At 60.9% G+C, this 98,958-nt stretch carries 102 protein-coding genes, 1 other RNA gene and 1 pseudogene; 65 read left to right on the plus strand and 39 right to left on the minus strand.

Annotation, left to right across the window (positions count from 1 at the left end):
* The 10 genes from ASE94_RS03225 to ASE94_RS03270 all read left to right on the plus strand — a co-directional run.
* Window positions 1-998: LacI family DNA-binding transcriptional regulator (locus ASE94_RS03225; RefSeq protein ID WP_062629180.1), on the plus strand; the 998-nt coding region annotated here is incomplete at its 5' end.
* Window positions 999-1,000: 2 nt separating this feature from the next.
* Complete coding sequence (locus ASE94_RS03230; protein WP_082460845.1) at window positions 1,001-2,014, plus strand: ABC transporter permease subunit; 1,014 nt, start codon at window positions 1,001-1,003, stop codon at window positions 2,012-2,014.
* Window positions 2,014-2,913, plus strand: coding sequence for a carbohydrate ABC transporter permease (locus tag ASE94_RS03235; RefSeq protein WP_062629181.1), 900 nt, complete (start codon window positions 2,014-2,016; stop codon window positions 2,911-2,913). The genes ASE94_RS03230 and ASE94_RS03235 overlap by 1 nt, the downstream gene beginning before the upstream one ends.
* 220 nt (window positions 2,914-3,133) lie before the next feature.
* Window positions 3,134-4,567 carry an extracellular solute-binding protein gene (locus tag ASE94_RS03240; protein WP_082460847.1) on the plus strand — a complete coding sequence of 478 codons (1,434 nt, stop codon included), beginning with the start codon at window positions 3,134-3,136 and terminating at the stop codon, window positions 4,565-4,567.
* Window positions 4,568-4,779: 212 nt separating this feature from the next.
* Window positions 4,780-5,952, plus strand: coding sequence for an ADP-ribosylglycohydrolase family protein (locus ASE94_RS03245; protein ID WP_062629182.1), 1,173 nt, complete (start codon window positions 4,780-4,782; stop codon window positions 5,950-5,952).
* 38 nt (window positions 5,953-5,990) lie between these two features.
* Window positions 5,991-8,090, plus strand: a complete 2,100-nt coding sequence (locus ASE94_RS03250; RefSeq protein WP_062629183.1) for an ADP-ribosylglycohydrolase family protein — start codon at window positions 5,991-5,993, stop codon at window positions 8,088-8,090.
* 18 nt (window positions 8,091-8,108) lie between these two features.
* Window positions 8,109-9,164: a sn-glycerol-3-phosphate ABC transporter ATP-binding protein UgpC gene (gene ugpC, locus ASE94_RS03255; RefSeq protein ID WP_062629184.1), complete on the plus strand. Its 1,056-nt coding sequence runs from the start codon at window positions 8,109-8,111 to the stop codon at window positions 9,162-9,164.
* Complete coding sequence (locus tag ASE94_RS03260) at window positions 9,161-10,363, plus strand: CoA transferase (RefSeq protein ID WP_062629185.1); 1,203 nt, start codon at window positions 9,161-9,163, stop codon at window positions 10,361-10,363. The genes ugpC (ASE94_RS03255) and ASE94_RS03260 overlap by 4 nt, the downstream gene beginning before the upstream one ends.
* Entirely contained in the window at window positions 10,360-11,181 is an 822-nt protein-coding gene (locus ASE94_RS03265; RefSeq protein WP_062629186.1) for a CoA ester lyase, read from the plus strand. Before ASE94_RS03260 ends, ASE94_RS03265 begins: the two co-directional genes overlap by 4 nt.
* Before the next feature lie 151 nt (window positions 11,182-11,332).
* Window positions 11,333-11,539 (plus strand): hypothetical protein, encoded by a 207-nt coding sequence (locus tag ASE94_RS03270; RefSeq protein ID WP_156351803.1) that lies wholly within the window; start codon window positions 11,333-11,335, stop codon window positions 11,537-11,539.
* A 91-nt stretch (window positions 11,540-11,630) separates the two neighbouring features.
* On the opposite strand, the gene ASE94_RS03275 is transcribed toward ASE94_RS03270, so the two are convergent.
* The 7 genes from ASE94_RS03275 to ASE94_RS03305 all read right to left on the minus strand — a co-directional run bounded on the left by ASE94_RS03275 (window position 11,631) and on the right by ASE94_RS03305 (window position 19,992).
* On the minus strand, window positions 11,631-12,932 hold the full coding sequence (locus ASE94_RS03275) for a hemolysin family protein (RefSeq protein WP_062629188.1): 1,302 nt from the start codon (window positions 12,930-12,932) through the stop codon (window positions 11,631-11,633).
* Between the two features lie 114 nt (window positions 12,933-13,046).
* A complete protein-coding gene (locus tag ASE94_RS03280) occupies window positions 13,047-14,693 on the minus strand; it encodes a hypothetical protein (protein ID WP_062629189.1) in 1,647 nt (548 codons plus the stop codon).
* Window positions 14,690-15,748 (minus strand): sn-glycerol-3-phosphate ABC transporter ATP-binding protein UgpC, encoded by a 1,059-nt coding sequence (gene ugpC, locus ASE94_RS03285; RefSeq protein WP_062629190.1) that lies wholly within the window; start codon window positions 15,746-15,748, stop codon window positions 14,690-14,692. Before ugpC (ASE94_RS03285) ends, ASE94_RS03280 begins: the two co-directional genes overlap by 4 nt.
* A gap of 10 nt (window positions 15,749-15,758) precedes the next feature.
* On the minus strand, window positions 15,759-16,529 hold the full coding sequence (locus ASE94_RS03290; protein WP_162236037.1) for a carbohydrate ABC transporter permease: 771 nt from the start codon (window positions 16,527-16,529) through the stop codon (window positions 15,759-15,761).
* Window positions 16,530-16,661: 132 nt separating this feature from the next.
* Window positions 16,662-17,555, minus strand: a complete 894-nt coding sequence (locus ASE94_RS03295; protein WP_062629191.1) for a sugar ABC transporter permease — start codon at window positions 17,553-17,555, stop codon at window positions 16,662-16,664.
* A 65-nt stretch (window positions 17,556-17,620) separates the two neighbouring features.
* The gene (locus tag ASE94_RS03300; RefSeq protein WP_082460849.1) at window positions 17,621-18,910 is read right to left on the minus strand and encodes an ABC transporter substrate-binding protein; all 1,290 of its coding nucleotides are present in this window, start codon (window positions 18,908-18,910) and stop codon (window positions 17,621-17,623) included.
* Between the two features lie 575 nt (window positions 18,911-19,485).
* Window positions 19,486-19,992 carry a hypothetical protein gene (locus tag ASE94_RS03305; RefSeq protein WP_156351805.1) on the minus strand — a complete coding sequence of 169 codons (507 nt, stop codon included), beginning with the start codon at window positions 19,990-19,992 and terminating at the stop codon, window positions 19,486-19,488.
* Between the two features lie 232 nt (window positions 19,993-20,224).
* On the opposite strand from ASE94_RS03305, the gene ASE94_RS03310 reads away from it, so the two are divergent.
* The 3 genes from ASE94_RS03310 (at window position 20,225) to ASE94_RS03320 (ending at window position 22,735) form a co-directional block, all read left to right on the plus strand.
* Window positions 20,225-21,139, plus strand: coding sequence for a lytic transglycosylase domain-containing protein (locus ASE94_RS03310; protein WP_156351806.1), 915 nt, complete (start codon window positions 20,225-20,227; stop codon window positions 21,137-21,139).
* Between the two features lie 105 nt (window positions 21,140-21,244).
* Window positions 21,245-22,138 carry an SDR family oxidoreductase gene (locus ASE94_RS03315; protein WP_062629195.1) on the plus strand — a complete coding sequence of 298 codons (894 nt, stop codon included), beginning with the start codon at window positions 21,245-21,247 and terminating at the stop codon, window positions 22,136-22,138.
* A gap of 108 nt (window positions 22,139-22,246) precedes the next feature.
* Entirely contained in the window at window positions 22,247-22,735 is a 489-nt protein-coding gene (locus ASE94_RS03320; RefSeq protein ID WP_062629196.1) for an MgtC/SapB family protein, read from the plus strand.
* Window positions 22,736-22,753: 18 nt separating this feature from the next.
* Here ASE94_RS03320 and ASE94_RS03325 read toward each other — a convergent pair whose 3' ends face one another.
* Entirely contained in the window at window positions 22,754-23,968 is a 1,215-nt protein-coding gene (locus ASE94_RS03325; protein WP_062629197.1) for a multidrug effflux MFS transporter, read from the minus strand.
* Between the two features lie 455 nt (window positions 23,969-24,423).
* Here ASE94_RS03325 and argG point away from each other — a divergent pair, with 455 nt between their 5' ends.
* Window positions 24,424-25,761 carry an argininosuccinate synthase gene (gene argG / locus ASE94_RS03330; RefSeq protein ID WP_062629198.1) on the plus strand — a complete coding sequence of 446 codons (1,338 nt, stop codon included), beginning with the start codon at window positions 24,424-24,426 and terminating at the stop codon, window positions 25,759-25,761.
* A 77-nt stretch (window positions 25,762-25,838) separates the two neighbouring features.
* On the opposite strand, the pseudogene ASE94_RS21420 reads toward argG, so the two are convergent.
* Window positions 25,839-25,931, minus strand: a pseudogene (locus ASE94_RS21420) (short-chain dehydrogenase/reductase); the annotation flags it as partial.
* Window positions 25,932-26,320: 389 nt separating this feature from the next.
* On the opposite strand from ASE94_RS21420, the gene ASE94_RS03335 reads away from it, so the two are divergent.
* Entirely contained in the window at window positions 26,321-27,379 is a 1,059-nt protein-coding gene (locus tag ASE94_RS03335; protein WP_062629199.1) for a sensor histidine kinase, read from the plus strand.
* A gap of 3 nt (window positions 27,380-27,382) precedes the next feature.
* Here the strand turns inward: ASE94_RS03335 and ASE94_RS03340 are convergent, their stop codons facing one another.
* Entirely contained in the window at window positions 27,383-27,991 is a 609-nt protein-coding gene (locus ASE94_RS03340; RefSeq protein WP_156351824.1) for a pyridoxamine 5'-phosphate oxidase family protein, read from the minus strand.
* 167 nt (window positions 27,992-28,158) lie between these two features.
* Between ASE94_RS03340 and msrB the strand changes: the two genes are divergently transcribed.
* Complete coding sequence (msrB, locus tag ASE94_RS03345) at window positions 28,159-28,560, plus strand: peptide-methionine (R)-S-oxide reductase MsrB (protein ID WP_061909514.1); 402 nt, start codon at window positions 28,159-28,161, stop codon at window positions 28,558-28,560.
* Between the two features lie 59 nt (window positions 28,561-28,619).
* Here msrB and hrpB read toward each other — a convergent pair whose 3' ends face one another.
* Window positions 28,620-31,064 (minus strand): ATP-dependent helicase HrpB, encoded by a 2,445-nt coding sequence (gene hrpB / locus ASE94_RS03350; protein ID WP_062629201.1) that lies wholly within the window; start codon window positions 31,062-31,064, stop codon window positions 28,620-28,622.
* Between the two features lie 126 nt (window positions 31,065-31,190).
* Between hrpB and ASE94_RS03355 the strand changes: the two genes are divergently transcribed.
* Entirely contained in the window at window positions 31,191-32,057 is an 867-nt protein-coding gene (locus ASE94_RS03355; RefSeq protein ID WP_061909510.1) for an aldose 1-epimerase family protein, read from the plus strand.
* A 142-nt stretch (window positions 32,058-32,199) separates the two neighbouring features.
* On the opposite strand, the gene ASE94_RS03360 is transcribed toward ASE94_RS03355, so the two are convergent.
* Both ASE94_RS03360 and ASE94_RS03365 read right to left on the minus strand, forming a co-directional pair.
* Complete coding sequence (locus ASE94_RS03360) at window positions 32,200-33,711, minus strand: ATP-binding protein (RefSeq protein ID WP_062629202.1); 1,512 nt, start codon at window positions 33,709-33,711, stop codon at window positions 32,200-32,202.
* Between the two features lie 82 nt (window positions 33,712-33,793).
* Complete coding sequence (locus ASE94_RS03365) at window positions 33,794-34,432, minus strand: class I SAM-dependent methyltransferase (protein ID WP_062629203.1); 639 nt, start codon at window positions 34,430-34,432, stop codon at window positions 33,794-33,796.
* Between the two features lie 86 nt (window positions 34,433-34,518).
* Here ASE94_RS03365 and ASE94_RS03370 point away from each other — a divergent pair, with 86 nt between their 5' ends.
* From ASE94_RS03370 to ASE94_RS03380, 3 genes are all read left to right on the plus strand, one after another.
* Complete coding sequence (locus tag ASE94_RS03370) at window positions 34,519-35,427, plus strand: LysR family transcriptional regulator (protein WP_062629204.1); 909 nt, start codon at window positions 34,519-34,521, stop codon at window positions 35,425-35,427.
* A 127-nt stretch (window positions 35,428-35,554) separates the two neighbouring features.
* A complete protein-coding gene (locus tag ASE94_RS03375; protein WP_062629205.1) occupies window positions 35,555-36,229 on the plus strand; it encodes a GntR family transcriptional regulator in 675 nt (224 codons plus the stop codon).
* A gap of 133 nt (window positions 36,230-36,362) precedes the next feature.
* Window positions 36,363-37,337, plus strand: a complete 975-nt coding sequence (locus tag ASE94_RS03380; protein WP_061909500.1) for an aldo/keto reductase — start codon at window positions 36,363-36,365, stop codon at window positions 37,335-37,337.
* Between the two features lie 21 nt (window positions 37,338-37,358).
* Here the strand turns inward: ASE94_RS03380 and ASE94_RS03385 are convergent, their stop codons facing one another.
* On the minus strand, window positions 37,359-37,865 hold the full coding sequence (locus ASE94_RS03385) for a hypothetical protein (protein ID WP_244483941.1): 507 nt from the start codon (window positions 37,863-37,865) through the stop codon (window positions 37,359-37,361).
* A 103-nt stretch (window positions 37,866-37,968) separates the two neighbouring features.
* Here ASE94_RS03385 and ASE94_RS03390 point away from each other — a divergent pair, with 103 nt between their 5' ends.
* Window positions 37,969-40,881 carry an insulinase family protein gene (locus ASE94_RS03390; RefSeq protein ID WP_062629207.1) on the plus strand — a complete coding sequence of 971 codons (2,913 nt, stop codon included), beginning with the start codon at window positions 37,969-37,971 and terminating at the stop codon, window positions 40,879-40,881.
* 64 nt (window positions 40,882-40,945) lie between these two features.
* Window positions 40,946-41,527, plus strand: a complete 582-nt coding sequence (locus tag ASE94_RS03395; protein WP_062629208.1) for an exopolysaccharide biosynthesis protein — start codon at window positions 40,946-40,948, stop codon at window positions 41,525-41,527.
* A 125-nt stretch (window positions 41,528-41,652) separates the two neighbouring features.
* Here ASE94_RS03395 and ASE94_RS03400 read toward each other — a convergent pair whose 3' ends face one another.
* The 6 genes from ASE94_RS03400 to ASE94_RS03420 form a co-directional block, all read right to left on the minus strand.
* Complete coding sequence (locus ASE94_RS03400) at window positions 41,653-43,080, minus strand: NAD(P)(+) transhydrogenase (Re/Si-specific) subunit beta (protein ID WP_156351826.1); 1,428 nt, start codon at window positions 43,078-43,080, stop codon at window positions 41,653-41,655.
* Window positions 43,081-43,088: 8 nt separating this feature from the next.
* A complete protein-coding gene (locus ASE94_RS03405; protein ID WP_062629210.1) occupies window positions 43,089-43,451 on the minus strand; it encodes a proton-translocating transhydrogenase family protein in 363 nt (120 codons plus the stop codon).
* On the minus strand, window positions 43,452-44,948 hold the full coding sequence (locus ASE94_RS03410; RefSeq protein ID WP_062629211.1) for a Re/Si-specific NAD(P)(+) transhydrogenase subunit alpha: 1,497 nt from the start codon (window positions 44,946-44,948) through the stop codon (window positions 43,452-43,454). It lies immediately after the preceding gene.
* Between the two features lie 62 nt (window positions 44,949-45,010).
* Window positions 45,011-45,181 (minus strand): aa3-type cytochrome c oxidase subunit IV, encoded by a 171-nt coding sequence (locus ASE94_RS20535; protein WP_082460853.1) that lies wholly within the window; start codon window positions 45,179-45,181, stop codon window positions 45,011-45,013.
* Between the two features lie 37 nt (window positions 45,182-45,218).
* Complete coding sequence (locus tag ASE94_RS03415) at window positions 45,219-47,021, minus strand: M3 family oligoendopeptidase (protein WP_062629212.1); 1,803 nt, start codon at window positions 47,019-47,021, stop codon at window positions 45,219-45,221.
* A gap of 66 nt (window positions 47,022-47,087) precedes the next feature.
* Window positions 47,088-47,846, minus strand: a complete 759-nt coding sequence (locus ASE94_RS03420; RefSeq protein ID WP_062629213.1) for a sulfite exporter TauE/SafE family protein — start codon at window positions 47,844-47,846, stop codon at window positions 47,088-47,090.
* Window positions 47,847-47,947: 101 nt separating this feature from the next.
* Between ASE94_RS03420 and ASE94_RS03425 the strand changes: the two genes are divergently transcribed.
* Entirely contained in the window at window positions 47,948-48,127 is a 180-nt protein-coding gene (locus tag ASE94_RS03425) for a hypothetical protein (RefSeq protein WP_062629214.1), read from the plus strand.
* A gap of 155 nt (window positions 48,128-48,282) precedes the next feature.
* On the opposite strand, the gene ASE94_RS03430 is transcribed toward ASE94_RS03425, so the two are convergent.
* Together ASE94_RS03430 and ASE94_RS03435 are read right to left on the minus strand one after the other, a co-directional pair.
* Window positions 48,283-49,005, minus strand: a complete 723-nt coding sequence (locus ASE94_RS03430) for a cell cycle transcriptional regulator TrcR (protein ID WP_062629215.1) — start codon at window positions 49,003-49,005, stop codon at window positions 48,283-48,285.
* Between the two features lie 160 nt (window positions 49,006-49,165).
* Window positions 49,166-50,179 (minus strand): NAD(P)H-quinone oxidoreductase, encoded by a 1,014-nt coding sequence (locus tag ASE94_RS03435; RefSeq protein ID WP_156351808.1) that lies wholly within the window; start codon window positions 50,177-50,179, stop codon window positions 49,166-49,168.
* An 80-nt stretch (window positions 50,180-50,259) separates the two neighbouring features.
* Between ASE94_RS03435 and ASE94_RS03440 the strand changes: the two genes are divergently transcribed.
* The 4 genes from ASE94_RS03440 to ASE94_RS03450 all read left to right on the plus strand — a co-directional run bounded on the left by ASE94_RS03440 (window position 50,260) and on the right by ASE94_RS03450 (window position 51,866).
* The gene (locus ASE94_RS03440; protein WP_061909472.1) at window positions 50,260-50,448 is read left to right on the plus strand and encodes a DUF1192 domain-containing protein; all 189 of its coding nucleotides are present in this window, start codon (window positions 50,260-50,262) and stop codon (window positions 50,446-50,448) included.
* 97 nt (window positions 50,449-50,545) lie between these two features.
* Window positions 50,546-50,767, plus strand: a complete 222-nt coding sequence (locus tag ASE94_RS03445) for a hypothetical protein (protein ID WP_061909470.1) — start codon at window positions 50,546-50,548, stop codon at window positions 50,765-50,767.
* A gap of 24 nt (window positions 50,768-50,791) precedes the next feature.
* Entirely contained in the window at window positions 50,792-50,998 is a 207-nt protein-coding gene (locus ASE94_RS20835) for a hypothetical protein (RefSeq protein ID WP_061909468.1), read from the plus strand.
* A gap of 343 nt (window positions 50,999-51,341) precedes the next feature.
* Complete coding sequence (locus ASE94_RS03450; protein ID WP_061909466.1) at window positions 51,342-51,866, plus strand: DUF1465 family protein; 525 nt, start codon at window positions 51,342-51,344, stop codon at window positions 51,864-51,866.
* A gap of 206 nt (window positions 51,867-52,072) precedes the next feature.
* On the opposite strand, the gene rpmE is transcribed toward ASE94_RS03450, so the two are convergent.
* Window positions 52,073-52,294 (minus strand): 50S ribosomal protein L31, encoded by a 222-nt coding sequence (rpmE, locus tag ASE94_RS03455; RefSeq protein WP_061909464.1) that lies wholly within the window; start codon window positions 52,292-52,294, stop codon window positions 52,073-52,075.
* Window positions 52,295-52,505: 211 nt separating this feature from the next.
* Here rpmE and ASE94_RS03460 point away from each other — a divergent pair, with 211 nt between their 5' ends.
* On the plus strand, window positions 52,506-54,323 hold the full coding sequence (locus ASE94_RS03460) for an ABC transporter transmembrane domain-containing protein (RefSeq protein WP_062629216.1): 1,818 nt from the start codon (window positions 52,506-52,508) through the stop codon (window positions 54,321-54,323).
* A gap of 145 nt (window positions 54,324-54,468) precedes the next feature.
* Here the strand turns inward: ASE94_RS03460 and ASE94_RS03465 are convergent, their stop codons facing one another.
* The 6 genes from ASE94_RS03465 to ASE94_RS03490 all read right to left on the minus strand — a co-directional run bounded on the left by ASE94_RS03465 (window position 54,469) and on the right by ASE94_RS03490 (window position 60,721).
* The gene (locus tag ASE94_RS03465; RefSeq protein WP_062629217.1) at window positions 54,469-55,494 is read right to left on the minus strand and encodes a peptidoglycan -binding protein; all 1,026 of its coding nucleotides are present in this window, start codon (window positions 55,492-55,494) and stop codon (window positions 54,469-54,471) included.
* A 3-nt stretch (window positions 55,495-55,497) separates the two neighbouring features.
* The gene (locus tag ASE94_RS03470) at window positions 55,498-56,487 is read right to left on the minus strand and encodes a hypothetical protein (RefSeq protein ID WP_062629218.1); all 990 of its coding nucleotides are present in this window, start codon (window positions 56,485-56,487) and stop codon (window positions 55,498-55,500) included.
* Window positions 56,488-56,612: 125 nt separating this feature from the next.
* Window positions 56,613-57,407: an inositol monophosphatase family protein gene (locus ASE94_RS03475; protein ID WP_061909459.1), complete on the minus strand. Its 795-nt coding sequence runs from the start codon at window positions 57,405-57,407 to the stop codon at window positions 56,613-56,615.
* A gap of 133 nt (window positions 57,408-57,540) precedes the next feature.
* Window positions 57,541-58,761: a tetratricopeptide repeat protein gene (locus ASE94_RS03480; protein WP_061909458.1), complete on the minus strand. Its 1,221-nt coding sequence runs from the start codon at window positions 58,759-58,761 to the stop codon at window positions 57,541-57,543.
* Window positions 58,758-59,357 carry a thiamine phosphate synthase gene (locus ASE94_RS03485; RefSeq protein ID WP_061909456.1) on the minus strand — a complete coding sequence of 200 codons (600 nt, stop codon included), beginning with the start codon at window positions 59,355-59,357 and terminating at the stop codon, window positions 58,758-58,760. Before ASE94_RS03485 ends, ASE94_RS03480 begins: the two co-directional genes overlap by 4 nt.
* Before the next feature lie 335 nt (window positions 59,358-59,692).
* Window positions 59,693-60,721, minus strand: a complete 1,029-nt coding sequence (locus ASE94_RS03490) for a class I fructose-bisphosphate aldolase (protein ID WP_061909454.1) — start codon at window positions 60,719-60,721, stop codon at window positions 59,693-59,695.
* A 200-nt stretch (window positions 60,722-60,921) separates the two neighbouring features.
* Between ASE94_RS03490 and ASE94_RS03495 the strand changes: the two genes are divergently transcribed.
* Entirely contained in the window at window positions 60,922-61,752 is an 831-nt protein-coding gene (locus ASE94_RS03495) for an aldo/keto reductase (protein WP_062629219.1), read from the plus strand.
* Between the two features lie 168 nt (window positions 61,753-61,920).
* Here ASE94_RS03495 and zapA read toward each other — a convergent pair whose 3' ends face one another.
* Complete coding sequence (gene zapA, locus ASE94_RS21565) at window positions 61,921-62,295, minus strand: cell division protein ZapA (protein WP_061909450.1); 375 nt, start codon at window positions 62,293-62,295, stop codon at window positions 61,921-61,923.
* A gap of 3 nt (window positions 62,296-62,298) precedes the next feature.
* Entirely contained in the window at window positions 62,299-62,586 is a 288-nt protein-coding gene (locus ASE94_RS03505; protein ID WP_061909448.1) for a DUF4164 family protein, read from the minus strand.
* A gap of 248 nt (window positions 62,587-62,834) precedes the next feature.
* Between ASE94_RS03505 and tkt the strand changes: the two genes are divergently transcribed.
* The 6 genes from tkt to ASE94_RS03535 all read left to right on the plus strand — a co-directional run bounded on the left by tkt (window position 62,835) and on the right by ASE94_RS03535 (window position 68,254).
* Window positions 62,835-64,811, plus strand: coding sequence for a transketolase (gene tkt, locus ASE94_RS03510; protein WP_062629220.1), 1,977 nt, complete (start codon window positions 62,835-62,837; stop codon window positions 64,809-64,811).
* A 49-nt stretch (window positions 64,812-64,860) separates the two neighbouring features.
* Window positions 64,861-65,868, plus strand: coding sequence for a type I glyceraldehyde-3-phosphate dehydrogenase (gap, locus tag ASE94_RS03515; RefSeq protein WP_061909444.1), 1,008 nt, complete (start codon window positions 64,861-64,863; stop codon window positions 65,866-65,868).
* 104 nt (window positions 65,869-65,972) lie between these two features.
* Window positions 65,973-66,521, plus strand: a complete 549-nt coding sequence (locus tag ASE94_RS03520) for a hypothetical protein (protein WP_062629221.1) — start codon at window positions 65,973-65,975, stop codon at window positions 66,519-66,521.
* Window positions 66,522-66,535: 14 nt separating this feature from the next.
* Window positions 66,536-67,084 (plus strand): hypothetical protein, encoded by a 549-nt coding sequence (locus tag ASE94_RS03525; RefSeq protein WP_062629222.1) that lies wholly within the window; start codon window positions 66,536-66,538, stop codon window positions 67,082-67,084.
* Between the two features lie 21 nt (window positions 67,085-67,105).
* Complete coding sequence (locus ASE94_RS03530) at window positions 67,106-67,645, plus strand: hypothetical protein (RefSeq protein ID WP_062629223.1); 540 nt, start codon at window positions 67,106-67,108, stop codon at window positions 67,643-67,645.
* Between the two features lie 78 nt (window positions 67,646-67,723).
* Window positions 67,724-68,254, plus strand: coding sequence for a putative glycolipid-binding domain-containing protein (locus ASE94_RS03535; RefSeq protein ID WP_162236036.1), 531 nt, complete (start codon window positions 67,724-67,726; stop codon window positions 68,252-68,254).
* 140 nt (window positions 68,255-68,394) lie between these two features.
* Here ASE94_RS03535 and ASE94_RS03540 read toward each other — a convergent pair whose 3' ends face one another.
* The 5 genes from ASE94_RS03540 to ASE94_RS03555 are packed head-to-tail and all read right to left on the minus strand — an operon-like array spanning window position 68,395 to window position 70,822.
* The gene (locus ASE94_RS03540) at window positions 68,395-69,063 is read right to left on the minus strand and encodes a hypothetical protein (protein WP_200913580.1); all 669 of its coding nucleotides are present in this window, start codon (window positions 69,061-69,063) and stop codon (window positions 68,395-68,397) included.
* A 39-nt stretch (window positions 69,064-69,102) separates the two neighbouring features.
* Window positions 69,103-69,345, minus strand: coding sequence for a MerR family transcriptional regulator (locus ASE94_RS21230; protein WP_200913582.1), 243 nt, complete (start codon window positions 69,343-69,345; stop codon window positions 69,103-69,105).
* A gap of 55 nt (window positions 69,346-69,400) precedes the next feature.
* Entirely contained in the window at window positions 69,401-69,766 is a 366-nt protein-coding gene (locus ASE94_RS03545; RefSeq protein WP_062629225.1) for a DUF2200 domain-containing protein, read from the minus strand.
* Between the two features lie 49 nt (window positions 69,767-69,815).
* Window positions 69,816-70,115 (minus strand): AzlD family protein, encoded by a 300-nt coding sequence (locus ASE94_RS03550; RefSeq protein ID WP_061909430.1) that lies wholly within the window; start codon window positions 70,113-70,115, stop codon window positions 69,816-69,818.
* Window positions 70,112-70,822, minus strand: coding sequence for an AzlC family ABC transporter permease (locus ASE94_RS03555; protein ID WP_062629226.1), 711 nt, complete (start codon window positions 70,820-70,822; stop codon window positions 70,112-70,114). Before ASE94_RS03555 ends, ASE94_RS03550 begins: the two co-directional genes overlap by 4 nt.
* Window positions 70,823-70,962: 140 nt before the next feature.
* On the opposite strand from ASE94_RS03555, the gene ASE94_RS03560 reads away from it, so the two are divergent.
* Window positions 70,963-71,244, plus strand: a complete 282-nt coding sequence (locus tag ASE94_RS03560) for a hypothetical protein (RefSeq protein ID WP_061909426.1) — start codon at window positions 70,963-70,965, stop codon at window positions 71,242-71,244.
* Between the two features lie 79 nt (window positions 71,245-71,323).
* Window positions 71,324-72,526, plus strand: coding sequence for a phosphoglycerate kinase (locus ASE94_RS03565; protein ID WP_061909424.1), 1,203 nt, complete (start codon window positions 71,324-71,326; stop codon window positions 72,524-72,526).
* On the opposite strand, the gene ASE94_RS03570 is transcribed toward ASE94_RS03565, so the two are convergent.
* The gene (locus ASE94_RS03570) at window positions 72,516-72,842 is read right to left on the minus strand and encodes a hypothetical protein (RefSeq protein ID WP_210166229.1); all 327 of its coding nucleotides are present in this window, start codon (window positions 72,840-72,842) and stop codon (window positions 72,516-72,518) included. The two genes, ASE94_RS03565 and ASE94_RS03570, sit on opposite strands and share 11 nt — an antisense overlap.
* Window positions 72,843-72,987: 145 nt before the next feature.
* On the opposite strand from ASE94_RS03570, the gene ssrS reads away from it, so the two are divergent.
* From ssrS to ASE94_RS03600, 6 genes are all read left to right on the plus strand, one after another.
* A non-coding RNA gene (ssrS, locus tag ASE94_RS03575) (6S RNA) lies at window positions 72,988-73,145 on the plus strand.
* Between the two features lie 6 nt (window positions 73,146-73,151).
* Window positions 73,152-73,805: a 5-formyltetrahydrofolate cyclo-ligase gene (locus ASE94_RS03580; protein WP_062629228.1), complete on the plus strand. Its 654-nt coding sequence runs from the start codon at window positions 73,152-73,154 to the stop codon at window positions 73,803-73,805.
* Window positions 73,802-74,617: a TIGR00282 family metallophosphoesterase gene (locus ASE94_RS03585; protein ID WP_062629229.1), complete on the plus strand. Its 816-nt coding sequence runs from the start codon at window positions 73,802-73,804 to the stop codon at window positions 74,615-74,617. The genes ASE94_RS03580 and ASE94_RS03585 overlap by 4 nt, the downstream gene beginning before the upstream one ends.
* Window positions 74,618-74,624: 7 nt before the next feature.
* A complete protein-coding gene (locus ASE94_RS03590) occupies window positions 74,625-74,996 on the plus strand; it encodes a hypothetical protein (RefSeq protein WP_062629230.1) in 372 nt (123 codons plus the stop codon).
* Window positions 74,997-75,081: 85 nt separating this feature from the next.
* Entirely contained in the window at window positions 75,082-75,828 is a 747-nt protein-coding gene (locus tag ASE94_RS03595) for a YebC/PmpR family DNA-binding transcriptional regulator (protein WP_061909418.1), read from the plus strand.
* A gap of 105 nt (window positions 75,829-75,933) precedes the next feature.
* Window positions 75,934-76,482 carry an AAA family ATPase gene (locus tag ASE94_RS03600; protein WP_062629262.1) on the plus strand — a complete coding sequence of 183 codons (549 nt, stop codon included), beginning with the start codon at window positions 75,934-75,936 and terminating at the stop codon, window positions 76,480-76,482.
* Here ASE94_RS03600 and ASE94_RS03605 read toward each other — a convergent pair.
* Entirely contained in the window at window positions 76,466-77,248 is a 783-nt protein-coding gene (locus ASE94_RS03605; RefSeq protein ID WP_061909413.1) for a GGDEF domain-containing protein, read from the minus strand. The genes ASE94_RS03600 and ASE94_RS03605 overlap by 17 nt on opposite strands.
* Window positions 77,249-77,290: 42 nt before the next feature.
* Window positions 77,291-78,037, minus strand: a complete 747-nt coding sequence (locus ASE94_RS03610) for a GGDEF domain-containing protein (protein WP_062629231.1) — start codon at window positions 78,035-78,037, stop codon at window positions 77,291-77,293.
* A 166-nt stretch (window positions 78,038-78,203) separates the two neighbouring features.
* Between ASE94_RS03610 and ruvC the strand changes: the two genes are divergently transcribed.
* The 22 genes from ruvC to ASE94_RS03720 all read left to right on the plus strand — a co-directional run bounded on the left by ruvC (window position 78,204) and on the right by ASE94_RS03720 (window position 98,734).
* Entirely contained in the window at window positions 78,204-78,710 is a 507-nt protein-coding gene (gene ruvC, locus ASE94_RS03615; protein WP_062629232.1) for a crossover junction endodeoxyribonuclease RuvC, read from the plus strand.
* A complete protein-coding gene (ruvA, locus tag ASE94_RS03620) occupies window positions 78,707-79,324 on the plus strand; it encodes a Holliday junction branch migration protein RuvA (protein ID WP_062629233.1) in 618 nt (205 codons plus the stop codon). The genes ruvC and ruvA overlap by 4 nt, the downstream gene beginning before the upstream one ends.
* Window positions 79,325-79,379: 55 nt before the next feature.
* Window positions 79,380-79,643, plus strand: a complete 264-nt coding sequence (locus ASE94_RS03625; RefSeq protein ID WP_062629234.1) for an AbrB/MazE/SpoVT family DNA-binding domain-containing protein — start codon at window positions 79,380-79,382, stop codon at window positions 79,641-79,643.
* Entirely contained in the window at window positions 79,630-80,034 is a 405-nt protein-coding gene (locus tag ASE94_RS03630) for a type II toxin-antitoxin system VapC family toxin (RefSeq protein ID WP_062629235.1), read from the plus strand. The genes ASE94_RS03625 and ASE94_RS03630 overlap by 14 nt, the downstream gene beginning before the upstream one ends.
* The gene (gene ruvB, locus ASE94_RS03635) at window positions 80,031-81,074 is read left to right on the plus strand and encodes a Holliday junction branch migration DNA helicase RuvB (protein ID WP_062629236.1); all 1,044 of its coding nucleotides are present in this window, start codon (window positions 80,031-80,033) and stop codon (window positions 81,072-81,074) included. Before ASE94_RS03630 ends, ruvB begins: the two co-directional genes overlap by 4 nt.
* Window positions 81,074-81,928 carry a metallophosphoesterase gene (locus ASE94_RS03640; RefSeq protein WP_062629237.1) on the plus strand — a complete coding sequence of 285 codons (855 nt, stop codon included), beginning with the start codon at window positions 81,074-81,076 and terminating at the stop codon, window positions 81,926-81,928. Before ruvB ends, ASE94_RS03640 begins: the two co-directional genes overlap by 1 nt.
* Window positions 81,925-82,422, plus strand: a complete 498-nt coding sequence (locus tag ASE94_RS03645; protein WP_156351814.1) for an NUDIX domain-containing protein — start codon at window positions 81,925-81,927, stop codon at window positions 82,420-82,422. Before ASE94_RS03640 ends, ASE94_RS03645 begins: the two co-directional genes overlap by 4 nt.
* A complete protein-coding gene (gene ybgC / locus ASE94_RS03650; RefSeq protein WP_062629239.1) occupies window positions 82,419-82,817 on the plus strand; it encodes a tol-pal system-associated acyl-CoA thioesterase in 399 nt (132 codons plus the stop codon). Before ASE94_RS03645 ends, ybgC begins: the two co-directional genes overlap by 4 nt.
* 197 nt (window positions 82,818-83,014) lie before the next feature.
* Window positions 83,015-83,716, plus strand: a complete 702-nt coding sequence (gene tolQ, locus ASE94_RS03655) for a protein TolQ (RefSeq protein ID WP_061909789.1) — start codon at window positions 83,015-83,017, stop codon at window positions 83,714-83,716.
* A gap of 1 nt (window position 83,717) precedes the next feature.
* Window positions 83,718-84,158, plus strand: a complete 441-nt coding sequence (locus ASE94_RS03660) for a biopolymer transporter ExbD (RefSeq protein ID WP_061909394.1) — start codon at window positions 83,718-83,720, stop codon at window positions 84,156-84,158.
* Window positions 84,159-84,166: 8 nt separating this feature from the next.
* Window positions 84,167-85,372 carry a hypothetical protein gene (locus ASE94_RS21235; protein WP_062629240.1) on the plus strand — a complete coding sequence of 402 codons (1,206 nt, stop codon included), beginning with the start codon at window positions 84,167-84,169 and terminating at the stop codon, window positions 85,370-85,372.
* A gap of 64 nt (window positions 85,373-85,436) precedes the next feature.
* The gene (gene tolB, locus ASE94_RS03670; RefSeq protein WP_062629263.1) at window positions 85,437-86,747 is read left to right on the plus strand and encodes a Tol-Pal system beta propeller repeat protein TolB; all 1,311 of its coding nucleotides are present in this window, start codon (window positions 85,437-85,439) and stop codon (window positions 86,745-86,747) included.
* Window positions 86,748-87,067: 320 nt separating this feature from the next.
* Complete coding sequence (gene pal / locus ASE94_RS03675) at window positions 87,068-87,523, plus strand: peptidoglycan-associated lipoprotein Pal (RefSeq protein ID WP_244483946.1); 456 nt, start codon at window positions 87,068-87,070, stop codon at window positions 87,521-87,523.
* 265 nt (window positions 87,524-87,788) lie between these two features.
* Window positions 87,789-88,835, plus strand: a complete 1,047-nt coding sequence (gene ybgF / locus ASE94_RS03680; RefSeq protein WP_156351816.1) for a tol-pal system protein YbgF — start codon at window positions 87,789-87,791, stop codon at window positions 88,833-88,835.
* The gene (gene tilS / locus ASE94_RS03685; RefSeq protein ID WP_062629242.1) at window positions 88,820-90,094 is read left to right on the plus strand and encodes a tRNA lysidine(34) synthetase TilS; all 1,275 of its coding nucleotides are present in this window, start codon (window positions 88,820-88,822) and stop codon (window positions 90,092-90,094) included. The genes ybgF and tilS overlap by 16 nt, the downstream gene beginning before the upstream one ends.
* Before the next feature lie 222 nt (window positions 90,095-90,316).
* Complete coding sequence (gene ftsH / locus ASE94_RS03690; RefSeq protein ID WP_061909384.1) at window positions 90,317-92,248, plus strand: ATP-dependent zinc metalloprotease FtsH; 1,932 nt, start codon at window positions 90,317-90,319, stop codon at window positions 92,246-92,248.
* A gap of 110 nt (window positions 92,249-92,358) precedes the next feature.
* On the plus strand, window positions 92,359-93,705 hold the full coding sequence (gene glmM / locus ASE94_RS03695; protein WP_061909382.1) for a phosphoglucosamine mutase: 1,347 nt from the start codon (window positions 92,359-92,361) through the stop codon (window positions 93,703-93,705).
* A 118-nt stretch (window positions 93,706-93,823) separates the two neighbouring features.
* Window positions 93,824-94,513, plus strand: coding sequence for a hypothetical protein (locus ASE94_RS03700; RefSeq protein ID WP_061909381.1), 690 nt, complete (start codon window positions 93,824-93,826; stop codon window positions 94,511-94,513).
* A gap of 102 nt (window positions 94,514-94,615) precedes the next feature.
* Window positions 94,616-95,599: a D-erythronate dehydrogenase gene (gene denD, locus ASE94_RS03705; protein WP_062629243.1), complete on the plus strand. Its 984-nt coding sequence runs from the start codon at window positions 94,616-94,618 to the stop codon at window positions 95,597-95,599.
* A gap of 37 nt (window positions 95,600-95,636) precedes the next feature.
* On the plus strand, window positions 95,637-96,650 hold the full coding sequence (gene murB / locus ASE94_RS03710; RefSeq protein WP_062629244.1) for a UDP-N-acetylmuramate dehydrogenase: 1,014 nt from the start codon (window positions 95,637-95,639) through the stop codon (window positions 96,648-96,650).
* A 19-nt stretch (window positions 96,651-96,669) separates the two neighbouring features.
* On the plus strand, window positions 96,670-97,440 hold the full coding sequence (locus ASE94_RS03715) for an NAD(P)-dependent oxidoreductase (protein WP_062629245.1): 771 nt from the start codon (window positions 96,670-96,672) through the stop codon (window positions 97,438-97,440).
* A 154-nt stretch (window positions 97,441-97,594) separates the two neighbouring features.
* Window positions 97,595-98,734, plus strand: a complete 1,140-nt coding sequence (locus ASE94_RS03720) for a GGDEF domain-containing protein (RefSeq protein WP_062629246.1) — start codon at window positions 97,595-97,597, stop codon at window positions 98,732-98,734.
* Window positions 98,735-98,958: the final 224 nt, after the last annotated feature.

Below are 98,958 nucleotides of genomic sequence, written 5' to 3' on the forward strand. Positions count from 1 at the left end.
TGTCTAAGAGCACTGCGGCGCGGGCGCTGGCGGGTTCGTCCAATATCACCGAGGAAACGCGGGAGCGGGTGGTCAAGGCGGCGGCGGCTGTGGGCTATGAGCGCAATCATCTGGCGGTTGGTATGCGGTCGGGGCGGAGCGGGATGTTGGGCCTGGTTATCCCCGATATCGCCAACCCATTCTGGGCCGATGTGGCGCGCGGCGCGCAGGACCGTGCGGCGCGGGCAGGGGCTTCGCTCCTGGTTTTTTCATCCGATTGGGACCCCAAGGCCGAGGCGACGCATTTGCAAACGCTGCGCCGGGCGCGGGTCGATGGAGCCATCGTCAATCCGGTCTCGGACAGCTTCGATGATCTCGATCGGTTTGGCATGCCGTGCGTTTTCATCGGCTCGAGCGCCGAGCGCTATCCCGATGTTTCGAGTGTTGGTTCGGACATTGCCCAGGCCGTGCGGCTCGGTCTTGATCACCTGGTTTCCAAGGGACACAAGGCGCCGGCGCTGATCCTTGGGCCGAAGTCGCGTCTTGCACGGGCGCGGTTTTTGCGGGCTGTGCATGAGCATTTCGTCGAGCGCGATCTTGATCCGGGCGTGCTCGCAATCGAGGACGGTGAATATACGGTCGAAGGCGGGCGCGAGGCAATGAAACGCCTTTTGGCCCAGCCTCGTGTTGGGCATCTGGCGGTTTTTGCGGCCAATGACATGATGGCGCTTGGCGCCATGATGGCGGTGCGCGACGCCGGACTCGATTGTCCGCGCGACGTTTCCATCCTTGGCTTTGACGGCATTCCCTCGGGCGAGTTTGCCTGGCCGGGACTGACCACGGTCGCCAAGCCCGGGCGCGATATCGGCGAGCGGGCGGTGGAAGGCCTTTTCGACGAAATAGAACACAAGCCGGAACATCGGCGCATCTATATGCCGTGCCGATTGATAGAGCGAGGCTCACTCGCCGATCTGTCGGTCACGGCGCCCCGGCGCGTAGCAGGGGCAGGGAGGAACTGATCATGGTTGCCAAGGATGGGCAGAAGATCTCGGCTGTGCTTTCGGATGGGAACGTTCCCGCTTCACTTGCGGCGGGCCGTGGAATTGGCGGTGGATCGGGTAGCATTCCGGTAACATCGAGCGGCAATTTGCGCGCTGGCGTGCGTCAGTGGTGGCCCTATTACGTCATGATGGCGCCGGGGCTGCTGTTCTTCTTCATCTGGCACTATGTGCCGATCTGGGAGGCCAAGATGGCCTTCGAACAGGTCCGCATCATTCCGCCCAATATCTGGGTTGGCCTCAAGAACTTTCAGCAGCTTTTTTCTTCGCCGATTTTCTATTCGGTTCTCGCCAACACGCTGATCATTTCGGGCATGAAGATCCTCTTGGTCTTCCCGGTGCCGATCATCGTGGCGCTGCTGCTCAATGAAATCCGCAATGGCAAATTGCGGGGCGTGATCCAGTCGGCGATCTATCTGCCGCACTTTTTGAGCTGGGTGGTGATCGCCGGCGTTTTCATTGCGCTCCTGTCGCCGACCGATGGCGCCGTCAATCAGATCCAGCAATCGATGGGGTTCGGCACGACGAACTACCTGACCAATACCGGCACGATCCGCTGGGTGCTGGTGATTTCGGAAATCTGGCGCTCGGCTGGCTGGGACAGCCTTCTCTATCTCGCTGCAATCTTTGCGATCGATCCGCAGCTTTATGAGGCGGCGGAAATGGATGGGGCCAATCGCTGGCAGAAAATCTGGCACGTCACCATTCCGGGCATCGTGCCGACCATTGCGACGCTGTTCATTCTCAACATGGGCATGTTCCTCAGCGCCGATCTCAACCAGATCATCAACTTCCAGAACGACGTGAACGCTTCGACCATCGATATTCTCGACACCTATGTCTACCGTCTGGGGCTTTCGACCGGCGAATATGCGCTGGCGACGGCAGCGGGTCTTTTCAAGGCGGTGATCGGCATGGTCCTCGTCGTCACCTCCCATCTCGTCAGCAAGCGGCTGACCGGCAAGGGGGTGTGGTGATGTTCGGTCAATCGCGCCGTACCCCGCTCGAGCGGGTCGAATATGTGCTCATCGTTTCGACGCTACTGCTGCTCGTCGTTTTTACGCTGCAGCCGCTGCTGAACCTTCTGGCCCTGTCCTTTACCGATCCGAGCAAGGTCGCGGGTTTTTCTGGCCTCTCGATCGTTCCAGACGGGTTTTCGACCGATGTCTGGACCCTCCTGTTGCAGCATCCCAATGTGCAGCGGGGCCTCTTCAACTCGATCTGGATGACGGCGACGAGCGTCTGCATCGGCGTAATGGGAACAGCGCTGATGGCTTGGGGCATGTCGCGGCCTAGGCTGCCGGGGCGGAGGCTGATCTTTATCCTTGTCCTCGTCACCATCGTGTTTGAGCCGGGCATCATTCCCGACTATTTCCTGATGAAGCGGCTGGGGCTGCTTAACACGCCCTGGTCGGTGATCATGTATAAGGCGATCAGCGCCTGGTACCTGATCATCCTCATCCGCTTCTTCGAGGAGATCCCCAAGGAACTGCTCGAAGCGGCCGAGCTCGATGGCGCCAATCCGTTCCAGACCTTCTTCATGGTCGTGCTGCCGCTGGCCAAGCCTGCGCTTGCCACCATCGCGCTCTTTTATCTCGTCCTCCATTGGAACGAGTTCTTCCGCTCGATGATCTATCTCAACGACCAGACCAAATGGCCGCTGCAGGTGGTGCTGCGGCAGTTCGTAATCGAGGGCGACAAGATCGCCATCGTCGGGGCGAACAATGCCAACAACAATATCGGTATCGCCCAGATCAACATCAGGGCGCTCAAGGCCGGGATGATCTTCATCACCATCCTGCCGATCCTCGCGATCTATCCGCTGATCCTCAAGTTTTTCACCAAGGGGACGATGTCAGGAGCGCTGAAGGGATGAGGGGACTCGGCGTTGGTGGCTCCACCCCTCCCGGCCTCCCCCATCAAGGGGGAGGTGCAGGGACGGTGGATGGGAAGTGCGAGGAGCAAGGCCCCCTCACCCGCCGCTTCGCGTCGACCTCTCCCCCAGAGGGAGAGGTGAAGGGCGTGCCTAGTAACAAGCCAAAACCAAAGAATTCCGCGCAAGCGGTGACGACTAAGAACAATGGAGGAGTAGTGCAATGACACTGAAGAAACTGCTTTTAGCGACGACGGCGATTGCCGTTCTGGGTTCGGCCGTTGTGCCGGCCATGGCACAGACGACGATTAGGCTGGTCAGCAAGGACCTGTTGACCACCAATCCCGATGACGTCAAGGAAATCGAGGAAATCGAGGCCGCGCTCAAGGCGCAGGGGCACGATATCGATATTCAGACGGTGGACTTGCCGGGCGGGACTTCGGCCTATGTCGATGCGCTGGGCGTGATGCTGCTTTCGGGCGATATCCCGGATATCATCTATTTCCAGGGCGGCGACCAGAAGATGGCCGAGCAGGGGATCCTCGAGGATCTCAATCCCTGGATCGAAAAATCCGAGCATATCAAGGCGGCGCTCTGGCCCCACAATGTCGAGCGCCTCGCCAACTATCCCTACCTTCTCTACATCTATCCGCCGCGTGCGCCGCAGCCGGTGATGCGCAAGGATTGGCTCGACCAACTTGGGCTGCAGCCGCCCAAGACCGTCGAGGAATATGAAGCGCTCTTCCAGGCGATTCATGATGCCGATCTCGATGGTGACGGCACGAAGGGCAATACGCTTGGCCTGACCGGGTTCGGCAATACCAACGAGCTCGATTCCATCTTCAACCAGGCATTCGGCGTGACCGGCACCTGGATGAAGACTGCGGATGGCGCTTGGGTCAATTCGCGCGTTACCGATGCCGAAAAGGCAAAGATCGAATTCTATGCGCGGCTCGCCGAAAAAGGCCTGTTCGATAAGGAATATGTGACCAACACGTTCGACGTGAAGGAAGACAAATTCTACACCGGCAAGGCCGGCGTGATGTTCGGCTCGTCACCGGAAGTGATCGACATCTATTCGGGCAAGATGCGCCAGGCCCATCCGGGCGAAAATATCGAACTAACGCTGCTGCCTATTCCGTCGGGTCCCGGCGGACAGGGGTTGGCGGCGCTCGATGTTTCCAAGGAATCGCGCGGCTGGGCGATCTCGTCCATTTCCGAGCATAAGGACGAGGCCTTTGCGGTGCTCGATTTCATGGCGTCCAAGGAAGGCCAGGACATCGACCGCATGGGTTTTGAGGGTGTGCATCACACGACCGATGCCAGCGGCGCGGTGACGTTTACCGACCAGATTTCGACCTGGTATGCCCGCTTCTTCAACGCTGCCAATTGGGAGCCACCGGTGCCGCTGCTGTCGGCAACTGGCCAGGCTGCGCTCGACACGATCAAGGCCAATTTCGTCGCCGACAATGCCTTTGTCTGGCCAGCCGAATATGCCGCCGAAGTCGACGCTGCCGAGCAGGTCTATCGCTCGTGGGTCGCCAAGTTCATCACCGGGGAAGCCTCGCTCGATCAGTGGGACCAGTTCGTCAGCGAATATAACGCTGCCGGTGGCCAACGCATGGCCGAGTATGCGGCGACGGTGCTCGGCAAGTGATCAAGGCCGGCTGGCAAGATACGGCCAGGGCCACGGAAAGACACCTCTCCCTTTGACGGGGGAGGTTGGGAGGGGGTGCGGGAGCCGCGAAGTCGTGGCTCTCATCCCCCTCCCTGACCCTCCCCGCCAGGGGGAGGGTGTCGACTGAAATTTCACGGCAAAGCCGGGTGAGAGCCTGGCGCCAATTAGAATGACAAAAGTCGGAACCTGACATGACACCAACCCTCTCATCCCGCATTCGCGGCATGCTTCATGGGATCGCTCTGGGCGATGCCCTGGGGGCGCCGGTCGAAAAACTGTCGGCGGCAGAGATCCGGGCGCGCTATGGGCGGGTGACCTCGGTGATGACGCGCTGGCACAAGATGGATCTGCCGCCCGAGCAGCGGAACCATCGGGTGCGCGGGGATGGCATCGTCACTGACGATACGCTGATGACCCTTGCGATGATGGACATCTATGCCGAGGTGGGGCGCCATCTCGACGCGTGGGACATGGCGGATGGGATGGTGCGCCAGATCGCCTGGACCAAGCGCTGGGTGCCCGAACTGGGGCGCGAAGCGATGTTGATCGATCGCCTGTTTTATCCCGAAAAATGGATTTTCCAGCGTCATCAATTGTCCAATTGCGACCCGCGCCAGGGCGGCATCGGCAATATGGTGAACTGTGGGGCCGCCATGTATATCGCGCCGATCGGAGCGACGAATGCGGCTGATCCCAAGGATGCTTACGACGAGGCGATCGCTTTCGCCTCGGGGCATCAGGAAAGCTATGGGCTTGAGGCGGCCGGCGTTATGGCCGCGGCGGTGGCGGCGGCTTTTGTGCCGGGCACCACGATCGACCAAATCGTCGATACGGTCATCGGGCTCGCCAAGGACGGCACGCGAGCAGCGATCGTTGCTATCGCCGACGAGGCGCGGCGGTTGCGGGGCACAGGTGCCGATCATGCCGAGGTTTGCGAGGCGTTTCATGCTGCTATCGCGCGCTTTTCAGTGATGGGCGATGACGTCAATCACAGTGCCGACAAAGCGGGGCGGGTGAGCGACGCCTATCGGCCGAGCCGGCTCCTTTCCATCGAGGAATTGCCGCTGGCGCTGGGTTTTTGCCTTTTCAATCGGGGGGACTTCCGCCTTTCGATCGAAGACGGGATCAATTCGGGGCGCGATACGGATTCGATCGGCGTCATGGCCGGGGCGATCCTTGGGGCCATGCATGGTGAGGCCGTGATCGATGAAGGCGAGCGCGACCAGATCGATGCTGCCAATCGCCTGACGCAGACGGCCTCGGCCGATGCTTTCTCAAAAACCGTGGCCGCGATCATTGCGGCTGACCGCGCAGCCCAGGCCCAACGCGATGCGGCACGCGCCGCCCTTTTCGAGCCAGCGTAATCGCTGGCCTTCCCATCTTTTGCCAAGAAAGACGCCGAATGCTCTCTGAAATCCAAATCCTTGAAAAGATCTATGCCGGCTTTATCGGCAAGGCCATTGGCGTGCGCCTCGGTGCGCCCGTCGAGCCGACCATCTGGAGCTATGAGCGCATCCAGAAGACCTATGGCGAGGTGACGCAATATCTGCGCGATTTCAAGAATTTCGCGGCTGACGACGACACCAATGGCCCCGTCTATTTCATCCGCGCGCTGCGCGACTATGGGCTCGGGGCCACTGCCGAGGATGTGGGCAAGACCTGGCTCAACTATGCCGCCGAAGAGCATGGCATGTATTGGTGGGGCGGGTTCGGGGTGTCGACCGAGCACACGGCCTATCGCAACCTCCGCGCCGGTATTCCCGCGCCGCAATCGGGCTCGATCGCGCAGAACGGCACGACGGTGGCCGAGCAGATCGGCGGGCAGATCTTTATCGACTCTTGGGGCTGGGTGAATCCGGGCAATCCGCAGCGGGCGGCGGATATGTCGGCCATGGCGGCGAGCGTTGCCCATGACGGCGACGGGCTCAATGGCGCACGGTTCTGCGCGGCGGCGATTGCGGCGGCGTTCGAGGCTAAAAGTATCGACGAGATCATCGAGACGGCGATGAAGACGATCGATGCGGGGTCGACCTATGCGCGGGTGTGCCGGGCGGTGATCGATTTTCACAAGGCCAATCCGGACGATTGGCGCGCGTGCCGCGACATGCTGACGGCCGATTGGGGCTATGACCGCTATCCTGGCGTTTGCCACATCATCCCCAATGCCGGCGTGACGATCATGTCGATCCTCTATGGCAAGGGTGACTTGCCGCGCACGGCCGAGATCGCGACCATGGCGGGCTGGGACACGGACTGCAATGCGGGCAATGCGGCGGCGATTGTCGCGACATTCCAGGGTTTGCATGAGGGTTGGGACAAGTATCGCAAGCCGATCAACGATTTCCTCGTCGCTTCGGGGATCGTGGGGACGATCAACATCGTCGATATTCCAAGCTTTGCGCGGGAGCTGACGGTTTTGGCGCTGCAATTGGCGGGGCGCGACGTGCCGGCGCTGTGGCAGGAGGATTTCACGCGCCGCGGGTTGCGGTTAGATTTCGACCTGCCGGGTTCGACGCATGGGTTCCGGACCGAAGGGTTCAACCAGATTTCGCTGAAACACTCGGACGAGCGGCATGTCGAGGGGTCGCGCGGATCGCTCGAAATCCAGCTCGATCGGCTCGAGCGCGGGCAGGGCGGGCGGGTGTTTTGGAAGCCGTTCTATCGGCGGAGCGATTTTGACGACGAGCGCTATCGCCCGATGTTTACCCCGGTGGTGGATGCGGGGCAGACCGTGTCGTTCAAGCTCTGGCTCGATCCCTGGAATGGTGACGGCAATCTGCGGGTCGCGCCCTATGTGCGGCGCACGATGAGCGGGGCGATCGAAGAGACGGGCGCCTGGCATGTGCCTTCGGCGGATGGCTGGCAGGACTATAGCTTCGTCGTGCCCGAGGGTGTCGAGGCGATCGACGAGATCGGGATTTCGATCGAATATTTTGGCCGGGTCAAATTCCTTGGCCGGCTGTTCCTCGCCGATTTCAAGGTCGAAGGCGCGGGGCATACCGTGATCGAGCCCGAGACCGAAGTGCAGGAATGGGGCGCTATTTCCCGCTTCACCTTCAATCGTGGACACTGGACCAAGAGCTTTGGCCGCATTCAGGGGCATACGGCGGGGGATGCCGATATGTGGACCGGGCACTATTACGCCAAGGATGTCACCGTGAAGGCCGATATCCAGCGGCTGTCCGGCGCATCGCAACTGGTGACGGCGCGCGTGCAGGGGACCGGTCGGTTCTATGCTGCAGGGTTCGAGGGCGACGAGGTCGTCATCCTCAAGGAAAATTTCGGGTCGACCGTTTTGGCGCGGGCGCCGTTCAAGGCGGACGTGGGCAAGAGCTACGAATTCGCCTTTGCCGTGGCGGGCGATCGGCTGAGCTTTTCTGTCGATGGCCGCGAGCTGATCAGCGCGACGGACACTTCCTACGAATACGGCATGGCGGGCGTGCGGCTGGCTTCAGCCGGGCGGCTCAGCATGGGCCGGTTCGAGATCATCGAAGCGGCGTAAGCCGGTAAGGAGACCAGCATGTCGGAAATCGAACTCAAGCATGTCGGCAAACGCTATGGCGCGGTGAGCGTGCTCGAAGACATTTCGCTCGAAATGGGTGATGGCGAATTCGTCGTGCTGGTCGGGCCTTCGGGCTGTGGGAAATCGACGCTGCTGCGGATGATCGCGGGGCTCGAGGACATTACGGCGGGCGAGATCACCATCGGGGGTAAGGTCGTCAACAATATGCCGGCGAAGGAACGGGACATCGCCATGGTGTTCCAATCCTATGCGCTTTATCCGCATATGAAGGTCGCCGACAATATGAGCTTTTCGCTCCGGCTGGCCGGCACGTCCAAGGCCGAGATCAAGGCACGGGTGGCGGAAGCGGCATCGATCCTCGGGCTCGAAAACCTGCTTGATCGTTTGCCGCGCGAGCTGTCGGGCGGGCAGCGGCAGCGTGTCGCCATGGGCCGCGCCATCGTGCGCAATCCGCGGGCGTTTCTCTTCGACGAACCGCTCTCCAATCTCGATGCGAAGCTGCGCGTTAAAATGCGGGGCGAGATCAAGCGCCTGCATCAGCGCTTGGGTAAAACCATGATCTATGTGACGCATGACCAGACCGAGGCCATGACCATGGCCGACAAGATCGTCGTGATCAATGGCGGCCGGATCGAACAGGCGGGTGCGCCGCTCGAGCTCTATAACAACCCGGCCAATCTTTTCGTCGCCGGGTTCATCGGCTCGCCGGAGATCAATCTGTTCGAGGCGCGCTATGAAGGCGGCAGCGAGGTGCAGGTTGGCGGCGAGGCCCTGCCGATCGGCGCGCCGCTCGATGTCGCGCCGGGGACGGACGTGGTCTATGGCGTGCGGCCGCAGCAGATCGCGGTCGGGGCTTTGGGTGTGCCGGTCACGGTGCAGATCGTCGAGCCGACAGGCGATGCGCAGGAAGTGCTGGCGCGATTGGGCGAGAAAGATATTTCGGTCGTGGTGCGCGACCATGCGCTCTTAAGTCCAGGCGAGCAGATTAATCTCGTCATCGACCCCACGCGCATCTTCATCTTTGACAAGGCGACGGGGCTGAGGCTGCGGTGACTTTTGCGCTCAAGCAGTTCAACCCAAGTGCGACCGGACCACTCGATGGCATAAGGGTGCTCGACCTCAGCCGGTTGATGGCGGGCAATATGCTCAGCCTGCAACTGGCTGATTTTGGCGCCGATGTCATAAAGATCGAGCCGCCTGAGGGTGATCCTTTGCGCGACTGGAAGGATGATGGGCATTCGCTATTCTGGAAGACCTATGGCCGCAACAAGCGCTCGGTCATGCTGAACCTGCGCGAAGCGGCAGCAATGGATGCGCTGTGGCGGCTGGTTGAAACAGCAGATGTGTTCATCGAGAATTTTCGGCCCGGCACGCTCGAAAAGATGGGACTGGCGCCGGACAAGCTGCTGGCGCGCAATCCCGATTTGATCGTCGTGCGGATTTCGGGTTTTGGACAGACCGGGCCCTATGCGCATCTGCCGGGGTTTGGCACGATCGTCGAGGCGATGAGCGGCTTTGCCGATCGCACCGGATTTCCCGATCGCGAACCAGTCCTCCCGCCTTTGGCGCTGGCCGACATGATTGCCGGGGTCTATGGCGCCTCGGCAACGATGATGGCGCTTTATGCGCGGCAGGCGGGAACGGCGCGGGGGCAGGTGATCGACCTGTCGCTACTTGAGCCGATGTTCTCGGTGCTCGGGCCGGAAGCGGCGATCCACGCGGTGACCGGCAAGATCAAGCAGCGGGTGGGCAGCGCTTCGAATACGGCTTCGCCGCGCAATGTCTACAAATGTGCCGACGGCAAATATCTGGCCCTGTCGGGATCGACGCCGGCAGTGGCCAAGCGGATTTTTGAAATCATCGGGCGGCCCGAGATGATGAGCGATCCGCGCTTTGCCACCAATTCCGACCGGGTGAAAAACCGCGCTTTGGTCGACGCAGCGATTGGCGACTGGTTCGCCACACGCGCGAGTGCGGAAGCGCTCGAAACCATGCGGCAGGCTGGGGCGACCGTCGGGCCGGTCTATAATATTGCCGACGCGATGAGCGATGCGCACTTTGCCGAGCGCGAAATTGTCGTCGATGTCGAAGACGAGGGTTTTGGGACGCTGCCCATGCACAATATCGTGCCGCGAATGTCGGCAACGCCGGGCGTCTGGCGGCGGCCGGCGCCGGCTTTGGGCGAGCATAATAACGACCTCCTCAGCGAGATCGGGCTTGATCCCGCGACTTTGGAGAGTGGCAAAGAATGATGCGCTCGCTGCTTTACGTGCCGGCCCATGCCGAACGGTTTATCGCCAAGGCTCATGAGCGCGGTGCCGATGCCGTCATTCTCGATCTGGAAGATGCCGTGCCAGAGGACGCCAAAGATCGGGCGCGCGATGGGCTTTCAGAGACGGTTGCTCACGTGCGGCGCGGTGGCGCCGAGGTGCTGGTGCGGATCAATAGCGGCGAGCGGCTGGAAGAAGACGCATTGGCTGCGATTACGGCAGGCGCCGATGGGCTTTATGTGCCGAAAGTCAGAAGCCGGGACGACCTCGTGGCCCTTGATGGCTTACTTACCCCCGCTGAAGACCGTCTTGGCAGACCGAGTACCAGGATCGTGGCGCTGCTGGAAGATATCGGCGCGGTGCTCGACGCGCGCTTGATCGCCAAAGGTCCGCGGCTTTTGGGTCTGTCGGTCGGTGGCGAGGATCTGGCGCTTTCGCTTGGCGCTGAGCCGACGCCCGAGGTTTTGAAACTGCCCAAATTGCTCGTCCACTATGCCGCCAAGGAACATAACCTGATGTCCTTCGGTATGCTGCGCTCGACGGCAGACTATTCCGATCTCGATGGCATTGCAGCTGCAGCCCGGGAAGCGCGGGACCAAGGATTTGATGGTGCAACCTGTGTCCATCCCGCCGTCGTCCCTGTCCTCAATGCCGAGTTTTCACCAAGCCCGGCGCAGCGGGCTTGGGCAGAGCGGGTGGTTGCCGAGGCCGAGGCCGGCGAAGGCGCCTTCCAGATCGATGGACGGATGGTCGACGCCCCCGTCATCGCGCGGGCGCGTTCGCTGCTTGCTCGAGGTTAGGCGGGAGGAGCTAATCAGCTCTTGGGCCAAACGTGATCGACGTATTTGCAACTTAATTCAAAGTGGTTGCTTTCCCTGCCAATTGGCGGGGTAAATTATGATTGAGTATGAACGGTTAAGGCCAGACGAGCGAACCCCTTGGGACGCCGTCGTGGTCGAGGTGACGCAGATTTTCGGTCGCAGCGTTGCCGATGTTGCAGCGGTAGAACAGATCGCGTGCGTGCCGGTGCCGGTCCGTCAGGCGTTGCTAGATGCAGAGAAATTGCGCGACCAGTTGAATCTGAAGCGGATCGTCGTCCGTATTGCGGATGAGGGGCTTTGGAACCCGGAATGGGGTCACCTGGCGCTTAAGCCCTAGTGATTTGGATTCTGGCTGTCTCGTCGGCAGCTCGACACAGCAGACTTCGGCGGTGAGCCGACGGAGGCCTACTTCTCCGCAGCGCTGGCGTCTAGCTTTTTGCCTTCCCGACCTTGGTGACCAGGAGCTGGTTGAGCCGCATTTTGTCGGCATCGACGACCTCGAAAAGATAACCGGCAGCCTCGACCTTATCGCCCTTGCGGGCGGCACGGCGGAGGCGATGAACGATGAAGCCGCCGATGGTTTCGTAGCTCGCTTCAGGCTCGAGATGCTTGACCCCTAGTGCGCGGGTGACGTCGACGAATGGAGCGACACCATCGATGAGCCAGCTTTGTTCATCGCGCCTGAGGATGGCCTGTTCTTCAAATGGATTGGCGAGGCCCTGCATAAGCGCGCCCATCAGGTCCTTAAAAGTGACAACACCAACCACGTGGGCGTATTCGCTGACCACCAGCGCAAAGCCGGTGTTCTGCGCTTGAAACTCAGCCAGCACTTCCCAGACATTGAGCGTATCGGGAACGGACAACACATCCCGCTTTGCCGAGGCAAAATCGACTTCGCCATGTTTGTCGATAACAGTGGCGAGGACGTCTTCCGCCCGGACGCAGCCAATCACGACATCGATGCTGCCGTCGCAGATCGGATAGTGGGAGAAGGGGCGTCGTCTCACCTTGTCCTGCTGGACCTCGTGGGGATCGCGGATATCGAGGAAGACGATATCGTCGCGGATCGTCATCACCGAGGTGACGCTGCGCAGCTCGAGCGACAGCACATTTTCGATCAGGCGCTGCTCGTTCTTCATCAACATGCCGGAGGCGGCGCCACCCGCCAGGATCATGCGAAAATCCTCGGCGGTTACCTCGTCGGCCGTCACCTTGGCGTCGATATTGAACCAGCCGATGATGACATCGGAAAGCTTGCCGAAGAACCAGACCAGTGGCCTCAATACCTTGACCGCTCCTTCCGGAAACCAGACCAGCGACAGCGCAATCTGTTCGGGCACCAACATGGCGATGCGCTTGGGGGTGAGATCAGCCAGCAGGACAAAAAGCAGGGTGACGGCCAAGAAGGCGAGAACCGAACCGATCGCCAGGGCTAGTTCCGGTGGAGCGCCGAGAAGTTCGAGGCCTCCGGCAAAGAGTGGGCCGAAGGCGTCGTGTCCTAAAATACCGGCCAGAATGGAGACGGCATTGGTGACGATCTGGAGAGCGGTCAGAACATTGCCGGCATCGGCGCGTAGCGCGACAAAGCGGAGCGCTTTGCTGTTACCAGCTTCCGCGAGAGAGCGTATCCGAAGATCGCGTGCGGCAGCAAACGCGATCTCGGATAGTGAAATGAGAACGCTGACACCGATAAGGACTATGATCAGCAGGACGCCGAGGACTGGGGACATGGTGATCTCCGGTTGCTCGCTTCACCTACAGCCTAAAAGCGAAAATGCCCATAGCGCCGTGCAGGGTGTGCTTGCGGAGCGACCATCTCAGAGGTGAGAACGCTCTGATGCATCTTATTGATATTGAGGCAGCACCAAGCCGGGGCCGCTGGGTTCTGCGGCGTTTCCGTTCGTCAATGTCAGTTTTGAGTTTGGAGACAAAGAGAGTGGGATGTCTTCGCCGTCAAAAGTGATCGTGCCTTGGATGGAACGGGCCGACAAACCAGTGACTGCACGGATTTGACCGGTTCGATCAAGGGTCACGCGCGTACCGCTGGGGAAGCGGCAAAGGAGTTCGCCGTCGCGATAGATGGTGCCGTCGGCTTCCGTATTGACCAGTTCGAAGCGGATGCCGTCCACCGTTCGGGCATAGGCGGTTTCCCAGAACTCATGCTTGTGGAGGACTGGTTTGGGCAGAAGGCTCGTGAACCAGACGGTGCCATCGGGCCGCGGGAGTATGCCCGACAGGCGCTCGATGAAATCGAGGAGGGTGAGGATTGCGGGCGAGTATTTTTCGGTAAAGCCAGCCGCGCCGGTGAACGGATTGAGCGTTTGCGGGAAGCGATCGGCATCGACAAGGGCGGCGAGGGTCGGCTGCATGATCCAGGTCAGTTCGGTGTGATGGCCGTGGTGCTCGAAGGCGTGGGGCGTCCGGATGAGCGTCAGGAAGTTGCTCGGACCGGCCCAGCTGTTTTGCGCGAAATTGGGATCGAAACGCGGATCGTTGAGCGCGATGGATGTCAGCGGGAATTTGGCGAAGAATTTGCGGGTGTTGAGCAGATAGCGTTCAAGCGCGGTGCGGAACTGGTCAGCTGTGCCGATCTCGCAGGCGAGGACGCGGAGCAGCACGTCGGACTGGATGCGGACCAGACGACCGTGGCGGTCGCGGTCATAGAAGAAGTGGTCATCGGCGTCGAAGCATTGCGCGAAGAGGGCGGCGCGGCTGGCTTCGGACTTTTCTGTCCAATCGGTACCGGTTTGGCCGATTGTCTGCGCCATGAGGCTGAGATAGTGGCGCTGGCAGGCGACATTGGCGGTCAGGTCCGGCGCGATGAAGGGCAGGATCGGGTTGTCGGGATCGAAGCGCGTCGGGTCATTGCCGAAGGGGCTGTCGGGCACGTGCCAGAAGCGCGAGGAGAGGTCGTGGCCGGTATCGTAGGTCGAAAAGGCTTCGACGGCGCCGGTGCCGAGCGTGTCGCGATGGGTGGCGAGCCAGGCGTCGTAGCGGGCCATTGACGCGGCCATGTGGGTTAGCCAGGCGTCGTCGAGGCCATTAAGGCGGTAGTGGTTCCAGACGGCGCGGGCGAGGGGGCTGACGAGCTGGATCTGGCTGAAGCCCGCACCCTGTGGCGTCAGCTTATAGGGAAAGAGGCCGTCCTCGCGTTGGTGCTTGGCGAAGGCGGAGAAGGTTGCCGTTGCGATCGAGGGCAGGAAGCGGCTGAGGATTTCGGCATTGATGGTGCCGGTGCTTTCGAGCCAGCAGCCGTTATAGATGCCGCCCTCGTGGAGGATCGGGGTGTCGTCGGCGGCAGGGGCGATGCAGTCGAAAAGCTCGCGGACCGCCTGATAATAGCGGTTGGTAAGGCGCTGACTGCTCGAGGCAAATGCAACGCCTGATGCCAGCCACTCGTCGAGCAATGCATCATCGGCAGGTTTTGCCAGCGGGCCGATAAGGGATGCGGTGTGTTGATTGCGCAGTGTCTCGAGGAGGCTGGAGGTCACGCAGGGACCTCAATGCGCGCGCCATCGGCGTCGAAAAAGTGAGCATCGCGGCCGTTGAGGCCCAGGGTGACTTTGTCGCCGCGGGTGTGCTTGGCGTGGCCCGGGGCTTGGGCGAGCACGGTTTGTCCATCGGCCAATGCCACATAGACGAAAAGTTCGCTGCCGAGATACTCGACGAGGGTGATGGTGCCCTCGATGGTGACGTCTCCCGGCTCGCCGATGCGCAGGTGCTCGGGGCGGATGCCGACGGTGACGTCGCCGGGAACGACTGAAATGGGCAGGGTGCCAAAGCCTGTGAGGTTGACGCCCCCGGCGGAGGCTGTCCCCTTGATCAGGTTCATCTTGGGTGAGCCGATGAAGCTCGCGACGAAGAGGTTTTTGGGGCTGTTGTAGAGCTCGTAGGGCGTGCCGACCTGTTCGAGATTTCCCTTGTTGAGCACGGCGATCCGCGTTGCCATGGTCATGGCTTCGGTCTGGTCGTGGGTGACATAGATCATCGTCGTGCCAAGGCGATTGTAGAGATTGGCGAGTTCGACGCGCATCTGGACGCGCAGTTCGGCATCGAGATTGGAGAGTGGTTCGTCGAAGAGGAAAAGCTGGGGTTCACGGACGATGGCGCGGCCGATGGCGACGCGTTGTTTCTGGCCGCCGGAAAGCTGGCGCGGCTTGCGGTCCATCAACTCGTTGATCTGGAGGATGCGCGCCGCCTCGGTGACGCGGCGGTCGATCTCGGCTTTTGGCATGCGCAGATTTGAAAGGCCGAAGGCGAGGTTTTTCCGGACGCTCATATGCGGGTAGAGCGCATAGGACTGAAAGACCATCGAGAGATTGCGCTGGCTGGCAGGCAGGTCGTTGACGATGCGATCGCCGATGCCGATCGTGCCGTCGGTGATGTCTTCAAGCCCGGCGATCATACGCAAAAGGGTGGATTTGCCGCAGCCCGAGGGGCCAACGAGGACGAGAAATTCGCCCGACTGCACCGCAAGATCGATGCCGTGGACGACTTCGAAACCGGAATAGGATTTGCGAACCTGGCTGAGGGTGACAGATGCCATGGAAGCCTCTCTACTTTAGTCCGCTCATGGCAATGCCGCGGATGATCAGACGCTGAAAGATGATGAAGAACAGGATGATCGGCAGGATCGAGAGGATCGACATGGCGAACATCGGGCCATATTGGCTGACGCCGTCGGAGCTGATGAAGCTGCGCAGGGCGAGGGGGACGGTGTAGTCCTCGATATCGTTGAGATAGACCAACGGCCCGAGGAAATCTTCCCAGGTCCAGATGAACGAGAAGATCGCGGCGGTCGCCATGGCTGGCAGCGAGAGCGGCATGATGATGGCCCAATAGATCTTGAAGGGCGAGCAGCCATCGATCATCGCCGCTTCATCCAATTCGCGCGGCAATTGGCGAAAGAACTGGATCATCAGGAAGATGAAGAAGGCGTCGCCCGCGAGAAATCGCGGCACGATGAGGGGCAGGTAGGTGTCGACCCAACCGAGGTTGAGGAAGAGCAGATATTGGGGGATGAGGACGACGTGATAGGGGATCATCAAGGTCATCATCATCAGCGCGAACCAGAGCGTCTTGCCTGAGAATTCGAGCCGCGCAAACGCGTAGGCCGCAAAAGAACAGGAGATGACGTTGCCGATCACCGATAGGACGGTGACGACGGTCGAATTCCAGAAGAAGCGCGTGAAGCTGACGGGAAGGGCATTCCAGCCGGCCCAGTAATTCTGCCACTGGAATTCGCTGGGCCAGAGGCTGAGATCGCCAAAGATCTCATTGTCTGGCTTGAGTGAGCTCGCGAGCATCCAGATCAGCGGATAGACCATGATCAGCGAGGTGATGATCAGGAAGATATGCTTGAGAAAGGCCGAGCGCTTGGCGCGGGCTTCCTTGGCGGCGCGATAGGCGCGGGCGATGTCGGCAGTCGATTGCGTGGGCATTGTCGTTTCGGTCACGGCTCAGCCTCGCTCGTTTTCATAGTGGACCCAGTATTTCGAGGTCCAGAAAGCAATGGCGGTGAAGGCGGCGATGATCAGCAGCAGCACCCAGGCGAGCGCCGAAGCATAGCCCATGCGGAGGAAACTGAACGCCTCGTTGTAGAGATAGACGGTGAAGAAGAGGAGGCTATCGAGTGGTGCGCCTGTGCCGCCCGAAATGATGAAGGCGCCCGAAAAACTCTTGAAGGCCTCGATCATCTGGAGAACCAGATTGAAGAAGATCACGGGCGCGAGGAGCGGCACGGTGATCGAGAAAAATTTTCGCACCGGGCCCGCCGCGTCGATCTCGGCAGCCTCATAGAGATCCTGTGGAATGGCGCGGAGGCCGGCAAGGAAGATCAGCATGGGCGAGCCGAATTGCCAGATGGCAAGGACGATCAGCGTCCAGAGCGAATATTTGGGATCTGACAGCCAATAGGGCCCATCGCCGCCGAAAAGGCGCAGGATGGAATTGATCACGCCATCGTAGTTGAACAATTGCCGCCAAAGGATCGCAACGGCGATGGAGCCTCCAAGAATGGACGGCAAATAGAACAGCGCCCGATACCAGCCGATGGCACGGATACCCTTGTCGAGCGCCATGGCCACGCCGAGCGCGAACATGAGCTTGAGCGGCACCGAGACGACAACGAAGGTGAACGTCACCTGCAGCGCCTTCCAGAAGCGCTGGTCCATCTGGAACATATAGGTATAGTTATCGAGGCCGATCCACTGCGGCGGCCGGACGACATTGTACTTGGTGAAGCTGAGATAGAGCGAAGCCAGGATCGGTCCGATGGCGAGGAGGAAAAAACCGATCAGCCACGGCGAGAGAAAAGCGTAGCCGGCAAAATTGCGTTTAAGAAACTTGTGCATCCCAGCCTCATGAAGAAGAGAGAACCCGCCGCCCCCAGGGAGAGACGCGGCGGGTCTGGTCAGGCTCAGGCGCGTGCCAGAATCGCCTTGGCCTGATTGAGGAAGTCGGTTGCCACTTCCGGAATGCTGCGCTCGCCGAGAAGCACCGACACAGCCAGGCGCTCAAAGGTCTGCTCCACTTCGGCCGAACCGCTCGGTGGCGGTGCGGTCAATGGCGCGGTCTTGCCCTGGATCTTGTCGAAGAACTCGACCGAGACCTTTTCGGCCGGCGAAAGATCGGGTTCGAGTGCGGCGCGCACCTCGGCATTGGAGGGGATGCCTCGCTCGAGGCCGAGGACCTTGGTCATGTCGAGATCGTTGACGAAGGCGCTCATATAAGCGGTGGCCGCCTCGGGATTGGCGCTGTTGCGGGTGAGACAGACGAACTGGCTCGGCTGGATGACCGACCCCGGGATCATGTCTGGCGTGTTGGGATAGACCGCAGCCCCGAGTGCATCCTGCATCAGGCCCTGCACGCCGACGAGCTGATTACTCCAGAGATAGGACATGGCCGACTTGCCCGTGACGACGCCGAGCTGGCTCAGTTCGGAGACGCCGGCGAGCGCTGCAGATTCCGGTCCCGGCGGGGTGCCGCCAGCATCGCGGATCGCCGCCCAAGTGCTCCAATATTCCTCGATGATTTCCTGGGTCGGGCCATAGGAGCCATCCTCATTGTAGAGGTTAGCACCCTTTTGGACGGTGAAATCGGAGAAGTTCTGATAGTCGGCGGTGTTGTCGTCGGTGCCTGCAACACCCGTTGCGTCCTTGATCGCCTTGGCGACGTCTTTCAACTGATCATAGGTATAGGCGTAGGGGTCGAAGGTTTCGCCGATCTTGATACCGGCCTCTTCGAAGAGGCGCGTATTGTACATGGCCATATGCGAGTTCGCGCCGATCGACAGCGCATAGAACTGACCGTCGACGGTACCGGCGTCGATAGCGCTCTGGTCCATTTTGGAGATATCGAGGCTCTTGCCGACATAGTCGTCGAGCGGCACGACGGCGCCATTGGCTATGTACTCGAATAGCACGCCATAGCCCTGCTGGATCACGTCCGGCATATTGCCGCCAGCGATCTGTGTGGTGAGTTTGGTGAAGTAATCGGCAAAGCCAAGGGTTTCACCGCTGACTTTCACACCAGGATTTTTGGAATTGTAGATATCGATCACCGCGAAGGTGCGCTTGTCGCGCTCAGGATTGCCCCACCAGAAATGGCGGACGGCGGTATCCTGCGCGAAAGCGAAACGCGGCATGGCCGAAAACGCCACGGCCGAGCCGGCCACGCCTAAAAACGTTCGTCTCGTGAATTTGCTCATCGTGTTCCTCCCTTGAGTATTCTTGGTTTCGGCCCTCGCGTGCGGTGTAGAGGGCAATCGATTTTTGAGTGACGTACCTCTTGCCTGCGCATTGGCTGCGCTGGTCGGGGTGTGATCAATGTCGATGGTGATGCGAGAGTGGGGCTGTTACAGACGCCATGCGTCGCAAGAACTTCTCGGCTGGGCCGCCTGCACGTGAGACCATTCCATCCTCCCGCTGCCCCATTTGGGGTCCTGATGCGGCGCTGCTGGGAATGGGACGTCCCGCCAACCGCGACCGCACGGTTGAGTTCATTTTGCGGGCAACTCAGAAGGTCGATACGAACATCTGTCCGTGGTTTAGACGGTCAGACAGAAGACGTACCGCGTAGCTCACGCTTTACCACATACCCTGGCTGGGCCCTTGGGCCCATGACGTGTCTCCGGCCGTTCCTGAGAGGTTAACCCCGCTCAGACAGCGGCAAGATTGCTTTAACTTCCATACAAGTCAAGGGCTAGCTGACTCGTTCAGGTCGCCGCGGCGCTGTTGGCCAGCCTATCAAGTGGCTGGTGTATGCTGTGGTGGCGGTGCCAGACTATTGCGCGCAGGCGGCGCCATTGGCAGCGGTGCTGCTTTCAAGGCAGGCGCATTGGGCTTCGAACACAGCCTCTTCGTCCTTGGTCAGTTTGCCACCGCGAATGAGGAGTTCGAGCTGGGAGCGGCAAAGTTGGGCTTCGACCGAGGCTGGTTCAGCTTGACTGACCCTAACAATGAGCGCCGAGGTCTCGCAGCGATAGGGCAGGAATGTGCTGGCTGCGCCAAAGCTCATCATCTCGAAGGTGATGGCATTGGCGATCTCCAGTTCCTGGTCCGATTGCGGGCAAATGCCGGCTTCGGCCGTACAACCATTGGCGATGAAATTCTCGTTCTGGGCGAGGAAGTTGTAATTGATGTTGTCCGAGCCATAGGTCTCGAGCGCCCTTGCCCAGGCTTCGCCAAAGCCCCGGCACTTCTCGGCGGGCCAGGAGTTGTCCTCGGCGGCAGAGGCGCCAGTGCATGCAAAGAGAAGGGCGAGCGCCAAAAGGGTTTTCTGCAGTTTCAAATTCCACGACCGGTGTTTGCGGAGACCATAAGGGCTGGTCTGGGCGAGAAAAAGTCGCGCACCGGTTTGACCCCAAGATTGTATTGGGGCTGGGTGTGCAGGCGAGGGGGCAGCCAGGCCAGACGATGAGCAGCGGTGGACGTCGCACGGAACAAGGGATGAGTTGATTGCGCTTATCATCGTCGGCACAGCAGCAACGCGCTTTTCTAGACGTCAACATCAGGGCATTACGGTGAAGTTTAGTCGCCACTTTTCAGCGGTTCTGCTGGCACTGGCTATGAGCCATGTGCATCTGCCGCCAAGCCTGGGTGAGGAGCCAGCCGGGCAGTCCTGCATCGTGGTGGGCGAGCAAGAGGTGTGCATTTCAGCCGCGCAATACCGTGAGGATGTCTGCGCGGCTATCGCGGTTTTTGCGACGCATTGGGGTCTGCCGCCAGATTATTTTGCGCGTCTCATTTGGCAGGAAAGCCGCTTCGATCCCGCAGCGATTAGTCCGGCGGGCGCAGAGGGTATCGCTCAGTTCATGCCCGCTACCGGGCGCCTCCGGGGCTTGGTCGATCCTTTCGATCCCGCCGAAGCGATGGCACGGTCCGCCGAATATCTCCGCTTCCTCGAACTCAAATTTGGAAATCTTGGATTGGCAGCCGCGGCCTATAATGGTGGCGAGGGAAGGATCACCGGCTACATCGCCAATGGCGGTGGTTCGCTTCCGGCGGAAACGCGGGCCTATGTGATGATTGTCACGGGCCGTGCGGTCGACGCTTGGCTCGGAGGCAATGTCGGCGAGGTGGATTATACGCTCGATCAGGACACCGATTTCCAATCGGCCTGCATCAACATGGCTCAATCCGTTCAAAGTCCCGATCTCACTGTGCGACCCGCAGAATGGCAGCCCTGGGGCGTGCTCATTGCGCAAAGCGCATCGGCCGATCAGGCGCAAACCCGATTTGCGGCGGCGCAGGCTGAGTTTGCTGCCGAACTATCCGATGAGAAGTTGATGTTGATCACGGTGCGAAATCCCCGGTTTGGGAACCGCACGCGCTTTTCGGCCATGGTCGGCCGCCAGACCCGCCAAGATGCGCAGGATCTCTGCAATCGCCTGACCGCCGCGGGCGGAAATTGCATCGTGCAGAAGAACGAAGTCTGATCACGAGGGTGAAGAGCGTTTTGGTCTCGTCGATTGTGTTCAGGATCACACGGGCGGAACTCACACACTCTCAATTCATTCGTCATGGCAAAACAGGAGAGAGCCATGACCGACCGTCTCGAGATGCAGGACCCGCGCAGCCAATATCCACAGCCACCTTTTCCGCAGCAGCCGCAGGCCGCCCCAGGCGTTGCGCAGAAGATGGATCCGAAGCCCGATCATGGGGAAACGAGCTACGAGGGTTCGGGCAAGCTCAAGGGCCGAAAAGCGCTGATCACCGGCGGGGATTCCGGCATTGGGCGCGCGGCCGCCATTGCCTATGCGCGGGAAGGCGCTGACGTTGCCATCGGCTATCTGCCCAGCGAAGAAGCCGATGCCAAGGAAGTCATTGCCTTGATCGAAGCGGACGGCCGCAAAGCCCTCGCGCTGCCAGGTGACATCAAGGACGAGAGCTGGTGTCAGTCTATGGTGCAGCAGGCGGTCGAGGGCCTGGGAGGCCTCGATATTCTCGTCATCAATGCAGCGCGCCAGCAATATCGTGAGAGTATCGCGGAGCTGAGCTCAGATGATTTCGACCAGACGATGAAAACCAATCTCTATGCGCTGCACTGGACGGCCAAGGCAGCGACGCCACACCTGCCGCCGGGTGCTGCCGTGATCACCACGGCGTCGATCCAGGCCTATGACCCTTCGGCAATTCTCCTCGATTATGCCACGACGAAGGCTGGCATCGTCGCCTATACCAAGGCCCTGTCGCAGCAGCTCATCAAGAACGGTGTTCGCGCCAATGTCGTGGCGCCGGGACCGTTCTGGACAGTGCTGCAGCCGAGCGGCGGCCAGCCCTCCGAAAAGGTCGAAAAATTTGGTGAGCAAACCGATTTCGGTCGGCCCGGTCAGCCGGTCGAACTCGCGCCAATCTATGTTCTTCTTGCGAGCCAGGAAGGCAGCTACCTCAATGGCGAGGTTTTTGGCGCTGTCGGCGGTGGCGGCGTCGCCTGATTTCAGATCCATCCGTTTGGGGCCGCTGCTCGATGAGCAGTGGCCTTTTGGCGCTGCATGAGCTTTGCTCTGCCTGATGCTTCCTAACCAAAACCATAGGACATAACTTTGATAGACCAAATCTGGTCAACAGTTGTCAGCGAATTCTCGGATGTTCCGGACGTCTCCACTCTCACTCGCATCACGATGCGTCTGTTGATCGCCGCAATTCTGGGCGGTATTTTGGGGTATGAGCGGGAGCGGAAGGGCAGGAGTGCCGGCGTCAGAACGCATATGCTGGTCGCCGTTGGCGCGGCACTTTTCGTCATCGGGCCGACGCAAAGCGGCATGCCGATCGAGGATATGTCACGCGTCCTTCAGGGGATCATACAGGGTATCGGCTTTCTCGGCGCGGGCGCGATTATCGTGCGGGCAACGAAAAATCAGATCGAAGGTCTAACGACCGCCGCCAATATCTGGGCAACTGCGGGCATCGGCGTCATCGCCGGGCTAGGGCTCGAAGCCACGGCGGTGCTCTCGGCATTGATCATGCTGATCATTCTCGCCGTAGTGCCCAAGATCCTGCCGAGTAACTCGGCCCGCACCGACGACAAGTGAAGGCCATTCGCGAATGATCTACGGACCGTTGCGGTGTGCATCAGGTCGTTTGGGCGTGTTCATTTCGAAATGGCGAGCAAACAGGGCTGCGCCCAGGGCGATAACCGCCGAGGCCAGCATCATCAAAAGCAGGCCGGCCCGAGCATTGTCTTCAGTCAGAACGGCACCTGCGATCGCTGCCATAGCGGAGGCACCGGCCACGGTGATTGCGCCGGCGAGACCGGCTGCACTTCCTGTTTGGGTTGCGCGAACCGAAATTGCCGCAGCATTTGCACTGGGCTGCGTAAGTCCGTTCGATACGCCGACGAAAAGGCATGGCCCGAACAGTGTCATCACATTATCGATGCCAGAAAAATAAAGCGCGATGCCAGACGTGAGCCCGACACACGCCACACTTCTCCCTGCAATCAGCAATTTGGCCTGCGGAAATTTGCCCGCCAACCGTCCGGCCAGAAAACTGCCGAGCATGAAGCCGCCAGTAATTGAGCCTATGTAGAGACCTAAAACGACAGGTGACAAATTGAAGGCGGAAGCGGCGATTGGGGCGCCAGCGAGGAACACATAAAAAGCCCCAACAGAGAAAGCCATGCATAGGCAATACGCAATAAAGCGCCTGGACCCCAGCAGTGCGGGGTAGGACTTATATTGTGCCAGCATCGTTTGAGAACGTGACCGGTTTGTTTCGAATAGGTCGACCCAGCACAAAGCTAGGACCGCGCACCCAAGGAGCGCTAGGGCGTAGAAAGTAGCCCTCCAGCCAAACACCTGATCGATGATCCCGCCTACCGTGGGTCCGAGCATGGGTGCTATCGCCCAAGCCATGGCGATATACCCAAACTTACTTGCGGCCTGTTCCCGGCTGGTCGTGTCACGAACTGCCGCAAGTGACACCCCATAGGTTGGGGCGATCACTGCCTGCGCCATGCGGCAAGCGAGGAAAGTCCAGATATCCTGCGCTAAGGCGCTCCCGATTGTCGCGGCGATAAATACCCCTAGAGCACCGAGGATCACTGGCCGACGACCAAACCTGTCCGATAGCGGGCCGAGAACCAACTGAAGGGACGCTGATACAATTGCATAGGCCGCCAGCGAAAACCCGATCAGTCCATAATGGACGCCAAAGTCGGCCGCCATTTGGGGAAGAGATGGAAGAAAGACACTGAGCGGCAAGATGGCAAGTGCCGACAGGACGATCAATGTCGAGAGGCGAGGAGAAGCTGATGAATCCGGCATAAGCGGAGCCCGTTGCTGATGTGAAAAGCGAGGCAATAAAAAAGCCCCTCTGAGGGGCTGATTTTTCCGCGCATGGGGTGCTGTCGCCTGGCAGCTATACTGCCGTGCCCATGCGCGCGATTACTACGACCAGGCCGTTTCTCATCAACATGGAGCAATTGTTACGGCGTGTAGCAATGCGCGTCAATTCAACGTTTATGCGCAAGCCCTGAGAGTATCGCCGCGACAACCAGCGAACGACTCCAAGGAGCAGGTTGTGGACCCGCGGCTTTTTGCACCAGGTAGGCCTATCTGCGATCGGGTTTGGCTTACGGATCGCCAAAAAATTGAGATGGGATGGTGGAAGCTAAACACCATTGTCAGCCGATCGGACGCTAGCTGGAGCAGGCGAAATTTGCTACTCGCGCAGGTATCGAAGCGCTGCGTCGCCATCTAGATTTCACCGGAGAAGACAAATGAGCACAATTCTGAAGAGCCTGCCCAAGGGCGATAAGGTCGGCATCGCCTTTTCGGGTGGTCTCGACACGAGTGCAGCTCTGCTCTGGATGAAGCTCAAGGGCGCCAAGGTTTATGCCTATACCGCCAATCTCGGCCAGCCCGACGAGGCGGACTATGACGAGATCCCGCGCAAGGCCATGGATTTCGGTGCCGAGAATGCGCGTCTCGTCGATTGCCGCACGCAATTGGTTCATGAAGGCATTGCAGCGATCCAGGCAGGCGCCTTCCATGTCTCGACCGGCGGGCTGACCTATTTCAACACCACCCCGCTTGGTCGCGCTGTCACCGGCACAATGCTGGTCTCGGCGATGAAGGAAGACGGGGTCAATATCTGGGGTGATGGTTCGACCTTCAAAGGCAACGACATCGAGCGGTTCTACCGCTATGGCCTCCTCACGAACCCAAACCTGCGCATCTACAAGCCCTGGCTTGACCAGGAATTCATCGACGAGCTGGGCGGCCGGTCGGAAATGTCGGCGTTCCTGACGTCGAACGGTTTTGCCTACAAGATGAGCGCCGAAAAGGCCTATTCGACCGACAGCAATATTCTCGGCGCGACGCATGAAGCGAAGGACCTCGAGAGCCTCGATAGTGGGATCAAGATTGTCAGCCCGATCATGGGCGTGCCGTTCTGGCGCGACGATTGCGCGGTGAAGGCCGAGAAGGTCGTCGTCCGTTTCGTTGAAGGTCAGCCGGTGGCGCTCAATGGCCAGACGTTTACCGACCCTGTGGCTCTGCTGCTCGAGGCCAATGCTATTGGCGGCCGCCATGGCCTTGGTATGAGCGACCAGATCGAGAACCGCATCATCGAAGCCAAGAGCCGCGGCATCTACGAGGCGCCGGGCATGGCGCTGCTGCACATCGCCTATGAGCGTCTCGTGACCGGTATCCACAACGAGGACACCATCGAACAGTACCGGATCAACGGGTTGCGCCTCGGGCGTCTGCTCTACCAGGGCCGCTGGTTCGACTCGCAGGCCCTGATGCTGCGCGAGACCGCCCAGCGCTGGGTGGCCAATGCCATTACCGGCGAGGTGACGCTCGAACTGCGCCGCGGCAATGACTATTCGCTGCTCAACACCGAAAGCCCGAACCTGACCTATGCTCCAGAGCGGTTGAGCATGGAGAAGGTTGAGGATGCACCATTCTCCCCTGCCGATCGTATCGGCCAGCTCACCATGCGCAATCTCGACATTGCCGACACGCGGGCAAAACTGGACCTCTACTCCAAGACCGGCCTGATCTCGATTGGCGAAGGCGACGATATGTTCCGCCTGGAGAGCAGCAAGGACTGAAGCAGCGGAAGCCAATTCCCTCTTGGATCAAGTTTGCTCCCTGGCGCAGCGATAGCCTGCGCCAGGGACTTTTTTTGCTAGTAACCCAAAGCGACGGCGTCTGCGCCCGCGGGCATGCACATGGGTGCAGACGGATCGGTCGCGGCGCGCCAAACCGCCTCGACGACATTCGAAGACAGCGGCGCGATATGCTTTCCTGGCCGCGCGCGCGGCCGCGATCAGGAGTTTTAAGGGCATACAGCCAACATTCGCGCACACCACAGCGCCACAGATTTCGACGTTGAGGTGGCTGCCTTCCTGGGTGGCGAGGCGCACATAGATCAACCCAGTTTGACGGGCGGCCTCAGTCGGCCGAAACAGTCTAAGTGCTGAACTTTCCGGTCTTTTCGGATGGCTGGCCGCCGCCATCGTGCTCTCCTTGCAGCCATGACCAGTGAACACCCAGGTCAATCTCGAGGAGGACGGATCCGCTTCGAGCTCAAACACGCCAAAGGCGGGATTGTGGAACCAAGTGTCAGAGTTCAGACTTCATGTGTGTTGGCCTAACAGGACGAATCTCTTGAACGACATCAACGCGCAGGGCGCAGTCGACAAATTGCTCGACGCGCCTGACCTTGCGGATGCGCTCGGCAGCGACCGATTCCGCCATTTTCTCGATCACCTGCCGCTTGGCGTCGCCATCTCCGCATTGCAGCCCAACGAGCTAATTACCTATTTCAATGAAACGTTCGGCGCGCTGGTCGGGGTTGACGAGTCAATTCTTGGTAAGGAATGGGAAAGCCTGCCTGATTGCGCTCAGGCCGACGGCAGCAACGTCATGCTGTCAAAGATGGCAGTTTCGGGCGAAGACCATATTGGTGGGTTTCATTGCCGCAACGGCCACCATATCGAAGCCTGGACAAGCGTGATCGAAGACGATGATGGGACGAAGCGCTTTCGTCTTCTTGCCGTCGCGCCATTGCCTGGACGTACGGACGATCTCCTCAGCCAATTGCAGGAAAAGGACACGCTGCTGCGCGAGCTGCAGCACCGGGTCAAGAACAACCTGCAGATGATCACGGCACTTATCCGCCTCGAAGCGCGGCAGCTGCCAGATGACCATGGCGAGGCATTTCAGCGTTTGGCCGGACGGATAAATTCGCTCTCGCTGCTCTACACCGCGCTTTACGAGGAAAATACCGACGAGGGCATCGATCTCGGTGCCTATCTCAGCCAGGTGGCATCCGCCGTCATGGCGGCGCAGGCCTCGGAGGGCATTCGCCTCAATCTGCAGGTCGATAGCTGGCCTTGCTCGATCAATGTGGCAATGCCGACCGGGCTTGTCGTCAACGAGCTTATGACCAACGCACTCAAGCGCGCCTTTCCCGAAGGCCGCGGCGGGACGATCAAGGTGCATGCGCTGGTCGATGAGACCGGCTGCAAGGTGATCGTGGCCGATGATGGCGTGGGTTTGCCAGATGGGGCAACTTGGCCCAAGGATGGTAAGCTCAGTGCGCTGATCGTCCATACGCTCAAGGAAAATGCCGGGGCACGCCTCGATGTACGCTCGCGGCCCGATGAAGGTGTCACCGTGACGATTTTCTTCGCGAGGCGCCGGGCGGAGCCGGAAGCTGGGTGACGCTTACCACATGGTGGCTTTGGCGCGCTCGGGCCAGGCTTTGTCGTAGCTCTCCCCGCCCACTTCGTTTTTCGTCATGCCGGCGAGGATTTCGCCGGGAGTGGGGAGCGTAGTGGGGTCGATGTGGCGCGCCGGGTTCCAGAGTTCGGAGCGGATGATGGCGCGGGCGCACTGGAAGTAGAGTTCTTCGATATCGAGGACGATGACGGTGCGCGGGGCTTTTTCGTCGACGGCAAAGCTTTGAAGGAGGTCTGGATCGACCGAGAGATGCGCTTGGCCATTGACGCGCATTGTGGTGCCAGAGCCGGGGAGAAGAAACAGAAAGGCGCAGCGCGGATCGCGGACGATGTTGCGGAGGGAATCGATGCGGTTGTTGCCGCGCCGGTCGGGCATCATCAGGGTCTTGTCATCGGCTATACGGACGAAGCCGGCTTTGTCGCCGCGGGGGGAGCAATCGATCCCCTCGGGGCCGACGGTGGCGAGCGCGGCAAAGGGGCTCGCTTCAATCAGGCGCCTGTAATCAGGGGTCATCGTGTGGGCGACCTTGACGGTCGAGGCGGCGGCAGGGGCGGGCTGATAGAGCGCTTCGAGGGCGGCAATGTCCCTCACGATATGGTCGGACACGAAAACCTCAGGACGAAGACCCGCCGCCGGAACGGCAGATGAGCGGGCGGCAATGTGGGGTTGGTCAGCGCGATGTGATGGATCGCAATGCTGGCGAATGGACGTAACTAATCCTATATCTGCAGCAAATGACAGTGCGACAAAGGAGTGATGCCATGGATGCCCATGCCTTCCCGGTGACCCGGACCGATGCGGAATGGAAAGAGCGCCTGACGCCCGAGCAGTACTATATCATGCGCCAACACGGCACTGAACGGCCCGGCAGTTGCGCGCTGCTGCACGAAGAGCGCGAGGGGACCTTTTCCTGCGCGGGATGCGATACGCCGCTTTTTGGTTCGACGCTGAAATTTGAAAGCGGCACGGGCTGGCCGAGCTTCAATGACCCGCTGCCGGGATCGGTTGAAAGCACGATCGACCGCAGCCACGGCATGGTGCGCGAGGAAGTGCACTGCGCGACCTGCGGCAGCCATCTGGGGCATGTGTTCCCCGATGGTCCGCCCCCGACCGGGCGACGCTATTGCATCAATGGCGTGGCGCTGAATTTTACGCCGGCTTGAACGAACAGAACCCGCGGTGCGAGCCGCGGGTTTTTTGTTTTGGGGCTTTGGTTGTGGGCTCAAGTCCCGCGTGGTTTCGCGCGGCTCGTTGCAAGCGCTGCGATCGGGTCTTCTGGCCAGGGGTGGCGGGGATAGCGGCCTTTGAGCTCCTTGACCACGTCTTTCCAGCTGCCGCGCCAGAAGCCGGGGAGGTCGCGAGTTGTCTGGATCGGGCGGTGGGCGGGGGAGAGCAGCACCAGCAAGAGCGGAATGCGGCCATTGGCGATGCTGGGGTGGCGGTCGAGGCCGAACAGTTCCTGAACGCGGATTTCGAGAGCGGGGCCGTTTTCGGCCGCGTAATCGATGGGGAGGTGACTGCCCGAGGGCGCGGTAAAGTGGCTGGGGAGGAGTTTTTCGATCTCTTGCTTTCTGGCCCAGGGTAGGAGGCCATCGAGCGCTTGGCCGAAATGGTCGGCGGAGATGGCGCTGAGTTTTGTTTCGCCAAGGATATGAGGGGTGAGCCAGGCTGGGTCGCTGGCGAGAGCCGCGTCGGATAGGTCGGGCCACTCTTCGCCGAGGGTTTGGCGCAAAAAGCTGGCGCGGGCGCGGAGGGCTTTTTGGTCCTTGGTCCAGGGCAAGGTGTCAGGCCGTTTGACGGCGGCCTCGGCGAGGAGGGTGGCGGCTTTTTCGAGATCGGTGACGGGGGCGGGTTCGTCCGCGAGGCGCAGGGCATCGAGGCGGCGCTGGCGGCGGGCGCGGACCGCGCCGGAGGCGGGGTCGAAGGTGAGCGTCGTTTCACTCGTGATGTGATGACCGAAGAGCGCGTCGAGATCGGCGGGGTCGAGCGCAGCGGCGGAGCGGATGCGGCCTTGGGTGGCGCTGCCGGTGACGTCGGCGACGACGAGGAAGGGCGCGCCGGCGAGGGCGTGGGTTTCATCGAGCTGCGCCTGGCGGCCATTGGCGAGGCGGAAGCGGCCGCGGGGACCGGCGGGCTGGGCGACGCGATCGGGGAAAGCGCGGGCGAGGTGATGGCCGGGGTCGCGCGGCTCGTCATTCCGTCCACCCGCGAGCTTGGCCCAGCGCGATGCAAGGGTGCGGGCATCGTCGGCGCGGCGGGAGCGATCGGTGCGGAAGCGATCGAGGCGGCGGGCGAGGTCGATGTCGTCGCCGCCAAGTCCTCGCTCGCCGATCAGCACGGCGAGTCCTGCCGCGGTTTTCGCATCCCCGTCTTCCGCGCCAGCAACGACCATATGGGCGAGGCGCGGATGGAGCGGCAGTTTAGCGAGGGCTTTGCCAGCGGGGGTCAGACGGCCATCTGTATCGATGGCTTCGAGCCGGGTGAGAAGGGCCTTGGCTTCCTTCCAGGCGGGCGGGGGCGGTGCATCGAGAAAGGCGAGCGTGGCGGGATCGGCGACGCCCCAGGCCGCGAGATCGAGCACGAGGCTTGAGAGGTCGGCGGCGAGGATTTCGGGCGTGTCGAAGGCTTCTAGGGCCGAAGTTTGGCCTTCGTTCCAGAGGCGGATGGCAATGCCCGGCGCGGTACGGCCGGCACGACCGCGCCGCTGATCGGCGGCGGCACGGGAGACGCGCTGGGTGGCAAGGGTCGTGAGGCCTGTCGCCGGTTCATAGACAGGCACGCGGCGGAAGCCGGCATCGATAACGATGCGCACGCCTTCGATAGTGAGGGAGGTTTCGGCGATCGAGGTGGCGAGGACGACCTTGCGGCGGCCTGCCGGAGCAGGCTGGATGGCGGCGTCCTGCTCGGCCGGCGTCAACTGGCCGTAAAGCGGTGCGAGGTCGGTGTCTTGCGGCAGGCGGCCGGCGAGGCGCTCGGCGGTGCGGGTGATTTCGCCTTGGCCCGGCAGGAAAACGAGTACCGAGCCCTCATGCTCGCGAAGGGCGCGGAGCACGGATTTAGTGACTTGGTCTTCGAGCCGCTCCAATGGATCGGGCTCGGCATAGATGGTTTCGACGGGAAAGGTCCGGCCGGGGCTATCGATGACCGGGGCGCCATCAAGGAGTGCGGCGACGCGGGCGCCATCGATGGTGGCGGACATGACGAGGAGCCTTAGATCGGGGCGGAGGGCACGGGCGTCGAGCGCCAAAGCAAGGCCAAGATCGGCATCGAGGCTGCGCTCGTGGAATTCGTCGAAGATGACGGCGGCCGTGCCGCTCAGTTCCGGATCGTCCTGCAGCATGCGGGTAAAGACGCCCTCGGTGACGACCTCGATGCGGGTTTTGGCCGAGATTTTGGATTCCATGCGAACGCGATAGCCGACCGTGTCCCCGACAGTTTCGCCGAGAAGTTTTGCCATCTGGCGGGCGGCGGCGCGGGCGGCGAGGCGGCGGGGTTCGAGGACGATGATGCGGCCATCGCCGCGCCAGGGTGCATCGAGGAGCGCCAATGGCACGCGTGTCGTCTTGCCGGCGCCGGGCTGGGCGACGAGCACGGCGCTGGTTCCGTTGGCGAGGGCATCGGCCAAGGCGGGCAGGGCAGCATCGATGGGCAGCGGCGGCAAGATCATGAGCGGTCCTTTACCCGCTGCTTACTCGGCCCCTGCTAATCACTCAAGATATCGCTCTACAGTGGTTTCCTCGATCCTCTTCGCAGGCTAGGGTCCGCTGCCCAATCCAAAGCTTCCGGAGGACGCATGCAACTCACTCGAATCAGCAATAGTGAGCTGACCGTTGACGTGGCCGCGCTCGGCGCGGAGATGCAGTCGCTCTCGACCCATGATGGGCGAAATTGGCTCTGGAGCGGGGACGCGACCTATTGGACCGGCCGTTCGCCGATCCTCTTTCCGATGGTCGGGCGCGCACCGATGGATGTGATCAGCGTTGGCGACAAGCGCTATCAGATGGGCCAGCATGGCTTTGCACGACGCAGCGCCTTTACGCTCATCGAAGAATGGCGCGAGCACTGCACCTATCGGCTGGAAGCCTCCGAAGCGACCAAGGCCATGTTCCCATTTGATTTCCGGCTCGATGTCGAGCACCGGCTCGAGGGGCGCGCTGTGATCGTCACCGCGACCGTGACCAATCTTGACAAGACGGTCATGCCCTATGGCGTCGGGTTTCACCCCGCCTTTGCCTGGCCGCTGCCGGGTGCCGAAGGCAAGGGGCATACGGTGACGCTTGATAATGGCGGCGAACCCTCGCTGTTTCAGCTTTCCGGCGGCCTCGTTAATCGCGAGCCACAGACCTCGCCGTTCAAGGCCGGGACGCTGGCGCTCGATGATGCTGATTTTTCAAAGGATGCGCTGCTGTTTCCAGATGGGGCCGGCGCTGGTTTGACCTATGGCGCCCCCGGCGGCCCGGCGGTGCGGATGTCCTGGGAAAACCTCCCGAACTTTGCGCTCTGGACCAAGCCGGGGGCTGGGTTCATTTGCCTTGAGCCGTGGCATGGAACTGCGGCTGAGGTTGGCGGCAGTGACGAATTGGAAAAACGGCCGTTTACCGCGCTGCTCGGGCCAGGGGCAGAGGCGAAGTACTCGTTCCGGGCGGAGTTGGTGGGGTAGGCTGGTCGAGGGAAGTCAGCCCAACCTGGATGTCATCCCGGACCTGAGCCGGGATCCATCTTAAGATGTCAGGATGGGCCCCGGCTTTCGCCGGGGTGACGGCAGGTGGACTGGGCGGCCGAGGTGACGGAGGCTTAAGAGCCTATTCCGCCGCGCCGCGTTCGTCTTCCAACATATCCGGACCTGCCGGATCGCCGGGGGCTGTTTCGGCGCCGAGGTCGGGGAAGGCGGCGATGCGCTGGTTGCGGAAGTCGGTGCGGATGACGATGAGGCCGCGCTCTTCGAACCAGGTGAGAAGGCGCCGGGCGCGGCTGGTCGAATGCGTGCCGTAGAGCCGGGCGATGGTCGCGTCGGACGGGCAGGGCGCGCCGGTGAGCGCCGCTTGGGCGACGACTAGGAAAACACCTTGCACGTCATCGGTGAGCGTTTCGGACAGTGACAGAGCCTGCTGCCAGCCGTCGGACGACGCGGTCGCTTCATCGGGCGAAACGCGCGCGACGGCGAGAAGGCGCTTGAAGGCGGGCAGGGCTGGCGGCTCGCCCGGCACGCGGCGAATGCGACAGCGGACCAGAAAATCCTGATAGAGCTGGGCCGTGTTGCGGAAACCGGCATCGGGATCGCTCATCAGTTCGGTCATCACCGTCTTGATGGTTTCCTCGCGTTCGGCCTCATCGATCTCGGGGAAAAGCGTCGTCGGCTCCGGCTCGCGTTCGGCGCGGGCGCGCGCCACCTGGGCGAGGAGATCGTTGGTCGAGGGCGGTGGCGGCGGAGGCGGGCGACGCACGACGGGGCGGGCGAGCTCGTCCGGATCCATGGTGAAGATCAGGTCTGCAGCATCGACCGGCGCCTCGGGGAGCGGGGTCAGTTTTGGGCTCGTCGAGCGCGCGGAGGTTTCGACGGGTCCGATGATCACCGGCAGGGGGCGACGTGAAATTGCGGGGCCGAGAGCGACGAAATGGCCGCGCGCGAGATCGCGAAATTGCTCGGCCTGGCGGCGGTCCATGCCGAGGAGATCGGCGGCGCGGGCCATGTCGATATCGAGGAAGGTGCGCCCCATCAGGAAATTCGAGGCCTCGGCGGCGACGTTCTTGGCCAGCTTGGCGAGGCGCTGGGTGGCGATGACGCCGGCAAGGCCGCGCTTGCGGCCGCGGCACATGAGATTGGTCATGGCGCCGAGCGAGACTTTGCGCGCTTCGTCGGAGACTTCGCCGGCAGCGGCGGGGGCAAAGAGCTGGGCTTCGTCGACGACGACGAGTACCGGGTACCAGAAATCGCGATCGGCATCGAACATGCCACCGAGGAAAGCGGCTGCGGCGCGCATCTGCTGCTCGGCGTCGAGGCCTTCGAGATTGACGACGACCGAAACACGATGCTGGCGCACGCGATTGGCGATGCGCGTCAATTCGGCTTCGCTGCGGGTCGCATCGACAACGAGATGGCCGAACTTGTCGGCCAGGGTGACGAAATCACCCTCGGGATCGATGATGCATTGCTGCACCCAGGGCGCGGATTGCTCGAGGAGGCGGCGCAAAAGGTGGGATTTGCCGGACCCGGAATTGCCTTGGACCAGAAGACGGGTGGCCAGCAATTCCTCGAGATCCATCTGGGCAGTGCCGGCACCCCGGGCCTCGCCCATATCGATAGCAACCTGCATCACAACTCCCGCACACGCGAAAACAGAGTTTAGCACGTTCGGTCGCCGATTCGGCAAAGTGGCCGTTCAATTCACAGGTGGTTTATGCCAAGTGTGCCGGCTTGCGGGCGATGACGAAGAGCGCGGCCTTCCTGGTTGGCTGCCACTGATGCTCCGCGATGAAGCCAGGTTGAGTGATGGCATCAAGCAACTGGCGTGAACTCATCGCATCGAGATAGGGCAGAAAACTCAGATTGAGCCGGTTTGCCAGAGGGGCGACAAGGCCAAGAGCGGGCACCATCTCGCGAATGCAGGCCGTGCTCGAAACGAAATAACCGCCGGGCTTGAGCGCGGCGAAAACCTTGGCGATCGCCGCACTCTTATTGGGCAGGAGATGTAGTACGGAGAGGGCGAGCACCATGTCGAGGCTCTGGGGCTTCAGGTCCACGGTTTCAATGGCGCCCTGTTCGAAGCTGACATTGGTAATGCCGGCAGTACGCGCCTTGTTCTCGGCGATCTCGATCATGCGGGCAGAAAAATCCACGGCACGGATATGGCGGACATGGGGCGCGTGGAGCAGTGCCGTTGAGCCGGTCCCGCAGCCGAATTCGAACAGCTCCATGTCTGGTCGCAGCAGCTGCTGCGTGGCGGCGACCTTGGTCTGATAGGCAGCTTCGTCGGCAATGGGTGAGGCCGCATACCGTTCGGCGGTTCGATCCCAGAAAACAGCTGATGCGGGCATGGTCCTGCTCCTTGATGCAAGAACACTAGCCTCCAAAAGTGAGGAACAAAATTGCAGAAACGGGCAGTACTGTTATACATAAATTCATGGATTATCGCGCCGATATCGACTGGAATCAGATGCGTGCCCTGCTGGCGACGGTCGAGGCCGGGTCGCTTTCGGCAGCCGCGCGTAAACTTGGCCTAACCCAGCCCACGCTTGGACGGCAGGTCGCCGCGCTTGAAAAGTCGCTCGGTGTCACGCTGTTTGAGCGGGCAGGGCGCAACCTGATCTTGACGCAAGCTGGGCGCGAACTGATCGGACCACTGCAGCGCATGGGCGAAGCGTCGGCCGCAGTGGCGCTTGTCGCGTCCCGGCAGTCGCAGGTGGTGGAAGGGCTGGTGCGGATCACGACGAGCGACGTCTATGCGCAGTTCGTCCTGCCGCCCGTGCTTGAGAAGATCAGGCGCGTGGCGCCGGGGCTCGTCATCGATGTTCTGGCGTCCAATGAGGTGGAAGATCTCATCCGCCGGCGGGCCGATATTGCTATTCGCCATGTCCCGCCTAGCGAACCGGAGGTGATCGCGCGGCGCCTTCCCGATGCGATGGCGCGAATTTATGGAACCGAAAAGTCTGTGACGGGACTTGCCCAGCCAGTCGGTTCAGAAACCTTGAGCACAGCCGAGTTTATTGGCTTTAGCGAAAGCATCCCGGTGCTGATAGGCGAGTTGCGGCGACACGGTATCAATGTTTCCGAGGCGAATTTTCCGCTGATGACCAATAGCGGCATCGTCGCCTGGGATTGGGTGCGTCGCGGACTGGGGCTCGGGGTCATGATGGAAACAGTCGCCCGCATCACCCCAGGCGTCGTCGATGCCTGGCCCGACTTTGCCGGCGTGCCGGTGCCGACTTGGCTCGCGACGCACCGGGAATTGCGCACGGCGCGTCGTATCCGCGTCGTGTTCGACGCTTTGGCCGAGGGCCTTGGCCATTGGCATCATCCACCACTGAATTGACAAGCGCCGAGAATTGCCCGCCTTGTATGGAAGCTGTCGGGCTCCAAAAAACTGTGGACGGCGACGCGGACATGGAGCCAATGGCTGCTTTACGGCCCATGGTCGAAAAAGAAGGAAACGTTGAGCCATGGCAGCTTTGTTGGAGCATACCCAGGAAACCATCGCCATGCGCGTCGTCGATGCCTTGCGCGACGACATCATCACCATGTCGCTCAAGCCTGGCGATGTGATTTCCGAGAGTGATATCGCGGCGCGCTATGGCGTCTCAAGACAGCCCGTGCGTGAGGCATTCATTCGATTGGCGCAGCAGGGCTTGCTGCTAATCCGGCCCAAGCGGGCGACGGTGGTAAAGAAGATATCGCCCGATGGCGTGCGGCAATCGCGCTTTATCCGTGAGAGCATCGAGGTCGAGATCATTCGCCGGGTGGCTGGTCAGCCGACGGACGATGCGGCCGATGTGCTGACGACGCTGATCGCCGATCAGGAAGCGGCCTCGGCAGCCAATGATTCGAGGCGTTTTCATACTCTCGACGAGCTTTTTCATCGCACGCTGGCGCGTCTGGCGGGTGTCGAATATGCGTGGCAGTTGATCGACGATCACAAGATGCAACTCGACCGCGTGCGCTACCTGACGCTCGGCGTCTCCTCGACGCAACGGGCTATTGCAGAGCACAAAGACATCGCCCAGGCCGTGGCCAAGGCCGATCCGGCAGCGGCGGAGAAAGCCATGCGGGCGCATCTGGCGCGCGCCGAACTGCTGCTCAATCAGACGATCAGCGATTTTCCGGACTTTTTCGAATAGGGCTGGATCAACGGGTGTTTCGCGCCCGTTGCTATTCATTGCCTTGTTTTCGAGCCCTTTTGGCGCCGAAAGGTGCTAAGCGGGCGCAAGACATCATGCGCCTGGGCGTGACAGACTTTTGGGGAGCTGCGGTATGAAAACGCGGATTTTGGGCAAGACGGGTTACGAAGTCAGCGAAATCGGTCTCGGCTGCTGGCAGTTGGGCGGCGATTTCGGGCCAGTGGGCGACGAAGCGGCTGGTGAAATTCTCGACGCCGCCAATGCGGCCGGGATCAATTTTTGGGATACGGCCGACGTTTATGGTGGCGGTCTCTCCGAAAGCCGCATCGGCGCCCATGCCAAGGCACCTGGCGTGCATGTTGCGACCAAACTCGGGCGCTCTGGATCGCTTTTCCCGAACAAATATTCCAAGGACAAGGTGCGCGAGAGCCTTATTGGCTCCGCCGAGCGCCTCGGCGTTTCGAGCCTTGATCTCGCGCAGCTCCATTGCGTGCCGACCAGCGTCTTGCAGGATGGCGAAATCTTTGCCTGGATGGACGAATTTAAGGCCGAAGGTCTCGTGCGCCATTGGGGTGCAAGCGTCGAGACGATCGAAGAAGGCCTGATCTGCCTTGAACAGCCGGGATGCGCCACCCTGCAGATCATCTTCAATCTCTTCCGTCAGGACGCCGCGGAAAAGCTTCTGCCGCGGGCAGCCGAAAATAATGTCGGCATCATAGTCCGCCTGCCGCTGGCCAGCGGACTGCTGAGCGGCAAGTTCGACAAGAACACTACGTTCGATTCCACTGATCACCGTAGCTACAATCGCGATGGCGAGGCCTTCTCGGTCGGCGAGACTTTTTCGGGCATCAAATTCGAGCGCGGCATCGAACTGGTGCAGGAATTGAAGGGCCTCGCGCCCGAGGGCGTGCCGATGAGCCAATTTGCCCTGCGGTGGATTCTTGATCACCCGCAGGTGTCGACGATCATCGCCGGCGTCTCGAAGCCCGCGCAGATTGCCGACAATGTCGCGGCTTCCGAGCGCAAGAGCCTCTTCCCGGCGCTGATGAACCAGCTCGGCGACTGGTACGAAAAGACCGTGAAGCCGGAAATCCGCGGCGGGGTTTGAGCCCCGCCGTTTCCAAACTCGTCACTCGCAGGTCTTGGGCAGGATCGCTTCCAATTCGCCGCTTGCCGGTTTTAGCTCGCCGCTTTCGATGTGGAGGGGCTGATAGGGCGGGGCGTCCTGCACGGTGGGTTGGGCGAGGCGCAAGGTATAGCAGCCGGTGAATTGGGTGTGCTTGCCGGCGCCGTCGACGGCATCGATGGCGACGGGAAGCTTGTAATAGGTGCTGCCTGCCGCGCCTTCTTCGGTTTCCTCGCCGGTCAGCAGAGTGACGAATTCGGTGTTGGCGTAGCCTTTCTTGAAGGTCTCGTAATCGGCCTTGGCCGTTTCGTCCTCGGCCGAGGCGACGGTGTTCGAGGCATAGTATGACCAAGCGCGGAGATATTCCTTGCGGTCGATGGCGTTGTAGAGCGACTGGATCAAGGCGGTCGCGCTGGAGCGGTCGTCCTGGTAGGTGGGACTTTCCTGCGCAACGGCGGCTGTCATGGATATTCCGGCGAGGGCCAAGGCCAGAGTTGCAAAAACTTTCATCGCGCATCCTCCAAAGATGTCTCACGGCCTTGCGACCGGGGTAGCGAAACAGCCAACGGCTAACTAGGTTATGCGGCAACAACAAGAAATTGAGAGTGCTCTCATGGCTTCCTCCCATCCCGCTTTCGAACTGGTGCGCGACGAAAAAGTTGCCGAGATCAATTCGCAGGCGCAGCTGTTTCGGCACAAGAAGACCGGGGCGGAGGTTTTGAGCCTCGTCAACGAAGACGAGAACAAGGTCTTTGGCATTACCTTCAAGACGCCGCCGGAGGATTCGACCGGGATCGCGCATATTCTCGAGCATTCGGTGCTCTGCGGGTCGCGAAAGTATCCGGTGAAGAAGCCCTTCGTGGAATTGTTGAAGGGGTCGATGCACACCTTCCTCAATGCCATGACTTTTCCGGACAAGACGGCCTATCCGGTGGCAAGCGCCAACCTCAAGGACTTTTACAACCTTGTAGACGTTTATCTCGACGCGGTGTTTTTCCCGCTCCTGACGGAAGACACGTTCGAGCAGGAAGGCTGGCATTATGAACTCGAAAGCGCGGATGCGCCGCTCGTTTATAAGGGCGTCGTCTTCAACGAGATGAAGGGCGTCTTTTCCTCGCCTGACTCGGTGATGCACGACCAGACGCAGCGCGCGCTTTATCCCGATACGACCTATGGCAAATCCTCGGGCGGCGACCCCAAGGATATTCCGGCGCTCACCTATGAGCAGTTCAAGCGCTTCCATCAGAAATTCTATCACCCCTCCAATGCCCGCGTGGTGTTTGCCGGCGACGACGCGCCGGAAAAGCGGCTCGCCATTCTCGATGAGGTGTTCAGCCAGTTCGACGCCGCGCCAGTCGATGCAGAGGTAAAACTGCAGCCGCGCTGGAATGCGCCGCGGCAGGTGAGCGGCACCTATGCCGGCCCGATCGACCCGGAAAAGCGCCGCGATGGCATGGTCAGCGTCAATTGGATGATCGATCCGCCGGAGGGCCGCGAGGAAACGCTGAGCCACGGTATTCTAAGCTATTTGCTGGCCGGGAACTCTGCCGCGCCGCTGCGCAAGAAGCTCACCGAAAGCGCGATCGGCGAGAGCATGCTGGGCGGCGGGATATCCACCTGGCTGAGGCAGCCCATGGCAGGCTTCGGGCTCAAGGGGATCGACCCTGCCGACGCGGAAAAGGTCGAAAAACTCATTCTCGATACGCTGGCCGAATTGGCGGAAACTGGCTTTTCCGAGGAGCAGCGAGAAGCGGCGCTCAATACGTTCGAGTTTCATCTACGCGAGCAGAACACCGGCGGCCAGCCGCGGGGCATGAGCTATATGTTCACAGCGCTCGGGGCGTGGCTGCATGGCGGCGATCCGCTGGCGCCGCTGACTTTCGAGACCGCGCTTGAAGATCTGAAGCAGAAGGCTGGTCAGGGGCATTTCGAGCGTGAAATCCGCCGGCTGTTCCTCGACAATCCGCATCGCGTCACCTCGAAAATCGAAGCCGATCCGGAAAAGGGCGCCCGCGAGGCGAAGGCCGAGGACGACAAGCTTGCCGCTGTGCGTGCTGCCATGGACGATGCGGCGATCAAGGCGACGCAGGATCGTACCGAGCGGCTCAAAGCCCTGCAGGAAGAGGTCGATCGGCCGGAAGATCTTGCGAAGATTCCGACGCTGACGCTGGGCGATCTCGACCGCGAAATTCGCACCATACCGACCGACGAGAGCGATCTGGTGGGGGCGCGGTTCCTGCACCACGATTTGCCGACCCTTGGGATTTTGTATCTCGATCTTGGCTTTGATCTGAAGGTTCTAGGCGCGGATCTGCTGCCCTATCTGCCGCTCTTTGGCAGGGCATTGCTGCAGACCGGGACGAGCAAGGAAGATTTTGTCAGCCTGACCCAGCGCATTGGCCGAACGACGGGCGGCATTGCCCAGCATCGGAGCCTGGCGACCAAACTCGACGATGGCGGCACAGCGGCCTGGTTCTTCCTCTCGGGCAAATCGGTGCCCGGCAAGTTCGGCGATATGCTCGAGATCATGAGCGATGTGTTGCTCGATGCGCGGCTTGATAATCGCGATCGCATTCGCCAGATGGCGCTCGAGGAAAAGGCGGGCTTTGAGGCTCGCATGATCCCAGCCGGCAATTCCATTGTGGACACGCGCCTCAAGGCGGGGCTGACGGAAGCAAGCTGGGTCGCCGAACAATTGGGCGGTATCAGCTATCTCCAGTTCCTGCGTAACCTCGTCAAGCGCATCGATAGCGATTGGGAGAGCGTTGAAGCGCGCTTCCGCCAGATCCGCGACACGCTGTTCAACCGCGGCCGCATGGTCGTCAATCTGACCGCCGATAGCAGCCTGCTTGGTGACGCGAAGTCTTCACTCCAAAGCTTTGTGTCGGGCCTGCCCCAGCGGGACACGGCTGAACAGGGTTGGGGCTTTGTTGCCGCGCCCAAATCCGAGGGGCTCGTCATCCAGGCACAGGTGAATTATGTCGGCAAGGGCGCCAATCTCAAGGCGCTGGGCTATGAGACGTCCGCTGCTTCGGCGGTGGTGCTGCGCTTCCTGAACACCACCTATCTCTGGGACAAGGTGCGCGTGCAGGGTGGGGCCTATGGCGGATCGAGCCGCTTCGATCTCTCCTCGGGCAATTTTGCCTTCCTCTCCTATCGCGACCCGAACCTCTTGAAGACCCTCGATGTCTACGATGGCGCCGCGAAAGCGCTGCGCGCCGGGATTGGCGAGACCGATCTGACGCGTTCGATCATCGGCGTTATCGGCGACAGCGATCGGCCCGAATTTGTTGATGCCAAGGGCTATTCGGCCATGTGGCGGCTTCTTACAGGCACGACCGACGCGATCCGCCAGCAGCGGCGCGATGAAATCCTCGGCACCAGCAATGCCGATTTTCTGGCGCTGGCAGAGGCGGTCGAAGCAATCCGCGACAAGGGCCATGTGGTGGTCCTCGGCGGGGAAGCGGCGATCAGTGCTGCCAATGACAAGCGGCCTGGCCTGCTTGAAGTGACCAAGGTTCTCTAAAGCGCTGCCCGGAGCGCCGCATTCCTGTGCGGCGTTGCCCTTTCCAAAGGGAAAGGGTGGGACGATGAGCGACGAGGGCACACTCGGCCGCCTTGTGCGCAAGGTCGACGAGAGAGCAAAGGCAGGTGAGGCCGTTTCGATCGGCCTCATCCAGGAGATCGCCGGTCAACGCGCGGCCGGGCCGATGCTGCTCATTCCGGCGCTGATCGTCATTTCTCCGCTCAGCATCATTCCGGGTCTGCCGACGATGATCGGGCTCAACACCATCCTCGTCGCCGGGCAGATCGTTCTCGGGCGCGATCGGATCTGGCTGCCAAAGTGGCTGCGCGTGCGGTGCATTTCGGCCAAGCATGCTGAAAAGCTCTTGAAGTTTCTGCGGCCGGTGAGCCGCAAGGTCGATGGTGTCGTCAAGCGTCGGGCCAAGGTGCTGACCTCCATGCCGATGCGGCGGATCGGGGCGGCGGTCTGCGTGCTCGTCGGCATGATCATGCCGCTCCTGGAATTTATCCCGTTTACCTCGACCTGGGCGGCGACGATCATCGCGGTCTATGCGTTGGCGATTACCGCGCGCGATGGGTTTTTGGCGCTGGCCTGGATGGGGCTGGTGGGCGGTGCGGTGACAATCGCACTGGCCTTATTGACCTGAGAAGCAATCAATCCGGCCAGATGTCATCTCGGCCTTGAGCCGGGATCCATCTTGAGATCTGGAGATGGCCCGGCCTTCGCCGCAGTGACAATCGAGCGCTGGGAAAGTGCAGGTGACCTACCGGGTTAGTGCCCCAGGCCCTTGACGATATCTTCCGTAACCTTCTTGGCGTCGCCAAAAAGCATCATCGTGTTGTCGCGGAAGAACAGTTCGTTCTGGACGCCGGCATAGCCGGCTGCCATGCCGCGCTTGATGAAGAGCACGGTGCCGGCATCTTCGACATTGAGCACGGGCATGCCGTAGATCGGTGACGTCTTGTCGGTCTTTGCGGCGGGATTGGTCACGTCATTAGCGCCGATGACGAAGGCGACGTCGCTCTGGGCGAATTCGGAGTTGATGTCTTCCAGCTCGAAAACTTCGTCATAGGGGACGTTGGCTTCGGCGAGGAGCACGTTCATGTGGCCGGGCATGCGACCGGCGACCGGGTGGATGGCGTATTTGACTTCGACGCCTGCGGCTTTGAGAAGGTCCGCCATTTCGCGCAAGGCGTGCTGGGCCTGGGCGACGGCCATGCCATAGCCGGGGACGATGATGACTTTGCCCGCATTTTTCATCAGGAAGGCCGCGTCTTCGGCAGCACCCTGTTTGACCGGGCGATCTTCTTCGGCCCCACTGGCAGCAGCGGCGCTATCGCCCCCAAAACCGCCGAGGATGACCGAGATGAAGCTGCGGTTCATCGCCTTGCACATGATGTAGGAGAGGATGGCGCCGGATGAGCCGACCAATGCGCCGGTGATGATGAGCGCGGTATTGCCAAGGGTAAAACCGATGCCCGCGGCGGCCCAGCCGGAATAGGAATTGAGCATGGAGACGACGACGGGCATGTCGGCGCCGCCGATCGGGATGATCATCAACCCGCCGAGAACGAGGGCGAGCAGGGTAATCAGCCAGAAGAGCGCGGGATTAGCCGTGACGGTAAAGGCCCAGACAAGCGCCAGCAGCACTATGGCGAGGACGATGTGGATGAGATGACGCGCGGGCAGAATGATCGGCTTGCCGCTCATATTGCCATTTAGCTTGGCGAAGGCGATGACCGAGCCGGTGAAGGTAAAGGCGCCGATGGCGACGCCGATCGACATTTCGATGAGGGCTTGGGCGTGGATGGCGCCGATGGCGAGGCCGGTCAGCGGATCGATCTCGATGATACCAAAGGCTTCGGGGGCATAGAGGGCAGCAGCGGCGACGAAGACGGCGGCGAGGCCGACGAGCGAGTGGAAGGCGGCGACAAGCTGGGGCATGTCGGTCATCTTCACTTCGCGCGCGATATAGGCGCCGATGCCGCCACCGAGGCCAAGGCCACCGATGATGAGGAGCCAGCTGACCCAATCGTTGGGCGCGGCGACGAGAAGCGTCGTGACCACGGCGATGGCCATGCCAACCATGCCATAGAGATTGCCCTGGCGGGCGGACGAAGGGCTCGACAGGCCGCGCAGCGCGAGGATGAAGAGCACGCCGGAGACGAGATAGAAGATGGCGGCGATATTGGCATCGATCATGACCGTCAGCCCTTCTTCTTGTACATCGCCAGCATGCGCTGGGTGACGAGGAAACCGCCAAAGATGTTCACGCTGGCAAAGACCAGCGCGATGAAGCCGAAGAGTTTGCTGACCCAGCTTGCGTCCGTCGCGAGATGCACGCCGACGGCGAGCAAAGCGCCGACGACGATTACGGAGGAAATGGCATTGGTGACGCTCATCAGCGGGGTGTGCAGCGCCGGGGTGACGCTCCAGACGACGAAATAGCCCACAAAGATGGCGAGGACGAAAATGGCGAGGCGGAAGGTGAAGGGGTCGATGGCGCCGCCGAGCGCCCCATGGGCGATGGCGGTGGTGGTGTCGGCGATCGCGCCTGCAGTCGTTTCCATTTAGAGTTCCCCCTCCGGCTTGACGATGGGCCGCCTTGTGGCGGGCTTTTTCTTGGGCGCAGGATTTGCCGCGTCGGGTGTCAAAGCAACTGCGGCGGCCTTGCGGGCGACGGCTTTCTTGGCGGCGGGTTGCGAGCCGGCAGGGGCAATGGCTTCGGGGGCGATCGTTGCCGCCGCCTTTTTGCGCGGGACAGGCTTTGCCATGGGCTCGTCAGCTAGGACCGCGACGGGCCTGGCTTTTGCTACCGCCGGCTTGCGCGGCGCGCCGGCTTTGATCGGCGCATCCTTGGCCACCAGTTTCCGGCTTGGCGTTTTTGGTTCTGGCGCGGCTACGGCGACCGGTTCAGCGGAGGCGGCAGGTGTCGCCGTGACTGTGGTTGCGAAATTGGGATGCACCACGGCGCCATCGCGGGTCAGGACCGTCGCCTTGACCAATTCGTCGTCCCAGTTGATCGCGAGTTTCTTCTCTGTCTTGTCGATCAGGGTTTCGATGAAGGAGAGAAGATTTTTGGCATAGAGCTGGCTGGCGGTTGTCGGAATGCGGCTCGCGAGATTGGTGAAACCGAGGATTTTGACGCCCTTATGCTCGACGATCTCGTCGGCGCGGGTGAGTTCGACATTGCCGCCACGCTCGGCGGCGAGATCGACGATGACAGAACCGGGCGCCATGCTTTCAACCATGGCGGCGGTGACGAGCTTGGGCGCCGGGCGGCCGGGAATGAGGGCCGTGGTAATGACGATGTCTTCCTTGGCGATGTGGCCGGCGACGAGTTCTGCCTGGGCTTGGCTTTCGGCCAAGGTCAGCTCGCGCGCATAGCCGCCGGTGCCGGAGGCATCTTTGAGCGCGTCGGTCATGATGAATTTTGCGCCGAGCGAACCAACCTGTTCGGCGGCGGCAGCGCGGACGTCGGTCGCTGACACTACGGCGCCAAGACGCCGCGCGGTGGCAATGGCCTGGAGGCCGGCAACGCCGGCACCCATGACAAAAGCCTTGGCAGGGCGAACGGTGCCAGCGGCAGTCATCATCATCGGCAAGGCGCGCTCGAAATACGCGGCAGCTTCGATAACGGCCTGATAGCCGGCGAGATTGGCCTGGGAGGAGAGGATGTCCATGACCTGCGCGCGGGTGATGCGCGGCATGAATTCCATCGCAATGGCAGTGACGCCAGCCCCGGCGAGGGCGGCGATCTCGGCCTCATGGCCGTAGGGGTCGAGGCTCGCGATCAGAAGCGCGCCGGGATTGGCTCCAGCGAGAGCTGCGGCCGCTGGGCGGCGCACTGCAAGGATCAAGTCGGCCTGCCAGACGGCTTCTTTCGCCGATGCGGCTATCGCGGCGCTGGCTTGAGCATATTGATCGTCGCTGATGCGGGACTTGCTTCCCGCACCGGTCTCGATGCTCACATTGGCACCGAGCCCGATCAGTTTGGCGACGGTCTCTGGCGTCGCGGCGACGCGGCTTTCGCCTGTCGCCGTTTCCCGCAGAATCGCAAGTTTCATGAAAATCTCCTCCCGCCTGCCAGGCGGGCAGGCAATTCCATGGCCTGCTGACTGAAACCCCTTTAGGGGCGGATCACGAAGAAGAGGATTATCAGAAGGGCCGCTAGCAGATAAATGGACCACTTCACCGAGACGATGAAGCCATTATAGGTCTTCTCGTGTTCGACATAATCCATCGCCGATTCCAGGACGGGCTGCGAGTGATGTTCGGGGTGGTGGTGATTGGTGGCCATGTATTCCTCGAAATAGCGTCGTTTATAGGTGCAGAGCTTAGGGCGAATTCGCCTCAAGCTCGTCAATCAGCCCTTCGATCATGGAAAGGCCGAGCGTCCAGAAATTGGGGTCTTTGGCATCGAGCCCGAAAGGCGCCAAAAGTTCGGAATGATGCTTGCTTCCCCCAGCCTTGAGGAGCTCGAAATAGCGCTCCGCAAAGCCCTCACTCGATTTCTCATACTGTGCGTAGAGCGAGTTCACAAGGCAATCGCCGAATGCGTAGGCGTAGACATAAAAGGGCGAGTGAATGAAGTGCGGAATATAGGTCCAGAAGATGTCGTAGCCTTCATTCTGGATGATCGCATCGCCCAAGGATTCTGACTGGACGTCGAGCCAGATCTGGTTGATTTCCTCGGTGCGCAGCTCGCCCTGGCGGCGGGCGGTGTGGACACGGCGCTCAAAGGTATAGAAGGCGATCTGGCGCACGACGGTGTTGAGCATGTCCTCCACCTTGGACGACAAAAGCGCAAAACGCTGCTGCTTGTCCGTGGTCTTGTCGAGGAGAGCGCGGAAGGTCAGCATTTCCCCAAAAACCGAGGCGGTTTCGGCGAGTGTAAGAGGGGTGTTGGCGAGTATCGGGCCCTGCGCGGCGGCGAGGCGTTGGTGGACGCCGTGGCCGAGTTCATGCGCAAGCGTCATGATATCGCGCGTGCGACCGAGATAGTTGAGCATCAAATAGGGGTGGGCGCTCGGAACGGTAGGGTGCGCAAAGGCGCCCGAGAGCTTGCCATTGCCGGTTGGCGCGTCGATCCAGCCCCAATTGAAGAATGGCTTTGCGACTTCGGCGAGATCGGGCGAGAAGCGGCCATAGGCGTCGAGGACGGTCGAGACAGCCGTGTCCCAGTCCCAGATGCGCTCGTCGCTCGTCGGTAGCGGAGCATTGCGGTCCCAGGCATTGAGCTTGTCCTTGCCGAACCATTTTGCCTTCATCTTGTAATAGCGATGCGACAGACGCGGATAGGCGGCCTCGACAGCGGCCTGGAGCGCGTCGACGACTTCGCGCTCGACCGAATTGGCCATGTGGCGGCTGTCAGCAATGTCTTCATAGCCGCGCCAGCGGTCGGAGATTTCCTTGTCCTTGGCGAGGACATTGGTGATGTGGGTGAAAAGGCGGCCGTTGGCCTTAAAGGTTTTGGCGAGGGCTTTGAAGCCGGCTTCGCGCTTGGTCTCGTCGCGGTCGGAGAGCAGGTTGAGCGTTGATTCAAGATTGAGCGTTTCGCCATCGATCTCGAATTCAAGGCTCGACATGGTTTCGTCAAAGAGGCGGTTCCAGGCGGAAAAGCCGGTGACGGATTTGTCGTGGAACAGCTCTTCGAGCTTGTCGTCGAGCTGGTAGGGCTTGGCTTTGCGCAGTTCGGCAAACCAGGTGTTGTAGCGGCCAAGTTCGGGATCGGCGGCCAGGGCGGCGTCGAGCGTTGCATCGTCGATGCGGTTGAGTTCGAGTTCGAAGAAGAGGACGCGGGTCGACAGGTTCGTCAGCGCCTCGTTGGTATCACCCATGAACTTGGCGCGATCAGGATCGGTCGAGCGCTGCGCATATTGGAGGAACGAGAAAGATCCAATGCGGCCGGTGAGGTCACCCAGAACTTCGCTATCCTTGATCGCCTTGATCAACCCGCCAGAAGCGGTGAGGTCGGCGAGCTTGCCCTTGTAGTCGGCCTCGAATTTGGCGGCGAGCGTCTTTGCTTCTTCGAGCGCTGCCTTGAATTCGGCGCTGTCCTTGCCTGGATAGAGATCGTTGAGGTCCCAAACCGGGAGATTGCCAAACTGGTTGTGGCCTTTTTGGGCAGCAGCGCTCATGCGAACTCGACTCCGAAGCTTTTTATTTGGGGCGGACCTTAGCGAGCTTGGTCCGGACTGTGAAGGTCAGCCTGCCAGAAGCCGATTGGTGCCGTCCCAGATCAGTTGCAGGGCAAGGAGGAACACCAGCCAATAGGCGATGCGATAAAAGAGCTTCATCGAAATGCGGCGGACGAGATAGATGCCGAGGAAAACCCCGATAACCCCCACGGGTGCGAGAGCGGCCGAGAGCGTCAGGTTGTGGACGTTGAGCTGGCCAAGGAAAAAGTAGGGGATGAGCTTGGCGGTATTGACGATGGCAAAGAACACCGCCGTCGTGCCGGAATACACCAAGGGCGGGAGTTTGCGCGGCAGGACGTAAATCTGAAACGGCGGGCCACCGGTGTGGGAAATGAAGCTCGTAAAGCCGGCGACGCCGCCCCAGAAGATCCCCCAAGGCTTTGAGGGTGGCAGGCCTTCGAGCTTTTTGCGGATCGGGAACACTGCGTCGATGACAAAGAGCAGTGTAACAACGCCCACCATCAGCAGCACGACCGCATCGCTGACAAAGGCCCAGAGCGCCCAGCCAAGCAGGGTGCCGATTGCGGCGCCGGGCAACATGATCTTCAAGATATTGCGGTCGAATTCCTTGCGATACATCCAGACCGCAACGGCGTCCATGCAGAGCAGCACCGGCAGCATCATGCCCGCAGCGTCGCGCGCCGGCATGACCAGCGCCAGGAGCGGCACGCCGACGACGCCGAGGCCACCGAGGAGCCCGGCTTTGGACAGGCCAACAATCAGCACCGCGATGACGGCGACAGTGACGAAAACGGGGTCGATCATGGAAAGGCGAATCCGGCGGGAAGAGGTTCTATCCCCACTCCCAAGCGACAGCTTTGTCAATTGCTCCACACACATTCGCGCGAGGGGGCGGCGCAGTAATCATGGTGCAACTTTTGGGCTCGATACTGGTGCTCATGACATACCGTGCCAAAGGCTGGTTTTTCGCCGCCGCCATCAGCTTTTCCTTCTGGGTTCTCATCGCTCTCGTGAGCGTCGAGATCATGATGCAGTGGGAACAACCCAACCCGATCGAAGAGATCGCGGACGAAGCCGCGGTCTAGACCGCTTCATTCCCGGCTTGTCCGGGCAATCCAGCTCGCCTGCATATCGGCCACCCGCACAAGCCGGGCGACGGTCTTTGAGACATTTGGACCTTCAAACGAAAATCCCCGCCACTAGGGCGGGGATCGAAAAGCTGGGCTGAAGGCCGGGCCGATTATTCGTCGGCGTTGGACTTGAGCGATTTGAGCTTGGAAAAGACCGAGTCGGCGTCGAGGTCTTCGTGGCCCTGGTTGCGACGGCCTTCGCCATCGTCTTCCTGGCTGCCATATTCTTCCTGCCGGGCATTGGCGCGCGCGAGCGCTTCTTCGGCGGTAAGAAGGGTCGTGCCTTCGGCGACTTCGTTCGGTACACCGGCATCCTTGGATGCGCGCTTGACCTCGAGGTCGAGCTCGATCTGGCTGCAGAGACCAAGGGTCACCGGGTCCATGGCGGTCAGATTGGCCGAATTCCAGTGGCTGTTTTCACGCACGGATTCGATGGTCGACTTGGTGGTGCCCACGAGACGCATGATCTGTGCGTCCTTGAGTTCGGGATGGTTGCGCGTCAGCCACTTGATGGCATTGGGGCGTTCGTTGCGGCGCGAGATGGGGGTGTAACGCGGACCCTTGCGCTTGACGGCAGCAACGCGGACTTTTGGATCGGAAAGCTTCAGGCGATAGTTTGGGTTGCCTTCGGCCTTCTCGATCTCTTCTTTGGTCAACTGACCATTCTGGATCGGGTTGACGCCCATGATGCCCGAGGCGACGTCGCCATCGGCAATGCCCTGCACTTCGAGCGGATGCAGCGTGCAGAAGGCAGCGATCTGGTCAAAGGACAATGCGGTGTTGTCCACGAGCCAAACAGCGGTCGCCTTGGGCATGAGTAGGGGCTGGGACATGATAAAACTCTCCTGATGGCGCGGCCGGTTTTCCTCCGGACCGCTCCGCCTCAAAAGCCAAATGCTGAGGGGGAACTGCACACAATATAGAGTTTTGGCGCCATTTCCGCAACGCTGAAACCAGCCCATAACATTTAATTAGCGCAAATTTTATTTGAGCTCAGTCGGCGCTGGTCAGAAGAACGAGTTTCCCGAGATGGCTTCTTTTTTCCATGTGCTCATGTGCCTTGCTCGCTTCGGCTATGGGGAAGGTCGTGACATTGGGTTTGACCCAATCGGGCAGCGATAGATGGGGCAGGAGACGCAGGGCAATATGCTCGGCAATCGCGGCCTTAATCTCTTTTGATTGCGGACGAAGAGTCGAGCCGGAAAGGGTCAGTCCCTTGGCCATCATCAAGCGTAGAGGAACCGGCGCCGTGCCGCCATCGAGCGTCGAAATCTGGACGATATGCCCGCCGCGGGCCGAGGCCTCTATATTGACCGCGGCCATATCGCCGCCGACGACATCGAGAACCCGATCGGCGCCCTTGCCGTCCGTCAATTCCATCACCCGGGCGGTGATGTCTTCGCTCCGGTCGATCGTCGCCGTGGCGCCAAGCCGTTTGGCATAGGCCGCTTTCTCGGGGCTCGAGGTGACGCCAATGGCTTTGGCGCCGATGATTTTTGCAATCTGGATGGCTGCCCCACCAATGCCGCCTGAGGCGCCGTGCACGAGCACAGTCATTCCCGAGAAAAGACCTGCGCGCATGACGAGCGTCTGGGTGACGGTGAACCAGGTTTCGGGCAGGGCCGCGGCTTCGGCAAAGCTCCAACCGCGCGGAATGGGAAGCACCTGGCCTTCGGGCACGGCGACATAGCCGGCATAGCCGCCACCATTGGTCAGGGCCATCACTTTGTCGCCGACGCGATACCGGCCTGTCGTTTCACCCAGCGCTGCGATTTCGCCAGACACTTCGAGACCGATAATGGGCGAGGCGTCGGCCGGCGGATCATATTGGCCTCGCCGCTGCGCCAGGTCCGGGCCGTTGACACCGGCGGCGGCCACGCGGATCAAAACCTCGCCGGGACGCACGGCGGGCAGGGGCTGCGTGCCGAGCACGAGGTTTTCGGGGCCGCCGGGCGATTTGAGCGCGATGGCGGACATGGTGGCTGGAAGCGAAGCAGCGTTGGTCATCTGTCTATGCTGACGCAAACCGGGCTTGCCCGGCAAGGGCGGCGCGTCCATCTTGGGGTCAAATGTTTCCGGGGGCTCCAATGGAAGATCAAGACCAGCGCGCGAAAATCCCTGTGAGCCACGAGGTTGGCATGGTGCTCGACGCGCTCTCCGTTTCAGAGCTCGAACAGCGCATCGCGCTCCTCAAAACCGAGATCGTTCGGCTCGAAGCCGCGATCGATGCGCGAGGGCACACCCGCAAGGCAGCCGACGCCATCTTCAAGTTCTGAGTCGGCGAGTGCGGCGAATTAAGGTTAAACAAGACTAAAGGTTCGGTTGCGCCGCGCCCTGGGTTAAGCTTTTCTTAACACGGGAGGCGGCTCCGTTATGACTTGGAACCTTTTGTTCATCTTTGCACTTTTTGTGACATCCGGCACCTGCGCTCTGGTCTATGCGCTGCGTCTGGCCGGGGTCGAAGATGGCACGCCTCTTAACGCCCCAGCCCCTGACAATCTCACAGACCATGGATGGCAAGAGGCGCCGGTTCAGACTTTGATGTGGCAGGTGCAGGTGGCCCGCTATTGGCAGCCCCCGTTCCGCCGTCGCTAACAAGACGTTCAAGGAGAGCAGAGCATGACACCACAGGTTGACCGAATTCTCGAAGGCGTCCGTCCGATGGAAGTTACGCATCTCCAGGCTTTGGCAAGCGGCCAGATCCCGGTCGGCACCGCGCACCTGCGCCAGCTAGAAGACAAGGGCTGGATCGAAACGGTTGCGGGTACGCCCTTGATCACCCTGACCGGTCGTACGCTGCTCGATGGGGCATCCGCCCGCATCTGATCTTCAGTTTGCGTCAGGGTTAAGAAATCGAGTCTTGTTAACACGCAATTAACGAGTTCGGGTTAAGGTGTTCTTATTCAGATCTTCTGGATTTTTCAGAGCGGTTCTCCCTCTGTTTGACGCCTCCCTGTAAACTTCGAGAGCCGTGTTTCACGGCTCTTTTTCTTTTTCTGGGGTCTCAAAACTCTCGCACAACGCGTGGCGCCTATACCACTTGTTGAGCTTAGTTGGCGCTCAGAGGTGACGGGAGCCACATTTGTGCCTAGCATGATGGGCACATGATGGACGCAATCCGTCTGCCCTGACAATTTCAGCGCAAAAGACGCCAAAGCGGGGATGAACCGTGGCCGATAGCAGCGAAACCAGCCGACACGCCATTTCCCTCGGGCCGCGCATCGCAGCCTCTGGCGGGTTCGAACAGCTTTATCGCGAAGGCATGGGCCTGATCGAAGCCGTCGCCACCTATCTCGATCAGGAAGGGCGCGAAGACAGCCGTCTCCTGCCGCGCGAAGCCGCTTTCCTCTACGCCACAGAATCCATGCGCCTGACGACGCGCCTCATGCAGATCGCCTCATGGCTGCTCCTGCAGCGGGCAGTCAACGAGGGCGAAATTTCCCGCGAGAACGCGCGCACCGAGAAGGAAAAGGTGCAGTTTTCTGCAACGCCTTCCGAGCGTGGCGGCCCGGGCTATGATCATCTGCCGGTCAAACTTCGCGACTTCATCGACCTCGGCGATCGTCTATTCGAGCGGGTCACCCAGCTCGATCAGCTCGAACGCGGCAAATTGCCAGAGGTGCCGACCGGCCAGGTCAACGGCATTGCCGACCAGTTTTCGCGCCTCCACGCGGCTTTCAAGCGCACCGAATAGAGCTGCACGACCCCTCACCCTAACCCTCTACCCAAAGGGTCGAGGGGGGCGCATACCGTTTTGGGTGGGTTCTTGTGCCAACCACCAGCATTGTCCCCTCGCTCCTCAGGGGAGAGGGCTAGCGTGAGTGGCGGGCCATGTAAGCCGCAAAAACAAAAAACCCGGCGCGAGGCCGGGATTTTCGAATTCTTGTTGCCAAGAAAAGCTTAGAGGCCGAGGCCCTTGAAGCGTTCCTTGAAGCGGCTGACGCGACCGCCGCGGTCCATCAGCTGGCCCGTGCCGCCGGTCCAGGCGGGATGAGTCTTGGGATCGATATCGAGCTGCAGCGTATCGCCTTCCTTGCCGTAGGTCGAACGGGTCTGGTAGGCGGTGCCATCGGTCATCACGACGTTGATGGTGTGGTATTCGGGATGGATATCGGACTTCATCGCTTGCGCCTCAAATCGAACGGGCGAAGTGGCGCCCGGAGAGCTGGAAACTGGTGTTGGGCGGCTTCTTACCTAATGGAGCCTCAATAGGCAAGGGCAGGGGAGCGGCAATTTTACCCTCGTCCACGAGGTTGCTCCCCGGCAAGGCGGGGCCTATATCCAACCGGCCGCTGCAGGGCGGTTTTCCAGCCAACGAGAACGGCACGCACCTATGACCGATCAAGCCGTTCCGGCAGAGAGCAATAGCGAAAAGGTAATCGAGGCAGCGCGGATCCAGCCCAAGCGGCTGCAGCCGCTGCGCCGTCTCATGCCGTTTATGCTCGCCTATCCGGTGCGCCTCTCGCTCACCGTGCTCTTTCTTTTGGTTTCTGCGACGACGTCGCTCGCGATTCCCGCCATGCTCGGTGGCGTCATCGATCGCGGCTTTATCGAGAAGAACCTCGATATGGTCGGCCAATATGGTTTCATCATCATAACCATTGCCGCCGTGATGGCGCTTGCGAGCGGCGCGCGCTTTTATTTCATCTCCGTCATCGGCGAGCGCGTCATCGCCGATCTCCGCCAGGCGGTGTTTTCCCATCTCCTTCGTCTCGATGCGCGTTACTTCGATACCAATCGCGTCGGTGAACTGACGAGCCGGCTTAATGGCGATGTCGCCATTATTCGTGGTGCGGTGGGATCGAGTTTCTCGCTGGTTCTGCGCTCCATGGTCACTATCGTCGGCGCGCTGATCATGATGGTGCTGACGAGCCCAGTGCTGACGGCCGCTGTCGTTATCGCCGTGCCGACTATTCTCGTTCCCGTCGTCCTCTATTCGCGCCGCCTCCGCGGCATGTCGCGAAAAACCCAGGATGCGCTTGCCGATCTCTCGGCCATGGCGACGGAAATGCTGGGCGCGCCGCGCACCGTCAAATCCTTCACCCAGGAATCAAGCCAGTCCGAAATCTATCGCGAGCGCAGCGAAGAGAGTTTCGAGGCCGAAGTGCGGCGGCTCAGCGCCCGCGCATTGCTCGTCGCGCTCGTTATTTTCCTCGGCACCTGTGCGCTTGTGGGGCTTGTCTGGTGGGGCGCCCGCGCCGTGTTCGAGGGATCGGTCACGGCGGGCCAATTGGCGCAGTTCATGGTCTATGCCTTGATGGCGTCGGGTGCTTTGACCAACGTTTCGGAAGTTCTGGGTTCGCTCCAGACCATTGCCGGCTCGACCGAGCGGCTGACGGAAATTCTTGATACGGACGCTGCTATCGAAGATCCGAAAAATCCGGTGCCGCTGCCGCAGCCGTCGCTGGGCACCGTGGCCTTCGATCGGGTGAGCTTCACCTATGATCCGATGGCGACTGGCAAAGTGCTCGACGATCTCTCCTTTACTGTCGCCAAGGGCGAGACGGTTGCGCTGGTCGGTCCCTCAGGCTCGGGAAAGTCGACGACCCTCTCGCTGCTGCAGCGCTTTTATGATGTCGCTGGCGGATCCATTACGGTCGATGGCGTCGATATCCGCGATGCAAAGCTCTTCGACCTCCGTCAGCGCTTTGCCTATGTCGAGCAGGAACCGACCATTTTTGCCGGCACGATCGCGGACAATATCCGCTTCGGCAAACCTGACGCCACCGAAGCGGAAATCGAGGCGGCGGCGCGATCGGCGCTGGTGCATGATTTCGTTGTCGACTTGCCGGCCGGTTATCACACGGTCGTCGGCGAGCGCGGCGTGATGCTATCGGGTGGCCAGAAGCAGCGCCTCGCGATTGCCCGTGCGATCCTGAAAAATGCGCCAATCCTGCTCCTTGATGAGGCGACCTCGGCGCTCGACGCGCAGAGCGAGCGGCTCGTGCAGATGGCGCTGGAGCATTTGATGGCCGGCCGCACGACGCTCGTTATCGCACACCGTCTCGCGACCATTCGTGACGCCAACAAGATTCTCGTGCTCGAAGCGGGTCGGATTATCGACCAGGGGACGCATGAGGAATTGGTCGCCAAGGGCGGGCGCTATGCGGAACTGGCGAAGCTTCAGTTCAGGTCGGACCTGAACCACTGAACAACTAAGGCCAAAAGGCCCCTCACCCGGCCCTACGGGCCGACCTCTCCCCCGAAGGGAGAGGTGTCGCTCCGCGACTTTGGCAACCCCCACCTCTCCCTTCGGGGGAGAGGTCGCCGCAGTGCGGCGGGTGAGGGGCCTTGCCTTATCCTTCGGTCAGCTTGAACTCGATGCGACGGTTGCGCCTGAACGCTTCGTTGGTATTGCCGGGGTCGAGCGGCGCATATTCGCCGAAGCCGGCTGCGACAAGGCGGGCGGGGGCGACGCCCTTGCTGACGAGATACTGTGCGACGGAGATGGCGCGCGCTGCTGACAGCTCCCAGTTGGATGGGAAGCGGGCATTGGAAATCGGCCGGCTATCGGTATGGCCATCGATGCGCAGCACCCAATTGATATCCGACGGGATTTCCTGTTCGAGCTGCAGGATTGCATCGGCCAGCGCATCGAGTTCGGGGCGTCCGCCTGCCTGGATTTCGGCCTGGCCGGGATCGAACAGCACTTCGGACTGGAAGACGAAACGGTCGCCCACAACGCGGACGTCCGCGCGACCTTCGAGAATCTGCCGCAAGCGCCCGAAGAAGTCGGAGCGATAGCGCGACAGATCCTGAACGCGCTGGGCCAGCGCCAGATTGAGACGGCGGCCGAGATCGGCGATCTGCGTCCGCGATTCCGTATCGCGGGTTTCCGAGGCTTCGAGCGCAGCTTCAAGCGCCCCGATCTGCGTGCGCAGGGCCGCTAGTTGCTGGTTGAGCAGGGCAACCTGCGCATTGGCTTCATCGGAGAGCTTTTGCGAGTCGATCAGATCATCCTGCAGACCTGCAATGGTCGCGTCGCGATCGCCAAGCCCGGCGCCGATGCCGCTTAGCTGGGAGGTCAGATCCTGATTGCGGGCCTCGGAGCTTGATAGAGTTGCCTGCAGCGTCGCTAATTGATTCGTGAGATCGCCTGAATTGGCGCGCTCGAGTTGTAGCAATTCGGTCAGTTCCGCGATCTGGCTATTGAGCCGCGATAGCGCAGTGTCCCGTCCCTGGATCTCCTGTCCCAGAAAGAACTGGGTGAGCATGAAGAGGCTCAAGAGGAAGATGATGACGAGCAGGAGGCTCGACAGCGCGTCGACGAAGCCCGGCCAGTAATTGGCCTCTACTCTGCGGCGCGAGCGGCTCGATGGCATGGCTTAGTCCCGACGCTCGGTGGTGTCGGTTTCGTTGAGCATGGCCTCGATCAGGCTGCGGAGCTTTTTGTTGGTCTCGCTCTGTTCGGTGATATAGGCGCGCAGGTCTTCTTGCTCGGTGCGGATGTGCTTGACGAGGCCATCGATGCCGCGCGCCAGTTCGGCCATGGCGCGAATGGCGTTCTGCGAGGAATTCTGGCTCTGCATATTGGCGCCGAGCTTATCGAACATTGCCTGGATTTCGGGCCCACCGGCATTGGCCTGCATGGCGCTGACCGGGTGATCGAGCTCGGTCATGGAGGTCATCCAGTCTTCAAGATCTGTATAAAAGGCGTTCTGTGCCTGGCTCGTCTGAAGATCGAGAAAGCCGAGGATCAGCGAGCCGGCAAGACCAAACAAGGAGGACGAAAAGGCGGTGCCCATGCCGCCCAGTGGCGCGGCGAGACCTTCCTTGAGATTGGCAAAGAGTGAGGTGCTGTCGGCGGAGGTGACGTCGAGTGCGTTGATGACGCCGGCGACGGAGCTCACGGTTTCGAGGAGACCATAGAATGTCCCCATGAGGCCGAGGAAGACGAGAAGACCAGTGAGATAACGCGACGTATCCTTGGCTTCATCGAGGCGGTTGCCGACGGAATCAAGGATCGACCGCATGGAAGATGGCGTGATGATCGCCTCGCCGATCCGCTCGCGGAGCAGCCCAGCAACGGGGGCCAGCAGAATCGGAGGGCGCACCTGGCTCGAGCCGCCGTCCTGAAGGGAATTGACCCACTTTACCTCAGGGAAAAGCCGGAAAACTTGCCGGAAGCTGAGGAAAATGCCGATGAAGAGGGCGAAGAAGATCATCGAATTGATGAACGGGTTCGCCCAGAAGAAAGTGAGGATCTGTTGAGAGAGGATAGCGGCGACCAGTGCCGCCAGAATCAGGAAAATGACGATTTTGACGAGGTAAACGGCCGGGCTGGCGAGGTGATAGGGATCGTAACCTTGCGTCATCGTGCCTTTAACCTCTGCCTCGCGCAGCAAATCAACTGCGTGCGAGACTAGAGGCGGCGGAATGGCGTGACAATGGAAAAGGTTAACGGTTCCGCAGAGGTGATAGGAACATCACCCCTCGGAGGTCACTGAACACCCTTGAGCGACTTAAGGAGCGCGCCCTGCAGCGTTTCGTTGCCGGCAACGATCTGGCCGTTCCACACCGAACCGGGCTGGCCGGCATAATCGGTGACGAGGCCGCCGGCTTCCTTGACCATCAGCAAGCCCGGAGCGACGTCCCAAGGCTTGAGGCCGGCTTCCCAAAGAGCGTCGAAGCGGCCGGAAGCAAGCCATGCCATGTCCACGGAGATCGAGCCCGAGCGACGGATACCGGCCACGGCCGGATTGACATGAGCGAGCTGGCGCAACTGCAGACCATCATTGGACGTGCCCTGTGTCTTGATGCCGGTAACGACGACCGCGTCCGACAGGTGCCGGCGTTCGGCGACACGCAAGCGCTTGCGATCGGCCAGCCAGGCGCCGCCGCCCTTTTCAGCGGTGTAGAGCTCGTCCATCACCGGATTATAGATCACCGAAGCCACGATATCATCGCCACGCTGCAGCGCGATAGCGACGGCAAAAAGCGGGATGGAATGGAGGAAATTGGTGGTGCCATCGAGCGGATCGATGATCCAGGTGTGCTGGCCATCGGTGCCGGCAACCTCGCCGCCTTCTTCCATGAGGAAAGCATAGGTCGGGCGCGCCTTGCGCAGCTCATCGTAGACGATCTGTTCGGCGCGGAGGTCGGCCTTCGACACGAAATCGGCCGGACCCTTGCGCGAGACCTGGAGGTTTTCGACCTCGTTGAAATCGCGCGACAGCGACTTGCCAGCCTTGATGGCGGCATTGACCATGACGGTGAGAAGGGCGGAACGCGCCATTGTTTTCAAGCTCGCTGGTTCAAGCGGTGTGTCGGACCCGCCGGGACGAGACATCCCGGCGCGGCCTCACTTGGGCCAAGCCCTGCCGCTGATTGAAAGTTTGGCGGCTTATTGCCTCAGAACCCTGCTCGGTTCAAGGGTTTTGCGCCGGTGGGGTTTCCGTGGGGACGACAGGCGTATCGCTCGGCACAGGTGTTTCAGCCGGTGCATCGGCGCCATCGACGCTCGGCACGACGACCTTGCTCGGTGCATTTTCCATATCGGTGGGGGTCGGCAATTGCGGCCCTGCCGTCTGTGGCGTGGTGGGAATGACCGCGATGGTTTCGACGCTCGGCGGCACCGATGGCCAGAAACGCGCCCTTTCTTCGGCGCGCGCCAAAGCCTCGGGCTGGATCGAGACGAGAAGGCGATCAAGCGTCGGATCGGACAAGCCCTGCCGCCGCGCGAGAGCGCGCCACATGGCAGCGGTTTCGAGATCGAGCGCCGTGCCTTCGCCGACGGCGACGAGCTTTGCCAGCCGGTTCTGTGCGACAGGATTGCCGCCTTCGGCAGCGCGCTCATACCAGAGCACGGCAGCCGCTACATCCTTGGCAATGCCGCGGCCGAGATAGAGGAGGGTGGCGTAATCGACCTGGGCAGCGGTGAGGTTCTGCTCGGCGGCGAGCCCGATATAGCGGGCCCCCTCCGCCTCGTTGGGCGCAACGCCGGCGCCTTCGATCAGCATCGAACCATAGTCATACTGCGCTTCGGGCAGTTCCGTTTCCGCCGCTTCGCGCATGAGGGTCGCTGCGGTCGTCAGGCTCGGATCGGCATAGATGCCTTCGACATGAAGCAGCGCAAGATTGTATTTTGCAGGCGGATAGCCCTTGTCGGCGGCCTGCTTAAAGAGTTCGGCGGCCTTTTTGCGATCCTGCGCGACGCCGACGCCGTCCTGATAGAGAAGGCCAAGTTCGAAGGTCGCGAGCGTATCGCCATTTTTCGAGGCAAGCTGATACCAGCCCGCGGCGCGTTCGTCGTTTTGTGCGACGCCGAGGCCCTTTGAATAGATCTCTGCAATCAGCGTCTGGGCTGGCGCATCACCCTTTTCGGCGCGCGGCAAAGCCAATTCAAGCGCTGTAAGAAAATAGCCGCGCTGGAAGGCGCCGAAGGCAAAGTCCGGCTCCGCTCCGCCGCCGAAAATAGCATTGGAAATATCCTCGGCCGCGCCCGGCGCCGCTTCAAAATTTGGCGCTGGCGTTTCTTCGGCCGGTGTCGTGGCTTCAGGCGTTTCTGTCGGCGCCGCGGCATCCTGTGCAAAGGCGGTCAACGGGGTCGAAGCGAGTAGCAGCGCCAGGAGCGGCGCGCGCCAGATCATGCTTTTTCCTTTGCCGCAAAGGCGGCGAGCGAGGCTGTTGGGTCTTTCGTCGACCACACGCAATCGGAGAGCGCAAGAAACTCGGCGCCGGTCAGGTCTGGATTTTGGGCGTCTGCCGCGGGATTGGAATGGACAGCCGGGACTTCAAACGTCTCGGCCCACCACTGCGCAAGTTCGGCAGCCTCGGGATCGGGCGTGCCGCCGAGCGGACCGAAGAAAACATAATCGATATCGAGTTCGCCAAAGCTCATGGCATCATGGCGCGAGCGCACATTGCCGGCCCCGACAATGCCATCGGGCTTGAGCGCGGCGACGGCGGCGCGAATAGCCTTGATCCCGCCTTCAGTCACATGGACGCCATCGGCGCCAATCGACTGGGCCAGCGCCACATCGTCTTCGACGAGCACGGCTGCGCCCGCTGCCTGCCCAACCTGCACCAGACGTTCGGCGAGTTCAGCGTAAGCCGCATCGGCAAGGCTGCCGCGGCGAATGAGAAGCGCTGCGATTTCGGGCCCGGTAAGCACAGCCATCAGCCGCCGCGGAAAGTCGGCGGCATCGGGGTCAGGCGGCGTGATGAGATAAAGCTGGGGAGCCATGGAAATCCCGGAATAAGCGCAAGAGGTCCCTAGGCTGGCATTTTGGCAAGAAAGGGACGGGGTTTCCATAGGGCATGGTGGTGGGGGAGGCAATGCGGGGGTGACTGCAGTCGGCTTACCTAGTCACCCCCTCCCGGCCTTCCCCATCGAGGGGGAGGTGCAGATTTGTGATCTGGGCGACATCTCACCAAGCCCTCAATACGACACCTCCCCCTTGATGGGGAGGAAGGGAGGGGGTTTTGGACAGGCGCTAACCTCCTCTCCAATCCCGAAAACAAAAATGGCGTGCCCCCTTTCGGAGACACGCCAGTCGTGACGTTGGGACGTCGAACGGATCAGGCCGCGCGGTCGACCGTGTTGTTCCATTCGCCAAGGGCGGCGAGCGAATTCATGTGGGCGCGGTGGGTGAAGGCGGCTTGCGCGGCTGGAAAATTTTCGCGGCGGCCGGCCCAGGTGCGGAGCGCGACATTCTGCAAAGCGCGACCATAGGAGAAGGTCATCGGCCAGGGCTTGAACGGGATATTGTTCATCGCCGAAAGGTGCGCCGTTGCTTCTTCGTCGGTCTGGCCGCCCGAGAGGAAAGCGATGCCTGGTACGGCGGCAGGCACGTGTTCCTTGAGCACTTCAACGGTGCGCTTGGCGACTTCCTCGACCGATGGCCGATCGCGCGAATTCACGCCGGGCAGCACCATATTGGGCTTGAGGAGCATGCCCGAGAGATCGACGCCGGCAAGGCGCAGTTCCTTGAAGACATTCTCTAGGACTTCGCCAGTCACCTGAGCACTGCGCTCAAGCGAGTGATTGCCCGGATCGCCATCGCCGACGACCTCCGGCTCGACGATCGGCACGATGCCGGCTTCCTGGCAAAGGATGGCATAGCGCGCAAGGGCATGAGCGTTGGCGCGGATATTGTTGCGGGTGGGCGCCACGTCATTGATGGTGATGACGGCGCGCCACTTGGCAAAGCCGGCGCCAAGGGTCGCATAGCGCTCTAGGCGCTGGCGCAGGCCATCAAGACCTTCGGTGATTTTCTCGCCGCTATCGCCCGGCATGGGGAAGGCGCCGCGGTCGACCTTGATACCGGGAATAGTATCGGCATCGGCAAGAATGGCGCGGAAGGGCGTGCCGTCGGCTGCAGATTGTTCGAGGGTTTCTTCGGTCAGGATCACGCCCGAAATATACTTGGTCATCGCTTCGGTCGAGCGGAACAGCATTTCGCGATAGTCGCGGCGCAGGTCGAGCGAATTGGGCAGGTTGATCTTGGCGAAGCGTTTGGCAATTGTGCCCTCAGACTCGTCGGCGGCTAGAATGCCCTGGCCGTGCGTCATCAGCTTTTGGGCAATGGCATTGAGCGACTTGGTCATCGGGTCTTCGGCCTTAATCTGAGGGGAATGAACGTTGCCCTAAAGATTAGACTTTCGGCCCGTCTAGTCGATTAGACCTTGGGTTATCATACGAAAGGATGATCTTGTATGGTAGTGACCGAGGGAACTTTTCGGCTCTTCGCGTTTATCGTAAGGTGACGATCAATTCCACCTTCTTTCCCAAAATAACGGATAGCAGAATGAGCACGCAACCTCACGTGACTTTTCATGATGGCCGCAGCATTCCCCAAGTCGGGCTCGGTGTCTGGCAGACGCCCAACGATGTCGCCGTCGAAGCAGTATCGACAGCGCTCAAGACAGGCTATCGCCACATCGATACGGCCGCCGTCTATCAAAACGAAGAGGGTGTCGGCGAAGGCATCCGCCAGTCCGGCGTCGCGCGTGGCGATATTTTCCTCACCACCAAAGTTTGGAACGACGATCAGGGCTTTGACCAGACCCTGCGCGCCATGGATGCGTCGCTAAAGCGTCTCGGCACCGACTATGTCGATCTCTATCTCATCCACTGGCCCTCGGCCTATCGCGGCAAATATGTCGAGACCTGGCAGGCGCTGGTAAAGCTCAAGGAAGAGGGCAAGGCGCGCTCGATCGGTGTTTCCAATTTCGAGGGCACCTATATTGACGAGCTCGAGGCCGCGACCGGGCAGTTGCCGGTCATCAATCAGGTGCAACTCCATCCGCGCTTTCAGCAGCGCAAGCTCCGCGCCCGCTATGAGCCGAAGGGGATCATCACCGAAAGCTGGAGCCCGCTTGGCCAAGGGAAGATGCTCGAAGACCAGACCATCGCCGATATCGCCCAGCGCCATGGCAAGAGCCCGGCTCAGGTGATCATTCGCTGGCATATCGAAGAGGGGCTGGTGGTTATCCCGAAATCGGTGACGCCGAGCCGTATCGTCGAGAATTTTGACGTTTTCGACTTTGAACTGAGCGCCGAGGACAAGGCGGCGATCAATGGGCTGGATAATGAAGCCGGGCGTTTGGGTTCTGATCCGCTGATGGCGAAGTTTTAAGGCGTTTACTCCGGCACTGAAACAACCAAGACCGAGATGGTCACCCCGGCGAAAGCCGGGGCCCATTCTGAGATCTCAAGATGAATCCCGGCTCAAGGCCGGGATGACAGCTGGTGGTTTTGAAACAACTGAAGACTGTGCCTCAACCAAGCTAAGGGACGCGACGCCTCAGCTCTGCAAAGGCGCCGTTTCGTCGAGCACGCCGGCGATCGAGTTCAGCACCTTCGCCGCCTGATCGAGCTTTCCCGCAAAAGCCTGTTCCGTCGCTTCAAGCTCATCGGCGATCTGGTGGCCCGCTGCGGTCAGCGTCTCCACCTCGGCCTCGAGCGCCGCAATCCTGCGCTCGGCTTCAGCCAATTCGTCGAGCACGGCGATGCCCGCCATCACGGTTAGCCTCGTGTCGCCGATTTCGCCGACGGCGCCTTTCAGCCCTTCGACACTGGCGTTGAAGCGTTCGGCAAGGGCGATCAGGTGGCCCTGCTGCCCCTCTTCGCAGGCCATGCGGTAGCGGCGGCCGTTGATTTCGACATTGACCTCGGGCATGGCCTACTCCGTCTTGGCGAGCACGGCCCGCACGGTTTCCATCGCCTCGACCAGCCGGCGTGAGACATCATGAGCGCTGTCGTCGAGCCGCTTGGCGCGGGCGGAGGTTTTGTCGAGTTCGGTCGCGAGTCGAGCGCGTTCCTGGACGAGGCGCTGGGTATCGACCTCGATGCGCTTCAGGCGCTGCATGCGGCCGGTCAGATCGGCAAGGCTCTGGTCGAGCCGTCCAAGGGCCTTGTCGAAGCGGTTTGATGCTGCGACGAGCCCGTCTTCATCGTGTCCGTCACTCATTGGCCGCAACTATCCTAAACGCAACGCCGATTCAATCTTCTGAGCGTGCCCGAACCCCACAGTCTTTGCAACTGGAAGCCCGCCTGATCCAAGGCAAAACACGCGCCAAAGTGGACGGGTGCGGCCCCTCGTGACATTGACACAAGGGCCGAACCTGTTATGCCTCAAACCCGCCTTTGGGAGGAGGCTTTCGCGCCTCTCATCCCCTTATTCCCTGCCTTCCTCAGCATCAGAGAGCGGCCCAGACGATGACAAACACAGCCCAGCAGAACGAATTGGCCAATGCGATCCGGTCCCTTGCCATGGACGCGGTCGAAAAGGCGAATTCCGGTCACCCCGGCCTGCCCATGGGCTGCGCCGATATCGCCACGGTGCTCTTTACCAAGGTGATGAAGTTCGATCCCGCGAACCCCCAATGGGCCGATCGCGACCGCTTCATTCTCTCGGCCGGCCACGGCTCGATGCTGCTCTACTCTTCGCTCTACCTGCTTGGCTACGAAGACATGACCATCGATCAGGTCAAGAACTTCCGCCAGCTTGGCTCGAAGACCGCCGGCCACCCCGAATTCGGCCACGCGACCGGCATCGAAACCACGACTGGCCCGCTCGGTCAGGGGCTTGCCAATTCGGTCGGGTTTGCCGTAGCCGAAGCCAAGCTCGCCGCCGAATTCGGCTCCGATATCGTTGATCACCACACCTGGGTGCTCTGCGGCGACGGTTGCCTGATGGAAGGCATTTCCCAGGAAGCGATCTCGCTTGCCGGCCACCTCAAGCTCAACAAGCTCGTGCTGATCTGGGACAACAACAACATCACCATCGACGGCAAGGTCTCCAACGCCGACTCGACCGACCAGATCGCCCGCTTCAAGGCTGTCGGCTGGAACACGATCGAGATCGACGGCCATGACCAGAACGCCATCGAAAAGGCACTGATCGAAGCCAAGGCATCGACCGACAAGCCGACCCTGATCGCTGCCAAGACCACGATCGGTTTCGGTGCGCCGAAGAAAGCCGGTACGGAAAAGGTGCATGGCTCGCCGCTCGGTGCCGAAGAACTAGCCGGCGCCAAGCAGGCGCTCGGCATCGACTATCCGGCGTTTGAAGTTCCGACCCATATTCTCGACGCCTGGCGCGCTGCGGGCACCCGCTCGCAGAACGTGCGCGGCGAATGGGAAGCGCGTCTCGGCAAGTCCGAAAAGAAGGCCGAGTTCGAGCGCCGCATGGCTGGCAAGCTGCCAGCCGATTTTGACGCCACCTTTGCCGCCTATAAGGAAAAGCTCGTCACCGACAAGCCAAAGGTCGCGACCCGCAAGTCGAGCCAGATGGCGCTCGAAGTGATCAACAAGGCGCTGCCCGAAACGCTCGCTGGTTCTGCCGACCTGACCCACTCGAACCTCACCAATACGCCCGAGACGCTGCCCTTCCAGGCTGACAACCGTCTTGGCCGCTACATGATGTACGGCATCCGCGAGCATGAAATGGGCGCCGCAATGAACGGCGTGGCGCTCCATGGCGGTCTCATCCCCTATGGCGGCACGTTCATGGTCTTTACCGACTATGCCCGCCCCGCGATCCGCCTTTCGGCGCTGATGGAACAGCGCGTCATCTATGTCATGACCCACGATTCCATCGGCCTTGGCGAAGACGGCCCGACCCACCAGCCGGTCGAACATCTGACCGCGCTGCGCGCCATCCCGAACCTTCTCGTGCTGCGTCCGGCCGATGCGGTGGAAGCTGCCGAGTGCTGGGAAATCGCCCTCAAGAGCGATAAGGCTCCCTCGATCCTCGCGCTGTCGCGCCAGAACCTGCCGGCCGTCCGCACCGAAAACTCGACCGAGAACAAGTCGGCCAAGGGCGCTTACACGCTCGTCGGCCCGGCCGATGCCGATGCCGTCATCTTCGCGACCGGTTCGGAAGTGGCCATCGCCGTCGAAGCGCAGAAGCAATTGACCGAGAAGGGCATTTCGGCCCGCGTCGTCTCCGTGCCGTCCATGGAGCTCTTTGCCAAGCAGTCCGACGCCTATAAGGCCGAAGTGCTCGGCAAGGCCAAGGCGCGCGTTGCCGTCGAAGCCGGTATCGAAATGAGCTGGTCCAAGCTCCTCGGCGACAAGGGCCGCTTCGTCGGCATGCACTCCTTTGGTGCATCGGGCCCGATCGAAGCGCTCTATGAGCACTTTGGTATTACGGCCAAGGCCGTTGTTGAAGCCGTCACCGCCCAAGTGTAAGAGAGCCGCGCCTCCCTTTCTCCTCCACTCCCTCTAGGAGCGTAAAATCATGGCAGTTCGCGTCGCCATCAACGGTTTTGGTCGTATCGGCCGCAATATCCTGCGCGCCATCATCGAATCCGGCCGCACCGACATCGAAGTCGTTGCAATCAACGATCTCGGCCCGGTCGAAACCAATGCGCATCTCCTGCGCTTCGACAGTGTCCACGGCCGTTTTCCGCATACCGTAACCGTTTCGGGCGACACCATCGACGTTGGTCGTGGCCCGATCAAGGTGACCGCAGAGCGTGATCCGGCGAACCTGCCGCATGCCGCCATGAACATCGATATCGCGCTCGAATGCACCGGTATCTTCACCTCCAAGGAAAAAGCTTCGGCCCATATCAAGGCCGGCGCCAAGAAGGTGATCATTTCGGCTCCCGGCGACGGCGCCGACAAGACCATCGTTTTCGGTATCAACCACCAGTCCCTCACCAAGGACGACGTGGTGATCTCGAACGCCTCGTGCACGACCAACTGCCTCGCTCCGCTCGCCTATGTGCTCCACAAGGAGTTCGGCATCGAGAAGGGCATGATGACGACGATCCACTCCTATACGGGTGATCAGCCGACCCTCGACACCATGCACAAGGATCTCTATCGCGGCCGCGCGGCTGCGCTCTCGCAGATCCCGACCTCGACCGGCGCTGCCAAGGCCATCGGCCTCGTGCTGCCCGAACTCAAGGGCAAGCTCGACGGCGTCTCGATCCGCGTGCCGACGCCGAACGTCTCCTGCGTCGACTTCAAGTTCATTGCCAAGCGCAATGTGACCTCCGAAGAGATCAACGCCATGGTCAAGAAGTATGCCGATGGCGAACTCAAGGGCGTCCTCGGCTATACCGAACAGCCCAACGTTTCGATCGACTTCAATCACGACCCGCACTCCTCCACCATGGCGCTCGACCAGACCAAGGTGATGGACGGCAATTTCGTATCGGTCCTTTCCTGGTACGACAATGAATGGGGCTTCTCGAACCGCATGGCCGATACGGCCGTCGCGCTCGGCAAGACGCTCTAAACAAACAAAAAAGCCCCGCTTCGGTGGGGCTTTTTCTGTTCGGTCACATTCTCGTGCCAATCCGTCCGCTAGTTTTGCTCCGTATTTCATGCGGAGCTTTTTTCATGCGCCTTTTCACCGCCCTTTGCCTCGCTGCCCTTTCAATTGCTGCACCCGCTCTTGCAGCCGAAGACAAAGCGACTGGTCTCGCCGTCAATCTTTCCGATGACTTTGTCATCGAGCCGACACCGGCCGACGCCAACTTCACCGCCAATTTCGGCATCAAGTCCGCCTCCGGCGAAACGGCCAGTTTCGAGGGCGAAGACTATCTCTGCCAAGTTGCCTATTCGCCGGCTCCCGAAAACGCCGACCTCAGCGTCGAGGAGATCAATGCCATGGTCCGAACGCAGGAATGGATCGATCTTGCGAAAAATACCATGTCGGTGATTTTCGACTTCAAGGAAGACACGCCCTTCGAACTCGCTGGCTTCAACGGCCATGAATTCGTTGCCATGCCCAAGCAGCCCGGCGCTGAAAATGTCCGCCTCGTGCTCTCGATGCTCGAAACGCCCAAGGGCCGCACGGCCATTTCCTGTGTGGCCGACGAAGAGGCGCTCGACGAGATGCTGCCGACCTTCCGCACTATCCGCGATGGCGTCACCCCGCCCGCCTGATCCGGAGGTCGCTCATGCGTCTTTTGCCAATCGCCTGTGTTGTCGCGCTTCTGTCGTCGGGAACCGCTTTTGCCGTCGAGGATGATTTGACGGGCCTTGCTGTCAATCTCCCCAAGACATTCGTTGTCGAAAAGGCTCTGCCGCCGCTCGATTATCTCGTCAGCTTTGGCGTCAAGAATGGCTCCGGCAATCCTGTCGCGCTCAAAGGCGAGACCTATCTCTGCCAAGCAAGCTTCATGCCTGATCCAGCCAATGCCGAATTTACTCAGGAGCAGCTCAACACGGCGGTCGCCTCCGAAGGGTGGCGGGATCACATGAAGACCCTATTATCTCAGGATGTCGATGTCGGCGAGATCACGCCCATCGAATTGGGCGGCATTGGTGGGCAGGAATTCATCGTGACCTCGCGGCTGAAACAGGATGCGGACGCGCGGGCCGTGATGTCCTTCCTCGAAACGCCTAAGGGGAGAAGCTTGATCTCCTGCGTCACTGAGGCCGATACGCTCGACACCAATCTCGATATATTCCGCACCATCCGTGATGGCGTTATCCCGCCGGCCTGAGCCCTCTTCTTGGAGTACGCCATGCGTCTTCTGCCGATTGCCTGCCTTGCTATGCTCTCTGTCCCCGCTCTTGCTGCGGAGGACGTCAGCGGGCTGGCGGTGAACCTGCCCGATACATTCGTGGTTGCTGCCGAAACGTCCCCGCCGCCCTATGACGTCACCTTCGGCGTCAAGTCGGCCGCTGATGATCCGGCGCCGCTCGAAGGCGAAAAGTATCTTTGCCAGGTCAGCTTCCAGGATGTTCCCGCCAATGCCGGGCTCAGCGTCGAGGAGATCAACGCGCAAATCGGCTCGCCCGCCTGGCTCGCCATGGCCAAGGACGGCATGTCGCAAATCTTCGATTTCGTCGCGGATTCTGCCTTCGAACTCGACGGCTATAATGGCCATGAATTTATTGGCAAGCCCAAGCAAAAGGGCGCCGAGCATGTCCGGCTCGTGCTCTCCATGGTCGAAACCGCCAGGGGTCGTACTGCGATCTCCTGCGTCACCGACGCCGATCGTCTGGATAGCGTTCTGCCCGTATTCCACACCATCCGCGACGGCGTGACGCCGCCCGTCTGATTATGCTGGCGGGGCATTGTCCCCGCTTGCTTTCCCCGCGCGCTTTTGCTCGAAATGCAGCGCAGCCTGGGGGCAGACGTGAATCTCAATCGATCCTATCGCTGGCAGGGGCTCGACCTTGCCACTCTCGAACATTGCCATGTCGTCGCCAATGATCGCGATACGCGCATTCGTGGCGCCATTATCGGCCCTGATTTTGGGCTCTTCTACCGCATTAAGCTCGACGAAAATGGCCACACGCGAACGCTCAAGATCGAGCGCGCCGACGGCAAGGCGCTCGAACTTTTTTGCGACGGGCAGGGCGGCTGGACCGACGATCGCGCCGAGCCGATTTCGGGCCTCAAGAACTGTGTCGATGTCGACATCTGGCCAACGCCCCTCACCAATTCTCTGCCGATCTGGCGGAGCGATTGGCAGTTGAATGTGCCCCAGACTTTTTCGATGGTCTGGATCGACGCCAACTCCATGACCATCAAGCGCGCCGAGCAGGTTTACACCAAGCTCGATGACGCGCATTTCCGCTATCAGTCCGAGAATTTCGAGCGAGTGCTGGAGGTCGATGGGGATGGGGTGGTGGTAAATTATCCGGGGCTGTTTGAGCGGGTCTAACCGCTGGACAGCCGACCCCCACCTAACCTCCCCCTAGCAGGGGAGGAATTTTGCGGTGGCTCACCGGCGCTGAGACAAACTCGACCAGTCCTTCCCCCTACAAGGGGGAGGTTAGGTGGGGGTAGACCCCATCCTCACCATCATTCCCGCCGTCCGCGCCCTCGCCTCCGGCGTACCCAGACACGACACCAAGCTCTCATAACCCGGCGTCCACCTACCGGCATGACCTCGAATGGTGAGCTGTGATTGGCCGGGCAATAGAGGATGGCGTGGCCGGGGCTGACAGCATCGAGGTCCAGAACTGCGGTCGATCGGGTCATCACCACCAGTGGCCGCTCATTGTCCGCATACCGCCGGAGCCAGGCACCCAAGGCCAATTGTGTTGTTTCATCAATACCGTCCTCGATCAGATCGAGCACACCGGCGCCCGCAGTGTCCGCAATCGCCGCGACTACGGCGCGCAGTTGGTCCGACTTCGTCGCGCCATCGTCGAGAAGCCAGGCCAAGGCTGTCTCGGCATCTTCTGAAAGTTTCTCGGGCGCCTGCCTGTCCAGCTCGTGAAACACACCGCCCAAGGCCGCCGCCAGCGCCATGGCCAGCCGCGTCTTGCCGCTGCCGAGTGGTCCGACAAGATAGGTGACCGGCGCTAGTTGCTTGAGCTCGAAACGTTCACCATCCCAAGGCCAGGGCAGCGTCAAAGATATGGCAGGACCATCGCCGACCAGCTCCGCGACATCCGGCACGCGACCCTGAAGCAAATCCCGACGCCAGAGTTTGACCTGCTCGAGCGCCCTATGGGTCCCGGCCATCTGCTCTTCGAGCTGGCGCTGGTGTGACGCGAGCGCGTCTTAGAGACCCTCACTGGCGCCATTCAGCACCCCGGCGATCTGTTTGAGGCTGAGGCCCAGGCCGCGGAAAGCCACCACCTGCCTCAGACGCGCTATCTGGTCGGGTCCATAGTGCCGCCAGCCTGCTGCGTCGCGCAGGGGTTTGATAAAGCCGCGCTCCTCGTAAAGGCGCAGCGCTTTACTTGAAACACCGAGGAGCCTTGCGGCTTCGGATGGAGAGAGAAGTGCTTGCGATTGGGTCACGGGAATCACCTCGTTGCTGACCCTTCGCTCTATCGAGGCAGACCCAGGGGACGGGTCAAGAGGCTGCGTGTTCGCCGCGCAAAATCCTGGTCATGGCTTTGCCTTTGGCCAATTCGTCGACGAGCTTGTCGAGTTGCCGGATCGCCTTCATCGTCGGATCTTCGATGTTTTCGACGCGGATGCCGCAAACGACGCCGGTGATCAATTCGCGGGCCGGGTTCATCTTCGGCGCCTTGGCGAAGAAGTCCTCGAAACTGGTTTTGTCGGCCAATTCGCGCTCAAAACTGTCCTGGCTATGGCCAGTCAGCCAGCGGAAGATTTCGTCGACGTCTTGCTTGGTGCGGCCCTTGCGCTCGGCCTTAGCGATATAGGCAGGATAGACGCTGGCAACGCTGACGCCGAAAATACGGTGGCCGGTCATGGCTTTTCTCCTCGGCAGAAAGGTCATGCCTTACTCCTTGCCTGTCAAGTCAACCGAGAAGCTGCCGCAGGATCGCAGCCGAGGCGACGGCGATCACCACAGTGGGCAGAATGGGAAGGCGCGACGCCGCGATGACGGTGATCGCAAGCGCGATGAGGTCGGCGGGTCGTCCCGAGACGAAATCTGGAGCGATGACCGAAATCAGCACGCAGCCCGGCGCCGCTTCCAGCACCTGCGTCAAACGCGGGCTCAGCGTACGGTTGCGGAGAAAAAGATAGCCGGCAATGCGCGTCATATAGGTGACCGACGCCATTAGCACGATGACGAGAAGAATGGTTGTATCGATCATTCCGAGCGCGCCCAGAGGTAAGCGGCCAAAAGACCGGATAGTGCGCCGGCCGGCACGTACCAGGGTCCGGGAACTGCAAGATAGGTCAAGGCGCCGATAACGAGGCTGACGAACCATGGCCGCGCCGCGCGAAACCCGGTCCACATGCCGAAAATCATGACGAGAAAGACGGCCGGAAAGGCCATGTGAAAGCCGTAGCGCGTCACATCGCCCAAACTCGGCCCGACAGCCGCGCCGATCGCCGCGCTTGTCGGCCAAGAGAGATAAAGGCCGACCGAGAGCCCGAGATAGAAGGGGAAGCTCAGGACGCCGCCGCGCTTTCGCGCATCATCCAGCCCAAGGGCCCAGCATTCGTCACACATTAGCGCCAGCGCGGGCAGTACCTTGCGCCGTGGCAGATGGCGCATGGTCGGGGCGAGCGTTGCGCCCATCAGGACATGGCGGCTATTGACCAGCATGGTCAAAGCCACAAGCAGAGGAATTGCCGGCGGCCAGGTCCAAAGCTGGATGACGAGGAATTCGGACCCGCCAGCAAAGTTAAAGCCAGTCATCAAGGCGATCTCGAGCGGCGAAAACCCTTTCATGCCGGCCTGAGAACCGAGCAGAAGACCAAAGGGAATAAAGCCCAGCAGCACTGGCACAGAGACGCGCAAGCCTCGGAAAAACTCCGCGCGATTATCCGCCACCGGCATCGTCATATCCGACATTTTCGCTCCTTAGTCGGAGCACTCCTACACGAGGAAATGATCGCCGTGTTGGGCTTTATGCACGCAAAGGCCAGCTCTCCGTCGCAAAGTGTTCACCAAATCATCCTAGCTCTTTTGCTGTCCAATTGAGGAGCCCAGCCATGTTTCATCTGACCCGGCGGTTCCAGGCGGGTTTGCCGCTTTTCTGGCTCGCAGCCGGCCTTTTTGACAGTCCGATGCTGCTGGCGCTGCCGTCGCTGGCTCTTCTTGCCTGGCTGCTTCTGCGTCATCTACGCATCGTGCGCATGGTTGGCGTTGCGCCCTGGGCCAGCGTCGGCTTTGCACGCCATGTCATGGTCGATGATTTGATGCGTCTTTCGGCGCACGTGCTGCTGAGCCCGGTGCTTTATCTCTGCGGCGGGATCATCGGCGCCGCGCTGTAGAAATTTGCCGCGAGCGCTTTCCCCACGCGCTGGCCTCTGATAGGCCAAAGCCACATCTCGTGCCCTTTGGAGCCTTGCCATGACCGCACAGTTCAAGACCCTCGATGAACTCGACCTCGCCAATAAGGTCGTCCTGCTGCGCGCCGATCTCAATGTTCCCGTTGCCGATGGCAAGGTGACCGATGCCACCCGCATCGAGCGCCTGGTCCCCACGATCCGCGAGATCGTCAAGCACGACGCCAAAGTGGTGCTGCTGTCCCATTTCGGCCGCCCCAAGGGGAAGGTCGATCCTGAGTTTTCGCTCGAGCAAGTCTGCTCGGCCGTCGCCGATGAAACCGGCCATCCCGTGGGCTTTGTCGCGACTGATTGGGTCGATGTTTCCGAAGCCAAGAAAGCCATCGACGAGGCTCCCGCCGGCTCGGTTCTCGTTCTTGAAAACACCCGCTTTCATCCCGGCGAAGAAGAGAACGATGTCGAGCTTGCCAAGCGCATGGCGAGCCTTGGCGATGTCTATGTCAACGACGCCTTCTCCGCCGCGCACCGCGCCCACGCCTCGACCGAAGCCCTGGCGCACCTGCTGCCCGCCGCTGCTGGTCTTGCCATGCAGGGCGAACTTGAAGCGCTCGAAGCGGGTCTTGGCAAGCCCAAGAAGCCGGTTGTCGCCATTGTCGGTGGCGCCAAGGTCTCATCCAAGATCGACCTTCTCGAAAATCTCGTGACCAAGGTCGATGGCCTCGTCATCGGCGGCGGCATGGCCAACACGTTCCTCTTCGCGCAAGGGTATGGCGTTGGCAAATCGCTCTGCGAAAAGGATCTCGCCGATACCGCCCGCCGCATCATGGACAAGGCTGACAAGGCCAATTGCGCCATCATCCTGCCGGTCGATGCCGTCGTCTCCTGGCATTTCAAGGCCAATTCCCCGACGCGTCTTTATGGCGTCGATGCCGTTGATCCCGATGGCATGATCCTCGATATCGGCCCCCAGTCGATCGAACGCATCAATGCCGCGATCGACGATGCGCATACCGTCATCTGGAACGGCCCGGTCGGCGCCTTTGAAATGGAGCCCTTCGATGCGGGCACCGTCGCGATCGCCAAGCACGTCGCCAAGCGCACCCATGATGGTCACCTCGTTTCGGTCGCCGGTGGTGGCGACACGGTCGGAGCCCTCGCCCATGCCGGCGTCAAGGATGCCCTGACCTATGTGTCGACCGCCGGCGGCGCCTTCCTCGAATGGATGGAAGGCAAGCCCCTGCCAGGTGTCCAAGCGCTCAAGAAGTAAGCTTTTTGCCGGTCTCGACCGGGCGTGTGAAGTTGAAGGCAGAGATTTTATGAAAACCAGCGGCCGCGAAAACGCGGTCGCATTCTGACTCGTTCGGGTAATCGAGCACCGAGACCACTTCTGCATGGGGAAAATGCATTAGTGCATTGGCAAGCCAATCCTCCAGCACATCGGCAATGGTTGGCCTGGTCTCGCTTTCGATGGTCATTGCCATTGCATCATTGATGCTTTGATCTCTCCAGAGCATCTCTGCATGCTTCCGATTTTGCTCAGAGAAATTGCACCAAAGATATCCCTCCCTAACGATGCGACGCATGAGTTGCGGCTCTATACGGGTGCCAAATGCCAGGAAGACCTTATTCTTTCTCACGGTGCACTTTCTAATGCATCTGCCTTGTTCCAGTTTGCCATGGAAGAAAGGGTCTTGCCATTTGCACCCCGCATCCGAAGCGCCTATATCTCATCTGCTGCCCGGCGCGTGAGGACACACATATCCCCGGGGCCTTAATCGATCTCGAGGGAGCTGTCCCTGACCAGGCCCGTGGGCTTGGATATACGGCGCCCACCTACGTAAGTAGGTTCCCGGGATCAGATGTCCCACGGCCAGGGTGGCACAAAATTTTGCATGTCTGCAGAAGTGGTCCCGGCTTCGGATCAAAAAGCTGAAGACAAGACCGGAGCTGCAGCGCGCATGGGGAGTGACGGGATCGAGGCGGAAAAGGCGGGCCTGCGTATCGCCGCTCATGCCCGCCGCGAAGCCCTTTCCGATGATTTCCGCGCCCAAGCCTCGAAATCGATCGCCTTCCATTTCTTCGATAAGGTCGCCTTTGCGCCCGAAGATGCGATTGCCGGCTATTGGCGCATCCGCAACGAGGCCGATTGCCAACCCATTCTCGTCAAGCTGATGGATAGCGGACAAACGGTGCTTTTGCCTGTCGTCACTGGCGCAAATGAACCTTTGGAATTGCGCGTCTGGGCCCCCGATGCGCCGCTTTACGAAGCGGGCTTCGGCACCTTGGCTCCGGCCGATTCCGCGCCGCGTCGTGCGCCTGATCTTATCCTGATGCCCCTTCTCGGCTTCGATGCCACGGGCACACGCCTCGGCTATGGCGGCGGGTATTATGATCGGACCCTCGCCTCCCTCACCAATAAGCCGATGCTCATCGGTCTCGCCTTTGCCGCTCAAAGGCTTGAGGCCATCCCCCGGGAGCCCCATGACGTGCCGCTCGATGCGGTAATCACCGAACAGGGCGTCCAGTTTTTCGAGGCACGTGCATGAAATTTCTGTTTTTGGGCGATGTGGTGGGCCGCGCCGGGCGCGATGCAATTGCGGAACGGCTTCCCGGTCTCATCGCCCGGCATGGTTTTGATTTCGTCGTCATCAACGGCGAGAACGCCAGCCACGGCAAGGGCCTCATCGAGTCCCACTTTCATGCCCTGCGCGATGCCGGGGCCGATATCATCACCCTCGGCGATCATGCCTTCGACCAGCGCGAGGCCCTGAGTTATATCGAGCGCGAGCCGACCCTCATCCGCCCCATCAATTATGCGTCGGGCACGCCGGGCCGTGGCGCGATGCTGGTGGAGAGCCGCAAGGGCCATCGGGTTCTCGTGATCAATGCGCTTGGCCGCGTGTTCATGCCACCTATCGATGATCCTTTCCGCGCCGTGGATGGCGCAGTTGCCGATGCGCCCTTGGGCCAGGTGGCCGATGCCATCATCGTCGACTTCCACACCGAAGCGACCTCGGAAATCCAGGCCATGGGCCATTTCCTCGACGGCCGCGTCAGTTTGGTGGTTGGGACGCATACGCACCTACCGACCGCCGACCATCGCGTCCTCAAGGGTGGTACCGCCTTCATGGCCGATGCCGGTATGTGCGGCGATTTCGATTCCATCATCGGCACCGAAACCGAGGAGCCGCTCAATCGCTTCCTCACCGGTATTCCCAATGGCCGTTTCGTTCCGGCAGAGGGGGAAGCGACCCTCTGTGGTGTTGCCGTCGAAACCGATCCGCGAACTGGCCTAGCGCTAAAGGTGGCGCCGCTCAGGATTGGCGGCGTGCTGGCGCAGACCGAACCAGATTTCTGAGGTGTTTATGCTCAAAGCGATCGTGTCTATTCTCGCAACGACGATTTTCGTGGCTGGCGCCGTCGCCGCCGAACTGGTGCCCCTCGAGGTGATGTCGTCGCGACCCATCGTCGATCCGATTACCGGAACGCCGGTTGTCGAGATTACGCTCTCCGACGACGGCCGTGCGACCTTCGCTGAGTTTTCGAGCGAGAATGTCGGCAAGCGGGTCGATGTTCTGGTCGATGATGACGTGGTGACATCGCCCGTTATCCAGACGCCGCTCGATATGCGCGTGATGCACATTTCGGGGCTCGATACGATGGCCATTGCGACCGATATCGCGACGCGCCTTCGCGGCAAAAAGGCCCAGGTCTTCGTGCGCCCAACCGAAGACTAGACCCGCGCGTCCCGCTTCACAATTGATCAGCTTTTGCCTATAAGGCGCCACCAAAACAAAACTCACAAAAAATCGGAGTGCGAGAATGGCAGGCCATTCACACGCCAAGAACATCATGCACCGCAAGGGCAAGTCCGACGCGGTGCGCTCGAAGGTCTTCTCCAAGCTCGCCCGTGAAATCACCGTGGCGGCAAAGATGGGCATGCCCGACCCGGCATTTAACGCTCGCCTGCGTCTGGCTGTGACCAATGCCCGTTCGCAGTCCATGCCCAAGGACAATATCGATCGCGCCATCAAGAAGGCCATGGGCAGCGATGGCGAAAACTATGATGAAATCCGCTATGAGGGTTACGGCCCCGGTGGCGTCGCCGTCATCGTCGAAGCGCTGACCGACAATCGCAATCGCACCGCGTCGAACGTGCGCTCGTACTTCTCCAAGAACGGTGGCGCCCTCGGTGAAACCGGTTCGGTCGGCTTCATGTTTGATCGCGTCGGCGAAATCACCTATCCCGCAACGGTTGGCTCGGAAGACAAGGTCATGGAAGCCGCCATCGAGGCCGGCGCCGACGATGTCGAGAGCGACGAAGAAGGCCACTACGTCTATACGAGCTTTGAGACTATGGCCGAAGTCGCCGCCGCACTCGAAAAGGTGCTGGGCGAAGCTGAATCGGTGAAAGCCATCTGGCGCCCGCAGAACCAGACGCCGATCGACGCCGACAAGGGCGCGACGCTGATGAAGCTGATCGCCACGCTCGAAGAAGATGACGACGTCCAGAACGTCTATTCGAACTTCGACATGAGCGACGAAGACGCGGCCAAGCTGGCCGAGTGATCTTCGGTTGGAAGCGGATGACTTAAAAAGGTCCGGGTATGTCCCGGGCCTTTTTGCTTTGCCCGAGCCCGATGCTCTGCCATCTTTCCCATGGAGGACAAGCAGATGATCGTCATGCTCAACGGCTATCCCGGCGTCGGCAAGTTCACAATTGCCCAGGAACTGGCGCCGCTGATCGGTGGAAGGATGCTCGACATCCACACGATCTACAATGTCGCTTTTGCCCTTACCGAATTCAAATCACCCGAATTCATCAAGGCGGTCGAAGACGTGGAAGCCATCGCATACGATCTTGTCCGCAAGCTACCTGCCAATGTGCCCGTAGTGATGACGACCGTTCTGGCCGGTCGCAGCGAGTGGGGCGATGCCGAATGGGAGCGGCTTTTGGCACTTGGTCACGATCGGCCACCATTCTGCATGGTGCATCTCAGTTGCGCGCTCGACGAAAATATCCGCCGCATCCAGTCTGATGGTCGCGGCGCCAAGCGCAAACCGCGCGATGCTGAAATGGCGCGGCGTAATCAGAGCGAGGCCAAGCCGCTTCTTGGCGGTGACGTCGAGCAGTTTTTGGCGCTCGATGTCACCACCCTCGATCCACTCGAAGCGGCAACAAAGATCGCTGACTGGCTAAAAGGCGTCAGGCCGACTGCCTGAGATCGATTGGCGGGCTATCATAGGCGTGCATGACGACGGCGCGATTGCGGCCGGAATGTTTGGCGCCATAGAGCCGCTGGTCGGCAATGCGGAAAAGATCGGTGAAGCTCGCGGCGCCGGCGAACACCGCCCCACCGATGCTGACCGTCAACACATGCGGCTTGCCGCGCGGCGCAAAATGAGCGAGCTGCACGCCGCGCCGAATGCGCTCGGCCATGCTCTCGGTTTCCTTTTGATCAAGGCCGGGGAGATAGACGCCGAATTCCTCCCCGCCCATGCGGCCGATGAGATCGCCAGGCTTGAGCACAGAACGGATAGCGCGCGAGAGAATGGCGAGGGCTTCATCGCCCGCATCGTGACCGTGGAGGTCGTTGATGGCCTTGAAATTATCGGCGTCGATGATGAGCAGGGCGCCGGCAAGAGGACCTTCTGCTTCGAGAAGTTGGGTTTCGACCTTGGCAGTGAAGGCCCCCCGATTGAGGCATGAGGTCAGGCTATCGGTGCGGGCAACAAGGCCCAGCCGCCGGTTGATGACGGCCAGTGTTCGCAAGCGAAGCGAGAGATAAAGGAAAAGCGGCACGCCCAGCATGATGGGCAAGACGATGCCCGCCGTTATGCCGCGCCTTAGCGCTTCGTCGCCCATATTGGAAAACACCACGGCATTATAGGTCACCGAGACGATAACGCAGGCCAGCGGGCCGAAGATCGTCCACTTGGCGATGCTCGACCAGCTATGCATGGAATGGACCGTGCGCGGTGACAACATGCTGGCAACCTTTTACTCGAAAGAGAGGAGGGGCGGCGTTAGTCAGGCAGCTTGCGGCAGGGCGACGCGATCGCGTCCCCACTGTTTGGCTTGGTAGAGAAACTGGTCTGCTTCGCGATAGAGGTCGCGAAAACTCGTGGATTTGGCGTGGCTGCTGCCGCCAATGCTGACCGAAATCGGACAGGGCGTGCCATCAGGCATGAAGAGGATATCGGCCATGGCCGCGCGAATGCGTCCGGCAACAATAGCTGCTGCATCAAGCCCCATTCGTGGCAGATAGACCCCGAACTCTTCGCCACCGAGCCGCCCTGCAATACCATCGCTGCCCGTTGCCGTAGCGAGCACTCCGGCAATCTCGATCAGCGCCTCGTCGCCTTTGTCATGGCCGAAGCGATCGTTGATGGATTTGAAATGATCGACATCGAGCACCAGAAGTGTACCGGCGCCCTTCGATGACCCGCATTGCCGTTCGACCTTGAGGGTGAAGGCGCGGCGATTGAAGAGTCCCGTCAGCCCATCGACGCTCGCAAGGCGCATCAACTGGTCATTGGCAAAGCGCAGCTTTTCGCCGCCGAGCGCAAAGATGAACGTCATCGGACCGCCGATGCAGATGGGCACGATGATGGCGATGAGCAGGCCCGGCATGTTCACGCCGGCCGAAAATGTGCCCATGAACACGACGGTCGTGACGACGGACGCTGCGATCGATATGCCCAGAATGAGAAACGTCTTCCGGAAAATCCTCAGCCACGCTTGCCTTGGCAGCGTGGTCACCAGCCCCGTCATCATGCACAAATCGCCTCTGCGTCCCGCGAACAACCTAAGGCTCGGTTTGTGAATTCCCCGTTTCGTGTTTGGGTAAATTTTGAACTATCCACCTGATTGATGCGCTGGCAGTTTCTGTTTTGTTCACTTTGGCCTTGGTAGGGTGCACGAAACTGCTAGAAGGGCATCCATGAGCAAATCCGTGCGAATCATCGGCATCGATCCAGGCCTCCGGCGCTGTGGCTGGGGCATTGTCGATGCGCTCGATAATCGCCTGAGCTTTGTTGCGGCTGGAACGGTCACTCCGCCGATCGACGGCATGCTCGCGGACCGCCTTGCCCTATTGGCGGCAGGGCTCAAGGACGTCCTTGTTCAGTTTGACCCGATCGAAGCCGCCGTCGAAGAAACCTTCGTCAATGCTGGGCCGCGCTCGGCGCTGATCCTTGGCCAGGCGCGCGGTGTGGCGCTGGTGACGCCAGCGCAAAGTGGGCTCTATGTTGCAGAATATGCCACCAACCTCGTCAAGAAATCGGTGGTCGGTACTGGCCATGCCGATAAGAAGCAGGTGGAGCTAATGGTGCGGACCTTGCTGCCGACGGCGCAGTTCAAGGGCGCCGACGCGGCCGACGCGCTGGCCGTCGCCATTTGCCACGCACATCACCGGGTGTCGGCCCGCCGCATGGGAGCTCTTTTATGATCGGCAAGCTCAAGGGGCTCGTTGACAGTTTTGGCGACGATTGGGTTCTTATTGATTGCGGCGGCGTCTGTTACGAAGTGCACTGCTCGACGCGCACGCTGCAATCCCTGCCGCGCGTCGGTGAATCTGCCGTGGTCTTCATCGAGACAATCCTTCGCGAAGACCTGATCCGGCTTTTCGGCTTCGCGTCGGAAGCAGAAAAATCCTGGTTTCTGCTGCTCACCACAGTGCAGGGCGTCGGCGCCCGCGTCGCGCTGGCCATCCTCTCGGTGCTGTCGCCATCAGAACTCTCGAGTGCCATCGCTTTGCAGGATAAGGCCATGGTAGGTCGCGCTAATGGTGTCGGGCCCAAGCTGGCCGTGCGCATCGTCACCGAACTCAAGGGTAAGGTTCCCGCTCTTGGGGGTATCGATGCGGGAACGCTCGGTCTCCAGACTGCGCTCGGCGAAGGAGTGGCCAAGTCCAATGTTGCCGACGCCGTCTCCGCTCTGACCAATCTCGGCTATTCCAGCGCCCAAGCGTCTGCCGCGCTTGCCCGCGTGGTGGCGAAAGAGGGCGAGGACGCGGCGACCGAGAAGCTGATCCGGCTGGGTTTGCGGGAACTGAGCCAGTAATCCTTGCCTCAATCAACAATTCTTACTATTTTTGAAAGGTAAGGAGTTTTGAGAAATGTCTACTGCTACTATCACTAGCAAAGGCCAAATTACCTTGCCGAAAGACGTCCGCGAGGACCTTGGTCTTAAAGAAGGCGATAAGGTCGATTTCGAAAAGATAGGCGAGAGATACGTTATACGTCCCAGAAACCGTAGCGCTATTGAACTCGCCGGTGTTTTGCATCGACCCGGCATGCGTGCCATGACGGTGGAAGAGATGGATGAGGCCTTGGGAATTGCTTTGGCCTCCGACGACGAGCGTATTCGTGCTGGGCGTTGATACCAACGTTCTCGTCAGGTTTTTCGTCCGAGATGACGAGGACCAATTCTCGCAAGCTGAGCGTTTAATTGGCGGCGCTGGTAGTGGCACGCTTTTCATAAGTCCCATCGTGATGGTGGAACTCAATTGGGTCTTGCGCCGAGTTTACAGATATTCTCGCCAGGAAGTCATGGACGTTCTCCAAGGCATGACGGAATTCAGACAGTTTCAACTCGGTAAGCGTGAAATGATCACCGAAGCGTTGTCCCTCGCATCGGCCTCCGGCGTCGACTTCTCCGATGCATTGATTGCCTTGCTCGATCGTGAGGCGGGGTGCACGGCTACAGTGACATTCGATGTTAGGGCGCTGCGTTTAGAGCAGATGCTCGCGGTTGGCGAGGCTTTAAATTGACCGACCTAACGTCTCCCGTAGCCGAGCGCGATGGTTCGCTGGATGTTGCCCTGCGCCCATCCGGGTTTTCAGATTTCGTCGGTCAAGCCGATGCGCGGGCCAATCTTGAGGTCTTCATCGAGGCAGCCAAGAAGCGCGGCGCAGCGCTCGATCATGTGCTTTTTGTCGGCCCGCCAGGTCTGGGCAAGACGACGCTTGCGCAGATCATCGCCAAGGAATTGGGCGTCGGTTTTCGCGCCACCTCCGGCCCGGTCATTGCCAAGGCTGGAGATCTCGCTGCGCTCCTGACCAATCTCGAAGAGCGCGACGTTCTTTTCATCGACGAGATCCATCGCCTCAATCCGGCAATCGAAGAAGTCCTCTATCCCGCGATGGAAGATTTCCAGCTCGATCTCATTATCGGCGAAGGCCCAGCCGCGCGTTCGGTACGTATAGATCTCGCCAAGTTCACCCTGGTCGGCGCCACGACCCGCGCCGGACTTCTGACCACGCCGCTGCGCGATCGTTTCGGTATTCCCGTCCGGCTCAATTTCTATACGCCGCAGGAACTGGTCAAAATCGTCACCCGTGGCGCCCGGCTGATGGGTACCCCGATGTCCGCTGATGGCGCGCTCGAAATCGCCCGCCGCTCGCGCGGCACGCCCCGTATCGCCGGCCGTTTGTTGCGCCGCGTCATCGATTTTGCCCTGGTTGAAGGCGCGCCCGAGGTCAACAGCACACTCGCGGACAAGGCGCTGTTGCGTCTCGATGTCGATGCGCGTGGCCTCGATCAACTAGACCGGCGCTATCTCAACACCATTGTCGATTTTTACGGTGGCGGCCCCGTCGGCATCGAGACGATCGCGGCTGCCCTCAGCGAGCCGCGCGATGCGATCGAGGAAATCGTCGAGCCCTATCTCCTTCAGCAAGGTTTTATTCAGCGCACGCCGCGCGGCCGCATGCTCACCGCCATCGCTTTCCAGCATTTGGGCAAAACGGTGCCGCAGGGTTTTGTCGGCATGCAGCAAAGTCTTTTCGAGGAACCCGAGGGCGAGGCCTGATGGTCACGCTTCTGAGGCGCCTGTTTCACGCCTTCGGCGCCCATAGCTGGATCGGCGAGCCAGGCCTCGTCGTGCGGCACTATGCCCCGAAGCCACAGAATTGGCCGCAAGACCTGCCGCTCCGCATCGCCATGCTCAGCGATTTTCACATCGCCGAGCCATGGACGGGCTTGGATGCACTTCAAACCATCGTCAAAAACACCAACTCCCTCCAACCCGACATCGTCCTCCTGGTCGGCGATTTCGAAGAGGGGCCGCGCTTCAGCCGCCATCTCCCGCCTTCCGAATGGGCGCCGGTCTTGGCCAAGCTCAAATCGTCGCTCGGCACTTTTGCCGTTCTCGGCAATCATGACTATCCCCGCATCGCCCGTAAGCGCCATCGCGCCCTGCCAGCTCCAGCGGCAATGGGCGCGCTCGAGGCGGTGGGGATCAGGACGTTGATCAACGAAGCTATTCCGCTGCCATGGAATGAGAAAACCTTTTGGCTCCTTGGCCTCGGCGATCAGATCGCCGAATTCGAAGATGGCCGATCGCTCGCCGATCTCGATCGTACCCTGTCGCAAATGACCGATGACGCACCTGCCATCCTCATGGCCCACGAGCCGGACATTTTCCCGGAAGTCCCAGACCGTGTCAGCCTGACCCTCTCTGGCCACGTCCATCGTGGTCAGATCCGGTTCTTTGGTCATGCGCCCGTCGTGCCCTCGAAATATGGTCGCCGCTACCTTCATGGCCATATCGTCGAGACCGGTCGCCACCTCGTCGTCGGCGCGGGCCTTGGCCATTCCGGCGTGCCGCTGCGCTTCGATGCGCCGCCGGAAATCGTTCTCATCGAACTTGGAGGTCCAGCGTGACCGCACGCCACGTCCTGAGCTTTCCCATGAAGGAAGGCCGCTTCAATTTTCGCGTTGCGGGCATCATTATCGCAGAAGGCCATGTGCTCATCTGCCGTGAAGACGACGATGACTACGCCATGCTGCCCGGCGGACGCGTCGAGCTGGGCGAGGATAGCCGCCTCAGCCTCACCCGTGAAATGGCCGAAGAGCTCGCCATGCCGGCCGAAGTGGGCCCGATGATCGCGACTTCAGAAAGTTTTTATCGCCGCGAGGGCGAGAATTTTCACGAGCTCGGCTTTTTCTATGCCGTCACATTGCCAGGGCAGTGGCCCAACGGCACATCACCCTGGCTCGAACGTCAGGACGAAGGGCATTACCTGCAGTTTCACTGGGTGCCTCTAGAGGGCGGTGAACTCGAAAAGTTCAACCTTCTGCCCCGTTGGCTCCCCGATTTCCTGCGCGATCTGCCGACCGAATTGGATCACATCGTCTACGATGAGCGCGACGCGTGACCCCGCATCGCTTTCCCGTTCGCATCTACTACGAAGACACCGATTTTTCGGGAAACGTCTATCACGCCGCCTATCTCAAATTCTTCGAGCGCGGCCGCACCGAATTCTTGCGCGATCTCGGCATTCACCATAGTGCCCTGATGGAGCAGGGGCTTGCCTTTGCCGTGCGGCATATGGAAATCGACTTCATCGCCGCCGCCCGCATCGATAATCTGCTCACCGTCGAAACGCGCATTGCCGAGGCGACGGGCGTGCGTCTTGTGCTCGAACAGACACTTCTCCGTGACCGAATCGTGCTGACTTCGGCGCGTGTGACCGTCGTTTCCATTAAGATCGGCGGTGGTGCCGTGCGATTGCCGCAGGCGCTCAGATCCCGGCTCATGGGCGAAAGCTGACGCGATGCCACCGGCGGAGTCGGTTTTTTAACCTCTTGGTCACCATAATCGAGTCAAAGGGACCATTGCGTTGTGGTGCGGACCGAAAGGCCCGGATTGCAAAGCATTTCTCTTAATTTTGACAGATTCCGCCCCCATCGCACCCAGCATGGGGTCGGGCACTTGGGCCGGGCCAAAAGGATCACTTCATGGAAGCCATGGATGCAGTAGGAGCGGCCGCTCCGCATGCCGACCTGTCCATTTGGGGGCTGTTCTGGGCGGCGGATTTCGTCGTCAAGTCGGTCATGCTCGGCCTGCTCGGCGCTTCCGTCTGGTGCTGGGCCATCATCGTGGACAAGTCCATCGCCTATCGCCGCGTCGCCTCCGAGATGAACAATTTCGAAAAGACGTTCTGGTCGGGCCAGTCGCTCGAAGAACTTTACAAGCAGCAGTCCGAAAAATCCTCGGGTGGCATGGGCGCGGTGTTCGTTGCCGCCATGAAGGAATGGAAGCGTAGCCACGAGCAGAATGCGGCAAGTTTCGTCGGCATGCAGCAGCGCCTTGATAAGGTGCTTGATGTCGCTATCTCCCGCGAAAGCGAGTTCCTGGAAAAGCGCTTGGGCTTCCTCGCCACTGTCGGCTCAGCCGGTCCCTTCATCGGGCTCTTCGGCACCGTCTGGGGCATCATGAACGCCTTCACCAATATCGCGGCCTCGTCCTCGACCAATCTCGCGGTTGTCGCCGGCCCGATCGCCGAAGCGCTGTTTGCGACTGCCATCGGCCTCGTCGCCGCCATTCCCGCCGTTATAGCCTATAACAAGCTCTCTGCCGATGCCGGCAAGATGATCGGCCGCCTCGAAGGCTTTGCCGACGAGTTCTCGACTATCCTGAGCCGCCAGCTCGAAGCCCGGAGCCGCTGATATGGGCATGGGTGTATCAGGCGGTGGAGGCGGGGGCGGCGGACGCCGCCGTCGCGGTCGCCGGAAAGCGGTGATGAGCGAAATCAACATCACGCCGATGGTCGACGTGATGCTGGTGCTGCTGATCATCTTCATGGTCGCCGCGCCGATGATGACGGCCGGCGTGCCCGTCGACGTGCCCCAATCGGCCGCCGCAGATATGCCTAGCCAGACCCAGCCGGTGACGGTCGCCGTCACGCCGGAGGGCGCGATTTTTGTCGATGAAACTCCGGTCACAGAAGCCGATCTCGTCACGACCGTGTCCGGGCTTGCCACGCCCGAAGACCGCATCTTTCTGCGCGGCGATACCACGGCCAATTATGGCAGCGTGATGCGCGTCATGGGTCTTCTCTCTGCTGCCGGCTATGCCAAGATCGGTCTTGTCACCGAGCGTGGGCAATAGGACCGCCCATGCCGATGCGGATGGGCGTCATTGTTTCGGTTTCAGCCCACGTGCTGCTGATCGTGCTTGGTTTGATCAATCTGGGATCGACCGAGCCGCTGACGCCTGTCGAACCTTCGATTGCGGTCGATCTCGTACCAATCGACGATTTTAACAATATCCGCCGCGGCCAGCTCGATAGCACCGTCGTCGAAACCGATACGCCTTCAATCGCGGAAAGCGATCAGCCTGCCGAGCTGGCTCAGCCCACCGGCAATACCGAACAAGATCAGCCGACCCCGTCGCCGGCTGATGTGCCGACGCCTCGTCCGGTGACGCAGACCGCGCCCGCGCCAGAACCTGCTCCACAGCCTGAACCGACGCCCGAGCCGGCACCTGAGCCCGAGCCGGCCCCCGCCCCAACCCCTGAGCCGCCGCCAGAGCCGACACCAACGCCGCCCACACCAACTCCGCCTGTTCCGCAGACGCGGCCGCAACCAGCGCCGACGCCAGAGCCAACCCCAGCGCCGGAACCGACGCCCGAGCCGACCCCGGAACCAGCTCCAACGCCGGAACCGACACCTGAGCCAACGCCCGAACCCGCCCCGACGCCAGAACCTACAACACCTTCTGTCGCTGCGCCGACCCCGGCTGCGCGTCCGAGCAATCTTGCCCAGTTGCGCCAGCAATTCGCTGCCGCCGAAGCCGAGCGCAAGAAGCGCGAGGAAGAAGAGCGCCAGCGCCAGGCCGCAGCGCAGGCCGCGCAGAACCAGTCCCAGGCGCAGGCCGAGGCTCCGCGGCCGTCGCCGCCTGGCCCGACCGCACTTGATTCAAGCTTGGCCGACGACATCAGCGCCATCATCAACAATGCGCCATCGACCGGCGGCACGACCGGGCAGGGCGGTTCGCCGACGCTTGGCGACACTACTGGCACGTCGGCGACTCTCAGCCAGACCGAAATATCTGGCGTTCAGGCGCGCATAAAAAAATACTGGAACCTCCTGCCGAGCGATTTCAACAGCGGTCTGACCGTGGTCGTCCGGTTGAACCTCAACCGCGATGGATCGTTGAACGGTATTCCGCAGATCATCTCTTCCGACCCGTCGCCGCAGGGCCAGCAAATTGCGCGCGCCGCCCAGCGTGCGGTGGTGGCAGCCAGCCAGGATGGACCTTTTAACTTGTCGCCGGACGCCTTTGGCCAATGGCAAAATCTAGAACTTGAACTCAGACCCTGACCTTGAATTTGCCTAGGTGCTGGCCACAATTCGGCCCAAGGCGAAATTGGAGACATTCCTCATCATGACGCTTGTGACCCGTCGTTCTGCCCTCAAGCTTGGCTTAGCCGGTGGCGCATTGTTGGCAACTTCCCCCATGGCCATGGCCCAGCTGCGCATCGTCGTGGAAGGCGCCAATTTCCAGCCCTTGCCAATCGCGATCCCCGATTTTGCCTCGTCTGATCCGACGTTCGGGCGTGAGATCGCCGATATCGTGCGCAACAATCTGCGCCGTTCGGGCCTGTTCCTCCCGCTTGATCCGGCTTCGCTGCCGGTGCAGGTGGGTGATGTCAACGGCACGCCCGATTTCAACATCTGGCGCACCGCCAATGTTGATGCCCTCGTCATGGGCTCGGTCGAGCGCGGCGGACAGATCTCTTCCTCCGTCCGTGTCTGGGATACCCGGCAAGCCGCACAGGTTGTCGGCAAGAGCTATAATACCGATCCCAATTCGGCCCGCCGCGTTGGTCATATCGTCTCCGACGCCATCTATGAGCAGCTCGCCGGCGGTTCGGGCTATTTCGATACGCGCGTCATCTACGTTGCCGAAAGCGGTCCCAAGGCCAACCGCACGCGTCGCCTAGCGATCATGGATCAGGACGGCGCCAATATGCAGTACCTGACGGATGGCTCGTCCATGGCGCTGACGCCGCGCTTTGCGCCCAATGGCGATCTCGTCACCTATATGAACTTTGCCGATGGCAATCCGCAGGTCTATCTGCTGCAGCTTTCCTCGGGCCAGCAGCAGCGCCTCGCCAATGTCGGCGCTATGACCTTTGCCCCCCGTTTCTCGCCCGATGGCGGCACCGTGGTGTTCTCGGTCGAACAGTCCGGCGCGACCAATATCTATTCGGTCGGCACCGGTGGCGGCGCGCCATCGCAGCTCACGTCGGGATCGGCCATCGATACCGGCCCGTCCTTCTCCCCCGATGGCAGCCGCATCGTCTTTGAAAGCGACCGCGGTGGCTCGCCCCAGATCTATATGATGGGTGCTGGCGGCGGTAACGCGCAGCGCGTCAGCTTTGGCCAGGGCAGCTATTCGACCCCCGTCTGGTCTCCTAAGGGCGATCTCATCGCCTATACCCGCCAGTCCGGTGGCCAATTCCATATTGGCATCATGGCGCCAGATGGCTCGGGCGAGCGCTTGCTCTATTCGAGCTTCCATGCCGAAGGCCCAACCTGGGCGCCTAATGGCCGCGTCATCATGTTCTTCCAGGATCCGGGCGGTAATGACGGCCCGCGCCTGATGAGCGTCGATATCTGGGGCCGCAACCCCCAGACGATTTCGACCGATACCTATGCGTCAGATCCATCTTGGTCGGGTCTCCGCGCTTAAAAGGCAAACACGACATTGCGTTTGGTTGCAAAGAGGCCGTGCGCACAGGCGTCGGCCTCTTTTTCTTGGGCGTTAAGCTGCTGAAATGCTTGCCACTTAACCTTAACGTGATGGCGCACCGTCTCTGTGCCTATTTGGCAACGCCACGAAAAAGCCCGGATTTCCGCCACATTCGCGCCGCGATAGGCAAAGATTAACCATCTTAGCGAACCCGGCTTTAAGATTAAGCGCGGTAAATGCTGCCCTTAAGATTGTTGCCTTTTCTGGAGCTACCCGTGGCCATTCCCGCACCCATTTCGACCGCGTTGCGCGCTGCCGCGATGCTGTTTTTCGTCGTCGTCGTCGCCGCCTGTTCGCGCAGTTCCAATGATGCCGTCGGCCTGACCGGCGCCGGCAATCTCGGCCCGGGTGGCGGTGCCCCCGGCAGCCAGCAGGAATTCATCGTCACCGTCGGTGACCGCGTCTTCTTTGAAACCGATTCCAGCTCGCTGACATCGGAAGCCATGTCGACCCTCGACAAGCAGGCTGCCTGGCTCAACCAGTACCAGAACTATCGTATCCTGATCGAAGGCCATGCCGACGAACGCGGTACACGCGAATACAACATCGCTCTCGGCGCTCGCCGCGCCAATGTCGTCGTGAACTATCTCGTCTCCAAGGGCGTGAATGGTCAGCGCATCACCAACCAGTCCTTCGGCAAGGAACGTCCGGTTGCGATCTGTAACGACATCTCCTGCTGGAGCCAGAACCGCCGCGCCGTGACGGTCGTCCAGTAAGAAACAGCAATCCAGTCCAAAAAAACTGGAGGCAATGAGCGCCCGGCGCCACGAAAGTGGGCCGGGCGTTTTCTTTTGACCAAAATTGGCCTTTATCGAGAGGCCAATGATACCCATCTACGAAAGCGTCAGCCCGGACATCGGCTTCGGAGCGGCACTTCGCAGAGAACGGATAGCTGAAGCGCAACAGGCTGATCGAAACGATAGCGACGCGCTTTAGGCTAGGCAAAGACGGTTACGGAGAGACGGCTTGAAGCTGGGAACATTGAACAGAAGAGCGCGCGCGGGATTAATCGCCGTTGCGATGGGCCTTGGGATTTATGCGCCAGCCAATGCGCAGACCACGATCCTGCCCGGAGAATTGGGTGGCTTGAGCTACAACAATACCCAGCCCGATCGCATGCTGGTGGCCCAGGCCGATACCGCTCAGGTCCTGGTGCGTATCCAGCAGCTTGAAGAGCAGATCCGCTCGCTCAATGGCCAGGTGGAAGGCCTGACGTTCCAGCTCACCCAGATGCAGGAACTCGTCAACCGCATGCAGGAAGACAACGAATTCCGCTTCCAGCAATTGGAAGGTGGTGCTGGGGGAAAAACTGAAGCGGCGACCCAACCTGGTGGCGTGACGCCGCCCGAGGCGTCGCCGCAGACTCAAACCCAGCCGCAAATCCAGATCGAGCCCGCGACGCCAACCGGTGAAGATACGGTGCCACTGACGCAGATCCCCGAGCAGGGCGTGCGTCCTCTCCCGGGTGAAGCCGAGTTCGATCCGACCTTCAACGATTCCTCGGCCGCCCCGATGGATGATCTTGGCAATTCGGGCGATCCACTGGTGGGAACCGGCGCGACAGGCGCTGTCGATCTTGCGACCGGCCAACCGCTCGATCTCACCTATAATCCCAGCATCGTTTCGACGGGCGACGCGGACGCCGATGCGCAGTTCGCGGCGGGCTATGAAGCCATGGCTTCCAAAGACTATGCCTTTGCCGCTGATCAGTTCACCCAGTTCGTCTCGCTCTATCCCGATAATCCGCAGGTCACCGAGGCCTCCAACTGGCTTGGTGAAGCGCTGATACAGGAAGGGTCCTACGATCAGGCCGCCGAGGTCTTGCTCGATGCCTTCCAGAAGCAACCCGACAATCCGCGGGCCCGCGATATCCTTCTCAAGCTCGGGGTTGCCCTTTCCGGCGCCGGCGAGCGCGAAACCGCCTGCCGCACCTTTGCCGAGGTCGACAAGCGCTATACCGATCTGACCCCGGCTTTCGTCACGCGGCTCGCCGAGGAGAAAGCCAAGGCCAAATGTCCGCCAGCCTGACCCCGGACCTTTCCGATCCCACTACCCTGACCAGCCTCTTCTCGCCCCTTGCGAGCGAGGCTGGCGTGGGGCTGGCGGTCTCCGGCGGCCCCGATAGCCTCGCGCTCATGCTGCTCGTCAAGCGCTGGGCCGACATGCTGGCCACCCCGCCAAAGCTCGTGGTCTACAGCCTCGATCATGGCCTCCGCCCCGAAGCAGCCGACGAAGTCGTGATGGTCGGCGAAGAGGCTCAACGCCTGGGCCTCAATTTTCGCGGCCTCAAATGGGCCGATGAGCATCCCGAAACCGGTATTCAGGAAGCCGCCCGGCAAGCGCGCTACCGTCTCATCGGCGAAGCCATGGCCGAAGACGGGATTTCGCTCCTCGTCACGGCCCATCACCGCGCTGACCAAGCCGAAACCATTTTGATGCGCCTCGCCCATGGCAGTGGCCTCGATGGTCTCAAGGGCATGGTGCGCCTCGCCGAAGTCGAGGGCGTCCGCGTTTTTCGTCCGCTTCTCGATGTCGAACCCGCTGCGCTTGTCGCCATTGTCGACGAGGCGGGTCTCACAGCCGTTCACGACCCATCCAACGATGACGAGGATTACGAGCGCATCCGCTGGCGACGGCTCCTTCCCGCCCTCGCCAAGGAAGGGCTCGACGGCGCCTCTCTATCGCGCTTTGCCGCCCGCATGGCCGAGGCCGACGCCGCCCTCAGCAATCTCGCCGATGCTGCCTTTGCCGAACTCGTTGGCTTCGATGGCTTTGGCGCCGCGACGCTTCCCCTTGCCGCGCTCTCGCAGCTTGGCCCCGCCACCGGTCGTCGTGTTTTGAGCCGCATCCTGACTGTCGTCGGCGGCCGGCAAAAGCCGCGCGCCCTTGGCCAGGTCGAGCGCCTCTTCGACCAGATTGCGACCGACACCCTACCCAAGGGCACTACGCTTCTGGGCACGGTCATTCGGGTGAAAGATGAAAAACTCGTCGTTGCGCGCGAGCCGGGCAGGGCGCTGCCCAGCGACATCCTCCTCCCGCCGCGCGAAACCCTGGTCTGGGACGATCGCTTTGCCATTTTCAACCGCTCGAGCGAAACCGGCCTCATCGCCGCCGCGACGGACTTCTTCCCCCGCCATCGGCTCGAAGAAGTGCTCGGCTTCAAGGTGACCACCCCGGCCGAAGCCATCCGTACTGCGCCCATCGTGCGTGACGCGGAGGGCGCCGTTCTTTCCCTCGGCGGCTGGTCGTTCGACGAGCGCGTCGAGGTAACGGTAATCACCGACTGATCCGCCCGAGCACGGGTGCCAAGCCTCCTATGATCCAATAGTTCTTTTGGCACTTTGCGACCGGAACCTGCGCAAGCCACACCCCGTTAACCTCGTCGCGACAATATGACTGGACGTATAGGGGCGTAGGCCGCAGGTCTTGCCCTTGTAACGCCCCAATGGGGGCCTTACATTCGGCCCAATGCTGCCGCTTCGCGCGCTGCCTCCCCCGGGACAGGATTGATGAACGGAAATTTCCGCAACTTTGCCATCTGGCTAGTCATACTTTTTATGCTGATGGGCCTGTTCCAGGTCTTTCAGTCGTCTACGCGCACCATGTCGGTGGGCGAAAAGACCTATAGCCAGTTTATCAGCGATGTCGCCGCCGGCCGCGTGTCGAGCGTGACGATCACCGACGATGTCGTTTCCGGCGTGCTTAATGACAGCACCCGTTTCGAAACGGTCATCCCTGCCGGTGCCGATATTATTTCGCGCCTCGAAGCGGAAAATGTCTCGATCACGGCACGCGCTCCGGAATCGAGCCCGTTCTGGTCGATCCTCTTGTCGTCCTGGCTCCCGTTCATCGTCATCATCGGCGTGTGGTTCTTCTTCATACGCCAGATGCAGGGCGGTGGTCGTGGCGGCGCCATGGGCTTTGGCAAATCGCGCGCCAAATTGCTGACGGAGACGCAGGGCAAGATCACCTTCGAGGACGTTGCTGGCGTCGATGAAGCCAAGCAGGATCTCGAGGAAATCGTCGAATTCCTTCGTGATCCCGGCAAGTTTCAGCGTCTCGGCGGCAAGATCCCGCGCGGCGTGCTGCTCGTCGGCCCTCCGGGTACCGGTAAGACCCTGCTTGCCCGCTCGGTTGCTGGCGAAGCCAATGTGCCGTTCTTCACCATTTCGGGTTCCGACTTCGTGGAAATGTTCGTCGGTGTGGGCGCCAGCCGCGTCCGCGACATGTTCGAACAGGCGAAGAAGAATGCCCCGTGCATCATTTTCATCGACGAAATCGACGCCGTCGGTCGCCAGCGTGGCGCCGGTCTTGGTGGCGGTAACGACGAACGCGAACAAACCCTCAACCAGCTCCTTGTCGAGATGGATGGCTTTGAAGCCAATGAAGGCATCATCCTGATAGCCGCGACCAACCGTCCCGACGTTCTCGATCCTGCCCTGCTGCGTCCGGGCCGTTTCGACCGTCAGGTCGTCGTGCCGAACCCCGACGTGTCGGGCCGCGAAAAAGTCCTCAAGGTCCACGTCCGTAAGGTGCCGCTGGCTCCAGACGTCGATTTGAAGGTTCTGGCACGTGGTACGCCTGGTTTTTCGGGTGCAGACCTGATGAACCTCGTCAACGAAGCCGCTCTGATGGCCGCGCGCAAAAATAAGCGTTTTGTCACCCATCAGGAATTCGAAGACGCCAAGGACAAGATCATGATGGGCGCCGAGCGCCGCACCATGGCCATGACCGACGACGAAAAGAAGCTGACCGCCTATCACGAAGCAGGCCACGCCATCATCGCGCTCAAAGTTGCCGGCATCGATCCGATCCACAAGGCCACCATCATCCCACGCGGTCGCGCACTGGGCATGGTGATGACCCTGCCGGAGAACGACACCTATTCGTTCAGCCGTGAAAAGGCCCTTGCTCGCCTCACCATGCTCTTCGGTGGTCGCGAAGCCGAGATCATCAAGTTTGGTCCGGCCAAGGTCACCTCGGGCGCATCGGGCGATATCCAGATGGCAACCAGCCTTGCCCGCTCCATGGTCATGGAATGGGGCATGAGCGAGCGTCTTGGTCGCGTACGGTACAAGTCGAACGACCAGGAAGTCTTCCTTGGTCACTCGGTGACCCAGTCCAACAATATGTCGGACGAGACCGCCAAGCTGATCGACGAAGAAGTTCGCAAGCTTATCGAAGATGGTGAAGCCTCCGCTCGCGATATCCTGACCACCTATAACGATCAGTGGGAAGCCATCGCACAGGCTCTCCTCGAGTTCGAAACCCTGACCGGCGACGAACTGCGCGCCCTGATGGATGGCAAGCAGCCGGTGCGTCCAGATGACAATGGTCCATCTACGCCAAAGGCAACCGGCGTGCCGACTGCCGGCAAGTCGGGCAAGAAGCGCCCTGACTCCCCGCCTGAGCCAGGCATGGAGCCCCAGCCGGAAAGCTGAGGCAAAAATTGAAAGGGCCACCTGAGGGTGGCCCTTTTCTTATGGTGCTCGCTGGGCTACTCCCAGACAAGTGGTATCAACCGCAAAAGACCAATTGGCGGGGAACGCATATGGCCCGGAAATATTTCGGCACGGACGGTATTCGCGGCATGGCGAACGGCGACAAGCTGACGCCGGAACTAGCCATGAAAGTCGGCATGGCTGCTGGCACCAAGTTCGTGCGCGGTGACCATCGCAATCGCGTCGTCATCGGCAAGGATACCCGCCGTTCCGGCTATATGCTCGAAAGCGCCCTTGGCGCCGGTTTCACCGCCGTGGGCATGGATGTCTATTTCCTCGGCCCAATGCCGACGCCAGCCGTCGCCATGCTGACGCGCTCGCTGCGCGCTGATCTCGGCGTCATGATCTCTGCCTCGCATAACCCATACGAAGACAACGGCATCAAATTCTTCCGCCCCGATGGCTACAAGCTCAGTGACGAAGTCGAGTCTGAAATCGAGCGGCTGATCGATACGGACATGAACAAGCTTCTGGCTCATGGCATGGCAATTGGCCGCGCCCATCGCGACGAAGCCGCCAGCACCCGCTATATCGAATATGCCAAGCGCACACTGCCGCGTGGCGTCGATCTTTCGGGTCTTCGCGTCGTTATCGATTGCGCCAATGGCGCCGCCTATAAGGTCGCTCCGATCGCTCTTTGGGAGCTTGGCGCCGAGGTCATCGCCATCGGCGTCGAACCGGATGGCTATAATATCAATCACAAGGTCGGTTCGACCGCCCCCGAGGCGGTATCAGCCAAGGTCAAGGAAGTGCGCGCCGATATCGGCATTGCGCTCGATGGCGACGCGGACCGTGTCATCATCATCGACGAAAAGGGCAATGTGGTCGATGGCGACCAGTTCATGGCCGTGATCGCGCAAAGCTGGCTGCAGCGCGAAATGCTGCTTGGTGGCGGCATCGTTGCGACCATTATGAGCAATCTGGGTCTCGAGCGCTATCTGATGGGCCTCGGCCTTTCGCTCGAACGCACCCAGGTCGGCGATCGCTACGTGCTCGAAGCCATGCGCAGCAAGGGCTTCAACGTTGGCGGTGAACAATCCGGCCATATCATTCTGTCCGACTTCACGACGACGGGCGATGGGCTCATCGCGGCGCTGCAGTTGATGGCCGTGCTCAAGCAGATCGAACAGCCAATCTCCGAAATCTGCCACCGCTTCGAAAAGGTGCCGCAGCTTCTGCGCAATGTCCGCTTCAAGGCCGGTAAGCCGCTCGAAGACAAGCATGTCATCCAGGCCATCGCCGATGCACAAGCGACCTTGGGCACCGCGGGCCGCCTCGTCGTGCGCCCCTCCGGCACGGAGCCGGTCATTCGCGTCATGGGCGAAGCGGACGATGCGGCGCTCGTCGCGAGCGTCGTCGGACAGGTGGAAGCGGCCATCCTGCAGATCGCCCGTTAGGCGGTATTAGGGTTAAACCGTACGGTTAAGCCGGTTTTAGGGTTAAGCGGGTTTTAAGGAGTTTGTCCCATATTCGCCACAACCGACCTCGTGTCGTGGCAACTCAAGGACTGAACTCATGCGCAAGCTCATTGCTGCGTTCCTGCTGGCCGGAACAGCAGTCGCAGGCCCGGCAATTGCCGCGGACCTCGTACCCTATTACCCGCCCGTGATCGACGTTCCCGATGTGGATTACGGCGTCGCCGGTGGCCTTTACCTCCGCGGCAGCGTTGCCGGTAACGCCTGGTGGGCCAAGGATGCCGCGAGCTACTGCGGCTGCGTCCCAGCTTTCGATAAGATGGGCTATGGCTACAGCGTCGGCGCTGGCTTCGGTTACGACAGCGGCCACGGCGTCCGCGCCGATATCACGCTCGACTATCTGAGCAATGAAGGCCTGAAGGGTGGCGATCACACCGTCAACCTGCGCTCGGGCCTCGCGCTCGCCAACCTTTACTACGATTTCAATCTGTCGGGTAACGGCTATGGCGCTGGCGGCTTTGGTGCTTATGTCGGCGCCGGTATCGGTGTTGCCAAAAATTATACCGAAGTGAATGGCCCTGGTTACTACGCCTACGGTCACTCGCTTGAAGCCGCTGCTGCCGTCATGGCTGGCGTGAGCTACGATTTCGGCTCCTACGTCGCCGACGTCGGCTATCGCGGTATCTACATGAACAAGGTCATGAACCAGCCGGCGAACATCCAGAACGCCTATCTGATCAACGACAACTTCATCAACGAAATCCGCACCTCGCTGCGCTACCGCTTCTGAAGCCTGTCCAAGACCCAGATCTTTCAGTCGGCGCCCTCGTGGCGCCGATTTGCTTTGATAGGTCAGCGCGGTCATGATGGCTGAAAATGACGGAGGAAAAGCGTGAAGGTTCTCATCATCGGTGCCGCCGGCATGATCGGCCGCAAGCTGACATCGGCTCTGGTCGCGGCAGGACGTATCGGCGCTCAGGAGATTTCTGCTCTCTCCCTCGCCGATGTCATCGCGCCACAGGCGCCTGATACCGATATCCCCACCCAGCTTCATGCCGTCGATCTCTCGGCGCCCGAAACCGCTGCAAAGCTGATCGCCGATCGACCCGACCTCATCTTCCATCTCGCCGCCATCGTCTCGGGCGAAGCGGAGGCCGATTTCGAAAAAGGCTACCGCATCAATCTCGATGGCACGCAGCATTTGCTCGAAGCCATCCGGCTTGAAAGCGCAAATCAGCCCTATAAGCCGCGCCTTGTCTTCACTTCGTCTATCGCCGTCTTCGGCGAGCCGCTGCCGCGCGATATCCCCGACGAATTCCCGCTGACCCCGCTCACGAGCTACGGCACCCAGAAAGCCATTGGTGAACTGCTGCTGGCCGATTATTCCCGCCGCGGCTTCGTCGACGGGATCGGCATTCGCCTCCCCACCATTGTGGTGCGCCCAGGCAAACCCAATAAGGCCGCCTCCGGCTTTTTCTCCGGCATTCTTCGCGAGCCCTTGGCAGGGCAGGAGGCAGTGCTTCCGGTCGATCCCTCCGTGCGTCACTGGTTCGCCAGCCCCCGCGCCGCCGTTGGCTTTTTGCTCCATGCAGCTGAACTCGACACATCGGGTCTCGGCCAGCGCCGCAGCCTCACCATGCCGGGCCTTGCTGCCACCGTCGCCGATGAGATCGACGCCCTTCGTCGTGCCGCCGGTGAAAAGGCCGTCGCGCTGATCCGCCATCAACCCGATCCAACGATCGCCGCCATCGTCGCCGGCTGGCCCCAGGGTTTTGTCGCCAAGCGCGCCGAAAGCCTCGGCTTCCGCGCCGATGCCGATTTCGACGCCATCGTCCGCGCTCATATCGAGGATGAACTCGGCGGCAGGATCGGCTGAGATTGCCAGCCCTTTCAACGCAGCCCTATAACCGCCCATGACCGCGCTTACCCTGATTCCCGATTTCGACCTCACCGCCCACAACACGCTGGCGCTTACCGCGCGCTCGCGATTCGGGGTCAAGATCGAACGGGCCGAAGATTTTCCGGCACTCTACGCCCTCGCCGCCGAACAAAATCTTCCGCTCCGCCTCCTCGGCGGCGGCAGCAATGTCGTCCTTTCTCAAGACTTTGACGGCATCACCGCGCTTGTCAGCATCACAGGCGGCGGCATCATCGAGAATGGCCCCGACGCCACCGTGGTCGAGGCGGCAGCGGGCGAAACCTGGCACGACTTCGTCGTCTTCACGATCGACAAGGGTCTTGGCGGCATCGAGAACCTCGCCGGCATTCCAGGCACCGTCGGCGCCGCGCCGGTCCAGAATATCGGAGCCTATGGCGCCGAAGTCGCCGATGCCTTCGAGAGCCTTCTCGCCTATGACACAATCACCGGCACGACCCGCACCTTCACCGGCGCCGAGTGCAAATTCGCCTATCGCGACAGCGTCTTCAAGCATGACCCGGGCCACTATGTCGTCCTCTCGATCCGTCTCCGCCTCAAGCGCGATTGGCAGCCCAATCTTAAATTTGCCGGCCTCTCCGAGCTCGAAGGCACGCCCGATCTGACCCCGCGTCAGGTCATGGATCGTGTCGTGGCCCTGAGAAATTCAAAACTCCCCGATTGGCGCGTCACGCCCAATGCCGGTTCCTTCTTCCAAAACCCCATTGTCAGCCTCGAAGACGCCGCGCCGGTCCTCGCCGAATTCCCCACGGCCCCCAGCTTCCCGCAGCCCGATGGCCGCACCAAGCTTTCCGCCGGCTGGCTGATCGAAAAGACCGGTCTAAAAGGCTTCCGCATGGGCCGTGCCGGCATTTCCGAGCGCCATGCCCTGGTGCTGATCAATCTCGGCGGCGCTACGGCCGAAGACATCGCCGCGCTCGCGACGCATATCAAGACGAGCGTCCAATCCCGCTTCGGCATCGCGCTCCACGAAGAGCCGGTTTTCACCTGAATAAAGTCTGAGGTTTGCAATGGGCACGATCCTGCTCACCGGTGCAACGGGGCTGCTCGGCACCCATCTCCATGCCTGGTTCGCCAAAGCCGGCCGCGATGTCGTCGCCACCGACATGCGTGCAGCAAGCGATGGCCGCGACATCGTCCTCGCCGATCTCGGCGATGCGGCCGCCGTCGAAAAGCTGATGGCCGGCATCGACACCGTCGTCCATTTCGGTGCCGTCTCGGACGAACAGGCCTGGGCCGATATCCAGCGCGGCAATATCGAGGGCGCGCGTAACATCTTTGAATCCGCCCGCCGCCAAGGCGTGCGCCGCGTTATCTTCGCCTCGTCCTATCACGTCATGGGTTTCCACTCGACCGGCGACACCCCCATCAGGCTAGATGCCCCGACGCGCCCCGATACACTCTATGCGCTGTCCAAGGTTTTTGGCGAAAACTACGGCCGCTATTGCTACGATCGCTACGGCCTCGAATGTCTCGTCATTCGCATCTGCACCGCCTTTCCGCCTGGCTCACCGCGCGACGCGCGCAATCATCTCGATCGCGACGACCTCTGCCGCCTCGTCGATTGCGGGCTCGATACGCCCGATCTCGGCTTCCGCACCATTTACGGGATTTCGGACAATCCCAATCCGTTCTTCGTCAATGAGCCCGATCCTGGCCTTGCCTGGCGCCCGCAATTCTCGTCCCGCGCCTTCACCAATATCGATGCCGACGGCCCCATCGATACGAGCGACGCCGTCAATCGCTTCGTCGGCGGCGGCTTCACCCTGCCGCATCAGTGACAGCGCGCGGGCGCAAAGTGATATTTCTGCCAAGAACATAGCTGACATTTCATCTCGGTGATTGACCGCAGCCACCAAGGCTTGCAGAAGAAGCGCAGGGTTTGCTTGCGCTTCGGCCATCAAACTTGGGTGGGGCAAGTTAGAGAAAGCAGTTATGTTTGTTGACCAGACATCCCTGCTGCTCGCACTCGGTTTTGCGGCCCTCGCGCTCTCGGCGACGCTTTTCGTCACCTGGCTTGCTTCACGCACCGAAAAATTCATCCTGATCTGGGCCGTCGGCGCCGGTGTCCTGGTCACCGCCTTTGCCGGCTTTTCGATCTACGCGGTCACCAGCATCTACATCCTTCTCTGGATGTCCAATATGACGCTGAGCGGCGGCTTCGTGATCTTCTTTGCCGCCGCCTGTCTCTTCACCGAACGGCGCCTGCCAAGCCAGCGCGTCGCGGCCGTAGGCATCTCTATCGTTTCGGCAATCACTCTGCCGTTCCTTTTCGGCCTCGATGCGCTCGGGGCAATGATCGGCAATATCGTTAATTGCATTCTCCTTGCAGCAACCGCCTGGAAATTCTGGGAAGGCCGTGCCGAGGCGCCGATCTGGGTCACCGGCATATCGAGCCTTTACTCCATCACCTCGCTCTCCTTCATTCCCTGCGCCGTCATGATCTATTTGAAGGGCCCCTTGGTGCTGACGGCGCCGCCGAGCGGCTGGGCCGAAGACGTCAACTCTATTGTCGGCCTCATCGGCCTCACCGGCATCGGCGCCATGTCCCTTGCTGCCAATCAAGCGCGCGTCGCGCGCCACCATCAGGCCGAAGCCAATACGGATGCGCTGACGGGGCTGCTCAATCGCCGCGCCATTTTCGATCTCTTCGGCAAGGCCAAGCTGCACACCAACACCGCGGCGCTGATTTTCGATCTCGATCATTTCAAGTCGATCAATGACAAGCATGGCCACGCCGCCGGCGACGAAGCGCTCCGCCGCTTTGCCCAGGTGATGCGCAAGCAGCAGACCCGCGACACCTATGCGGTGCGCATGGGTGGGGAAGAATTTCTTCTGGTCATGCCAGAGGCCGGTGCCACGCAGGCCATGGAAGCGGCCGAAGCCATCCGCTCCGGCTTTGCCCACGAAATCCTCCAAGGCGCCAGCGGTGGTTTCCGCGGCACAGTCAGCGTCGGCGTCGCCGTGGTCAGCGATGCCGAGAGTTTTGACGACATCCTGCGCCGCGCCGACAACGCGCTCTACACCGCCAAAAACGCCGGCCGCAACCGCGTCTGGGCCGCGGCGGTGAATTAGGCGCTGCCCGCCTGATTACCCTATACGGTCCCGATCGATACTCCCTGCACGCAGATCACTGTGCAGGTTGTCACCTTGGACGTATTCCCCAACGCACCGTTCTTCCCTCGGGCCTGACCCGAGGGCCTCCTGCCCACCCATCAATGCCTGTGGCTCCCGCACTGGCCCTTGTCTGTTGAAAGTGTGCGAGATTGGTTCCGGGAGGGCGATCGATTGGCCCTTGG

This window comes from Devosia sp. Leaf64 (assembly GCF_001421945.1).
Lineage (GTDB): Bacteria > Pseudomonadota > Alphaproteobacteria > Rhizobiales > Devosiaceae > Devosia.

Bases quoted from the DNA above. Each gene is read 5' to 3' on its own strand.
- ugpC (WP_062629184.1), top strand. From the start codon at position 8,109: ATGTCGGAAATCGAACTCAAGCATGTCGGCAAACGCTATGGCGCGGTG.
- ASE94_RS03435 (WP_156351808.1), bottom strand. From the start codon at position 50,179: ATGACCAACGCTGCTTCGCTTCCAGCCACCATGTCCGCCATCGCGCTC.
- pal (WP_244483946.1), top strand. From the start codon at position 87,068: ATGCTGTTTTTCGTCGTCGTCGTCGCCGCCTGTTCGCGCAGTTCCAAT.
- ASE94_RS03540 (WP_200913580.1), bottom strand. From the start codon at position 69,063: ATGGCCGGGACCCATAGGGCGCTCGAGCAGGTCAAACTCTGGCGTCGG.
- ASE94_RS03415 (WP_062629212.1), bottom strand. From the start codon at position 47,021: ATGAGCGCTGCTGCCCAAAAAGGCCACAACCAGTTTGGCAATCTCCCG.
- ASE94_RS03365 (WP_062629203.1), bottom strand. From the start codon at position 34,432: ATGCCCGCATCAGCTGTTTTCTGGGATCGAACCGCCGAACGGTATGCG.
- ASE94_RS03595 (WP_061909418.1), top strand. From the start codon at position 75,082: ATGGCAGGCCATTCACACGCCAAGAACATCATGCACCGCAAGGGCAAG.
- ASE94_RS03490 (WP_061909454.1), bottom strand. From the start codon at position 60,721: ATGACCAAGTCGCTCAATGCCATTGCCCAAAAGCTGATGACGCACGGC.
- ASE94_RS03440 (WP_061909472.1), top strand. From the start codon at position 50,260: ATGGAAGATCAAGACCAGCGCGCGAAAATCCCTGTGAGCCACGAGGTT.
- ASE94_RS03235 (WP_062629181.1), top strand. From the start codon at position 2,014: ATGTTCGGTCAATCGCGCCGTACCCCGCTCGAGCGGGTCGAATATGTG.
- ASE94_RS03295 (WP_062629191.1), bottom strand. From the start codon at position 17,555: ATGCACAAGTTTCTTAAACGCAATTTTGCCGGCTACGCTTTTCTCTCG.
- ASE94_RS03605 (WP_061909413.1), bottom strand. From the start codon at position 77,248: ATGTTGTCACCGCGCACGGTCCATTCCATGCATAGCTGGTCGAGCATC.
- ASE94_RS03385 (WP_244483941.1), bottom strand. From the start codon at position 37,865: ATGAAAGTTTTTGCAACTCTGGCCTTGGCCCTCGCCGGAATATCCATG.
- ASE94_RS03585 (WP_062629229.1), top strand. From the start codon at position 73,802: ATGAAATTTCTGTTTTTGGGCGATGTGGTGGGCCGCGCCGGGCGCGAT.
- rpmE (WP_061909464.1), bottom strand. From the start codon at position 52,294: ATGAAGTCCGATATCCATCCCGAATACCACACCATCAACGTCGTGATG.
- ASE94_RS03505 (WP_061909448.1), bottom strand. From the start codon at position 62,586: ATGAGTGACGGACACGATGAAGACGGGCTCGTCGCAGCATCAAACCGC.
- ASE94_RS03315 (WP_062629195.1), top strand. From the start codon at position 21,245: ATGACCGACCGTCTCGAGATGCAGGACCCGCGCAGCCAATATCCACAG.
- ASE94_RS21235 (WP_062629240.1), top strand. From the start codon at position 84,167: ATGCCGATGCGGATGGGCGTCATTGTTTCGGTTTCAGCCCACGTGCTG.
- ASE94_RS03370 (WP_062629204.1), top strand. From the start codon at position 34,519: ATGGATTATCGCGCCGATATCGACTGGAATCAGATGCGTGCCCTGCTG.
- ASE94_RS03640 (WP_062629237.1), top strand. From the start codon at position 81,074: ATGGTCACGCTTCTGAGGCGCCTGTTTCACGCCTTCGGCGCCCATAGC.
- ASE94_RS03480 (WP_061909458.1), bottom strand. From the start codon at position 58,761: ATGATCTGGCGCGCGCCGCTCCTGGCGCTGCTACTCGCTTCGACCCCG.
- ASE94_RS03545 (WP_062629225.1), bottom strand. From the start codon at position 69,766: ATGACCGGCCACCGTATTTTCGGCGTCAGCGTTGCCAGCGTCTATCCT.
- hrpB (WP_062629201.1), bottom strand. From the start codon at position 31,064: ATGATCTTGCCGCCGCTGCCCATCGATGCTGCCCTGCCCGCCTTGGCC.
- ASE94_RS03460 (WP_062629216.1), top strand. From the start codon at position 52,506: ATGACCGATCAAGCCGTTCCGGCAGAGAGCAATAGCGAAAAGGTAATC.
- glmM (WP_061909382.1), top strand. From the start codon at position 92,359: ATGGCCCGGAAATATTTCGGCACGGACGGTATTCGCGGCATGGCGAAC.
- ASE94_RS03625 (WP_062629234.1), top strand. From the start codon at position 79,380: ATGTCTACTGCTACTATCACTAGCAAAGGCCAAATTACCTTGCCGAAA.
- ftsH (WP_061909384.1), top strand. From the start codon at position 90,317: ATGAACGGAAATTTCCGCAACTTTGCCATCTGGCTAGTCATACTTTTT.
- ASE94_RS03290 (WP_162236037.1), bottom strand. From the start codon at position 16,529: ATGGTCTATCCGCTGATCTGGATGCTCGCGAGCTCACTCAAGCCAGAC.
- ASE94_RS03355 (WP_061909510.1), top strand. From the start codon at position 31,191: ATGCAACTCACTCGAATCAGCAATAGTGAGCTGACCGTTGACGTGGCC.
- ASE94_RS03420 (WP_062629213.1), bottom strand. From the start codon at position 47,846: ATGATCGACCCCGTTTTCGTCACTGTCGCCGTCATCGCGGTGCTGATT.
- ASE94_RS03405 (WP_062629210.1), bottom strand. From the start codon at position 43,451: ATGGAAACGACTGCAGGCGCGATCGCCGACACCACCACCGCCATCGCC.
- ASE94_RS03495 (WP_062629219.1), top strand. From the start codon at position 60,922: ATGAGCACGCAACCTCACGTGACTTTTCATGATGGCCGCAGCATTCCC.
- ASE94_RS03570 (WP_210166229.1), bottom strand. From the start codon at position 72,842: ATGCGTCGCATCGTTAGGGAGGGATATCTTTGGTGCAATTTCTCTGAG.
- tkt (WP_062629220.1), top strand. From the start codon at position 62,835: ATGACAAACACAGCCCAGCAGAACGAATTGGCCAATGCGATCCGGTCC.
- ASE94_RS03475 (WP_061909459.1), bottom strand. From the start codon at position 57,407: ATGGCGCGTTCCGCCCTTCTCACCGTCATGGTCAATGCCGCCATCAAG.
- ASE94_RS03720 (WP_062629246.1), top strand. From the start codon at position 97,595: ATGTTTGTTGACCAGACATCCCTGCTGCTCGCACTCGGTTTTGCGGCC.
- ASE94_RS03250 (WP_062629183.1), top strand. From the start codon at position 5,991: ATGCTCTCTGAAATCCAAATCCTTGAAAAGATCTATGCCGGCTTTATC.
- ASE94_RS03445 (WP_061909470.1), top strand. From the start codon at position 50,546: ATGACTTGGAACCTTTTGTTCATCTTTGCACTTTTTGTGACATCCGGC.
- ASE94_RS03485 (WP_061909456.1), bottom strand. From the start codon at position 59,357: ATGGCTCCCCAGCTTTATCTCATCACGCCGCCTGACCCCGATGCCGCC.
- ASE94_RS03590 (WP_062629230.1), top strand. From the start codon at position 74,625: ATGCTCAAAGCGATCGTGTCTATTCTCGCAACGACGATTTTCGTGGCT.
- ugpC (WP_062629190.1), bottom strand. From the start codon at position 15,748: ATGGCATCTGTCACCCTCAGCCAGGTTCGCAAATCCTATTCCGGTTTC.
- ASE94_RS03715 (WP_062629245.1), top strand. From the start codon at position 96,670: ATGGGCACGATCCTGCTCACCGGTGCAACGGGGCTGCTCGGCACCCAT.
- tolB (WP_062629263.1), top strand. From the start codon at position 85,437: ATGACGCTTGTGACCCGTCGTTCTGCCCTCAAGCTTGGCTTAGCCGGT.
- tolQ (WP_061909789.1), top strand. From the start codon at position 83,015: ATGGATGCAGTAGGAGCGGCCGCTCCGCATGCCGACCTGTCCATTTGG.
- zapA (WP_061909450.1), bottom strand. From the start codon at position 62,295: ATGCCCGAGGTCAATGTCGAAATCAACGGCCGCCGCTACCGCATGGCC.
- gap (WP_061909444.1), top strand. From the start codon at position 64,861: ATGGCAGTTCGCGTCGCCATCAACGGTTTTGGTCGTATCGGCCGCAAT.
- ruvA (WP_062629233.1), top strand. From the start codon at position 78,707: ATGATCGGCAAGCTCAAGGGGCTCGTTGACAGTTTTGGCGACGATTGG.
- ASE94_RS20835 (WP_061909468.1), top strand. From the start codon at position 50,792: ATGACACCACAGGTTGACCGAATTCTCGAAGGCGTCCGTCCGATGGAA.
- ASE94_RS03530 (WP_062629223.1), top strand. From the start codon at position 67,106: ATGCGTCTTCTGCCGATTGCCTGCCTTGCTATGCTCTCTGTCCCCGCT.
- ASE94_RS03580 (WP_062629228.1), top strand. From the start codon at position 73,152: ATGTCTGCAGAAGTGGTCCCGGCTTCGGATCAAAAAGCTGAAGACAAG.
- ruvC (WP_062629232.1), top strand. From the start codon at position 78,204: ATGAGCAAATCCGTGCGAATCATCGGCATCGATCCAGGCCTCCGGCGC.
- ASE94_RS03555 (WP_062629226.1), bottom strand. From the start codon at position 70,822: ATGTCGGATATGACGATGCCGGTGGCGGATAATCGCGCGGAGTTTTTC.
- ASE94_RS03430 (WP_062629215.1), bottom strand. From the start codon at position 49,005: ATGTCCCAGCCCCTACTCATGCCCAAGGCGACCGCTGTTTGGCTCGTG.
- ASE94_RS03550 (WP_061909430.1), bottom strand. From the start codon at position 70,115: ATGATCGATACAACCATTCTTCTCGTCATCGTGCTAATGGCGTCGGTC.
- tilS (WP_062629242.1), top strand. From the start codon at position 88,820: ATGTCCGCCAGCCTGACCCCGGACCTTTCCGATCCCACTACCCTGACC.
- argG (WP_062629198.1), top strand. From the start codon at position 24,424: ATGAGCACAATTCTGAAGAGCCTGCCCAAGGGCGATAAGGTCGGCATC.
- ASE94_RS03375 (WP_062629205.1), top strand. From the start codon at position 35,555: ATGGCAGCTTTGTTGGAGCATACCCAGGAAACCATCGCCATGCGCGTC.
- ASE94_RS03520 (WP_062629221.1), top strand. From the start codon at position 65,973: ATGCGCCTTTTCACCGCCCTTTGCCTCGCTGCCCTTTCAATTGCTGCA.
- msrB (WP_061909514.1), top strand. From the start codon at position 28,159: ATGGATGCCCATGCCTTCCCGGTGACCCGGACCGATGCGGAATGGAAA.
- ASE94_RS03700 (WP_061909381.1), top strand. From the start codon at position 93,824: ATGCGCAAGCTCATTGCTGCGTTCCTGCTGGCCGGAACAGCAGTCGCA.
- ASE94_RS03325 (WP_062629197.1), bottom strand. From the start codon at position 23,968: ATGCCGGATTCATCAGCTTCTCCTCGCCTCTCGACATTGATCGTCCTG.
- ASE94_RS03360 (WP_062629202.1), bottom strand. From the start codon at position 33,711: ATGCAGGTTGCTATCGATATGGGCGAGGCCCGGGGTGCCGGCACTGCC.
- ASE94_RS03240 (WP_082460847.1), top strand. From the start codon at position 3,134: ATGACACTGAAGAAACTGCTTTTAGCGACGACGGCGATTGCCGTTCTG.
- ASE94_RS03265 (WP_062629186.1), top strand. From the start codon at position 10,360: ATGATGCGCTCGCTGCTTTACGTGCCGGCCCATGCCGAACGGTTTATC.
- ASE94_RS20535 (WP_082460853.1), bottom strand. From the start codon at position 45,181: ATGGCCACCAATCACCACCACCCCGAACATCACTCGCAGCCCGTCCTG.
- ASE94_RS03600 (WP_062629262.1), top strand. From the start codon at position 75,934: ATGATCGTCATGCTCAACGGCTATCCCGGCGTCGGCAAGTTCACAATT.
- ASE94_RS03395 (WP_062629208.1), top strand. From the start codon at position 40,946: ATGAGCGACGAGGGCACACTCGGCCGCCTTGTGCGCAAGGTCGACGAG.
- ASE94_RS03425 (WP_062629214.1), top strand. From the start codon at position 47,948: ATGGTGCAACTTTTGGGCTCGATACTGGTGCTCATGACATACCGTGCC.
- ASE94_RS03610 (WP_062629231.1), bottom strand. From the start codon at position 78,037: ATGATGACGGGGCTGGTGACCACGCTGCCAAGGCAAGCGTGGCTGAGG.
- ASE94_RS03410 (WP_062629211.1), bottom strand. From the start codon at position 44,948: ATGAAACTTGCGATTCTGCGGGAAACGGCGACAGGCGAAAGCCGCGTC.
- ASE94_RS03470 (WP_062629218.1), bottom strand. From the start codon at position 56,487: ATGACGCAAGGTTACGATCCCTATCACCTCGCCAGCCCGGCCGTTTAC.
- ASE94_RS03380 (WP_061909500.1), top strand. From the start codon at position 36,363: ATGAAAACGCGGATTTTGGGCAAGACGGGTTACGAAGTCAGCGAAATC.
- ASE94_RS03560 (WP_061909426.1), top strand. From the start codon at position 70,963: ATGTTTCATCTGACCCGGCGGTTCCAGGCGGGTTTGCCGCTTTTCTGG.
- ASE94_RS03275 (WP_062629188.1), bottom strand. From the start codon at position 12,932: ATGTCCCCAGTCCTCGGCGTCCTGCTGATCATAGTCCTTATCGGTGTC.
- ASE94_RS03230 (WP_082460845.1), top strand. From the start codon at position 1,001: ATGGTTGCCAAGGATGGGCAGAAGATCTCGGCTGTGCTTTCGGATGGG.
- ASE94_RS03565 (WP_061909424.1), top strand. From the start codon at position 71,324: ATGACCGCACAGTTCAAGACCCTCGATGAACTCGACCTCGCCAATAAG.
- ASE94_RS03465 (WP_062629217.1), bottom strand. From the start codon at position 55,494: ATGCCATCGAGCCGCTCGCGCCGCAGAGTAGAGGCCAATTACTGGCCG.
- ASE94_RS03245 (WP_062629182.1), top strand. From the start codon at position 4,780: ATGACACCAACCCTCTCATCCCGCATTCGCGGCATGCTTCATGGGATC.
- ASE94_RS03300 (WP_082460849.1), bottom strand. From the start codon at position 18,910: ATGAGCAAATTCACGAGACGAACGTTTTTAGGCGTGGCCGGCTCGGCC.
- ASE94_RS03390 (WP_062629207.1), top strand. From the start codon at position 37,969: ATGGCTTCCTCCCATCCCGCTTTCGAACTGGTGCGCGACGAAAAAGTT.
- murB (WP_062629244.1), top strand. From the start codon at position 95,637: ATGACCGCGCTTACCCTGATTCCCGATTTCGACCTCACCGCCCACAAC.
- ASE94_RS03525 (WP_062629222.1), top strand. From the start codon at position 66,536: ATGCGTCTTTTGCCAATCGCCTGTGTTGTCGCGCTTCTGTCGTCGGGA.
- ASE94_RS03660 (WP_061909394.1), top strand. From the start codon at position 83,718: ATGGGCATGGGTGTATCAGGCGGTGGAGGCGGGGGCGGCGGACGCCGC.